The organism is Legionella quateirensis, assembly GCF_001467955.1.
GTDB lineage: Bacteria > Pseudomonadota > Gammaproteobacteria > Legionellales > Legionellaceae > Legionella > Legionella quateirensis.
In genome coordinates this window covers 1-115343 of the sequence record NZ_LNYR01000001.1, presented here as the reverse complement: position 1 = coordinate 115343, position 115343 = coordinate 1, and the positions used below count along the sequence as shown (strand labels likewise).

Here is a 115343-nt window from a genome sequence, read left to right as displayed (position 1 = left end):
GGCATTGTATCGTGCTAAAACTTTAGGACGTAATCGTATTGAAGTTATTGACGCAACGAAACTTAAGTAATACCTATTGAATACCACCTCATGGTCTCAAACAGATCAAATCAATCAAATTCCCAAATCACTAGAAATGCTGAGTTGTAAACAATGTCCCCGACCTATACATTTATTGACAACTCAAATCCATACCATGATCTGATAATTACTACTCATATTAATTTGTTAAAGGGACAAATGAATTATCTGTTTTAGTATTGAGATCGTCCAATTGCTCTTTCTCTCGTCCTAAAAACCTTAAGGGTTTACCAGCCATCACATGGTTTTCAATTTGTTCCAAACTGATATTTTTGGTTTCGGGCATATAAAAATAAGTGTAAATCAATCCCAGAAAACAAATCACTGCGTATAGAGCAAAAGTATAATCAATACCTAACATCTTTTGCAGGATGGGGAAACTGAAAATAACCACGGTGTTAAACGTCCAATTACTCATGGCAGATAATCCCATGCCTGCGCCACGTACATGCAATGGGAAAATTTCTGCCATTGAAATATGCGGAATGGGGCCTACACTGATAGCAAATGAAAAGATATACACGGTCAAACAAATAACGGACAAATAAGGAAGCCATACTACCTGATTGACTGAAAACAGACATAAGGCAACCAGACTTAAACAAGTACCCGCAAAACCAAATAACAAGAGCTTACGACGACCTACTTTATCGACACAGAGTATAGCGAGGATAGTCACTAATAAATTCACCAATCCAATGCCCATAGTCGCTAATATTTGACCTGTTGTACTGTCCATGCCTAAATTTTTAAAAATTTCAGGAGCAAAATAAATCACTACATTGATGCCGCTAAGCTGCTGCAAGCAAAATAAAACGGTTCCTAGCATTAATACCGGCAACAAGGGTTTTTTAAATAATAATAACCAGTTTCCTTGTTTTGGTTCATTAGCTAACGTCATTTCAATTTCCATTAGCTCATGTTCTATATCACGACTCTGACGCAATTTTTTTAGTGATTTGGCTGCTGCATCACGTCGTCCTATACTGTATAACCATCTTGGCGATTCAGGCATAAATAAGATACCAATGCTTAACAGCAATGCTGGCAAAGCACTTGAAGCAAACATGGCTCTCCAGGCCTGGTGCTCGATAAGAAGATAATTCACCGAATAGGAACAAACGATACCTATGGTCATCGCTAATTGATAAATCGCAACTACTGCCCCTCGTGCTTCAATCGCTGCGGTTTCAGCCAAATATAAAGGGGTCAGAACTGAAGCCATGCCAATTGCAAGTCCAAGAATTAATCGTGACACGACCAGAATCGAAATGGAATCTGCGAATCCAGCACCCAAGGCACCAAAGAAAAAGAGGAATCCGGCAAACGATAATAATGAACGTCGACCAAAACGTTTAATGCCCTTTGATGCCATAAACATACCAATTAACATGGAACCAAACAATGCACCAAAAGGTAAAGCCGAGGCCATGATGCCAATGTGCGTGGCGGTCAAATCAAAATGATTTTTTACCAGATCCACTGAACCCGCTATAATACCTTCATCATAACCAAACAAAAATCCAGCTAAAGACCCAATGATCGCGACAATCCAAGCCATATCCTACTCCTTTAATAAATCCCTGCTAATACAAGTTCTACTGATTAACGCCCGTCTACAAATAAAACTACTCTGCCACCTGACACACTATAAAACGCATATTCTTTAATAGTGAGCTGAGCTTGTTAAAGACTCACTGAGCCCTGATAAAAAACTATAACCCGCTTTCACTGAACTTTATATTGGTCATTACTAATCGAAAGACATAACTCCGTAATTAATGACCATTCATTATTTTTGATTGCCTGATCCGGAACTATCCATGAACCACCAACACAAGAAACATTAGGTAGGGCAAGATAATCTTGAAAATTCTCTTCATTGACGCCACCAGTTGGACAAAATCGAACATCCGGAAAAGGGCCAAAAACAGCACGCAACAACTGAATCCCGCCTACGGCAGCAGCAGGAAACAATTTGAAATGACGATAACCTGACTCCAAGCCAGCCATTAATTCGGAAACACTGGCAATTCCCGGTATCAGAGGAATTCGAGACTTCTGTCCAGCCATTAATAATGAATGGGTTTGCCCAGGACTGATTGCAAATTTTGCGCCGGCTTGAGTCACTTCATCCAATTGTTCAGGATTAATAACCGTCCCTGCACCTATTAAGGCATCAGGAAAATTTCTGGTCAATAATTTAATGGCGTCTAAAGCTACTGGTGTTCTTAAAGTAACCTCCAATACATTAACTCCACCAGCCAATAACGCCGAAGCCAAAGGAATGGCCTTATCCAAATCCCTTATGACAATCACCGGGATCACTTTTGACACAGAAAACACATTTTCCGCTGAAAGACCATCAGGAAACAACATCAAATTCTCCTTTTATAGCGTGTTTCAGTGACGCTGCCGCCCCTAAAATTCCCGGCTGTTCTGCCGTAATCATATAGGTAGGAATTAGAGCATTAAAATCGGTAAAACGGCCTTTATCTTCAAAACAGACTCTAAATTTACTCTGTTTTATCAATGAGATAAGTCGAGGTACAATACCACCAGCGATGTAAACACCACCAAAGGCACCATAAGTTAAGGCCAAATCTCCGGCGTACGTTCCTAAACAGACAAAAAACTGCTCAACGGTCGCCTGAGCTATGGGACACTCCTCAGTCAAAGCCAATGAAATAATTTCTGCTGCTCTTAAAGGTGCTCTATCCTGACCGCGATAAGCAGCTATCGCTTTATACAAATTCTCCAAACCATGACCTGACAATACTCGTTCAAGCGAGACATGCGAATAGTGCTTTTTTAAATAGGTGTGAATAAACCATTCCTGTTCTGATTTTGCTCCCCAATCTGCATGTCCACCTTCACCGGCATACGCAGTATAAGACTGCTGGTTTGGTATCAGATAAGCCACACCCAATCCGGTTCCCGCCCCCAGAACCACCCGCACTTTATTGACATCCGAGTAACCAGATCCAATCTGAATGACATCCTGAAGCGATAATTCGGGTAAGCTCATCGCGATGGCTGTAAAATCATTCATCACCCTTAGCTCAGTTAAATTCAATCTGTGTTTTAATTCCTGAATCGAGAATTGCCAGTGACAATTGGTCATGCAAATCAAATCATCAATAACAGGACAGGCAATGGCTATTGCTACTCGCCGAAGTTCCTGCAATGAGTGTTGAGTCCGATAGGCAATTAATACTGAATCAATATTACTGAACGAGGCACAAGGATAAATTTCAATTTTATCCATCTGCAAACTCACTAAATTCACACGACTGAATCGAGCAAACGTGCCTCCAATGTCAGCTACTATTGCATATTCTTTTAGATCATAAGCTGTCATAACGATACTGTTGTCCTATAAACAAACTACATGCGCCCTGTTCTGCCCCAGTAAACTGAGCTCTTAAGCTCCCAAAAAGTTCACGTCCCATTCCTTGCAGATGCTCATCTAAAGGTGGTGATGCCTCAATTCGTGTTGATAATGTCTCGTCGGCAACCAAAATCTGCAAAATCCCGCGTTCACCATCAATTAACACCATATCTCCAGTTTCAATTTTGGCTATTAAACCACCATCCATAGCTTCAGGAGTTACATGTATAGCGGCAGGTACTTTACCTGATGCGCCTGACATTCGACCATCAGTAATCAATGCCACTTGATACCCTCTGTCCATAAGAACCCCCAATTTCGGAGTCAATTGGTGAAGCTCTGGCATCCCGCAGGCTTTGGGTCCCTGAAATCGAACCACAACTACACAATCTTTATTTAGCAATCCTCGATTAAAAAGCTGTTCAAATTCAGCCTGGCTGGAACATACAACAGCAGGTGCCTTAATCACACTTTTTCCCTCAGCAAGCCCTGAGGTTTTGAATACAGCCCGACCTATATTACCGCTTAAAACCTGTAATCCCCCTTGAGATTTAAATGGACTGGATACTGAGGTCAACACATCTATATTGCTTGAACTCGTTGGACCGTCAACCCATACCAGCTGGTTATTATCCAAAACAGGTTGTCTTGTATAGTGCTCCAGGCCAAAACCAACAACCGTATTCACGTCCTGATGCACTAAACCCGCTTCCAGCAAAGTTCGGATAAAATAAGCCATTCCCCCGGCTCTTTGAAAGTGATTAATATCTGCATGACCATTAGGATAAATTCGGGTAATTAACGGAGTAACCTGTGATAGCTGTGCAAAATCATCCCAATTAACCGAGTATCCTGCCATTGAAGCAATAGCGATAAGATGCATGGTATGATTTGTTGAGCCTCCGGAAGCTAATAAGCCAACAATCCCATTAACAATACTTTTGGCATCAATCATCTGCCCGATTGGCATGTAATTATTTGTTAGGTCAGTTAAAGTCAAAACCTGAGCTGCTGCAGCCTTGGTTAACTCATTTCTTATTAAAGTATTGGGATTAACAAAAGAAGAACCCGGAAGTTGCAACCCCATCAACTCGATAACTAATTGATTTGAATTAGCTGTTCCGTAAAAGGTACAGGTACCAGCGGAATGATAAGATGCAGCCTCGACCTCCAATAATGCATTCTTATCTGCTTTACCTTCAGCATACAGTTGCCGGACTTTGGCTTTTTCCTGATTTGAAATTCCAGACGGCATAGGGCCTGCGGGTACAAACACAAAGGGTAAATGTCCAAAACTCAAAGCTGCCATAAGCAACCCAGGTACTATTTTATCGCATATCCCCAATAACAAACCGCCATCAAACATATTGTGAGATAAAGCAATCGCTGTGGACATAGCAATGACATCACGGCTTAATAAACTTAATTCCATGCCAGGTTGCCCCTGGGTAATTCCATCACACATCGCAGGAACACCGCCAGCAAATTGAGCAACACCACCTGAAGCGGTAATCGCCTCCTTAATCACCTCGGGAAAAGAGAGATAAGGTTGATGTGCGGATAACATGTCATTATAAGCAGAGATAATGGCAATATTCGCTTTGTTTACCCCCCTTAAATTGTCTTTATCCTGTCTGGCGCAGGCGGCAAATCCATGTGCCAGGTTACCACAATGAAGAACGCTTCTTTGTGGGCCTTTAACCCGGGCCTTGGAAATCTGTTCCAGATACATACTTCTACTTTTAGCACTACGATTACTGATGTTTTCAGTAACCTGAGCTACAACGGGGTGCATATTTAGTTCCTTATTGGGGTGCATACATCACTTGAATATTAGCATTCTGATTATTAATAAAAGCACTAATCGGCATCACTTTAGGATTATTATTCACCATTGCCTGACTAAATACTGTGCGCTTTTTTTGGCCAATCAAATGGATGAAAATAATTCGACTATCGAGTAATCGTCTTTTAGATAAGGTAATCCGCTGATAGGGTGCTGTTTTGGGATGAACCACAAGCAACGATTGGGCTTCATCATCCAAACCAGACTCCAGCTCATCACTGCATGGAAATAAGGACGCAGTATGCCCATCCTCACCCATACCTAAAATGACCACATCAAAGGTTGGTAATGAGTCAATTTGAAGTTCAATCGACTTCAGATTCTCTTCAATTTGAGCTCCTTCATTATACAAACTAATAAATTGTGCCTGATGAGCCTTATATTGCAGTAAAAAATCCTTTACTAATCGTTCATTCCGATCGGCGTCATCAACACTCACACAACGCTCATCAGCCAAAGTAATGGTGACTTTATCCCAAGGCAAATCTTTTTGTGCCAATAGTTTAAATAACTCAATCGGAGTTTTACCCCCTGAAACAACAAGGTATGCGCGCCCTCTCAATGAAATGGCCTCATATAAACTATGTTTAATCTGATCTGCCAAATCACTATTTAACAAATTCGCATCGCTAAAACTATAAAGTTGCATTTCGATCATCCCAAATATGTGCCTGACCATTAAATAACGTTCTTACTTCGTTAGGTCCCCAGGTTCCTGATGGATAAGTATGAAGTGGAGCACCCTCTGCATCCCAGGAGTTCTTTATAGCATCAATCCATTTCCAGGCCTGCTCAATTTCTTCTCGACTAACAAATAAATATTGGTTTCCTAACATCACTTCCAATAGCAATCGCTCATAGGCATCTGCAATTCGTGGCGTATTGATCAATTGATTAAAATTCAAATCCAGTTTACTTTCAGACAGAGCCAGATTTTCGCCAAGACCGGGAACCTTGTTCATAATTCGCAACTCAAGACCTTCATCTGGTTGTAAGCGTATGATCAATTGATTGGGTGGTAATACCTTATTGAATTTATTGAAAATATTGTGCGGCTGATGTTTAAAATAAATAACGACCTCACTTTGTTTTTTTGCCAATCGTTTGCCTGTAAGCAAATAAAATGGCACACCCGACCATCGCCAACTGTCAATATATGCTTTTATTGCTACGAAGGTTTCAGTTACTGAATGTTGATCAGCCCCATGTTCCTCTAAATACCCGGGGATTACTGTATTTTGAATGACATTGCCCGCATATTGAGCACGAACTGTGTGGTCTCTAACATTGGTCTCATTGATTAGACGCAAGGATTTTAATACTTTTAACTTTTCACTGCGTATATCTTCTGAAGAGAGGCTCAAAGGAGGATCCATGGCTACCAGGGATAAAATCTGCAAAACATGATTTTGCAACATATCGCGCACTTGTCCTGATTTATCATAGTATTCCCAGCGCCCTTCAACGCCTATTTCCTCAGCTACGGTTATTTCAATCTTATCGATCACTCGATGATCCCAATTGGATGAGAACATTGAGTTGGCAAAACGAAGCACCAGAAGATTTAATACCGTTTCCTTACCCAGATAATGATCAATGCGATAAATTTGATCTTCTGAGAAAAACTGCGCAACCTCATCGTTAATTGCTTGGGATGAAATGAGATTATGGCCGATTGGTTTTTCTAATACGACACGGGAAGGCTGCTCGGTTAAGCCTATACGAGCCAGTCCATGGCAGACCTGAGCATATAGAGATGGTGGAATGGCAAAATAGGAAACAACCGTTCGCAATGATGGATTGATATAATCAGTTAATTTTTGATAATCATCTGTTACCGTCAAATCAAGGGAACAATAACTCAGTTTGGCAATAAAACGAGTCCACACTGTCTCGTCTATGGTTTCATTTAACAGTCGCTGCACTCTGGATCGAATCAACTCCAGAAATTCTGCTGCGGTTAGATTTTCACGTCCACATCCAATAATCCGTGAATCTACATGAAGCAGGCCAGCTCCTTCGAGATGATATAAAGCGGGCAATAATTTACGACAGGAAAGATCGCCCAAAACGCCAAATAAAATTAAATCACAAGGGTAATTTGAAGCCGCATTTTCGAGCATGTGTTATCCTAAACATTATATTGGCTCATTCTATCAACTGGATCCAACCAGTGTTTCATCCATTAATGAACATCTGATCCTATCTCAAGAAATGAACGCTTCCACACTGACACAGAATTTACTCACACCCAAGATCGAGACAAAAGGAATTTTTATACGGCCGTTTAGATAGCCTAAATGACTTAATTAAAAACTCCATGTAACGAAGATATTTGGAATTTTTCGTAACTCCTGTGAAATTGCTTCGATTTTACATCACTGTAATCAAGCGTCAATCAAATTTAAAATGTTTAAACACGGTGTCAATACAATTGGAGCATCAATTTGATCGTAATACGAATGGACAGAGTAAATCATTTAATCGAATCAACTAAAAATTATATTTATTGTCACTGGCAGTCTATTGAGCGTGACTTCCTTAACGTATTTGTTTATAATTTGTCCAAAATGAATGGCGACATATACCTCGCGAAGGAATAACTCATGACAACAATGTTCCACGAATATATAAATAAAATACGAAAAACACCTCAAGAAACATTAATAAAACAAAAGTCGGAATGGTTTGCAGAAATTCGCCAAAGCTTGCTATCAGATCAGAAGCAGCCGGTAAATACGCGTGCCATTAACTCCGCAGAATACAGCACAGTGGAATTTACCCCCAGTATTTTTGGATCAAAACATCCAAAAATTACTCCATTACAAATGGCAATTCAGTATACCAGTGATAGCTTGTGTCAATCAGAAGAAAAGCAAGCTTGTTTACAAGAAGTGATAAAGTTGTATTTGGAGTATTCAGATTTAACAGTGCCAGGTGAATATGGTCACGCATTAATTTATGCTGCCATGTATCCAAGATGTGGCAAAGAAGTGATAAAAAATATCATTACAAGAAATCCGGAGCTCGTTTCTACAACGTCCGCCAATGGCAGTTACCCTCTCAATGTAGCTGCTTGTTATGATAAACAAGGTGATTGTATTGAAGCCCTACTTAAAGAAGGTAAAGCTGATCCGAACTCCAAAACACGTTCAGAAGGTTGGACGCCATTGCATCAAGCCGTATATTCAGTCAATAAGACGGCTGTAAGTTTATTGATGCAACATGGCGCAAACATCGATGAAACAGATAAAGTAGGCAGAAAAGCAACAGAGTTGAAGCATTATTATTACTCTGGTATAGCAGCCAGAGAATATCTGACACTAACCGATCAGGAATATTATGCAGCGAAAGCCGAAATGGAGGCAAAAAAAAGAACATATGACCCACTTCATCACGAAATCATAGAGTTTATTAAACAATTTCGATCAGAAGAACAAAATAGAGTAGAGACGCAATCACCGAGGGATAGTGTTGTGCAAGACGCTGATGCGACTGGAACGAATGAGCCATCTGTTCCGTCCTCTAATGAGCATCAATCTGCGCTGACAACTTCAAAAGCACATTTAAATGACTTGATTCTCAAGTTACATTTCCACCCATCAGAGGAACAACTGATTAAGCTGCGCAATCTGAATCAAGAAAAACTATCGAAACAAAAGGATTTAATCAATATCGAGCCCCTACCCACTTTATTATCCAGACTACAGTCTTTAAGAAATAAGCGAGATCAATTTAAACAAGGTCCTGCCTGGCATGCCGCAAATGATTTAATTGATTCGATAGAAAATGCCGTCATCGACCATCTCATCCTGCCCGAATCCAGTCAAATCGATGCGTTTAAAGAGCATTGCAATAATGCGATTGCAAAAGCAAAAGTTAGTGAACTGGCAAATCACCGGGGATGGAAAGAGGCATTGGAAAATATTGCGCTTATTGTTCTTTCTTTTGGGATTCTTGCCTTGCCTGTTATTGCCACACGTCTATTTACGGGAAATTGGTTTTTCAAAAGTAAAACGGACAGTATTGAACAAGTGGAAGAACTCCAGGAAACGCTCAGGAAGATATCCTGATGTTTCTGCAAACTTACAGAAACATCACTGTGAAATACAAAGAACCCTCTTCAGAATGAACCAGGCAGAGTGCTCTGCAATTGAGTGAAACGTTCAACGCGTGTCTAAGACTCCGGGTTCGCAGACAAACCGGAGTGTAGTCTTTATTTGCTAAAAAAATGGGGAACATTGCAAAACGCCATTTTTATGCTATATCAAATAAAGACACTATATTTATTAAGATCCCGACTACATATTATCAACCACCTATAGAAGGTCATAATCAGGAGCAAATAATGCTTAATAAACGATTTTCAGAACGACTTAATAAGGAGCTTGACAGTATAGGAGTCCCCGAATCCACAACTGAACGCATAGAGGTTCTTTCCAAGCTGATTAAAATACCCAAATTTAAAGCTGAGGCACTACTTAATGGCATTACAAGTCCTGATGAAACAGTATTACAAACTCTTGCACAGGAACTTGAAGTGAATGCTGATTGGTTGCTTGGTAAAAGTGATTCAAAATCAGGCGCGCACTAAAAACCTAACCATGAAAACGATGGCTTAAACTAATAGGTTTTGCGTGTTTCGCAATATATTCAATAATTTTTCCAGCAATATTGATACCTGTTGTTTTTTCAATGCCTTCGAGACCAGGAGATGAATTAATCTCCAATACTAATGGTCCATGATTCGAACGAATCAAATCTACTCCCGCCACTTTTAAACCCATGGTTTTTGCAGCACTTACTGCAATTGCACGCTCTTGTGGCGACAATTTAACTTTTACGCCTTTTCCGCCCTGATGTACATTAGCGCGAAATTCGCCTTCTTTTGCTTGACGCTTCATGGCAGCAACTACTTTTTCGCCTATAACAAAGCAGCGTATATCAGTGCCTCGGGATTCTTCAATAAATTCCTGAACCAAAATATTGGCATGCATTTCTTTAAACGCATTAATAATGCTTACCGCAGATTGGTGGCTGTCAGCAAGAATGACGCCCTTGCCTTGCGTGCCTTCTAACAATTTGATTACAAGAGGCGCACCGCCAACCATATGAATTAAATCCTCCGTATCATCGGGCGATTGAGCAAAACTGGTCAAAGGCATAGGGATGCCTTTCCGAGCCAATAGTTGTAAAGACCTAAATTTATCTCTTGAACGTGAAATGGCTATAGATTCATTTAATGTATACATACCCATAGTTTCCATATGGCGTAATACTGCTGTACCGTAATAGGTCGTTGAGGCACCAATTCTTGGGATCACAGCATCAAACTGAGGAAGAGAAGCCCCTCCACGATAGTGGACTTTAGGATTTGAAGCAGCAACATTCATATAGCAATATAAGGGATTGATAATTTTAACCTCATGACCAGCAGCTTCCCCTTCAGCTTTTAAGCGCTTGTGCGAATATAAATGTGGGTTAGTGGCTAAAATTGCAATTTTCATGAATCAATAGTTCCTCAATTATTTTTATTATGTATGTAGTAAAGCCTAGTTTAAAAATTATAAATTCTCATCCCGGTGTACCGAAATTAAAGAATTAAATTTTATAAGCAATGAATTTATAAATTTGAACTTTTAGAGTTCCTGATAGCATCAACAGAGCTTTGTAACGAGCTATGAAACTAACAACATATAATCCTTAGCTAACAAGTCTGCATGATGCGGAGTGGTAAAAAATGCGTTTAACTCTCCCTGTGGATTAAATAACATCACTGCTCCACTATGCTGAACATCATAATTTTTAGGATCTTCACTCTCTTTATTGATTACTTTCGCGTAAGCAATACCCATTTCTCTGGTCATGAGTTTGATGGTAGATTCTTCCCCTCGTGCACCATAAAATGAACTGTTGAATGATTTGACGTACCCGTTCAATTTTTCCAGGCTATCACGCTCAGGATCTATAGAAATCATCACGACTTTGGGTAAATTCTTTACGCCTTTTTCCTCAAGAATTCGATACATTTTACCAAGTTCCGCCATAGTAGTTGGGCAAAGGTATCCACAATTAGTAAAACCAAAAAAGACCAAGGTCCATTGACCTTGCAGACTACTGTTTTCAAAGGGTTGTTGATCAGTACCTGTCAAACTGAATTGATTGACCGTTCTGGGATTTTCAAGATAAGTTCCATGAAACTGAGCTGCATCAATTTTTTTCTTAAAATGCAGGTGTTGTGATACAAAAATTCCAGCGAATAAACTGGCCAGGGCCAATAAAATGGTAACCGTTAAAGTAACACCTTTTATTTTAATACTCATTATAACCCCTTACAGATAGTGATCTATCAATAAAAAAACAAATAATACCATCAGATACACAATAGAGAATCTAAAGGTTTGCATTGCAACTACAGGTTTTTCAGTACTGTATAATTTATGGGCCCAGAACAAAAACCGTGCACCCAGAACCACTGCTCCTATCAAATAGACAAGACCGCTCATTCCAACAACAAATGGCAGAATACTTACTACCAATAATAAAATAGTATACAAATAAACATTCAATTTGGTGAATTGTATACCATGAGTTACTGGGAGCATAGGTATTTGAGCATGTTGATATTCTTCAAAACGATAAATTGCCAAAGCCCAAAAATGAGGCGGGGTCCAGGTAAAGATGATTAATACCAATAATAAAGCGTGAGGATCCAACTGATTCGTTACAGCAGTCCATCCTAATAAAGGAGGTGCTGCGCCAGCCAGTCCACCGATGACTATATTCTGCGAGGTGGCTCTTTTTAAATACCCGGTATAAACGCCAGCATAACCGATTAACGTAACAAAAGTAAGCAAGGCTGTTAATTTATTCACAAAAACACTAAGTACAGTTAAGCCCAAAACACCAATGACAACTGCGAACCATAGAGCCTGGCTTACTGAAACCCGGCCATGGGCTACTGGTCGTTTTCTGGTTCTGGCCATAATCGAATCAATATGCCTATCCACCAAATGATTAATAGCCGCGGCACTTCCAGCACACAAACCGACTCCAGTTAAAGTAAATCCTATTAAAGACAAATCTATCCAACCTGGAGCAGCCAGATACATGCCAACTACTACCGTTAACAGCATGAGCAAAACCACTCGAGGCTTACACAACTCGATATAATCCCGCCAATCTGCAGTTGGCTGTGTCACTAGCTCAGCAGCCATAATCCAACCCCTTACGTGTAAAATGCACCATACTAAACACTGTAGCCAATAGTAATGCTGCGACCCCATTATGAGCAACTGCCACTGATAAAGGCAGTAAATACAGTACATTCAAAATACCCAGGCTAAATTGAAGTACAACCAACAGTATTAGAAATAAAGCAGATATTTTCAAATATCGGGAATTTGACTTACCCAGAATGAGCAATGAAAGCAACACAAGATAACAAGCAGTCAAGACTGCCCCGACTCGGTGAATCAATTGAATACTTACTCGAACCTCGTTATCCAATAAACCACCTTGATAATTGGCACCAACGGGTGAAAATAAATTAAATCCCTTAGCAAAATGTAACTCAGGTAACCACTGTCCATTACACATTGGAAAACCTATACAGGAAATTCCTGCATAATTTGAACTGACCCAACCACCAAGAGCAATTTGGCAAAATGCAATAAAAACTCCCAAACGGATCCACAAACGCCATTGAGTTAAATCCTGCCCCTCTAATGAACTGATTTGCAGACGAAACCGGCATAAACAGGCAAAAATGAACATCCCTCCCAAAAGATGCCCCATAACTACCACGGGAAGTAATTTCAGAGTTACTGTCCACATCCCAAGAGCTGCTTGAAATACCACCAAAACCATTAAAGCCAAAGGTAGATGCCAAGGTATATCTATTCCTTGTATTTTTTTACGTAATACACTGATTCCAATAAAAAATATCAACAAACCAAGAGTTCCTGCGGCATAACGATGAGCCATTTCAGTCCAGGCTTTCCTGGTTTCAATAGGAATATGGGGAAATTGAGTTTGCGCTTCCTGCAAATCTGAATGAGCTGAAGGCAACACCATGCGCCCATAACAGCCAGGCCAGTCCGGACAACCAAGACCGGCATCAGTTAATCGAGTATAGGCTCCCAGCATTACGACAAATAAAGCGAGTAAAATACTCAAGCTGGCTGCGATTCGTAAGGATTTATTCTGCATCAATTTAGTTACTCTTCTGTTCTGTTGTACTGAGGAGAAGTTTCAGATCTTTATAGATATCATCTGGACTTCCTCCAGTCTGATAGCTAAGAATCAAGAAATTATCCGGATTGGCGATAAATACCCGGGCATCAACAGGCAAAGCAGACAATTTGGCCATATCTGCACTGTTTAAAGTAGTTACATTGATATCCTGCTCTTTTAACAGGGGTTTAATTTCATCTGCCAATAGTGATGACTTATCATCCAGAACCAACCATTCATCCACCTGATATAATTTTCGCCCTAAAGCCAATCTGACTCGTGCCAGCATATTTAATTGTTCGAGACAATCCTTTTTACATCCATCAGGACTGATAAGAAGGAGTCGCCATTTTGATTTGTTCCCAAAATGACTCAAAGAAATCGGAGGTGATAATAATGTGCCTTTATTAATTTTGGATGAACCTAACCAGGTTGGGTGCTGGTAAAATAGATAAGCGGTTACTCCAGGTGCAGCAAACATTGTAGCTAGTAGTAACAAAACATAATATTTAGTGACTTGCTTCTTCATTTCTTTTCTTCAGATTCAATGCTACGAATATAATAAAGATAACCAATGCCATGGCGAACCATTGCAGAGCATACGCTAAATGCCGCTGCGGAGGCATGGATACTATCGCCCATTCACGCACAAATCCATATGCGTCTTGCTTGTCGAGGCGAATAATAAACGGATAGACCTTTTTTTGCAAAAGTTGACTGACTAATTTTGCATCCAAAATCTCAAGAATAGTAATTCCACGCTCTTTTTTCTCTATTCCTGGCCCTAAAACCCATTGTTTTTTTCCCGGAAAATAGGCGCTGCCCTGCAACTCAATAATGCCTTGAGGAATTTGAATTTCAGGAAAAGACCTTCTAGTACTCTCACCCACAATCCATCCCCTATCAACCAGGACAACAGTCCCATCTGAAAGCTGTAACGGAGAAACGGCATCATATCCAAATTGATGCTGGTGATGCTGATTATCCAATAAAAAAATATTAGGTAGATAGGTACCACGTACCTTGATACGTTGATATTGTTTAGGCAGTGGTTGTTCTCCGCTCCACCGTATTGGTTCTTGTTTCGCCAATGACTCTTCAGCTGCAATCATCGTTACCTTCTCATCTGCTCGTTGTAGTTGCCATAAGCCAAGACGTATAAAAATAAAGATACAAAACAGTGTCAGAACAATCATTAGCCAATTTGGGGTGAAACGAATGTTAAAACAGGTTAAACTAGGCATACTTTATCAATTGCTCAAAAGGTTGGCTAACTTCCGACTGAAGGTAGCATTTTCGGGAGTATAACAAATGATCACTAAAATCTTCATCATCTTTGTCATGATTATTATTGCCGGCTCATTGGCCAGTGGCTTATTTTTTCTGATTCGTGATACTGGAAACTCAAAACGTACAGTGAAAGCATTAACTTTAAGAATAGGTATCTCATTTACATTATTTATTTTTTTATTTATCGCATTCAAATTAGGTTTCATTGCACCGCATGGGATTTAATCAACCAAATTAAATCCCCAATTCGAAAAAATGTGTAGAACCAACTATACTTTTATCTGAACTGATCTTAAGCGATGGTAGCAATCATGATGATACTGCTGTTTTTGCTTTATTTTTTTATTGGCCTGCAGATAATTTTTAAACCAACTAATTCGATTACCTTTCAATTTCTTTTATGTCTGTTACTGATTTCCATTTGTTTTAATTTCCACAGCAATCTGGTGCCCTTATGAACATACAAAAAAAATTACATCTTTGGGGTAACAGCTTAGGACTATTATTTATCTGTATCATTTTAATTTTTGCCTTTGCTGATCAACTTCTCAAGAATTCATTACCCTGTCCTTTGTGTTTATTACAAAGAATCTGTTTTGCAGGCGTAGGATTATGTTTAATGATGAATTTGCGCCTGGGAATCAGGATGCCTCACTATGGTTTTATGTTATTGCAAGCGTTATTAGGACTGGCTATAGCTACTCGACAAATCTATCTCCATCTGGCTCCGGGTACACCGGGTTATGGTGATCCGTTTCTTGGTTTATATTTTTACACCTGGTCAGCAGTTATTTTTTTGTTCATAATAGGTTTCATTGCCATTGCTTTACTCTTTGAACAGGGCTTTGATGATCAATTAAAAACATCGAACAAATGGTTGATTGCCCTCATGTACTTATTTCTTATCTTGATTCTTGCCAATGGAATCAGTACATTCATAGAATGTGGTCCGTATGTTTGTCCGGATAACCCAATTGTCTACTATTTTTTTAAGTAATCTTGCAGGATTTTAAGGAAGTACTATGCGTTTTTTATTAATCGGTTTCATTATTTTTTCCAGTAATCTATATGCGGATACCATAAACAATTACATGAATATTGCGAATAACATACCGCAAATGGAAATAAAGGCGGATCCCCAGGCGCAAGCATGGGCCAGATCAGCTCGTCATGTTCTTAATATTACCTGTGAAAGCATCGCAGAAACCTTAATTCAGGCGAATGAATCAGCGAAAAGCCTGGGTAAACCCATTTTTTGTTTACCACCAGGAAAGCAACTTAACTCCATCACCCTGAATGAATTAATCCAACAGACTTATAAAGAAATATCTAGCCAACGAAGTGATAAAGATACGATGACCGTGTCTCAAATTGCATTGCTGGGTGTCAGCAAACAATTTCCTTGTCAACAAAACCCCGCAGATAAACAAATGGCCCATGTAGCTACATTATTATCACACTAAAATAGACCACGGTATAAGTTGAGTCTTTCCCCATAGCCGCCTGGCATAGGAAAAAATCAAAAGTAGCCCGGATGAAGCATAGCGAAATCCGGGAAGCCTATGCGCAGCATAGTACCTTTTTAATCGGAACCCTCTACACCGGACTTCAGGGATTACGCGCTTCGCACGTCATCCGGGCTACTTTAATTAACCTGACGTCTACGGGTCTTGACCAAACCTTACGATTCACTAGTATCAGTACCGTCTACTGGCTAAACTCTTCAAATGCTTCTAATGCTTCAGCCGCATACATTAAAGATGGACCACCGCCCATATAAACAGCCATGCCTAGAGTTTCGAGTAACTCGGCTCTGGTTGTTTGTAATTTAATTAAAGTTTGGGCATGAAAACCGATGCATCCAGGACATTGCTTGGCTACGGCCAGAGCCATTGCAATCAATTCCTTGGTTTTTTTATCCAGCACACCTTCTTTATTAGCCGCTTGCGACAAAGCACCAAATCCTGCCATAAATTCCGGCATTTCCTTGCGCATTTTTGCTAATTGAGTACCAATATCCTTGGTAATTTGAGAGTACTTATCTGACATTTAAGGCGCTCCTTCTCTATTTATAGTAATTGAACGCCACTAATTTACCGCAATATAACGGGAAGCAAAAGGCTATTTGAAAAATGACCTTGAAATTCACTAAGGGCAATTCTCTGGATACAACCGACAAGCCCTGAACGATCCTCACTATTTTATACGTCATCCTCGCGAAGGCGAGGATCCATGCAACAATGTGGCATTGTGCTAAATTTTAGGATGGATCCCCGCCTTCGCGAGGATGACGATCTTATAAAAATTGCAAATTAAGATTAACTAATGTGCATTCTTAAGCAGTGAGGAACTCTCAGGGACAAGCCGCAGTATGTAAGCCTTGAGGATAATTAACAAAATGAATTGTCAACAGATCCTAAGGGACGATAAAAGAATAATTGGATTAGAACTATGTACAGAGGCCTATAATACAGCCTGATTTAATGTTTCTTTGGCTAAAGTCAACCGTCGTTCAACTTCGCCCAACTCTGCCTGTAGAGTCAATATCGCGTTCGTATTGCCACCTAGTGTCAAATGATGAAGTGATTTTGTCATTGCCTTCTGCTGCTGGGTTAAGGTATTAATTTCATGTTCGAGACTCTGTATCCATTGTTGTCGAGTACTTAACATTTTTACACCAAAAGAGACTTGCTCTTCCGGTTTCCTTTTACGGCCGTTCATATGGCACAAAGCAACCAGAACATTTATTTTCTGTTTAATTCGCTCAGCCAGAAACATGGCACTGCGTGCATTTTTTTGTTCGGATAAGGCTTGGATGTCTGCTTGAATTTCTTTTACACATCCTGCGCCAGTCAACTCAATTCCACTGCGAAATAATCCTTTGGGAAGATTATGGCTGGAAATAACTGAACTTAATTGACTAATTTTCCATTCCAGCTCAGGCAGACGAGAACTTAATTCGGTCAATAGTTCATCTAGAGGATTCATGTCTTTATTATTTTAAGTTGTATTTTAAGCAGTTGCTTCCCTATTCACAGCTCGAGTTCTCAACCAGGAGCTGACAAATGGCGGAGCGCACATCAATATCAGGCCGATAATTAAAGTTAACTCGTAACGAGCTGTACTGCCTACATCAATACCCTCAGGTGGGATAAAACTTACAGCCAATGTGGTGAGAACACCAATAATCCCAATACCCGATACAAATAACATTCCCATCATTCCCCCAGGAATTTTAAAGGGTCTGTGGTGATTAGGCTCGCTAATACGCAACTTAATTGCTGCGATGAACATTATAAAATACATTAACATATACAACTGTGCAGCCAAAGCCGTTAATAACCAATAGGAACCATTTACGCTGGGCATAAATAAGAATAAAGCAGACAATACGGTTACGATCACGGCTTGAGTGATTAACATGACTACTGGTGCTCCCTTAGCATTAGTACGCTGAAACACTTCAGGTAAATTACCGTCTTCAGCAGCGACCAATAATCCTTTGGTAGGTGCAATAATCCAGTTACTCACCCCACCAAGGCCACCCAATACGAGCATTACAGCAACTACAGGCATCATCCAATGCATGTTATATCTTAGAAAAAATGCTTCAAACGCCTGCATTATTCCTGCAACAAGATTAATATCTTTTCCAGGTAACACAACGGCTATAGCTAAAGATCCAAGGATTAAAGTACTTAAAATAATACCAACTGAATAGATTAACGCTTTGGGAAAAGCATGCTGAGGATTATTCACATCATTTGCATGCACCGTGGCAATTTCTATCCCGCAAAACGACATCATAATAGCCGTTAAAGACACCCACATTGATTTATCTGCGAGATGAGGAACGATACTGGGTACATCAAAGTTAATTTGTAATGGATTTCCCTGAGTTATCCAGACAACACCCAGACCAATGATTAAAGACATGGGTAACAACAATCCGGCAAGGGAGCAAAAACTACTGAACATGGCGGACGACTTCATGCCACGTAAATTCAATACGGTAGCACCCCAAAAACAACTGACAATGACGGCCCAAAGGAAATAAGGATTACTGGTTAAAGCGGGATTAATCAAATAGCCGATAGTTCCTGCAACAAATGATAATATGGTCGGATACCAGATTACATTTTCTATCCATTGCAACCAGATGGCTAAAAAACCGGATTTTTTACCAAAGGCTTCCTTGACCCAAACATAAATTCCACCTTGTTTTGCCCAGCCAGAAGCCAGTTCGGCAGATACCAGGGCTGTAGGAATGAGGAAAAATAAAGCACCTAATATAAAGTAAAATATTAATTGGCTTCCAAAAAGGGCGGTAGCGGGTAAATTCCGTATGCTGTCTACCGAGCCAACTGTAATCATAGTCAAACTAAAAATAGTAAGTGAGTGCTTTTTATTGCTCATTGCATTCCTTCATTGCAGCCTATTCGGAATCAAAAAACCTATTATATAAAAATAAGCTTAAGGAAACCTTAATAATCGCGTAAAAAATAAACAAATACCAACCTAATATTGGTCAGACTAAATAATTGTTGTGCAATATGAATCAGATATACAGCTCTTGAATAAATCCGGTTCCCAATTTCAGCTTTTAGGAATATTGAGTTGATCCATGACCTGACATTTGATCTGAAAATCATCATAGCAGTTTTTCCAGAGAAACAGAATGTGCCTGACTCGCAATTTATGAATTAAACGCAAAGAGAATCATCAAGTCGGATTGTTAAAATAATAGACTCCATTTAGCATGGGTATAGCATCCGTTTTAATTAATCCTGGCATATTTATATCCATTAAATCAGTTTCAGAAGCGTGAAAATCGAGAATACCTACTTCTTCAACCTGTTCAGGAGTTATTTGCATACCAAACTTCTTTATAATATAAGGCAAACCTTCTGAACCCAAGGGGGAATCATTATCACTAATATGAAAATGCAAATGTGGTCCCATGGAATTGCCTGAATTACCCAGTGCCGCAATAAGTTGCCCCTGATAGACCTTATCACCGGCCTTTACGGTCATACTGTCCGGTTTGAGATGACAATAGTGGGCATAGTGGCCATTGCTCATTTCGACCGTAATTTCATTTCCGCAGGCATTATCAACATTTTGTACTTCTATAGGTATTTGGCCTGGGGCATTATCAAGGAACTCATTTCGAACCCGGGTAATTGTTCCGTCTGTTGCCGAATAAATATTCACGCCATAATCCAAATAATTTTCATTTAATTGCCGATCAGTACCCGGCATAAATACATTCCCTTTTTGGTCAATTCGAACCCAATCTATAGCAAATCTTTGTGCAATATAATAACTCCCATGTACTTTTAAATAGGCGAATCTATGACTGCTCAATAAGCCAGGGCCATTACTGGCAAGCCAGCCGCCTCCCTGCACGGGTGAACTGATCACGTCAACAGGAACCTTACTTCGCTTCACAATGGCATCTTCAAATTCTATAGTGTGTTCCGGATATTCTTTATCAATAAAACTCAAGCGATGAATCAGTTTTGACGAAATTTCGGCATTATTGGCTTGTGATGTATAAAGAAACGCGACCATTTGACCGTCATGATCCAATTCAGTTGTATTGATAATCACTCCGTCTGGCTTAATCATATAGACCAATGGTTTAAGTGCATCGCCATCATATGATGTAATGAGTTTATGGGTTTTCTTATTCAGGATCTCAATTTTTTTTAAGGTATACTGATGCCCCTTTTTTATTTTTTTTGGCTTTATGACTAATTCATAAACCTGATGATAGTTATTATCAGAACCCAATACACTCGTCGGTTTAATCGTGCTCTTCACTTTAACAAAGGCAGAAAAAGACTGAGGGATCAATAAAAAAAACAGGGCAAAAAATCCAGCAATAAATCGCATATCATCTCACATCGAATGTTCAGTAATCACAATCTGCGCAATAATAGGCAAATCAACTCATGCAATACAATCAACCATTGGGCAAAATGCACACTTGATTGTTTCCGAACTGTGTCGGATACACATCAGATAATCCACCAGCAGGCGCCTTTTTAAAAAAATTCAAGCGTGATTGTACAACAGCACGTTGCTTTTTAGTAACCGTCTGTTGCGCATCCTCATCGAATTGCATTCTGTTACTTATCATTTCAATTGCCAGTTCATGATCATTTTTAATCGCGTGATCCAGAGCAGTAAAACCATTTTTATCTTCAATTGTCAGAGAAGCTCCATTATTAAGCAACAATCGGAATAATTTTCTTTCATCGGTAATCATTGTCGACTTACAGGCATACATTAAGGGTGTCTTTCCCTTGATATCCAAAGGATTGATATTAATCCCGGTGATGTGCAACAAATCTTCAACTATACCCCAGCCCCCATACCTGCACGCAATATGAAGCAAGGTTGCCAAATCCTTTTTACGTTGTTTATTAATATGTTGCGCTATTGGTGTAAGCATGGCTTTGACGACTTCTCTTCGGCCTGAATAAATTGCCATTAAAACAGGTGAGTTATCATTCATGTAATTATTAGAAAAAACGGACCATTTTGCTTTAAGACATTTTTTAACCGTAGGTATGTCCCCCTGTAAAGCCGCCATAGCAAAAAAAGATATTTTTTCGATATAAGGAGTGCGTTGATATACCGGAAATACTGGAAACTTATTTTCTAATCTGGAGATTAATCCAGGTGGAATTTTCAGTGCGATGAAATCGGTATTAACCGTAAGCCTTCGTATCAAAGGACCGGATGCGCTCACTCGATACAACTCATTAACCAGACCTTGGGCATCAAATTCAAAATACGGTTTATTGATATCTTGCCTATATAAATCATTTATATTTATAAATCGCCAGAGTCTCCCTGCACGTTTGAATCCCATAGCATGATCAGAAGTACTGATAATTACAGCTACATTTTCGGTTAATTTTGATTTAGCCAGCAAGGTAAAATATTCTCTTGCTTCTTGCCTGGAGCCAAAAGTATGTGTTTTATAAAATACCTGCCTGACACCGGAACCCTCTTGTTTAATACGTCTCAGGATGGAATTAATATCGGATTGCCAAACCAGTTTCCCATATTTATTCTTGTATGCAATCGGATCTTGGGCAATGCAAATTTTTTCACAGATCTCAGGTAATGTGGTAATCAGCAGCTCTTCTTCTGAAATATAATGAAATTCGTGTTTTTTTTGCTTGATACGCTCAAGTACAACGGGCAAATCAGACTTATGACTACGAAGTAAATGAAGTTGTCGATAAAATATATCTTCTTTACTCTCAGCAACGGCTAGTGCCCAGTTAAGACTAAAGCCATAACATACCCCCTCAAACTCCGGATGAGAGAGTTTGGTTAGGAGCGTTGTTATTTCATCATGCTCTAAAGTGTCAGGATTGAACGAATTTCCCAGTTGAAACCCGGCATACCCCAGACATTTAGCGACTACATGATACAGTACGAAAACCCCAATGAACAAAAGCATACATAAAACGACATACATGTCTAAAATCTCTTACTATCCTTAGTAAATAAACAGTATACGGTTAATTAATAAGCTTCGTCGATAGGCTCATTTAATCACTTCATAATTCATTAGAACTCGAACAGAGCCAACACGAGGTGAAGAGATAAACACTCGCCAATATCATCCCTCAAAGTGCTTCATAAAATTAGATAACACACTATTCAAATCAACAACTCCAAACGTAAAGGATGATTTAACCGTACATTCTTTTTGTTCACCTCAGAGGATACTGGCATTTTCTGGATTCAATTCAGTACAACACTCAGTTGAACTACTTGCTTCAGGAGTTAAATCGGTATCGCTCGATGAATGTTGAGTCACTTCAGATCTAAAAAAAGAGCCACTGGATGTACTAAATGACAAATCTGGCCTACTTTTCAACTTGCTTATTAGAAACATCATTATTAGCGTTTCGGACGTTCCAAAGCGGACCAGAGAGCTGTTGAATCGTACAGAATTCAGTTGTAACTGTTCTCCTACTGATGTTGGGGTATGATCCTCGATCTTAAACACGTGTTTCGGTTTACCCGACACCAGATCGGTATGAATGGCCAAAGCGGGATTTAACAATTGAATGTTATCCAGGACTTGATTTGAATTTGATCGTTCCCCTTCCGATCGCAAATAAGAGACAATATTTGAAGGATAAGCGTAAATTACATCTACCCCAATAAACTTCAAAATATTCTTTACTTTAATCATCACATCACGATCAACCCATGATTGAGCAATAACGGTGGTTCCGCCAATTACCCTCTGTAGTTTCTTAAAACCATAGCTATTAAATAATTGCTTCAGATAATCGAATTCTTTTGATTTCAAACCTGATCTGTTGCATTTGCTCGTTTCGATATATCGATCCAGTTCAGCAAGAAAATGTTCTTCACACTCAGAATGATTCATCAAATCTCGAGCCTTTCGCCAAAAATCGACTACATATTTACTGTTATCAATAATAATCAATTTGGGAAAACCACTGCTTAATTGGCATGCAATTTCCACAGAACGCATGCCCGATATAGCAACTAATGCGATTTGCTCTTTGCTTGTATGATGAGGCAAGTCGGTGATCTCAGGATCATTCCCTTTGATCAAAACATTAAAGGGCTTCAAATATTGTGACGCTATTTGAGTAATTGCATAAGATTTTCTGGAGAAAAAACCCCTATACGCTGTTTGTATTTTGACGGCAGCCGCCTCTTCAAGTAAAAGGCCATCAGTTTTAGAACGTCCCATATTGCTTTCCAAAAAGTCATTATGGACAAAATATAAAGAACCATTATTAAGGATTTATTAGATGTGACTATTAAAAATTAATAGTGACTATATAAAATATTAATAACTTTATAACCAGGCATCTTTTCAACATTTAATCTTAAGATTGGGATCCAGACACGAGATCCATTATAAATGCTCCTTGCACATGTACCCGTATAAGTAGCATTGTTTTGCCTCTCTATGCTATAGTGCCTATTTTTTCCGGGTACTCTATTATTATGTTTGATAACTTAACCGAACGTTTGACCCGCACCTTTAAAAATCTGCGTGGACAGGGTCGTTTAACCGAAGACAATATTCAACAAGCCTTGCGCGAAGTCAGACTTTCACTGATTGAAGCAGATGTAGCCCTGCCGGTTATTAAAGATTTTATCGAACAAGTAAAAGAGAAAGCCCTTGGCCAGGAAGTATTGACCAGTTTAAACCCTGATCAGGCTTTTATTAAAACCGTTCATGATGAATTAATCCATGTCATGGGCGATGAACGTGCTGAACTTGATTTCAAAACTCAGCCTCCTGCAATATTCCTGATGGCCGGTTTACAGGGTTCGGGTAAAACCACAAGTACCGCTAAACTTGCCCGCTATTTAAAAGAAACCGAAAATAAGAAAGTAATGCTGGTCAGCGTTGACGTTTATAGACCTGCAGCGATACAACAATTAAAAGTTTTGGCAGAACAAATTGATGTTGCATTTTTTCCAGCTGAAACCAATGAGCAACCCATTGCCATTGCTCAAAAAGCATTAGAAAGCGCTAAAAAGCAATACATGGATGTTCTTATTATCGATACTGCAGGACGGATGCATATTGATGCAGAAATGATGGCTGAAATTAAAGCATTACATCACTCTGTAAATCCGATTGAAACGTTATTTGTTGTTGACAGTATGACTGGTCAAGATGCAGCTAATACGGCAAAAGCATTCCATGAGGCACTGCCTTTAACCGGGGTGATCCTTACCAAAACGGACGGTGATGCCCGAGGTGGTGCCGCATTATCAGTAAGACAAATTACCGGACAACCGATAAAATTTATTGGCAGCGGGGAAAAAGTAGAGGCGTTAGAGCCATTTCACCCGGAACGTATCGCTTCAAGAATACTAGGTATGGGCGATATTCTGACCCTTATTGAAGAAGTTGAACGCAAAGCAGATAAACAAGCCAGTGAAAAACTGGCTAAAAAGTTAAAGAAAGGAAAGGGATTTGATTTAGAAGATTTTAAACAACAACTGTTGCAAATGAACAACATGGGCGGCATTGCAGGAATGATGAGCAAGCTACCAGGAATGGGTCAAATGCCCCAACAGGCAATGAAACAAGTCAATGACAAAGCCATGGCGCAAACTGTAGCCATCATTAACTCAATGACGCCGAAAGAAAGACGAATTCCCAAAATAATTGTCGGATCACGAAAAAAACGCATCGCCATGGGTTCGGGAACCCAAATTCAGGATGTAAATCGATTGTTAAAACAATTTGAACAAATGCAAAAGATGATGAAAAAATTTTCCAAGCCTGGCGGAATGCAGAAAATGATGCGAGGCCTTGGGGGAATGGCTGGAATGAAAGACATGTTTCCAGATGATTTAAAGTAATTGTTTTTATTACAATATTAAAATTTAGAGAACGAACATCCTATCAATAATGGTCGTTCACTTCGAAGAGATATTGGGTTAAAAAATAAATTAAAAGAATTACTTCACATGTTGAGTTAATTTTCGTACAATACTCGGCATTTTTATGTAACCACTCTAAAGTAGAGGAAAACAATGGTCGTTATACGTTTATCACGAGGCGGCGCCAAAAAGCGTCCTTTTTATCACATGGTAGTAACAGACAGCCGCAAACGTCGCGATGGTAATTACATTGAGCGTATTGGTTATTTTAACCCTGTTGCGCGAGGACAAGAAGTACGTCTGCACGTTGAAATGGAAAAATTAGCCCATTGGCAAAGTGTTGGTGCACAATTATCTGATCGCGTCAGTGCATTGATAAAAGAATTTAATAAGAAATCTGAGACAGCTGCTTAATAACGTGAATAATCAGGCAAACTGGATAGTATTAGGCCGTTTCGGCCGCCCTCATGGTATTAAAGGCTTTGTTACGGTTCATTCCTTCACAGATCCGCGAGATAATATTCTGAGATATACAGACTGGCATGCCTTTTTAAATAATCAGTGGCAACCTGTTAAGCTATTATGCATCGAAGTACATAACAAAGCCATAATAGCTCAAATAGAAGGTTATCCTGATCGTGAGCTGGTTTCTCGACTTACCAATATAGAAATTGCTGTTCAAAAAGAACAGCTTGCTGCATTAGAACCAGGTGAGTATTATTGGCACCAGCTGGTAGGCATGAAGGTGATAAACCAACAAGGCATACCCTTTGGAGTTGTAACTGAAGTGATGCCGACTGGCTCTAATGATGTATTGGTAGTCCAAGGTGAAAAAAGGCATTTAATACCTTATTTACCGGGGCAATTTATAATGGATATCAATGACACCGAAAACGTCATTACTGTCGACTGGGATGTGGATTTTTAAGTGGTTCTGCATCTGGGTGTAATCAGTTTGATTCCAGAAATAATGGATGGATTAAACTACGGAATTACCGGTAGGGCAATTGAACAGAAGCTGGTACACATTGCGCACTGGAATCCACGTGATTGGTCATCCAGACCCTACAGACAAGTAGATGATAAGCCTTATGGTGGTGGACCAGGAATGGTCATGATGTATGAACCACTGCATGCGGCAATTCTGCATGCACGCAGCCAAATGCCAGGTAACTGCAAAACGATTTACTTAAGTCCTCAGGGTAAAGTAATCCGTCAAGCCGACTTAAACCAGGTGGCAAATGAAAGGCAACCCCTGCTATTTATAGCAGGACGATATGAAGGAATTGATGAGCGTATCATTAGTCATCATGTGGATGAGGAATGGTCGCTTGGGGATTTTGTATTAAGTGGCGGTGAATTGGCTGCCATGGTGTTTATTGACGCCATAACTCGCTTGATACCCGGTAGTCTTGGGCATCTTGGTTCAGCAGAGCAAGATTCATTCATGAATGGATTACTCGACTGTCCTCATTATACCCGGCCTGCAACCATAAACGGTATGGATGTACCTCCTGTTTTATTAGGTGGGAACCATAGGGATATAGAGCGATGGCGAAGAAAACAATCCCTGGGTAAAACCTGGCTTAAACGTCCGGATTTACTGGAGCACATGCAGTTGAATGAAACCGACAGGCAATTGCTTGCAGAGTTTCAGGAAGAGCATCGTTTACCACCGAATTAAAGGTAGTAAACAGGCAGATTTCAGAGCATCCAAGAATCAGATGCTTAATAGTTATAAATGCGAACACGGTGATTCCTGTTGAGGATAAACCAATTTTAGGAGTAGTCCATGACTAATATTATTGACCAATTAAATGCTGAGCAAATGCAAGGCAAGGAAATTCCTGAGTTTAATCCAGGTGACACTGTTCTTGTTCAAGTTAAAGTAATTGAAGGTACTCGTGAACGTTTACAGGCTTTCGAAGGTATCGTTATAGCCAAGAGAAATCGTGGTTTGAATTCCGCGTTCACTGTTCGCAAGATTTCTCACAACGTTGGTGTTGAGCGTGTGTTCCAAACATACAGCCCAATCGTAGACAGTATCACTGTTAAACGCCGTGGTGATGTACGTCGTGCAAAACTGTATTACTTACGTAACCTTGCTGGTCGTGCTGCTCGTATTAAAGAAAAACTGTCTGGTAAAAAAGGCGATTAATTCTTGAATTCAAAGCTCGTCATGTCTATTTTTACTACCCCGTGGGGTAGACTTGAAGTAGCACATGATGAGCATTTTGTTTTTAATGCCTCATTCACTCAAAAATCAGGTAGCCCTGCTAATACCAATCTGGCTCACGTAATTGGTGAGGAACTTGAAGCCTATTACGCTGATCCACATCATCGATTTCATTTGCAATTAAAACCTAAAGGCAGTCTATACCAACTGAACGTTTGGAACGCCCTTCTGGTCATTCCTGTCGGTCGGACATTAACCTATGGAGAATTAGCGATCAAGCTTCAAAGCAGCCCCAGAGCCATAGGTCAGGCCTGCAAACGCAATCCACTGGCTTTATTTATCCCTTGTCACCGAGTTGTTGGAAAAGATAATCTTGGGGGATACATGGGTAATCCTGAATCCATTTCATATAAAGAAGCCTTGCTCGCTCATGAAGCTGGCATTTAAAGAATTCACAAACTAATTCATTTTAGGGGTATTTGAAGTATCATCAGTAATAGCCAGTGTAGTGCTGGGTTGCAAGATGCTAAAGAATTTTAATCCATAAGTTACAGCCATTTTCCAGATATTGGCGACGAAGGAATAAGAGGAAAGTTTGTTTAGATATTCTTCCTCAAAATCGGCAGGATTCATTGCCCATAATTGAGTGACATACACTCCAATCCCTTCTTTAACCTCTTCAGTATATTCCATTCGTTCATTTAAATAATGTGCCAGACTTTTAAGCATACTTATTCTTGATACACGTAACTGATCCTCTGCAATTGGAGTATTTTCAAGGACGGAGATATAGTCTTCGGTTAAATATCTGTATTGAGTAACTGAATTTATTTGTTCAAAAGCTTGAGCTACAACTTTTCTATCGATGATTTCTTGATAATGCGTCAATTTACTGATTTCTATTTGTTGTTGCTCAGCAAATTGTGTTTTATCCATAAGAGCACTCTGTTTCTGCATCAATTGACACACTTCCTTGCCCGTCAATGTTCCTTTTTTCAAAAAATTACTCTGAGTATGTGTACTCTGATAGACCATACAACTAATAAGCGCAAGAGATAAGGAAATAAAGGCATAAGATAAACCAGCTCTTATTGGACTTGAATCCAAATCATGAACAACAGTCAATACAGCCATGTGTTTTATATCTTCCTCACAAAAACCATTATTCAACCATTCAAAAATGATTAAAGGAAGGGTTTCATCTGCACCAATAGTATATTTGGGGTCTGCATAATGCTGTGCGATGAATTGAGGCCATTCCAAAAAACGAAGGTAGTTACCGTTACGCAGAGCCTGGAGATATTCAATACTGGAAGAAAGCATACCTATCGACCTTTGGATTTAACTTACTGAATATATATCATTAAATTCAAAAAAAATCTTGTGAAACATAATTTCATTCCCATTAACCTCTTGTATTCCAGATTTAACCTATACTTAAAATAAAATAATATGCCAGTGGAGATAAGAAATGAATAATAAATGGCTTGTACTCATCATGTTATCAGTATTACCAACCAGTATTGCACTGGCTAACTGTGACTTAACAAGATTTCGCTGGGATTGTGATCTGCCAGTACAGGTTAAACCAAGACCAGGCGCAACGTCATTAGTATATTGCGGCAACTCCTACGGATACATTACAAAACAAGAATACGATATCCTGGCTCGATACCAACGCGCCAGTGTCAATATGGTTCTAGACATCAATGGGGAATACATTGATAGCCCATGTGTAGGAGCAGAACGTTAACCTAACAAGTACTTAAGCGTCACTATCCTTACAGTTACTTCATTTAAACAGAATGATGAAGGTTTTAAATATTCTGACTAAAAAGACTTTGAATTAATGGAATAGTTTAAATCATAACCAAATAAATACATTAGTACGAAGTGAACTCGGTTGATGCGGTGCATGTCTGCAGTTACAGCGGCAATTTTCAGATCATGGATATTATTATAAACAATATCCAGAACATGATGGCTTTCATGTTCATTTGCGCCAATTGCCTTAGTATTAACTGGTAAATGATTAACAATTAAACTATAAGTAACAACACCCATTCCATAGTCCAAATAATTTTATTAAATGTCACGTATTGGTATTCATGCTTTTATGGGCTCTTATGGCTGTAGATGCTCTTAATATCCTTCGAGTGGATTAGCCTCTCACGGACTGAAGTTAAGCTCCTTTTTGTAATGCCCTAAACCGTTCTTACATTACTAACTACAGTTTATGTTGCTGAAGCCAATATTCAAGCAAACCAACTTGCCAGAGTTTAGAAATACCTGAAGGTGTAAAGTTCTTTGCTGAGTTTGAAAATAAGTTTTGAACTGCTTTTAAATTAAAAATACCCCTGTGCTTTATGTTTTCAGGAGAAAGTACTTCACGCATTAACTCCAAAGTAGTTCCCTCTAAATATTTCAATGCTGGAACAGGAAAATATCCTTTAGGACGATCTACAATTTGTTTAGGAAGCATTTTCCTTCCAAGCTGTTTTAAAATATATTTACCCCCTTGAGGTAATTTATACTGAAGTGGCATAGTGCTTGCAATCTTAAGCATTTCTTCATCCAAAAAGGGTACTCGTGCTTCGAGACTTGCTGCCATGGTCATATTATCAACTCGACTTAAAGGGCCATTTGCTAATGCAAAAGTACTTTCATATTTAAGTAAATTATCAATTGGGTTTTTAGAATTATTTTTTTCACAAAGTTTAATTAAAAAATCCCACGCATGAAATGTTGTTTGAAGTTCTGGCATTACAAGTTGCTGGTATTCTTTAAAGGAACGATCAGCTACCTTGTTAAAAATTATTTGCGCTGATTGTGATGGTAAAACCGGATTTAAATGTATCTTTTGAAACCAATGATAACCCGCAAAAATCTCGTCTGCGCCTTGACCTGAAAGGACTACTTTTACATGTTTGGCAACCTCATGAGAAAGAAGATAAAAACCAATATTGTCATGACTCAACATAGGTTCTGACATTGCAGAAATACAATTTCCCAATGAATAGGCTAGCTGTTTATTTGATATAGACATTTGTTGATGCTGTGTATTAAATTTTGAAGCAATTAGATTCGAATATAGGAATTCATCACCTTGTTCTCCATTTACCCCATCAAACCCAATAGAAAATGTTTGAATTTCTTTATATCCAAGTTTGGACGTCATTGCCACAAGTAATGAAGAATCTAATCCTCCGGAAAGTAAGATACCTACAGGAACATCTGCTGCCAATTGACGATGAGTTGCTGAGTGTAATGCCTCGTAAGTTTCTTTTACCCAATAATTTTCATCTCGATAATGTTCTGCTTTTGTATTATCAAATTTTAAATCCCAGTAACTCTCTTCTTCAATTTTTCCATCAGGATAAACGGTCATGAGGGAACCAGGAGCAAGTTTTTTCACACCAGACAGGATAGTAAGTGGTTCAGGAACTGCATGGAAGGTTAGATAATAATGAAGTGCAATTTTATCAATTGATGTATCGATATCACCAAACTCAATTAATGCAGGTAAAGTGGATGCAAATCTGAATCCATGACTTGTAGTAATATTATAATAAAGAGGTTTAATACCTAGTCGATCGCGTGCAAGGATCAATTTACCCGTTCTTTGTTCCCAAATTGCGAAAGCAAACATACCACTTAAACGATGAACGCAATTTTTACCCCAGGCATGATAGGCTTTAAGAAGTACTTCTGTATCACTGTTGGAAATAAAAGAATAACCTTTAGATTTCAGTTCTTGACGTAACTCTACGAAATTATAGATTGCTCCATTAAAAACCAATGCTAAGCCTAAATCTGAATCAACCATGGGTTGCATTCCGCGAGTAGAAAGATCAAAAATTTTAAGTCTTCTGTGCCCAAGCGCTATACTTTTCGTAAGGTATATTTGACCATCATCTGGACCACGGTTAAACTGCCTATGCAAGGCCTTCTCTAAGCTAAAAAGAGGAATATTTTTTTTATTGAACTGGAATTCACCGGCTATTCCACACATAGTCTACCCTCCTTTTATAATTTAGAAGTTAAATCCATAGGTTTACTCACCGTTGCATCAACGGTTTTCAAAGGTTTAAAAAATAATAGACGTGGTTGGTCGCCGAACTTAGTAAACTCCTCTTGTTCCTGGTTTTTTAATGTTTTCTGCAAAATTCTTTTTGAACCTTCATTTGATGGATGTACTGTAGCAACAATTTCTTTAATGTTCTTTTCTAAGGTTTCATCCTCACTTTCAGAAATAATGTGTTTTATAAACTTTTTCCCCAAGATTGCAATTTCAGTCCCGTAACCTTTTCCCCAAAAAGCTTGATCAATAATATAAGCAATTTCACCTACATTTTGATGGCCGACTCCTATATTGGAGAAATCATCTAAAGAATGCTTTATGTAGAGATAACCAATAAATTCTTGAGTAGTTGAATGGTAAATTGAAAGCACGGAGAATTTGTTGCCAGAGTTCCAACGTTTTGTTTCATCTTGTATGAACTCTTTTACGGCAGAAGGCTCCCAGGCCTTACCTTCACCAAACATTCTTGTATTTTCAGGATTCTCTAAAAGGGGAGTATATTTATCGATTAAAAAACTTTCTTCATCTTGGTTAAGAGATCTGGCCTCCAACCTGTTCGAACAAATTGTATACTGATTCAATTCGCTTTTGATGATGACATTACCCAATTTTTTTGATGTATAGGTTACTTGTTTCATTGATGTCTTCCTCGAATTGTTTTTTATTAAATAGTGGTTAGCGTCAATTAGGGGGATATAACAGATTCACGTCTGTATAGAGGTGTTTGCAGTAAAAATTCGCTGACATTGTGTTTTACAATATCTTTAAAACAATGATTGTGAGCAAATACTTTGCGTTGTCGCTCAGAACTTGTCCCTGAATCCATAATCACTTTTAGAGTAGAATAATAAGTTTGATAGCCCAACTGTTGGATGTATGGGTTTAATTTTTCAATCCATTCATTGATATCTTCGCGCATCAATTTGGTTTTACCTTCAGTATTCATTACTAGTTCGGCATCCAATCCATAACGAATGGCTCGCCATTTATTTTCTCGAGAAAGCCAATAAGGGGGATAGGCAACTGACTCAAGCCAACTTCCATTATCAGCAAACCAATGGGCAAGAGTATGAATCAAGGCAACTAAAGCAAGTGTTTCTGATAAAGTGGCTGCGCCATCACAAACACGAATTTCTAATGTTCCAAAACCAGGGCTTGGCCTTAAATCCCACCATAAGTCTTTAAGTGATTTAATCGAACCGCATAATTTTAATGACTTATATAAATGCTCAAAATCCTGCCATGTTCGGACATGATAAGGTTGTCCTGCAGTAGGTAACGCTTCATAGGTAGTAGGTCTACAAGAGGCAAGCCCAGTATCTATTCCTTGCCAAAATGGAGAGCTTGAAGAAAGAGCTAATAAATGAGGCAAAAAATACATGAAAAAATTGTTAAACCGGATGCAGTCTTCTCCACTGGACATGCCAATGTGAACATGTAAGCCATAGACGCTCATACGCCGGGTAAGCCATTGATTACGATCAATTAACTCTTGATATCGAGCCGTAGGAGACACTACCCAATCGGAGTATTTAGAGAAAGGGTGAGAGCCGGTTGTAGAAAATAAAATCCCTAAATCCTTCGTCGCTAGTTGTAATGAAGCGAGTGTTGCATAAAGATCCTCCTCAACTTCTTGGGCAGTTAGACATTTACCCGTATTCACTTCTATAGTACTTAAATAAAATTCTTGTTTAATTTTTTCAAGATGAGCTGTAGCGCTAAGAACATCAGTAGCTCTTGAGCATAAGTTATAGTTTTTAGAATCAATGAGCTGGAGCTCAATTTCCACTCCTAATGTTAATACTCCATTACTATTAAAATAAATTTCTTCCTCTGCAGGGTCGCTGGTCAATTGCGATGCATTCTTGGTTGACTTTAAGCGTTTGTTAATTTGATTATCCATTCGACAATCCTCCTTTTGTTGATGATCTTTGAGAATTACTAATGTGACAGGCGTATTGAATATTAATTTCAATACTATTTTTGAGGATACTTCTATAGTTATATTGAATACTTGGATACAATAGTTAATGCCCTTAAATATCAATATCTGTTGATATGATTTGTACACAAAGTATTTGTCATATTAATGGGTAAATTAGTTCATTGCAACCGTTAATAGGTAAAGAATCATCCATGAGTGATATCAAGAATCAATCCCTAGAATACAAAATAACAGCTGCTCAACAGTCAGAACAGCGTTCTAAAAGCATCTTTCTTGCATTACGAAAGATTATGCAGCAGATGGATTATCATTCCAGAAGATTAAACAAATGCTATGGTTTGACTATCCCTCAAATAGTCTGTTTGTATGAAATTTATGAAAATGGAAGAATGACTATATCTTCTCTTTCAAAGAAAATTTATTTATCAATGAGTACTATTGTAGGAGTAATTGACCGTCTAGAAGAAAAACAATTTGTTAATCGAACACGTGATATTCAAGACCGCCGTATTATTTATATCGATATTACAGAAAAAGGGAAAGAGTTTGTTGCTGCTGCCCCTTATCTTCTACATAATAGATTGAACGATAACCTTCAGGTTTTAACTGAAGAAGAGCAAATTACTCTCGCTGATTCGATCAATTTATTAGTTAATCTCTTAAAAGACATATAGAAATCAAGGGTAATAATTATGAACAAAAATGCTTCTTGTCATGTATTTTCATCAACCCAGAAAAATACTTAACATCTCGCAAAGCGTACCAAATCAGATCTAAATAGCTCGCTCTACAAGCCTTGCTGAATAAGGGTTGTAGAGGATGATGCTGATAAACCTGCGCTAAATGGAATTAGCTCAACTATTTAAATAAACAGAAAATTCACACCACTATTTCAGTTTCTTCGATATAATACACTCATCTTCTTTTATTCAATCCATTTATGATCATTGAAATTGATGGCATTTCTATAGAAATATCCAGAAAACCAATTAAAAACATGAATCTTAGAATTTATCCCCCTGATGGATTGGTTAAAGTAAGTGCACCATTAAGGTACAGTGACCGCTTAATCAGACAACATCTCCAAGAAAAATGTGAGTGGATACGTGCCCAGCGTGAGCGTATTCGTGAACGGTCTTCATTTAAAGAAGAGAACCTGCAAACAGGAGAAACGATTGCATTTCAAGGAAAAAACTATTTATTAATTATTGAAGAACATCATGGCCCTTCCAAGATCACAGTGGATGGTGAACTGATTCATTTTTTTACTCAACCCCATACAACGTTAAACCAAAAACAAATCGTTCTTGATCGTTGGTATAGAAGAGAAATGGAATCACTACTTCCGGAGTTGATAAAACACTGGGAAACCATTATCAATGTGAGAATAACCGAGTGGGGTATAAAAAAAATGAAAACCCGATGGGGCTCATGCAATACACGGGCTCGTAGAATATGGTTAAATCTCAATTTAATTAAAAAGCCTTTAGTCTGTCTTGAGTATGTTCTTGTGCATGAACTGGTTCATCTTCTTGAAGCAAGCCACAACAAACGATTTTATGCGCTCATGACTCAATTTATGCCGCAATGGAGAGAGTACCAATATATTCTGGAAGGTAAAGCTTCTGCCAAATAAATCAGGGCTTAGGAACAACATCCAATCTCTTCATTAATAATTCCTTTCGTCTCGACTTTGGGGTTTTTAGCATAGACGTCAGGCTAAGGAATTACTGTATAAATAATAGCCAGGATGAAGTGTGACCTGCGTAATCCGGGAGTTCCCGCGAAGAGGACACCGTTTAAAAAGTACCATGCTGCACATAGGCTTCCCGGATTTCGCTATGCTTCATCCGGGCTACTTTTGATGTTCTCCTTATCCTGACCGGCTATGGTTTTTTTGTAAGTCCTTTAAATGCCTTTAAACGGCATTGGATACAAAGCTTGCATGAATTTTATCTTAGCGTAAAATTCTCGGCACAGATTGTTCTCAAGGTAAACACGTGCTTGATCCTGAATTAATTAGCCATAACATCAGTGTTCAGGGATATCATCTCATTGATGAATTCTTAACCCAAGATCACTACCAGGCATTAATCCATCACGCTCAAAACCTGCATCAACAAGGTGTATTTCGCAGTGCTCGAATTGGGCAAAAGGTTCAGGCTCATCATAATATTGCCATTAGAACGGATGAAATATGCTGGCTTGAGGAAGAGTCAACAGAGCGTTGCGTCCAAGCCTATTTGCAGCAGACGAATAAGCTGGCCTCGATCTTGAATCGGACTCTATTCCTGGGTCTCGCTGAATTTGAAACCCATTTTGCAGTCTATCAACCCGGAGCCTATTATAAAAAACACGTCGATCAGTTCGCCACCAATAAAACAAGAAAAATATCCTGTGTTTATTATTTAAATGAGCTCTGGCAAGAAGATTTTGGTGGGGAATTAATTCTTTATTCCAAAGAAGATCAACTTCTGCAAAAGGTGTATCCAAAAGGGAATCGTTTCATCTGCTTCAACAGTGAATTACCTCATGAAGTCTGTCTTACCCACCATACCCGCTACAGTATTACCGGATGGATGAAAACAGCCTCCACGAATATACCCTTTATCACCAATCTGAATCCTATCCTGACTCAGGATACTTAGGCGTGCACTGGCCAATCCGTATAGCCTTTGGCACCATTACCATACCACGTTTCCCTTGGGGCATCCGTTAATTCAGCACCAATCCTCAAGCGCTCAACCAAATCCGGGTTGGCGATAAAAGGCCGGCCAAAACAAATGAGATCTGCCAGATTTTCTGCACGCGCTTTTAGAGCCAACTCCAGGTCATATCCATTATTGGCAATATAAATCCCTTTATAAAGAGCTCGTAACGCGGCAAAACTGAAATTATCAGGAATGTTTCTAGGCCCAATCGTTTCTCCTTCAACACAATGAATATAAGACAAGCCATAATGATTTAATTGCTTCACTACATAAGAAAAGGTTTCCATTGGTGTGCTGTCATCAATATCATTAGCATGACTGACAGGAGACAGCCTGATCCCCACTCGATCTGATGGCCATACAGCAGTCAATGCTTCCACTACCTCAAGTAATAAACGTGCTCTATTTTCAATACTACCACCATAACTATCGGTACGTTTATTCGTTTTATCACTTAAAAATTGCTCCAGCAAATAACCATTGGCAGCATGAATTTCTATTCCATCAAAACCGGCTTGTTTGGCACATTGCGCGGCATGAACATACTGTTCCACTATGCCAGGCAGTTCATTGATCTCCAATGCTCTTGGCATAACAAAGTCTTTAAAACCTGTCTCAGTAAATGCCTTACCTGCTGGCTGTATTGCTGAGGGAGCAACGGGTAATTGATTATCGGGTTGCAAATCGGGATGAGAAATTCTACCAACATGCCATAATTGAGCAAAAATAAAGCCACCCTTTTTATGAACGGCTTCAGTTGTCAGCGTCCAACCCGCAGTTTGTTGTTCCGTATAGATACCCGGGGTAAAGGCATATCCTTTCCCTTGTTGAGAAATTTGTGTTGCTTCAGAAATAATTAAACCTGCTGAAGCACGCTGAGCATAGTACTCTGCATTCATCGCACCTTGAACATCACCCTTGCCGGCACGGCTGCGGGTCAAAGGAGCCATCACAATTCGATTCGCCAAAGTGAGGGAACCTAAGTGCATGGGTAAAAATAAATCGGTGTCCTGCCTATCCATTGATTTCACTAAAGTCTCCATTATCAGGTTTACAGTAATTAAGAAAAACCCCAGGATCACGGTAAATGAGCGTGTTAATGAGGGATATTAATGTAACTCATTGAACGAATTAAAAATCCTTTTAACAGCGATATGAGGGGTTTTTCGTAAGCCCTGCTTTTTTGTAACTAGGTTGTATTGACAATTCATCAGATTATTCTCAACGTCCCGCGAACAAGTCGCGGGACGTCGAAATCGGAATTGTCAACACAGCCTAATATATCATCGAACAAATTTATCTCATCACTTATTTTGTGTATTTTTTCTCACTAACGCGATTTAATTCGATCAAAGTGAAAATATTAATTCAAAATTATTGAGTTTTAAGATCAATTGATATTAAATGAATCACATCAGCTTCCAAGGATTAGGAGTTAAGGATGCCATTGAGCAAGGAATTTCTATTATCATTTAATAAATTTATCACCCATTACAAAAAAACGGGTGCTTCTTCAATGCTTGGGTCGCTTGGATGGGGAAAGGAACAAAATCATAGTGGCATATGTAGTTATATTGAAGAGATTTTAGCGCTTATATCACGCAATCAGGAAACATTTCATGACGCCAGCGTTATTGAATACATTACCATACCGATAAACCTCTCTGCCCCAACGAATCCTTATTTAGTTGACTGCTGGAGTAGATCGCTAATTGAATATAATTCAGCCGTAAAAGTCTATACGCCAATCAGCGCAATGAAAAATGACTCACCGATACACATCCAGATAGCGCTCGAAGGTACATCTTCTGAACGAATGATGCGAGATCTGCGCTTGGCATTAGATTCAACACAAAAATCTCAAGAATTTTCAAGAGTAGCGTATGTTTCTGAACTTGAATTATTAAAAAAACAAAATGAAGAATTAAAAAATCAAAATGCTCAACTTACTGCTGAAAATCTACATTTAAAAGAACAAGTTTATAATGACCAGCTATTCCGTTCGCTTCAGCCACAAATTTCTACAGCAAGGGAACAATTAACTTCTTTTGCTGAGTTACTTAATACTCTTCATGAAATTACCAGAGAAAGACCCAAAAGTTCTGATAAAATTACTCTTACCCCGGGTTCGATAGGCTCCAATGAGGCATTGATTAAAGCCACACCATCCATTCAACTGGATTCGCCAGTGCATGAAGTGGAACAGAAAAAACACTCCGTAACGCCTTCCCCAATACCACCTCATACGAACTCCATGCAATCATCTGAGTCAGATCCCGGCAGCATGTCCACATCAATTGTTGCAGAAGTACAAATTGAAGTATCGATTCCAAAGGTACCACCTAAAGCACCACCCAAAACTCCCCCACCGCCCCCCTCGGCATCGAATAAACCAGAAGAACCAAGTCGGGTATTTAACGGCGAAGGTTTTTTCAAAGAATTAAAAGATGAATTGGCCAAAAGAAACGGACAAAAAAACAAGGCATCTACATCGACACCCACTCCAGTTTCCGTAGAAAAAAAAAGCATGTAGGCAATCCGTTAATGGAAGCCTTATTCGAGGCATTAGAGAGCCGTAGACATGATCTGGGGGAATCTGAAACTGAATCTGATTCAGATTGGGATGGTGAATCTGATTCAGAATCGGATGATGAGTCAGATTCATTGAAAGCGACTTTAAAATAACTGAAATCAGGACTTCAAACCCTCCCGAATTGCTCATTCAAAAAATGAAATAGAAGACAGCTGTAGAATCATTATAATCATGTATAATGAACTTTTCATTTCATCGAACTACTTATGCTTGCCTTAGACATTCAGCAACTATCCAAAACCTATAACAACGGTGTTCAAGCGGTTAAAGGCATTGATTTAACAGTCAATACCGGTGATTTTTTCGCTTTGTTAGGGGCTAATGGCGCAGGCAAATCAACTACGATTGGCTTGATTACAACTTTAGTCAATAAAACGTCCGGAAGTATCAAGATTCATGGTTATGATTTGGATACTGAGACAGAACAGGCTAAATCATGTCTGGGGCTCGTACCTCAGGAAGTCAATCTGAATATATTCGAAAATCCAGTTCAGATATTATTAAGTCAGGCGGGCTATTATGGAATTACTCGTAAGGAAGCTTTACCCAGAGCCGAATCATTACTAGAACAACTAGGTCTTTGGGATAAAAGAAAATCTATAGTTCGTCAGCTGTCTGGTGGTATGAAACGACGATTAATGATTGCTCGGGCGTTGATTCATCAACCCAAAGTACTCATACTTGATGAACCTACAGCAGGTGTGGATATAGAAATTCGAAGAAGCATGTGGGAATTCTTAACCCGAACCAATGCGGAAGGCACTACAATAATCCTCACTACTCACTATCTTGAAGAAGCAGAGCAATTATGTAAAAACATAGCCATTATAGACAAGGGAGTCATCATAAAAAACACGTCGATGAAGGCATTATTGCAAACGCTGCGTCACCAGACGTTTATTTTTAATACGGAAACACCCATCAGTACATTACCGGATATCCCTTCATTTAAGACTACATTAATCGATGCGAATACTTTTGAATTAAGAGTGGATAATACCTTAACCCTGAATGAAGTATTTAATGCGCTGACTCAACAGGGTATAACAGTCCACAGTTTGCGCAATAAAACGAACCGCTTGGAAGAGCTTTTTCTGGATCTCATTAAAAATGGCCATTAGACAACAACTTATTGCACTCTATACCCTGGTACGACGCGAACTGGTACGCATGTTTCGCATTGCCAGCCAGGTGTTTTTACCGCCCGTAATTACTACTACCCTTTATTTTCTTATATTCGGTAGTCTGATAGGACCTCGAATAGGCACCATTCAGGGGATTAGTTATCCCATGTTTATTGCTCCTGGCCTTATCATGATGTCGGTCATTGTTAACGCATACGGAAATGTATCGTCCTCATTATTTAGCGTTCGATTTCAAAAAAGCATAGAAGAAATGCTGATAAGTCCCATGCATAACGGTCTGTTATTATTAGGTTATGTTTTAGGTGGGGTATTCAGAGGATTAATCGTGGCCATTCTGGTTTTTCTCATTGCCAGCTTTTTCCTGACTATAGAAATGAATCATCTGCCTATGACCCTGTTTGTTGTTTTATTAGTATCTGCCGTATTTTCACTGGCCGGATTCACCAATGCAATGGTAGCCCGTAACTTTGATGATATTATGCTGGTTCCAACTTTTATCCTGACTCCTCTTACCTATCTGGGAGGTGTATTTTATAGCATCGATATGTTACCCCCATTCTGGCAACATATTTCCTACCTCAATCCTATTTTGTATATGGTCAATGCATTGAGACATGCCATGATTGGCCAGGAAGAAGTGAGTATGAATCTGGCCATGATAATCATCATCGCCATGCTGGTAGGATTGACTATAATCAATCTTGTCCTGTTGAAAAAAGGTGTCGGTTTACGGGAATAGGCGATAGGTTAGGTAACGATGCATCATTCTATAATTGAACTCTTGACTGATTGGCTAACTACTTATGGTAATGATGATGACAGCTCTCAAAAGGCGCTGGCTGATCAATTATTTCATCAACTTAAAGCAATCAATTCAACTCAAGAACTGCTGGATGTACTCCATAAAACCAGCAACGTCACCAACAAAGACAGCCGATTCACCTTTTTTTCAGATATTGAATTCTTCAAACAAATAAATCTATGGATAAATCATCTTAATGAGTTAATTGAAGCTCAAAAAGCAGCTTCTCAAAAACTGCTCATGATCAGCCCCACAAGGGTTAGGTTATCAAGGGAACTTGGTTCATTACTTGATGATCCCGGATTTTTACTGCATCAAAGCGCATCTCAATTACTTGAATTAATCAATGATAACACTACCTGGGATAATGAAAGTATTACTGCAATGTACATTATTATAATCAATGATATGCATCCGACTCCTGTTCCACTGCACCAAAAAGAACCGGATTCAGGTTGCACTTTAATGTAGCCAGGAAACAAATACAAATCACACTCATGAATGCTCGGGTTACAGCACACATCATAACCAAGGTGTATTGTTAATACCTTCTCTCTGCCCATAAAAAACCAGTTACTTGCGTTTAAAACCCAAAGCTTCCAAACGTTGTTCTACCGATGGGTGAGTTGAAAACGAACTGCTTAAGGATTTCACTGGATCAATATCGGAGGGGTCAAAAAGATAAGATGCTTGTCGTACTTGCTCATGCGGGGTCTCACCATATGCCTTTGCATATTGTTCTGCATGTTGTTCGTGATCCTGACTTATTTTAAGCAACGCTCGAGCCATAGGCTCATTATCACGCATCAATTCAACACAACCCGCATCGGCCATATATTCGCGAGTACGGCTTAAAAACAAGGTCAATAAAACCGTGATAATAGGTAATACATAACGCAAGACAATAATAACCATTAACAACCGATTATCTTCTCTCCTGTCACGTTTGTAGAGGACTGAATAAAATAATATATCAATCACAATCAATAAAATATTGCTTAATACAGCCACCATCAACGTTAATTTAATATCATGATGCCGGATATGACTTAACTCATGCCCCATAACAGCCTGTAATTCAGCTCTATCCAGTTTCTCCATTAAACCTCGTGTAATAGCGACCATAGCTGATTTCTCACTGTAGCCACTGGCAAAAGCATTCATATATTCTGCCTCAATGACAAATACCTTGGGCATAAATTGTAATCCGGACGCTACCTTCATTTCCTCAACAACGTTATAGAGTTGCTTTTCCTGAACGGTTTGCGCGCTTTCAGGAGTAATTTCTCTATATTCAGTTCCCAACAGCATAATCCGGTCATAAAGAGCATAAGTGATCATCAAAGAAATTGCGGCAAAACCCAGCATAAGCAATGTGGCAATAGGAACAACCTTAAACGTTATCAAGGCCCGGAAACTTTGTTCCAAAGTGATGTGAGGATACATGGATTGCAGAACGAACGTATCTGCAATCAGCCCAACAATTAAATAAACTAAAAAAAAGAGCGCGATAACTCTCCGAGTCTTACGCTCATTTTGTTTTAACGATGCCCGCCAATCCCCAGCTGTAGCATGGTAGTCCGCTATACTCATAGTCTACTCTCAGAGTTTGACAGTATAATCTTCTTTCGCTTGAATCTGATCTTCAGGAAGACCCCAATAAATAAATTGTTTATCCAGAGAAGCAGAAAACATAGACACTACTATGGATTCAAAAAAGGATTTTTTCTTGGCATTATAACGCTCGATACTGTCGTTGTAGGCCTGTTTGGAATAGGCCAGTTTATTCTCTGTATTGACGATTTCTTCCTGTAATTGCAATACATTTTGACTGGCCTTCAAGTCAGGATATTGCTCAAATACCAGATTTAAACCTGAAGCAATTTTGGAAATACCATTTTCTGCATCCATACGAGCCTGCTCATTACCCGCAGCTTTTGCCTCTTGAGCTTGATTACGTAAAGCCACAACATCTTTTAAAGTGGTTTTCTCATAATCCATATATTTTTTTACAGATTCAATCAGAGATTCAAAGACCTTAAAGCGTCTATCCAGTTGAATATCAATTTGCTTTTTATTGTTATTGATCGCCTCTATAAGGCCTATCAAGGTATTATAGATACTGATGGACCAGACAAATATAAGAGCGACGATGATTAATAAAACTATAAAAAAAGTACCCATTTTTTTATCCTATGCAAGATTTCCTATACTAAGTTATAGCCTGAAAATGAAGAAAATGACAATTGTATTGATTCAATTACAGAGCAATTTCCCTAAGCCCATCGATTCTGCATGAGTACTTTTTTAAAAAGGTATAATGAAATAGAGTTCGGGCAAAGAATGGTTGATTTAACACATTACCTACCCGAATAATAATGGGTTTAAATTACAGATTACATCACAGAGCAAAAACTCAGAGATAATGCAGGTTGCTTTTTAGATTCAGCTTTTACATCGTGTCCTGCTTTTATAAATAAGCCTTTAATTTCCTCTAACATTGGCTCACCGTCCACATGTTTTGGCTGGTTACCTGATTGATTAAACAGCTCAACAACTTTGTCCATCAATTCGAGTACTGACGCAGTAGGAACTTGAAAAACTACTTTTTTATCTGATTGTTCCTGAGAAAGAAATTCGAATACGACCATCTTGGCTTTTTCTGTGTCGTGAATTTGATCGATACCAGCAATTTCTCCGAATCCTCGTGAACTATAACCTTTTGAATTATAATATGAAAACGTCGTCTGACCTGCATCCGAATTTTTTTCCAATGCAACAACCACCTGATCTGGTGAAATAAGAGCGGAAGGGTTTGATGACTTTATGCTCTTTTTTAAATAGATAGCGACTACAGTCTTACCATTCTCTATAGTAAGTTCAGGGCTAAGTAAACTTGCAGATTTTCCAAAGAGAGTATTCATATAATCTTTTGAAGCTGACATAATAATTGTTCCTTATTAGATTGATTAATTTAAGTTCATGCTGGCATGAAATTAAACCATACAACCAACATGTAGAATCAATGATACAGGGCGAAGTTTAATGGAAGCTTAAATTTACTGGTTGAAATTGAATAGCCGATATTAGAATTTTGAATGTCCGGATTAGAAGAGTCGAGACAGCCATCAGGACGATTAATGCTCTAAAAGGCACAATCGTAGCCCTGAGTAATCCTCTCATTGTTTTAGTGAGGATAACTATCTAATGTTCAGTATAAAATTTCGTCTTTACGAACGAAGTGAAGTAATCCAGAATACAGTTCCAATAAGGCTCCGTTCTGGATTGCTTCGCGTTGCTCGCAAAGACGGGTATTTAAATGATCATCAAGACTTAAATAAATACGTTTTCGGCGCTATAAACTATGCGAGGATTACTCAGATCGTAGCTCGTATTAGGCGCAGCAATAATACGGGTTCCATCCATGATAATCACCCCCAATTCTAATTATTTTGAGCCAGTATGGGTTTCAAGAACTGTCCGGTATAAGAGCCTTTGCACTGAGCCACCATTTCAGGGGTTCCCGTAGCAATAATTCGCCCGCCTTTGCTCCCCCCTTCAGGCCCCAGATCAATAATCCAGTCAGCCGTTTTAATCACATCAAGGTTATGCTCAATAATGACTATAGTATTTCCCTGCTCTCGCAATCGGGATAATACAGTCAATAATTGTTTGGTATCGTGAAAATGCAATCCCGTTGTTGGTTCATCAAGAATATATAAAGTATTGCCCGTATCTCGTTTAGATAATTCTCGTGCTAATTTTATCCTTTGTGCTTCCCCGCCAGAAAGAGTAGTTGCACTTTGCCCCAGCTTAATATACGACAGGCCAACATCCATTAATGTTTGACATTTTCGCGCCAGAACAGGAATTGCCGAGAAGAAGTGACAGGCATCTTCAACCGTCATGTCTAATATCTCATGAATGTTTTTACCTTTATACTGAATTTCAAGAGTTTCTCTATTATAACGCTTCCCCTGACACACATCGCAGGAAACATAAATATCAGGCAAGAAGTGCATCTCGACCTTAATCAGTCCGTCCCCCTGACACGCTTCACAACGCCCTCCCCGCACATTAAAACTGAATCGACCAGGTTGATAACCACGAGCACGTGATTCAGGCGTCCCGGAAAACAAATCCCTGATATGAGTGAATATGCCCGTATAAGTTGCCGGATTGGAGCGAGGCGTACGACCAATTGGACTTTGATCAATATCAATCACTTTGTCACATAAATTCAAACCGGATAACTCTCGGACTCCCCCGGGCGTAAATAAACTGGCTCTATTCAGCGAATTGGCGGCAATAGGATATAAAGTATCATTAATTAAACTGGATTTACCCGAACCGGAAACACCGGTAATGCAGGTAAGTACGCCTAAAGGAATGCTCACATCAACATCGTGCAAATTATTACAGGTCACACCTTTTAAATGGAGCATCCGATCAGTATTAACAGGTAAGCGCGATTTAGGAATTTCGATTGATTGTTTACCTGATAAATATTGACCCGTTAAAGAAGCAGGATTTTTCATCACATCATCGGGAGAACCACTGGCAACAATTTCTCCTCCATGCACACCTGCTCCCGGGCCAATATCCAGCACAAAATCCGCGCTGCGAATTGCATCCTCATCATGCTCTACAACAATTACAGTATTACCTTGATTACGCAAATGCATTAATGTTTTCAAAAGTCGATCATTATCTCGCTGATGTAACCCAATAGATGGCTCATCCAGAATATACATCACACCGACTAAACCAGAACCAATTTGACTTGCTAGACGAATACGCTGAGCCTCACCACCAGACAGGGTCTCTGCACTACGTGTTAAAGAGAGGTAATCCAAGCCAACATTAACCAGAAACCCCAGGCGCTCAACGATTTCTTTATTAATTTTCGCCGCAATTTCTCCTCTATACCCTGGCAGATTTAAATCTCTAAAAAACTCATAAGCTTTTTCTATTGAATAAGAACAAAGTTCAGGAAGATTTTTATTATCAATAAAAACATTGCGGGCTTCTTCACGTAAGCGCGCGCCTTGGCACGTTTGACAAGGGCGTGAAGACAAATATTTAGCGAGTTCTTCACGTATCATACCTGAATCCGATTCACGATAACGACGCTGCATATTGGGAATTATCCCTTCAAAACTATGACGCTTCATCATATAACCGCCATTGGGTCTATGATAATTAAATTCGATTACTTCCTGGCCACTCCCATATAAAACCGCCTGCCGCATCTTCTCAGACAAATCACAAAATGCAGTGTTGATATTAAAACCATAATGCTTGGCAAGGGACTCGAGCATGCTAAAGTAATAAGAAGATTTCTTATCCCAACCGCGAATCGCTCCTTCAGCCAGACTGGCAGTTTCATCATGGATTACTCGATTCGGATCAAAAAATTGATCAACACCCAAGCCATCACATGAACCACAGGCACCAGCAGGATTATTAAAAGAGAATAATCTAGGTTCCAACTCACTTAAACTATATCCGCATTCAGAACAGGCAAATTTAGAAGAAAACAAAAGTTCATCAAACTCATTATCCATAGAAGCCACTATGGCTATCCCTTCTGCAAGATTCAGGGCGTTTTCAAATGATTCACTCAAGCGTTGAGCTATGTCAGGCCTGACTTTAAATCGGTCGACCACTATTTCTATTGTGTGTTTGGTTCGCAAACCCAATTTAGGCGGTGAATCCAGTTCACAGAGCTGTCCATCAACTCGAGCACGAACATACCCCTGAGCCTGTAATTGTTGTAATAACTGGACATGTTCCCCTTTACGATCACGAACAACGGGCGCCAAAATCATTACTTTACTATCAGCAGGCAAAGCCAATACCTGATCGACCATTTGACTGATCGTCTGAGCATGCAAACTGACTTTATGAGTTGGGCAACGAGGCTCACCAACCCGGGCATAGAGCAAGCGTAAATAATCATAAATTTCGGTAATGGTACCAACAGTGGAGCGAGGATTATGTGATGTGGCCTTTTGTTCAATTGATATTGCCGGAGACAATCCTTCAATAGAGTCCACATCCGGTTTTTCCATCATAGAGAGAAACTGCCGGGCATAAGCTGATAACGACTCAACGTAACGTCGCTGACCTTCAGCATATAAAGTATCAAAGGCCAAGGAAGACTTCCCTGATCCTGACAAACCGGTAATGACTATTAATTTATCTCGCGGTAAATCCAGATCTAAATTTTTAAGGTTGTGAGTTCTTGCGCCACGGATGGAAATAGTATGCATATTAGCCACTAATGGAGTTAAAAAGAAACAAAGTATATCTCTGCTATAATAATATAACAAATTGTTCACTTTACTGAATGTAAAGGATTTTATTTATGAAATCTTTCCTGCGATGTCATGTATTAGTTATTATCCTTTGTCTTACCTCTCCCATTATTCATGCAGAGCAGAATAGCTTACTATCACAATGGGTAGCAAAAACACTGATGGATACTCTATCGATCAGCTATGAAAAACCCCTGAATGACTATAAAGACGTTAAAGATAATTATTCTATAAACGCGTGGAGTGGAATGACCAGTTTCCTGGGTGGTGGGGGAAACCTGACTAAAATCCGATCAGAAAAACTGACCCTACATCCTGTATTAGAAGGCGAGCCTGTAATCCTTAGCTCAGGAAAAGTCTCTGGAATGAACTATTGGGTAGTCAATCAAATAGTACTTATCCCTGAATTCAATACTCGGCTAAACTTCAAACTAACCATTCTGGAACAAGCAGTCGCTCAAGAAGATCCTTATCTCATTCAAAGTTTAAAGATTAATGTTCTGCCCTATCCGTAAATCCAGAACACAAGTGTTCGATTAAATTATTCACGATGAAATCTATACTCTTAATCTGAATTCTGATTGAATATAAGCTTACCGGAGGGCACTATGCGTAAATGTATTTATTTTATAATTACAGCCATATTGATTTTATTTATAAGTCAATCACAAGCAAATAACCTGAAAAAATTTGAGCAAGACATCAGTGATTCAGTCATAACCACAAAAATAACCGCCAAATTTGCAGAAAACAAAAATCTCAACCCACTAAAAATTTCAATTTCTACGGATAAAGGCATAGTGAAACTAAGCGGCTATGTTGGGGACAGCCAAGCATTTGTAGATGCATTGCGTATTGCAAAAAATACAAAAGGAGTTAAGTCCGTCCGTACCAATGATTTATACATCAAAAAAGTAAATACAGCATTTACGGATGCCTTTATAACAGCACGAGTAGAAACAGCAGTATTAAAAGCGAAAGTATTAGATGATGAATCGATTCCGCTTGTTGGCATCAATGCAACAACCACCAATGGTGTAGTAACCCTGTCAGGGAATGTTAAAAGTGCTCTATCCATCGCATCCATTATAAATAGAGTGAATGCGATCCGAGGGGTAAAGAAAATAATTACTCATTTACAAATTGAGGACAATGTATGAACACTTTTACACGCTTTAAATTCTTCCTCTGGTATTTCGGTCACTTTAAAGTAGCAATGATTGGTTATTTAAAACCACGTCTCATTAAACTGACGGACAGCGATATAGTCATTTGCCTGCCTCTAAGAAGGCGCAGCCGCAATCATTTAAACTCAATGTATTTTGGTGCCCTGGCCGTAGGCGCAGATTTGGCTGGAGGTTTACATGGCTTTTACCATGCAGAACGTGCACAATGTAAAGTCTCCCTGGCCTTTAAATCATTTAAAGCCCAATTTTTAAAAAGACCTGAATCCAATGTATATTTCGTTTGTACTGAAGGAGATACAGTTAAAACCATGGTTGAAGATTCCAAAAAATCTGGCGAGCGAATAAATAAACCCATCAACATTAAAGCCTACACAAATTATCAAACCGAACCAGAAGAAGTGGCTGATTTCATTCTTGAACTCTCCCTCAAAGTAATACGCTAGTTCCTCATTCATTTTAAATCTTGGGATAGGCGTCTGGAATATGCATGGATTTACGTCTTTTTAACCACCTAAAACCAATGACTCCCATTCATTTTTTTAAATCAAATCAGTTGACAAAACACCAACAAAAGACTAATTATTAATCATAAAGCTCTTTATTTAAACCAACCCAAGGTTGATTTATATGATCGAATTAATTATCCAAACGCAACCTGATGATGAAAGCTGTGGGCCTACATGCCTCCACGCGGTTTATCAATATTATGGATTAGAATTTGACTTAAATGAGATAATCCAGACTATAGACCGATCTATATCTGGGGGAACGTTATCCCCAATGTTAGGCAAACATGCCTTGCAACAAGGTTTTAACGCGAATATTTATATCTATAACTTGAATATCTTCGATCCAAGCTGGTTTCATAATGGTTCTGTGGATAATAAATTTCTCATGGATAAGCTTGATGCCCAAATGACCTATAAAAACGATCCCTACATCACTCAAGCATCGCTGGCCTTTATTGAATATTTAAAATTAGGTGGAAAAGTTTCAGTACATCCGCTGAATATTAATCTTCTAAAAAAATACTTTACTCAAAAAACTCCTATAATAACCGGATTAAGCGCCACAAACCTGTATTGGAGTGCCAGAGAATTTTTTACTCCAGAGGGAAAGTCAATTTATGATGATGTGCGCGGCACGCCTTGCGGACATTTTGTTGTTCTTTGCGGATATGACGCCCAAAAACGACATGTCGTTATTGCGGATCCTCATGCTGAAAATCCCCTATTCCATAATAACTACTATAAAGTGAATATTAACCGATTAATCAATTCAATTATGCTGGGAGTCATAACCTATGATGGAAATCTCCTGGTTATTGAACCTAAAATTCAAGGTATCTAGTTCTCCTGCGCTGGGGAATATTAGGGTATTTTCCTATCCATAAAACTTCACCTTCTATTTTACTTTACTCTACAGGGCAAACCAGTTTAGGATGAGGTTATGTTAGATCATTTTTGACTTGTGTCACGTCGATAGATTGCTATACTCAAAGTCTACAGCGTCACAATAATTATTATAAAGTAAGTATATTGCTTGATTAACTCTATAATGCTTGGTGTACTAACTTATGGTGCCAGGATGCCCATAAATGAATCCAAAGAGAGATAAATGCAAACAGTTATTGTTACAGATGATCTTGAAAGTTGGTCGTTTTTAAATAAGCTTGCTCCTACAGTTCATGCTCTAGAGTATCTTAGTGGAGACGAATACCATCAAAGTAAATCCTATCGTGTGATTAATCTCTGCCGGGATTATAATTATCAAACTATAGGTTATTACGTTTCGCTTCTTGCACAGGCACGTGATCACAAAGCATTACCTTCAGTCCATAGCATACAGGATGTTCATAACGTCAGTTTATCCAAATTAATATCCCAGGATACACATGAAGAAATTCAGCACAGCTTACATGATATTAAGGGCAATGAATTTATCCTGAGTTTGTACTTTGGTCAAAATATGGCAAAAAGATATTCTACTCTGGCCAAACAATTGCATGGGTTATTCCCGTTGCCTCTTATTCGATTTACTCTTGAAAAGAAAAAGCAATGGCGCATTAAAACATTAACTCCATTATCTCTAGCTGATGTACCTGAACATCATCGGGAATTTATGCGTCAATCAGCAGAGAGTTATTTATCCAAAAAAAGGGTACATCAATGGCGTAAAAAACAACGTTTTCACGATCTCGCCATCCTTTTAGATCCTACTGAACCCAATGCCCCGTCCAATAAAAAAGCACTGGATTTATTTATTTCTGCCGGCGAGGAATTAGGACTCAACGTTGATTTAATTGATAAAAATGAGAGTAAATCCATCGCCGAATACGATGCATTATTTATCAGAGCCACTACATCCGTGAACCATTTTACGTATCGATTGTCACGTCGAGCGGCACAGGAAAATCTGGTTGTCATCGATGATCCACAATCCATCATCAAGTGTTCCAATAAAGTATATCTAGCCGAATTGTTAAGCAGTCATCAAATCAGAACACCCGAAACGCTGTTCATCAGTAAATACGACCAACAACTCCCCAAAATTGAATTCCCATGCGTATTAAAAAAACCGGACAGCGCATTTTCCCATGGGGTAGTGAAAATTGATGATGAAAAGAGCTTAATAAAATCGTTAAGCCAGTTTTTCAAAACTTCTGATTTAGTGGTAGTTCAACCCTTTATTCCTACAGAGTTCGATTGGAGAATTGGCGTTTTGGATAACAAAGCATTATTTGCCTGCAGATATTTTATGGCTAAGGGCCATTGGCAAATCTATGATTGGCATGGGGCACAGGAACAAAAAGAAGGTGATCATGAAACACTGCCTATTCATGCTGTTCCCGAAGCCATCCTTAAAATCGCCCTGAAAAGTACACGTTTGATTGGCGATGGTTTATATGGTGTCGATATTAAAAGTCATGGCGATCAACATTATGTAATCGAAGTCAACGATAACCCCAATATTGATAACGGCCTGGAAGATCAAATTTTAGGCGAAAATTTATATCACCAGATCATGAATGTGTTTCTTCAACGTATTCGCAGGAAGCATGGTTATGTCTAATTTTTCTATTTTTTCGGTATTGGGTATAGAAATTGAATACATGCTAGTGGATAGAGACAGTCTGAATGTCCAACCTAAAAGTGACCTCATCTTAAGTGCTCTGGCCGGTCATCAGGTTGATGAGGTTGAATTAGGTGATATAGCAATCAGCAACGAATTGGTAATGCATGTTCTTGAATTAAAAAATAATGGTCCCCGATCATTAGATGCACCTGTAACGGAACAGTTCCAAAAAACTATTCGGGAATTACAGCCGATTCTGGAACAACACAATTTATTACTATTACCCACTGGAGCTCATCCCTGGATGAATCCACATACTGAAACAGTACGCTGGCCTCATGGTAATCGTGAAATCTACAAACAATTTGATGCTATATTTGATTGCAAAGGACATGGATGGTCAAATCTGCAGAGTATGCATGTCAACCTGCCCTATGCAAATCAGGAAGAATTTTATCAGCTGCATAATGTTATCCGCTTGATTCTGCCTCTTTTGCCAGCACTTGCCGCAAGTACGCCCATTCTTGATGGTAAAGCGACCGGATTACTGGACTCCAGACTGTATTTCTATAGCCGTAATCAACAACGGATTCCATCGATAAGTGGTGATGTAATTCCTGAATTTATAAGTTCAGAAGAAGAATATAAGCAAAAAATTCTTAACCCGATGTATCTAGACATCAGCCCTTATGATCCTGAAGGTATATTGCAGTATCAATGGCTGAATTCTAGAGCAGCAATCCCCAAATTTAATTCCAAAGCAATAGAAATTCGTATATTGGACAGTCAGGAATGTGTTGAAGCGGACATTGCCATAGCTCACGCAATCAATGCTGTTTTGAAAAACTGGCAATCCTCGTCGCATTATTATCTAGATAATCCCTGCGACACCTCAAGTTTAAAACACATTTTTGATACAGCAATAGAACACGGTTTGCATACTCAAGTAGAGGACATGGAGTTGTTAAAACAATGGCAACTTCCAGCGCGATCCATGAAGTTAAATGAAGTATGGTCTATGCTTATAGAACAGGTTAGCTCTGAATTAAATGACAAACAACAAGCTGCTTTGGAGGTAATCTTAAGTCAAGGCAATTTAAGTCAGCGCATCCTGAATGCGGTCAGCAAGGATAATGGTAAAGACTCATTAAAGAGAATTTACAGACAGCTTGCTGATAGCCTGCTCTCTAATCAACAATTTAGACCATAATGAAAAACATTGCGATTGTGATCAGTTGTGAACATGCGGTAGATACAGTTCCAGAGGAATACACTACCCTATTCGCTCCGTTTAAAGAGTTAATAAAAACACATAGAGGAATCGATTTTGGCGCTTTAGCCATAGCTCGGTATTTAAAGGATACCCTACCATCCGATTTTATTCAGGCTCATGCAACACGATTATTGATTGACTGCAACAGAAGCCTGAATCGTCCCTCTTGTTTTTCTGAAGTCACCAGAGATTTGCCTGCTGAAGAAAAAAACAAGATTATTAAACTCTATTATCAACCATTTCGTGAACAGGTCACCAATCTTATTCAAAAACACATCAACCAAAAACTTCAGGTGTGGCATTTCTCCATCCATAGCTTTACCCCTGTAATGAATGACCAGGTGCGCGCGACCGATATAGGTTTATTGTATAATCCTCAACGGCCATCAGAAAAAGACCTTTGTGAACAATTGCAAAAGGAAATACAGCAATTAAATCCAGAGATTAGAGTGCGTCGAAATTATCCTTATAAAGGCATCAGTGATGGATTTACTACCTTCTTACGCAAAAAATTTACCGATACAGAATACGTTGGTATTGAAATTGAATCCAACCAGTCGTTAACGCTAAACGAACAATCAATAGACATACTTAAAAAAATATTATCAGATAGCTTATTAAAACTAATATGTTAATATTAGCTTAATAATGACCCACTATAATATAATACAATTAACACATTTGGTATTTTGATGATTTCAGAAAAATTAAAACTGTTAGAGTCAATTAAAGAGCATCAGTTTTCCAAATTAATTGCTGCAATTAATACCAGAATCCTTGACACTTTACAAAGTCAAAATTTTAATCCTCGAATTGCCCCATATTTAGGTAAGATCAATAAAGAAGGCGTTCCTTATACCAATTATGATCTCGATCCGGATAATATTTCTCAAATCAAGAAACTCATCAACGCACTATATTATGCCCGATTAACCCTGGAAGATATTGAACGCATTGATTTGTCTGAGAAAAAAATTGATAGCCTGAAATTAATCTATACTAACATCATCCATCAGGCTTATGAGGCATGTTATTTATTAACTCATCTGGATGTAGACATAAGAGATATGTTCAGCGAAGAGTTACAATTTCTTATTCCCCTGTTCCGACAATTAATGGCATTTGCAGACAGTCACTCTGAAGAAACAAAGGAATTTGCTGAAAGCCTGAAAAGGTATCCTCTCAGTTATAAAATTGGAGAAATTACAGGAACTGCAGTAGATCAAATGCAACCGAACAGTGCCGATCTGGATTATAAATTTCTTACCCAATTTAGTGCGGTCTTACCCAGTTATATTGATCAACTAACACAATACATCAAAGAATATTCAACTGAAATAATTGAAAAAGAACCTTCACTTAATAATGAAAAGCTCGAAGAGTTACAAACCGCTGCATTAAAACTATTAAATGACCTGGAAAATATAAAGGGCAACAGCATTTTTTTGTCATTTAAAGTGTTAAATTATATTCACATCATGCGGAACATCATTACCTTGTCCAAGAGTTCCCTTGAACAAATGGGGCATTTTAGCGATTCTTCTCAGGATGTCATCCGAAATAATCTGGCCCAATTAAAATACGTTGTATTGCCTACATTATTTGGCTTAGTAGATAAAATTGAAGACAATGCCATGTTAAAGCCTGGCACTTTATCCATTCCCCTAATGGAAAAAATTAAACCACTGTACGCATTGCTAATCCATTATGCCTCCAAGCCCGTTAATTTTCAGGAAAAAGGAGAGGAATTACTCAGTATTGAAGATTCACGTTTTCTGGCATTAAGACTGGAACGAACTTATGAACGCATTGATGCTGCGAATAAAGCGATTTTTAAAATCCAAAAGGCCGAAGAAGCATTAATCAGTTTTTATGAGATTCTTGAAAATCCACTTTATAAAGACCTGGCGTTACATCAATTACCTCAAAAAACAAAAAATCAATTAATTACGCATTATAAGCTGATCAAACCGTATATGATGCAAAAGGACTTTGATTTAAATGACAAAATAATTGACAGTCTTCAAGGTCCTGAAACCTACTCTTCCTGGTTAGGTAAACCCTATCGCTGGTTGCGAAGTCAATTACCAGCTGATCACGTAAGCATCATAATAGAACGAAAAAACACAATACAAACATTAATTTCAAAAAAACGAGCAACCCAGGAATTTCATATCAATCTGAATATGGATTTGATTAATTCAGTCAACAAACAAACCAATCTGGTATTGTTTCCTTACAATGATCAAACCAACGTATTTTCAGTAGATGAATCAGAAGCTGTACCTGCAAGTGATACCTGTGCTCTTCTCAATCTAACGAATAAATACAATCTCAAATTGACGCCCAAAATAAAATTTGCACCTCAGACACTTTATCTTGAAGAAACAAATGAAGGTTTAAAATACGACATAATTAATCTTAATGGAAAACGTGTAACGGCCATTATTCCCTGGAATAAGTTAACCGAATTCCCTCACGATGTCCGTGAAATAATTGCATCAAAAGATAGATACTTACCCAAACTTCTGGAATTAACCGCTAACGCAGGGCACACCAAATCAACCGATAATCTGAAACTTGTTGCGAAAGAGAAACATGACCCACAGACTATATATCTTGAAACAACTGATAAAGGGTTGAAATATGAGGTAATCACCCCTGAAGGAAAAACTGCCACAGCAATCATACCCTGGAAAAAATTAAGCGATTTTCCTCATGACGTCTCATTAATAATAGCCTCAAAAGATCTCTATTTATCCAGACTACTTGAGATAACCTCAGAAGCGGGACATACCTTAAATTCAACTGAATTGAAATTTGACGAAATTAAAGGTTTGTTAAAAGGGAAAAGCGCCGTAATTTTATTTAATAATGAAGAGCTTGTTTATGCCAACTCAACAAATCAAACCGTCACAACACTTAAAGCTACAGAAACGAATCAAACCAGTTTTGATCAATTAAAAGCAACCTGCACACATGCTTATAAAGTTGCAAGAGATAATGAACTTAAATTAATTACCGATGTAACCGGTCGCCCCCATCTAGGTTTTAAAGAGGTAAAAAGTCAACATGTACTCAGTAACCCCAAGAACCTAAGTGCGGATCAAGCATTGGATCTGCATCAATGGTACAGAAACAAGCGCGACAAATTTATGGTTGCCAAAAATGCCTATGATGAATTTATTGCGTTATTAAAAAAACACATCACAAATCCAGGAATGACAGGGAGCGGAGTCCTTCAGATCAATCGTCTGGATAAAACGGTCAGAGTACGCTGCCGTAATTTATATAACCTGTTTCAACCCTATTTCATTAATGGGGTACCCACAGAACTAAAAGACGCAGCCCTGGAATTTGATAAATATTTGGTTCATTCATTTTCAGGTGAATCAGAACAGAGCACCGCTCCAGCAATAGATATGTTTCAACAACTTGATGAACATTTTCAAGTATATTTTACTGAAATCGATTTATCCTGGGGTAGAAAAAGCCGAACCTACTTAAGAATGGCACAGGAAAAATATGCTGAAGAAAATGAAGAGTCCCCATTACAACACGATGCAACCATTGGAAACAGAGGTCATCATTTAATACAGCATACCGATTATTCTAAATACGTCCATAATTTTAGAATAGACCTAAATAAAATTTTATTATTTCTTAATCAGTCTATGCAGGCAGAGTTACGCCCTCAACGGTCCGGAATTCCATTTCCGGAATTGGAAGATCCAAATACATTGGCCATTCAATGTAAACAAGTCCTGGCGATTAAACGAATTTTCAATAGTCTGTTTCATGTTGAAGGGATAATGCATGAACTGGAAAAATTAAATAACCGCAGCTCTGAAACTCGATATGTATATCATTTGCTCATGGCTTATGGACACCTTGATGAAATCATGAAAATGTCCAAAGAGCTTGCAACAGATCCTCATTTTAGCCTCATAGGCCGTGAATTATTAGAGAAAGCTCAAAACATGTATGCGACCATTCAGGCGCAAAGCGATCCTTATCAAGTGGCACATGCAGAAGTAAATTATAATAAACCCGTGCAATCCAATGGAATGTGGTATGTACTTAATGCCTTTTATATTAGTCCGAAACATATCAGAAGCCTGCGAAATAATAGTTTTCTTACCGTAGAAGAATTAAATGAACTACATATCAGCGCCAAACGATCTGCTGTTCAGATTGAAGCTATAGTCAATAGCGCAGGCTCATATTTTCAGTTGTTCCTGCAAGTTCCCAATATGTTTAGCTTGTACAGTAACCTGACCAGTAAACTGAATGAATTTATCAGCACAGCTCATGACACTGTCTTCAATAACCTGGATCAGTTCGACCCCAAGATTTTTACCCCCATGTTACTTGAAGCCGATCTTTGGGAAGATAAATTAGGATTAATTCCGGGTACATTATCAGGTCCACTGAAACAAATAATAGATGAGTTTTATAAAGGTTTACTACGTCCCTTGGATTTGGATGCAAAAACCCATGTCGATTTAATCTGTAATAAAGCCAGTTTAGAAAAAAGACTGCACATAACGCAACAGAAAATTGATAGTGCAGAACAACATCTGAAAAAGCTGGATAAAAACTACAAACACATCCATAAGTTTGCCTCGTTATTGGAAGAATACCAATATTTTACCGGTGGACTATTACCAGCCGATCGGTTCATTATAGAGCATACTAAGAAAAAACTAATTGAAGGTTATAATAAGGCCCTGCCCAAACTGGTAACTCTTCAGAAAAAAATAACTTTGGATCCCGAAAAAACTGACCCTGAATTTGATGCTCTGATAAATACAAATCTCAAAGAATATCTGCCTAAACTATCACAAATCAAGGAGCTGATTACCGCAAGCCATAACCACTATTTGGGAATTAAAGCGACCTATCAAATGCAGTTAAATACTGCCAAAGAGAAACTAACGTATCTTAATAAATTAAGCAATGCACAGGATCAGGCCAATTTACTCTTTATCAAAGAATACACTACCGAATCATTTAATAAACAAATGGAAGCGTTCTGCAATCGGCACATAGGCCTGCAATATACCGATAAAGAATATCGAAATAAACTTAGAGAATATTTATTAACGTTTAAAGAACAAATAATTGATGAAGCAAAATCCGTAGACGATATTAACCTGGCTGTAAAAAATTTACTGAAAGAAAAAATCAAAATGTTTGAACAACAAAATTTTGCCAAATACTTCCACCTGGATACAGTACGAGTTGCCTTGGCTCAATTTAAAAATTATTTCAGTATCTCCACCCTGGCTATTGAGCGCAATTATTCACTATTTGAGAATGAAAAAACGCTAGGGGAAAAAACGGAGAAAATTAATAAACTGCTTGAATTTGCTGAGGATGAACAATTAACTATAGATGAACGCTTTTCCAAAATTTCATTTGATGTCACAGATCCCAGTTTTGGAAGGATAATACTCGCCCATAAACAAGAAGATCATTTTAGTTTTACTTACTTGATACAGTGCGTGGTATCGATACTCGAAGCTCTTTCCCTCTACACTCCAGCACGAAAAAAGCTGTATAACGATTTACAAGCATCAGTAAATAATAAGCCTCAAATTAATGAGCTCTCAAAACGATTTGGTTTATTTGCCACATCACAAACACCAGCACCACCAACTATAACGCCTGAAGTCCCAACCAATGATGAAGTAGATAGCGACGATTCAGCACCTAGTGCTTCACCATCTATTTAAAAAAGCCCTCAACCGAGCAATCCTACCGGCTGTAATAAAGTCTCATTAACTCAAGAGCTCTCTTTAAGTTGGGCATTCGAGGTTTGGCATCCGGAATGGGTTCTCCACGAACATTGGTAATAAAAGCACCGCCAGAAGTTCGCAAAGTAGTTTGACGATCCCGTTCTATCAGAGCCATAGTGCTGTAGCTCCCAGCCAAAACAAAAGGTAAACGATTTTTTTCATCCAGCAAATCCTGACCAATACTGTAATCTATAATAGGATTCTGACAATCAAACGCTCTTTTTAACAGAGTAGGAACAACATCATAACTACTGGTTTCATAATGAATAACCCGTGGTGACTGATCGGGCCAATAAAGAATAAGAGGAACATGAACTTGTACTGCTGTAAAATTACCCGCATGCCCCCAATAATTCAGCTTGTTGTCATTAAACTCCTGGCCATGGTCTGATGTGATCAAAACAATACTGTTCTTCAAGTAACCTTGTTCTTCAATCCGGGTTAATACTTGAGCTAATTCACCATCAATAAAATGTACTGAATTTAGATACCTGTTATAATAAGGGATCGGATCAACGTCATTGGTCATGGCTATTCGTGAACATTCTTTTATAGCTGGTTGATAAGGCGCTGGATAACTTTGGTCTCGGCAATACCCATGTGGCGCATCATAAAACAAATTAAGAAAAAACGGTTGCTTCAAGTTCTTTTCGGTTAAAAATTTTATTGCCTCTTCGGTGACAAATCTGTCTTTATTTCCTATATCATCCCCTGATGCACCATACAGATTTAAATTAGAGACTCCCCCATAGATTGTTTTATCAAATGGAGGAATAACCATTTCACTAGACCAGATCACCCGGATCATATACTGGTATTTTAAAAGTAGCTGAATAAATACAGGTGGGATGTTCTGCTCCAGTACTGCGGTCCAATAACTGCTTGGAATGGAATAAAATAAAGAAAATAATCCCGGCTGAGTTGAATTCCCCCCACTCAGATGCTTCTTGAAGCGCCAACTTCGTTCTGCAAATGCAGCTAAATTAGGCATATACTCAGGTTGTAAACTATCAAACCGCAACGAATCAACCATAATCCAAATAATATTAGGGGGGTTCTCAGGTCTTGAGCACTGTAATGAATGGAGAGGATAATTCAAAGGATCATTAGAAAATAAAGGCTGGTAAAAATGCCCCTCTCCGTACCGATCGAGCAATTCCTCAGCATTTTTATCCGGGATTAAATAAACGATTAATTGATTATAAAACGGTAAATTAGGCGTTTGTTGGCTGAATAAATTATTATTGTCATCTATAGATTGCAGGAGGGTAAAATAGCTGAACAAAAAACCACCCAACCAAAAGAGTGCTATGGTTCGCCCGATCAAAAACTTATCGGTTACTATGATTTTGTTCCAAACAAAAAAAGCAATAGCAACTTCCAGAACCCAGACCAGGCATAAAACCGAAATTGAGATTTTAAGTTCACGTCCAGAGAAATCAAAAACATCATACCACTGCCCATTAAAAAAGAGATTGAAGATATCCATATTCAAATGAAATTTGAACATTGAAAAAACACAATTATTAATAATAAGAAGCATGAGACTTAAGGTTGCGGTTAATACACTCAAGAACCAGATAAACCGTTTAGCCGGTAGGATATAGGCGAGAATCCATATTAATATGGCCGGTATAAAGGCTAATACCATCATATAACTGAAGTAATTAACCAAAGCAAAAAAAACAACCAGAACTTTTCCTGAAATAGTTGTATAGTCAACCAGAAAATTAGCAAACAGTGTGGGAGAAAGAAGAATTTTCTTTAAATAAACTGAGCCAACAATCCAAAATAAAATACTGTTGATTAAAAAAAACCAGCCAACGAATCGTAAAATCAATCTTTTATTTTGAGGATTGTACATAAAAATCAGAAGCCAGGTTAAATCAAAAACAAGATTAGTGTAACGCGTTTACGTACCAACAATCTATACGGGCATAATGATACGGATATATAGTAAAACGCTCCATATCAATATAAGATGACAGCAAAACGCATTGCGTAGAACTGTATTCAAGGAGTGAATTATGCCGTCTCATCCACTTGATCCTTTAAGTATGGAAGAAATCCAACAAGCTTGCGCCCTTCTGAAAAATGAACAGTCTCTGGGGCCTCACCATCAATTTGCCTATGTAGTTCTCGAAGAACCCTCTCAATCCGACATTATTAATACAGAGAAGGAACAAACTCTTGATCGTATTGCATTTGTCTGTGTACTTGATTCAACAACAAATCAAACCTATGAAGGTAATGTAAACCTGACAACAGGAAGCATTACACGCTGGGAATTACTGCCTTTTGACAAACACCCCTATGGACAGGCACCTATTATGCCTGGCGATTATCCTAAATGTGAACGTATTGTAAAATCGGATATGGCCTGGCGGGAAGCGATGAAAAAACGAGGTTTGTCCGACTCAGAAATAGAGCTCATCCAGGTTGATCCCTTTGCTCCAGGATATTTCAATAAAGACGATGAAAAAGGAAAGCGCCTGGTCAGAGCGGTAAGTTATTATCGAGAAAAACTGACTGATAATGCTTATGCACGTCCTATTGAAGGAGTCATTGCTGTTGTTGATCTGGTGAACGAATGTATTCTACGATTGGATGATGATGGCCTCAATACACCAATACCCAAAACCATTATCAACTATGATTCCGCTTCTATTCAAGATACACGCGAAGCTCCGAAACCACTTGACATCACTCAGCCAGAAGGCCCGAGTTTTAAAGTTAATGGCTGGAAAGTGGAATGGCAACAATGGCGATTTCGAGTGGGTTTTACCCCCAGAGAAGGGTTAGTATTACATGCGGTTAACTATCACGATCAGGATCACGATCAGGAGCGACCTATACTCTATCGTGCCAGTATCGTTGACATGGTTGTTCCTTATGCTGATCCCAGCATCAGTCATTACTTTAAATCAGCATTTGACTCAGGGGAAAATGGATTTGGCCGATTTGCAAATCAATTGGAGTTAGGCTGTGATTGTCTGGGACAAATTTATTATTTTGATGTTCCAATAGCTACTGAACATGGTGAGGCAAAACTCTTAAAACATGCCATATGCATGCATGAAGAAGATGCAGGCATCCTATGGAAACACTATGAAACCCGTACTGGCATCTATGAAACACGAAGAGCACGACAATTGGTCGTTAGTTTTTTTACCACAATAGATAATTACGATTACGGATTTTATTGGCGTTTTGGCCAGGACGGCAGTTTAAAACTGGAAGCAAAACTCACAGGAATAGTGCAAACGGCAGCAATTAGTCCGGGAACTAGTTATTCTTGGGGTAGTAAATTAACCAATGAAATTGCAGGACCTTCCCATCAACACTTATTTAGTGCTCGATTGCATATGATGGTGGACGGTGCCAATAATTCAGTATGTGAAAGTGAATTCAAATCAATGCCAGTGAGCGCTGAAAATCCTGATGGCGTAGGTTTTGGAACTACTCAGACGTTGCTCCAGACTGAAAGTGAAGGGGCTCGAGATACCAATGCGGCCACTCAGCGTACCTGGAAAATATTCAATCCCATGATGTTCAATCATGTTGGGGAGCCAACAGCCTATAAACTGGAGTTACCGCAAACTCCTTTATTGCTTGCTCACCCAAGCAGTTGCATTTATCAACGAGCTGGTTATGCCACTCATGGTCTGTGGGTAACACAATATAATCAACGCGAGAAATATGCATCAGGCGATTATCCTAACCAGCATGCAGGAGGGGATGGTGTAACAAAATACGTGCAACAAAATAGGCCCATCATCAATAAACCCATTGTTTTATGGGCTACTTTTGGAGCCACTCATTTGCCAAGGCCGGAAGATTTTCCCGTCATGCCAACTGCAACTGTCATGTTTGAGCTGAAGCCATTTGGCTTTTTTAATCATAATCCAGCATTGGGTTTGCCAGCAGAACGAAACAAAAAAAGTAAGAAACAAAATGAAACAGAATCAGAGCTCGAATTACAGAGCTGTTGTTCTTCGTCCAATTCTCACACCGTATTCAATTTATTTAACAAAGATAGACCAATATCAAGAGAGTCGGAACCATCGCAATCCGAAAAGCCTTTACCGATGGGGTTATGTAAATGACATTCATAAAGTAAATTCAGGAAGAATTATGTGGGATACCAATAAAAAACACTATTTAAGCCAGATCAATAAAATTAAATCTTATATAAAAAATAAGAAATTTATTGCAACTGAGGATCTCGTTGAGGTGCTTTCAAAAGTGATCCAATGCGGTGATAAAATTTGCATCGAAGGTGACAATCAAAAACAAGCAAATTACCTGGCAAGCGCCATGACGCAACTGGACTCAAATCAGATTAATAATCTGCATATGATTCAATCAGCAATAGCATTACCTGAGCACTTGACACTTTTTGAAAAAGGTATTGCATCAAAGATTGATTTTGCCTATTCAGGCCCTCAATCCCTTCGTCTGGCCACTATGGTTAAAAATAAAAAAATTCATATTGGAAACATACATACTTATAATGAATTATTTGCCCGTCTGGTCAGTGATTTAACCCCTGATGTGTGCTTGCTGATGGCTGATCAAGCGGATCATGATGGGAATTTATATACAGGCGCGAATACAGAAGAAACACCAGCCATTATTGAAGCCACTGCGTTTAAAAATGGCGTCGTCATTGTCCAGGTAAATGAAATCGTAGATAAATTACCCAGAATTGATATTCCTGGCGATTGGGTGGATATCATCGTCAAAGGACCTGAATCTTCTACTATACAACCGTTGTTTACACGGGATCCAGCACAAATTAATGAAATTAAAATACTCATGGCCATGATGGTTATTAAAGGAATTTATGCCCCTTATCAAGTTAATATTTTAAATCATGGAATTGGATTTAATACCTGCGCCATCGAATTGCTCCTCCCAACTTATGCCGAATCCTTAGGTTTAAAAGATAAAATCTGCCAACATTGGATATTAAATCCAGTTCCTACATTAATTCCGGCAATTGAGCATGGCTTTGTAAAATCCATTCATGCCTTTGGCGGAGAAGTTGGCATGAATGATTACATCAGAGCTCGCCCAGATATTTTCTTTACTGGAAAGGATGGTTCTTTACGCTCCAACCGCATGTTAGGGCAACTGGCCGGACATTATGCCTGCGATGCATTTATCGGGGCTACTCTGCAAATTGATATAGAAGGAAACAGCTCAACCGCAGTGGACGGTCGAATTGCCGGGTTTGGAGGAGCTCCCAATATGGGCTGTGATGCTCCGGGCAGAAGACACTCATCCTATGCCTGGTTGAAAGCAGGAAAAGAACGTGGTGAGGCCTTATCCAGCAAAATGCCGCGAGGCAGGAAACTGGTCATTCAAATGGTGGAAACGTTTCAAAGCGTCACCCAACCAACCTTTGTAGAACATCTGGATGCCTGGTCGTTACAAAAATCCATGAAAGCGGATCTACCGCCTATCATGATTTACGGCGATGATATTAGTCATATTGTCACGGAAGAAGGCGTCGCCAATCTGCTCATGTGTCGTACTCTGGACGAACGTGAGCAAGCCATCAGAGGTGTCGCCGGATATACCGAAGTTGGAAGAAACAGGGATAAAAAGAAAGTAGATGAATTACGCCATCGCGGCGTGATACAAAGACCAGAGGACTTGGGTATCAAACTGTCTGATGCAACCAGAGATTTACTTGCAGCAAAATCCATGCGCGAACTGGTCGATTACTCAAAAGGTCTTTATGTTCCACCGGCACAGTATAGAAATTGGTAAGGAATAAATATGGAATCCCTTGAATTTAATTTTGAATTAAAAGGTCAGAAGGCACTAGGTAAACGAGTCGTCTGTGGCGTTGTAGGCTCAGGTAATCTTGAAGTGATTATTGAAGAAAATGATCACCAGCGGACACAATTTCACATTGATACTGCAGTTGAGAATTACAAACAGATTTGGTCTATGGTCATCGATGATTTTGTTAAGGAATACCAACCAGTGGGACTCAAATTTACAATCAATGATAATGGAGCAACACCTCCTGTAGTTTCATTAAGACTAAGACAGGCACTTGAGGAGTTTTACGGATATAAAAGAGAGGCCGGTAATTATTTGGAACTGAATGCACGCGAACGAATTACGGCGCTTACCGATGCCGGATCCTTTACTGAATGGCTCAATAATGAGAAATTCTGTAGCCCCCATTTGCCGACCTTAGGCTTACCCGTTGAAGCAGATGATGGCATCGTAATTGGGCAGGCAAAACTGGACTCGCAAAGCGTACTGATAGCGGCACAACAAAAAGACTTTATGGGAGGCGCTGTTGGTGAGGTACATGGTGCAAAACTAACTGGACTATTCAAAGCAGCAATCAAACGGGACATTAAAACCGTCATTTTATTAATTGACAGTGGCGGTGTTCGACTTCATGAAGCAAATGGTGGAGAAATCGCTATTTCAGAAGCGATTAGGGCAATCTTTGAAGCAAGGAATAAAGGAATAATGACCCTGGGGGTTGTTTGTGGAAAAAATGGCGCCTTTGGCGGTATGGGTATCATATCTGCCTGTTTGGACTACATCATTGTCAATGAAATTGCTCGCATAGGAGTATCTGGAGCTGAGGTTATTCAGGCTGTAAAAGGTATTGAAGCGTTTGATGCAGAAGACCGGGCATTAGTCTGGAGAGTTTATGGGGGAAAAACCAGATACTTACAAGACATAGCCCAATCTTATGTAGACTCATCCGTTGAATCGATCAAGAAAACCATCAAAGCGGTCATGCAGAAAAAAACACCTCTGACTTTGGACGGGCTAAAAAAACAACATGCCCTGTTAAAAAACCGTTTGGAACACACCAAATCGTGTCAGGAGGAAGGCGAGTATTTAACAATGCATTTCCCACAACTCGCACCTACTCTTTTTAACATGGATGAAAAAAGCTTTTTAGAGGCGGCCAGACACATTAAAAAGGAGATGCCATGATTCGTTTAAATGCAGTGATGGACGGCATATTCGGGACTCATTATCAACTTAAAGAAAAAAGCTCCGTTATTTTCGGTACAGGGCAAATTGGCAAACAGCAGTTCCAGGTTCTGGGCGTAAAGGAGTCTACTTTTTTGGGCGCAGAACAAGCATTGATTATGGCAGAACAAATTATTGACCTCATGGAACAAAAATCCAAAGATCCTCTTTTATTATTGGTTGATGTGGCTGGGCAACAATTAACCATGCGCGATGAATGGCTGGGAATGTATCAATACTTTGGTCATTTACTCACTGGATTGGCGTGTCTTCGCCAGCAAGGAAATCAAATAATTTCATTAGTTTATAATCAGGCAGTTGGAGGTGGATTTATCGCTTATGGTTTAATGGCCGACACCATTTTAGCCTTGCCAGATGCGGAGTTAGCCGTCATGTGGCTAGAAGGAATTGCAAAAGTTACCAAAATTGAATTAAGTGCTCTTGAAGAATTAAGCAAATCCTTACCCATATTTGCTCCTGGTGTTAAAAATTTCTATAAGCTTGGTGGATTACATCAAATAGTTGAATTAGCGCAAATACCCGGGACACTGGAGCACCTGTTAAAGCAAAACGGCACAGATGATGTACGTGCACAATTAGGAAAAGAACGCGGAGGGAGAACGTTGGCATATACAGTCATCAATGCTGTAGAGAATCTGCCATTATGAATCAACGGCATCAACTCATCTATGTTGCGCCAAACTCTTCATTCAAAATAAATTCGAGCTATGGACCCAATCAAGAGATTGTAGACTGTATATCTGAATGGCTTAATAACGGATTGCCTTGTATTTACGCAAGACAATTAGTACATGATGAGTTGGGGCTACATGTGGGTTTGCCAATTCTGCTTAATAACAAAAAGTATCGTATCAGTATGACTCTGAACAAAAAGGAGCTTATCAAGGTACAGGACTTACCAAAACTCGCGGAGATGAGCGATTATTGGTCTCAAAAGTTGGGACAGCACTCAAAAAATGGATATTCTCAACAGGACCTATCAGACTTTCAATCCATTTCGGTTTACGGTTCACATTTGTTCGAGTATCTTTCAAACCAACCTTTTGTAAACGATCATTCAGATTTGGACTTACTCATTGATTACGACAATTGCTCACTGTCCGAACTAGGACGAAGAGTAACCAGTTTAAAACGGATTTTCGGAGTTCGTATCGATGGAGAGGTCCGATTTCATGATTTGGGCGATATTGCCCTATATGAACTAATGAATTCTTCTACGAATCAATTTCTGTTTAAAAATTCTAAAGATATCGGATTGATAACACGACATGAACTTTATGAACAGTACCCCAGTTTATCCTGAATCTAACCATAAAATTGCACACCGAATGGCCAAAATAGCAATTCGTTCCCTGTATTTTGAAATTAGAGCCTATCCTAAGCCGGGTTTGGTTAGTTTTATTGACTCCGGCGCTCATCATGACATGGATGGGGAAACTTTTTATCGCAGCCTGTTTACCTTACGTCATTATTTTTATCTTATTACCCGACACGGACTGGAAAACAGAACATTTGCTGAATTACGGCAGACGGCACTTAATGCGGAATGCCAAATGATGAAGACAACAAAAGGTATTAATACCCATCGCGGAGCAATTTTTGCTCTTGGAATTTTATGCGTTTCGGCAGCACGAATGAGTAAGGAAAAGACGTCATTCACCCAAATGGAACTTTATGAGCAACTCATTAAGGACTGGAGAAACAGTTTACAAAAACACCGCAACAATAACGGTAATGGCGCATTGGTTCGAAGCAAATATTCTGTAGTAGATGCAAGGCAAATGGCCATCAATGGTTATGAACCCATATTCGAATTATGCTCCTCATTTACTACTCTTTTTACCAAGACCCAATCTCTGGATCATTGTTGTCTATTTGCTTATCTGGTGCTCTTGACTAAAATTGATGATACCAATGTACTGTTCAGAAAGGGTATGGAAGGTCTGAATTTTGCGAAAATGAAAGCACACGAGTTGTTAGACATTGAGTGCATTAACAGGCGACAACAAGAAGCATTAAAAACGCATGCCCTTTTTTCCAGGGAAGGAATCAGCCCGGGTGGTGTTGCTGATTTGATGAGTGTCTTATTATTTATTAGCCAACTATTTTGTGAACCTCTTTTATGTCATTACTAATTGCGTTTTCTGGTCAGGGATTACAAGATGCCAATATGTTTAAAATGCTGGCTGAGGATGATTTTGGCAGACAATGGTTAAATGACGCATCGCAACAGATCGGTCTGGAACTGCAGGATAAAAAAATTGTCGCGCAGTATTGTCATGACACAGTATATGCTCAACTTTTTTTAACGGTACTCAGTGTTGGCTCGTATCAAGCGCTCATCCAGAAAACAGGCTTAAGTCCTCAACTTCTTTGTGGATATAGCCTGGGGGAATTATCTGCTTATGCTGCCAGTGCCAGATTAAGTATTAAAGAATTATGCTCTCTTTCTTATAAAAGAGCAGAACTGATGCAACAAGTGACCACTGAAGTTGCAGCAGGAGAGTCCTGTGGTTTGGTTGCATTAAAAGGAAACATAGACCTGAATAGTGCCCAGCGCCTCTCTACCCGCTTTAACTGCCCCATTGCCATCATTAATGCAGACGATCATTATATTCTTGGGGGTCTTGCAACTCATTTGGAATTACTACTGAATGAGGCAAAATCGCATGGAGTTCGCACAACAAAACGATTGGAAGTGAATTTACCCTCACATACGCCCTTACTGATTAAAGCAACGGACGCTTTTTTAAGTTCCCTGGAACATTATCAACACTACGTGATGCACATTCCCATACTGAATTCATTAACAAACGAACTCATTTCTTCATCAAAAGAAATGATTCCGATACTCGCTAAAGAGCTCTCACAAACACTGCATTGGAACAAAGTCATGAAGTTAGCTCCAGAATATGGAACTGACATCTTCCTGGAGTTGGGAGCAGGAAGTTCATTAAAAAAAATGTATCTTGCCGAAAACGCTCAATGTCGTGCTTATAGCCTTGATGATTTTGCAACAATAAACGGTCTTAGTCATTTTATACTAAAGCATTTCGAAAAGCCCTGACTGTACAGGACTTAATTAAGAAAAATTTCACAATTTAACACAATAATCTCTACCAGGTCAGCCGCTTTAAAATCCCCTCATTTATTTGCGGCCACTCACTGGATAAAATACTAAAAATAACCGTATCAGTAATTGCTCCATTATGATGAATCATATGCTCACGAAGCACTCCCTCTTCTCTGGCGCCCAATTTTTTCAGATTGTTATAGGAGCGCTCATTATTGGGATCTGTAGCGATTTGAATACGATTAAATCGCCAATCTTCAATTGCCTGACGAAATAATAACCACATACATTCAAGACTTATTTTCCTCCCCCAAACATTGGGGGAAAACCAACCATAGCCAACTTCCAAACGCTTGTGCTGTACGTCTATATCGTAATATGAGCGACAACCAACAACCTGACCATCACTGATACAACGAATAACATAGGTAATCTGAAGTCCCGTATTGTGTTTGATTAAACTCTCATTAAACCAATCATCAAAATACTCATCATGAGCCTTCATAGGCATAAAGGTCCAAATTCGTTCATCATTTGCCGCTATACGCAATGATTCATAATGAAGATTATCCAATAATTCGAGATGAATGGTCTGGCCAATGAGATTTTTTAAAACCAAGGGATCATTAAGCATAGTTCTGTTCATTACAATGGATTAGACGGAGACGATTGTAGCTTATCAGCTCTCAATATTAAATTTAAACCAGTGAAAGTGCATATAAATAAGCCTCAAAAAAAATACCTGGTTAAATTAATGCTGGCCATGTGCTCTGTGTACAGCTCTTCTTTGTGCTGCACGATATTTGGTAAATTTTTTACCCATTTTTAATTTTATAGAACTAGTTGACGATAATTGGCTGTCGGTTGCTTGGGTAGATCCTGAAGCCGAGCTTGGTGTTACTCCTGTTAAAGGGGTACACGAAACAAGAAATCCTAAAGTACAAAATAATAGCAATACCTTCTGATTTACCATCGAAAAAACTCCTTCAGCACGATTAAAAATAACCTGGATTCTGCGAGTCACTCCTACACTATAGCTCACTCTACAGCAAAAACGAGCTTTACATGAAGAAATGACGATCAAAAGACACCATTTATGCCCTCTACACGATAGGATAATTCACCTAAACCAACCGGAAAAACGTCACAAGACCAACATGAAGCGAACACTAAAAGCTCATTAAAAGCTCGCATTAATTGCAAATAATACTGTATCACTGGTTTTACCTAAGTTGGCTCGACTTGCTGAATAAAAAACAGGGAGTAATTGTCCTGTTGCAAAATCATCAATACCATAATTTACATCATGCTGAAATCCTAAACTCTCAGTTGTATTACGCCATAATGAAGTATTCAGGGCCAAAGAGTATTCTCGAGCAGGTAATAAGAAAGCCAACGATTCTCTAGTTAAAGTATAACCTATAGCAATACTGCTCGGTTTGTTGAATATTGTAAATGAATATGCGGCTTCAATATCGAAGGCCTGTGGTTTTGCTCCATGACGATTATAGGACAAATCTTCTATCGCAAAAGCTGTTGTTGCCGTTAGATATTCAGCAACAAAACTGTATGCATTTATTGAATAACTGGCATTAAAATCAAATCCAGGAACCTTATGTTTTAATATATTGCCATTTCCACAAGGATAAGCAAATCCGCCAAAAACAGTACAAAATTGAGAATTTTGACTGTTTAATTGCATTCCCTCTGCATCTGCAATATTTGAAATATAACCAACTCCTATACCTCCGTTCCAATTACTTTCAGTGAGGGTGTACTGAGCGCTTAAACCCCACTCATTAATCGTGTTGTTACCTATTACAGAGGTCACCGTTTCCCCTTGGTACCCATAAGCATCCAAATCAAGTTCTGCTTTGTCGGTACTATGGGTATAACCTAGCAATATAGGTCGCTCAATAGTCGAAAATAGTGTGGAGGTTAATGGGCTATTAATCATAAAACCATTATATTGACCAAAAGGGAGGTACATTTGTCCAATTGACCCATACCAATCGGATTTATTCAGATTGCCAATACTTAAATACCCTTGTTCCAGATATACTCTTGAGTTTGCTTCTCTGGGACCAATTTGAGGAGGAGTCAATCCATCTGGCGGCTGATTATCGTAATCAAAACTAAAAAACCCAGTCACCCATGAACCCATACCGGCTAGTGCGGTTATGTTTGCAGTTGTCAAATCGATATCATTTGTAGGCGGGCCTATATAAGGCCTGGTATTATAAATTTGAGCACCTAAAGAACCACTTAAAACGAGATAATATTCAGAAGCTTTAGCCTTGGAGTCCGAAAAAGCATTTTCAATCTCTTGTCGATATTGTAGGGCGAGTAAGTCTCCATTTTGTTGGGATATGTTGGTGAGTAAATCAGAACCGTCATAAGCTGAAGGCGAGCCTAAATAGGGTGAAATAACGACGGGTATTCCTCCCAGGGTTAATACATTATGGTTTTGTTTCACTGCATTATCAGTATGCCCTGACGAATTAGACTTATCCGCATTCTGCTTTGAAGAACTCTCCGATTTTGAGAGAGTTATATTCTGGGAAGTACCTTGATGGTTTGGAGCAATAAAAGTACGGGCTTTTGCATTGTGCTTCGCTGAAGCCTTTTTGTTATTTGATGATTTTTTTAAAGCAGTTTCTAATGTCTGTCTTGGCTTAATTGTACCTTTATGAGTTTGTGTCTTTTTATGAGTATTTGTATGTTCATAAAGTTGTCGTCTTAATTGCACAACCTCATTTCTTAAAGAGCGTGTTTCTTCTATCAACGCATCAATTTGCTCGGGGGTTAAATTAGTAGCTGAAGCATTGCTTGCGCTTATCCATAAAACGAATACCATCAACATCCGGTTTTTAAAATGTAACAGGCGATGCATACTCATTTTATTCATTAAATTAATACTTCTGGCTTTATGAACATGAACTGCAAGAATAATTTATTTATTTACCATATCCAAGCCAAATTTATGATTAATAATGAATTTACTGTTTAATCATTTGTTATTACATCATCTTCAAAGGCTTCAATAAAAAGATCAGTGATCATTGTCCAGCCCTCCCCGACAGTAAAGGAAAAATGCTCAACAGCCCCAAATTGTTAACAGTTCCCATTTATGAATCACTTAAAAGCTGGACTCCTTATAAAATGATCACGATTGCATATTTGTCTATTGCCACCTATTATTTAGATCTTTTACTATAAATCAATTACCTGATTTATTAACACAACTGAAGTGTAGAAATATACCCATAAAAGGACTTAGAAATGGACAAATGTAGGCAGCTTCATCATTATTTTGAGAAATCAGTCGAAATTTATCCAAGCAATATCGCTTTAATATGCGATGATGCCTTAATTTCTTATCAGGAATTAGAAGAACGTACCAATCAGCTTGCTCATTATTTAGCTCAAAACCAAATAAAAAATGGAAGCATTGTTGGTATACTTTTAGAACGATCAATAGAATGTTATATAGCCATTTTGGCAGTATTGAAATCAGGAGCGGCTTATGTTCCTATTGAAATTGATTATCCAGAAGAGCGCATCAATTATATTTTTTCAGATCTTCCATTTGATGCAGTACTGACTTCATCGAATCAATTCAACCAAAAGAAATTAAACTGGCCAGCTGTAATGATATTGGATCAAATCGGCCATCAGATTTCACAGCAACCAAGCACTCGTCTAACCATTGATGATAGCGAAACTGATGAAAATAACCTCTGTTATATCATTTATACTTCCGGATCTACAGGTAAGCCTAAGGGTGTAGAAATACCACATAGCAGTATTTGTCATTATGTTTCAGTAGCAAGCAAGCTGTACGAAATGACTGATAAAGACAGAGTCTATCAAGGATTTTCCCTGGCGTTTGATGCCTCATTGGAAGAGTTGTGGATGGCTTTTGCTAATGGTGCCACCTTAGTTGCCTGTACTGAAAAAGAAGTACGTTCTGGAGTCGGTTTAATTTCCTTTTTACGACAACTCCAGGTTAGTGTATTTTCAACAGTTCCCACCCTGCTATCGACACTTGAAGGGCAACTACCTGATCTACGATTATTAATTTTGGGCGGAGAAATGTGCTCGGCCAGTTTGGTCAAACGTTGGAGTAGACCTGGCTTGAGAATTATGAATACCTATGGCCCAACTGAGGCAACAGTTATCGCCACCTATTTTGAATGTCATCCAGAGAGCGAAGTGACGATTGGACAACCATTACCTGGATATGAAGTAGTGCTTGTTGATGAACACTTACAAGAAGTTAAAGTTGGTGAAGAAGGTGAATTATGTATTGGCGGCTCCGCATTAGCTCGTGGATACGTGAATAGACCTGAAACTACCGCTGAAAAATTTATATTCAATCCCAATAATCCCCAACAACGTTTATACAGAACCGGCGATTTGGCGAGAAAAACTGCGAATGGTGATTTACAATTTGCTGGAAGAATTGATGATCAAGTGAAACTTAGGGGATTTCGTATAGAATTAAACGAAATTGAAACGGTAATTTTAGATTATCAAGGCATCAGTCAAGCGGTAGTTTCTTTGCAAAAACTGGATCAGCCATCTTTGGTGGCTTATCTGTTGTTAGAGAATAAAGAGAGCTTTAACCTTGATGCATTCCAGTCCTTTTTGCGAAGCAGATTACCAGATTATATGATTCCCTCTTTTATTGAGATTTTAGAAGCATTTCCTTTATTGTCTAGTGGTAAAGTGAACAGAAAGGAACTCCCCAAACCGACCCCTAAAAAAACGAGCAGTGTATATGAAGCACCTGGCTCAGAGCTGGAAAGCAAAATAGCTTTTGTTTGGGAACAAGCCCTGGGGTGTAATTCTCTTTCTGTTACTGCAGATTTTTTCTATGATTTAGGTGGTCACTCCTTGATCGCCGCAAAAACCATATCTAATTTGCGAAAAATACCCGAATTAAAAAACATCTCAATTTTGGATCTGTATAAACATCCAACCATTAAACAACTGGCTCTGATTTTTGGTAATTCTAATAAAGACGAGCAAACTCAAGAAAATAGTCCGCCTAGAGAAAAATACAGAGCACCTGCATGGAAGTATTATCTTTGTGGAGTAGGCCAGTTTTTCGGGTGTATTTTTCAATATGCGGTAGGCGCCTGGCAGTTATTAGCGATTATTTTGGCTTACACCTGGATAACTTCGGAGTATTCATTCATTTCCCGAGAAGCGCAAATTGCATTTTTAGGGCTATTTTTATCCATGCCACTTATATCGATCGCGATTACAGTGACGATGAAATGGCTCTTGCTAGGACGTGTAAAACCAGGAGTATATCCTCTTTGGGGCTGGTTTTATTATCGATGGTGGTTGGTTCAACGACTTCAAAAGAATACTCATTTAAATAAGTATTTAATTGGCTCTCCATTAATCAATCTTTATTATAAGGTTCTGGGAGCAAAAATTGGCAAAAACAGCTACATCGGAACCATGCAGATTTTAACACCCGATTTATTCGAAATTGGTGAGAACTCATCTTTAGGTAGTGACAGCAAATTTAATGGATATATCGTCGAAGACGGGTGGTTAAAAATTGGGACAATCAAGATCGAAGATAACTGTTACATTGGTTCCAGAGCGGTACTTGGATTGAATACAGTGATTGAAGATAACGCTGTATTGGAAGATATGTCCATGCTTCCGGATAACAGCTTGATCCCTCAAGGAACTTATTACGCCGGCTCACCGGCTCTGCCTGCTAGTTTACCGAAAGATCACATTACAAAAAGAAAATCCAAAGTGGAGGAGTACAGCCTATTGGATTCCACTGTTTTTGGTCTTCTACACTATCTGGGTTTAGTTTTGGTAATGGTCGCTTACTATATGTGCATCATACCCGGCATCTCTTTAATGACTTACTTTTATGATGAAGGACATTATTTTATCACGATGTTTTTTGCTGTTCCCATAGGCACCATACTCTTTTTATTTTTGCACTATTTGAGCATCGTTCTCTGTAAAAAAATACTATTGAATAAAATAAAGCCCGGCAGTTACTCTTTGAAAAGCATGTACTATCTCAGACATTGGATCATGGTGAAGATGCTGGATGAGGACGAAATATTTGTAATGGCAGATACTCTTTATTTCCCCATGTTTTTGCGCCTTCTGGGAGCCAAACTTGGAAAAGGTGTGGAAATGGGCGAGACCCCGCATATCATTCCTGATTTAGTGACGATAGATGACGGTGGATTCACTGCAAGTTCTGTGGCTCTTGCCTGGCCCACTGTTCACCAAGGCTATATTACCTTCTCTCCATCTTATATAGGCAAGAAAGGGTTTGTCGGTAACGTCAGTTTATTGCCTGGAGGAAAAACAATAGGTGATGGAGGATTATTAGGCTGCCTCTCTTTACCTCCAGAAAGCAACAAATCATCGGAAGCAAATACTGCCTGGCTTGGCTCACCAGCGGTATTTTTACCCAAAAGGGAAACATTTGCAGGTTATTCTGAACAACAAACTTATAATCCGCCAAGGAAATTGTATTTAATCAGATTGGTCATTGAATTTATCAGGATCATAATACCAACTACATTTTCCTTTATAGTTTTATTTAACATGCTTTATGTTTTGGACTACATGATCAATAAATACTCATGGGAAATGGCCGCTTTAGTATTACCATTTGCTGAGTTATTCATTACGGTAGGATTAATCGGTGTTTTGGTTGGATTAAAATGGGCGATGTTAGGTAAACTGAAATCATTAACCAAGCCCATATGGGATGTATTCATCTGGAAAAACGATATAATTGAATATTCTTATAACTATTTTATCAATCCCCACTTTACCAACAAAATTTTGGGGACACCCTTCGCATTGTTAGTGCACCGCTGTTTAGGAACCAAGGCAGGTAAACGGGTTTTCACAGACAGTGCCGAATTTTCTGAATTTGATTTAATTACTATCGGCGATGATGTCTGCATTAACACGGATACTATTATTCAGACCCATCTTTACGAAGACAGAATATTCAAAGTGTCCAATGTGACCATTAACTCTGGTTGTAATATAGGGGTTGGATCAATCGTACTTTATAATACCTTAATGGAAGAAAACTCAACATTGGGCAGCTTATCTTTGGTTATGAAGGGGGAACGTCTGCCAGAAAACACCCAATGGGCAGGAATTCCAGCTCAATCGCTGATGGTAACAAACAATGCGTATCATCATGTAACTGAATCGGTTATTGACACAGAGGTCAAGGAGGTACTGCCTGATTTGGTGTAACGTTCATTTTATACCACTCTTTTAAAGACAACCGGATTTATTATTGTCCAAGAAGGGAAAAACGTATACAAGACACTATTAACCTAAGTTCAACAATTGAACTTAGGTTAAATTTACCCAAAAGAAAGTATCTATAATAACCAGACGTCTGTAATAAACACTCATTAGTTACATAATCCCCTTATGTATTTTTAGGCATAAACAGAGATAATAAAATCAACATGATTGTTTTATATCCATCACTTCCTTATAATTGCCATCAATTACAATAACAATAAGGTAAGTTCATATGAAAAAATGGATATTAGCAGCAGCAAGTAGTGTGGTTATGTTTAATGCCTACGCCAATGAAGGTTTATGTGGATACAAAGATTATTTTCATTTGAGCGATACAGCACATCCAGGTATTTATGTAGTCAGTGGCTATAGTGAATCAGATGTTATTTTGGAACGAGTAGGCCCACGTAGCTTTATTATTAGAGACGGTTTTGATTGTCGCTCTGGTTATGCCCATGTAACAGTAGCATATGATAATGAAAACTGGTGTGTACTGGACATCAAAGACGGTCCATTTATGTACACACCTACCGTTAGCGCATCGTGTAAGGGAATACGCTATTTAGGTCTTAGCTACGACAGTTTTGGAAGTTATTCTTACTCAATTAATTTGGACTAAGATCCAATTAACGTTTTTTAATCCCCAGAGCCGACATCAGTGCGCGAGTCATATCGCGCACAAGCTGACGTACAATTTGCCGAAATAAAGTGTTTTTCGTAACAGCAGTAATTACTGAAGGTTCATTTGTATCTTTACTCATCTCAGTCTTTGAGTTTTGCTGTTGCTCTGCTTTACTGTTCTGAGCAGCCAAAATTTCTTTAGCTGAATTTCGTTCCAGGCGTTGGCTATAACGCGGGTATAAAGTTGAGGCAGCAACAACCTGATTTAACTCCTGATCACTTAAAATCCCCATCCTTGATTCAGGCGCTCTTATCATGCACTGGATTAACGGCGTAGGCTGACCTTTACCATCCAAACTGCTGGCTAAAGCTTCACCTATTCGCAAAGCGGTTAATAATTGCTCTGTATCATAGTATTCGGATGGTGGAAAATTCTGAGCGACCAACTTCATCGCTTTTCGATCTTTAGCAGTAAACGCTCGTAAAGCATGCTGGATTTTTAATCCTAACTGACTTAATACGCTTTCAGGAATATCATTAGGCGTTTGAGTACAAAATATTAATCCCACCCCCTTGGAACGAATTAATTTCACCATAGTATCCAGCAAACTGAGCAAGGCTTTGCTGGCATTACTAAAAATCAGGTGTGCTTCATCAATAAATAAAATAAGCTTGGGCTTGTCCGGATCACCCAACTCTGGCATTTTACGGTATACGTCGGATAATAATTTCAGCATGAAGGTAGAAAATAATTTAGGCTTATCCTGCATGTCCAACAGCCGCAAAATTGAAATGATCCCTAAACCTTGCGCGTTCGTTCGAACCAAATCCAAAACATCAAATGCAGGTTCACCAAAAAACTCATCGCCTCCCTGAGATTCCAACTCGATAATTTTACGCATGATGGTGCCCACTGAAGATGCTGCGACCCCGCCAAAGCGGGCTTCAATTTTCTCCTTTCCAGCATCAGTTTGCACGTATTGTAATAAACTTTTCAGATCAGCCAACTCAATCAAAGGTAACTGCTCTTGCTTGGCGTATTCAAACAAAACAGTTACAACCCCTTCCTGAGTCTCATTGACATCAAGCATTCGGGCAAATAATACAGGTCCAAAATCAGAAACAGTTGAGCGTAGTGGTACTCCAGGATGAGACTCATTCAAGGTCAAAAATTCAACCGGAAAACCACGAGGGATAAAATCCAGATGTAACGATTTACTTCTAGTGATCATAGTCTCTGATGCAGCTCCGGGCATGGCCAAACCAGAAATATCACCCTTAATATCCATAACCAGACAGGGGACCCCTGCCAAAGAGAGTTGCTCGCTCAAGACCTGGATGGTTTTGGTTTTACCGCTACCCGTAGCACCAGCAATCAATCCATGACGGTTAAAAGATTTTAATACCAGATTTACCGGAGCATCAGTAAGAAGTTGATTTTCAACTTCAATGCCACCTAGCTGCAATGAAGGCAAGATTCCGGATTGATAGGGAATACGTAAATCTTCATACATAAAAAATATCCTTATGAACCAAATATCTTAAGTATAATCTTAAAACTCGGACATTGCTTTAATCCAGGATAAATCGTGCAGCTTGTTCAGCAATCATCATTGTTGGCGCATTTGTATTACCGGATACAACCTGCGGCATAATGGAAGCATCCGCAATAACCAGCCCGGTAATACCATGTACATTCAGCCGTGAATCTACCACAGCCATATCATCATGACCCATACGGCAGCTTCCTACTGGATGATACACCGTATCAGCACGTTGCCGTATTAATTGAATGATTTGTGCGTCTGATGTTGCTTGATATAAAGGTCTTGCGTTACATGGAGAAAACAGTTCATGTTCCATCAATTCCTGAGTCATTTTATAAGCGCGTAACATAATCTCCAAATCGTAGTCATGCGCTAAAAAATTGGGATCAATAGCTGGAGCGTGCAGTGGATTCGCAGATTTCAAACTGATTCGACCACGGCTTTTAGGACGAAGGACACAAAAATGAAGGGACATTCCCCGAGAAAAATGAAACTTATGACAATGAGCATCAACAATGCCTGGAACAAAATGCAATTGGATATCAGGCCGTTCCTGTTGTGAATCTGTTGAAAGAAAACCACCTGCTTCTGCAAAATTTGTAGCCATCATTCCTGTTGAATTCTTTTTATATTCACGATACGCTTTAAATATGTCCCATAGCGCAGAGGGGCCAAAACCCAAAAGATTGGGATTATTGGCTTTGTATACATGCACATAATCAGGATGATCATGAAAATTCTCACCTACTCCAGGTAATTCATGAATGCAGTTTATTCCATGACGTGACAGCTCGTCTCGCGGCCCAATTCCTGACAGCATTAATAAATGCGGTGAATTAATAGCTCCAGCACTTAAGATTACTTTCTTTCTGGCGCTAAACTCTATTATTTTGCCTTTATGTTTTACCCTTATTCCGTGACAATGCGTTCCACTAATCAATAATTTTAAAACACGCGCCCGGGTTAATACCGTCAAATTGGTTCGATCCAATACTGGATCCAGGAATGCATCTGCTGCCGAATGTCGCCTACCTGCTTTTTGAGTGACCTGATATAGACCAACACCAGATTGACTAGCTCCATTAAAATCAGAGTTATAGGCATATCCGCAAGCTTTCCCTGCTTCAACAAACAGTTGAGAGATTGGATTTGGGCTCACCAAATCATTTACGGCCAATTCCCCATCTTGCCCATGATATGAGTCATGAATACTGTAATTATGTTCAAATTTTTTAAAAATGGGTAAAACGGAATCATAAGACCAATCCTTTGATGCCGTTTGCGCCCATTCATCGTAATCTTCGCCCTGCCCCCTGATATAAATCATGGCATTGATGGCACTGGAACCTCCAAGCGCCTTACCTCTGGGTTGATACCCACATCGATTGTAAAGCCCTGGTTGCGGAACAGTCCAATAATGCCAGTTCTTCAAACGAAAAGGCATAGTCAGCACCGTTAAAAATGGTATCTGAATCAGAGGGGATTTATTACTGCCACCAGCCTCTACAACCAGCACTTTATTAGCTGGATTTTCGCTTAATCGTGAGGCGAGTACGCAACCAGCACTTCCTGCACCCACAATGATATAATCAAATTGCATACTCATGTTATCCTTCGATTAAACGGCTGGTTCTTATATCGTTCTTGTTTAATCACTCATTGAGTGTCAATGCTCAGCCACACTGTGGGCAAATACCATATATATTAAGTGCGTGATCCGTCATTTTAAAATGAGCCTTTTCAGCAATAACTTTTTGTCGCTGTTCAATAATCTCATCAACAAATTCCTCTACTCGGCCGCATTTAACACAAACCAAATGATCATGATGCTCCCCCTGACTCAATTCAAAAACGGAATATCCCCCTTCAAAATTGTGGCGGGATACTAATCCGGCAGCTTCGAACTGAGTAAGAACTCGATACACAGTAGCCAGGCCAACATCTTCACCTGTTTCCAATAAAGCCTTATAGACATCCTCAGCGCTTAAATGATGATTACGAGATTGCTCTAAAATTTGCAATACCTTCAAGCGCGGCAAGGTAATTTTTAATCCGGCATCTTTTAATTGCTGACTCTCTTCCACTTGTGCTCCTTAGCAGTAATGAATTTGCACCCGTTTAGTGGTGTCTTTAAATAAATGGCATGTTATTATGGCGAAATTTTTCACGGTAGGCAAAAAATATGCGAATAATAATTCTTCTATTAACACTCATTTTATCATTAACTCTGACTCAATGTGCATCATATGATTTTGCCAGACGCATCGCTCAGCAGGGGAATTTGCTACCACAATCAAAAGTAGAACGATTAAAAGTGGGCATGAGTAAAAATGACGCAGCCATTTTAATGGGTACCAGCTTAATGAGCCCCACATTTAACAATGATCGATGGGATTATGCATACACCTGGCGTAGAGGTACAGGCAGTATGGCAATTCGAACCGTAGTTATTTATTTTAGAGGTAACTCGATAATCCGAATTGAACACAGACCCTAAACATAATCTGCAACTTCTCAAGTTTCGTCATCCTGAGCGCAGTGCTGAACAATCTTCACCTCTTCGAAAACTCAGTTCAGCCCTGCTTCCTGACTCCCGCAGATTTCCCGCGGGATCTGGAAGTTCTACCTCAAAATAAAAGGAACAGTCTGATTTATTTTCTTAAACGAGCTTTCTGACGTCTTTTCTCTTTAGGATCACACACCAATGGGCGATATAATTCGACCCTGTCGCCGTCTTTAAGGATTGTATCCATAGAACTCTGTTTCGCAAATATTCCTACAGGTAAATCCCTGGTTTCTGGATGAGAATCGAAGATCCCTGATGCGGTTAAAGCATCAGCAACACTTGAACCGGGTGTCAACTTCAAATCATGATGTAAAACAGTGCCGTCCCTAGCTATATAAACCACCTCAACTTTTACCATATACAACCTCAGCCCTATCACAAAATGCATCAACCATTTTATCAGTTACTTGATCGAACACAGGGCCAAGAAGCATGGAAAATATTTTTCCAGAAAATTCAAACTCAAGGTCAAAGGAAATTTTACAGCCATTTTCTACTTCATCGAAACGCCAAAAGCCTTCCAAATGACTAAAAGGACCATCTACAAGACGAATTTCAATCATTTTGTTGACTTGTAATCGATTACGGGTAGTAAAAGATTTGCTCATCCCGGCTGCACTGATAACTAAAGTAGCCTGAACTTCATCATCATCACGATGATGTACTGTACTTTCTGCGCAATAAGGTAGAAATTCCGCATAATGGTCAACACCATTAACCAAACCATACATTTGCTCACAAGTATATTTGACTATTCGTGATCTTTTTACAATAGGCATTACACAGCTCCTTGAACCTGCTTATTAAGCCAAAGACTAAGGTCTTTGATTTCTTCATAACAAATGGAATGTTCCATTGGGTACTGTTGAAAAAAGATATCATTATATCCTTTATTCAGTAACCAATCCCTACTTTGTTGAGTCCATACAGGTAAAACAAGAGGATCAAACTGACCGGAACCCATAAATATTGAGGTACTTTTATCCAATTGAGGAGTATTAGTTCCTGCCAAAGGTAAATATGCAGATAATGCAATGACTCCACCTAAAGTATGTGCGGTATGAAGTGCGGTGTGGAGCGCCATTGCTCCACCTTGGGAAAACCCGGCAAGATAAATTTGTGAGTACTGAAAACCATCATTAAGCTGTGATTCCATGACCTGTCGAATATATTCTTCTGATTGTTCAATGCCTTGCTTGTCTTCTCTATCCAACAACTTTATTCCAATAATGTCATACCATGCTGGCATGACCATACCACCATTCAGAGTAACAGGTCGTGCAGGCGCATCAATAAATACATGACGTATCGCCACATCTTTAATCATTAACTGATCTGCCAACCCCATCATATCAGAAGCATCAGCACCTAACCCATGCAACCAAATGACACATGCCTGTGCCTTTTCCTGCGGATCATTCATATATATGCTCAAAATTGGTTCTCCACCAAAAAATACAAATTATCGCCAATGCAAAGGAGCAGTGCAAGTTTAGTATTCCCAATTAAGCGAATTAATATTGAATATTCAGAAGGGAATAAAATCAATGTATTGAACTTGAGAAGGATCAATCATTACTGAAATCATAAATATACTTTATAAATAGAGCATGGATGTGATTAAAAATCTCTTGCATTTTAATGTATAAAATTTTATCATAGTGTTTGACATTGAAATAGGATTTGTAACACTTAATCATTTAAATTGTGACAGAGTTATTTTAAAAAATTTAATTTAAATACATTGAGTTATATCAAAAACATGCCTGAAAATACTAAAGAATAGTGCATTTTTCAAAAAAACAGATGACGCTAAACGCATATTGAGATAAAAACGAATGATAAAGAAACTAATTAAAGAACTGGCAAGCAGACCCTGTACCAGTATATTGAGCGACTATGACTGGTTCTTATACAGTAAGCAATACAGTCAATTAGATTCTTCATTACGTCCCGCGTTTATTAATGCTCTTGCACACCACAGTGGTGCCTCATCAACAGAGATTTTAATTACTTTAAATAAACTGAATCAAGAAAAATTATCATTGGAACTGCAAAAAGACTCTTTATCCGAACTGTTTAAAGCCCAGGAAATTGCCTCTGAAAAAATCTTCAATATGAAGAACCGACGTTGTTTTAAATATATCGATCTGGAATCCTTATCCATCTCTCGTGCGGAATGGTTAACTATTATTACGAAATCTGAGCAACAAAATAGACACCATATTACCCCCTATTTCTTTTTCAATACCTTAAGTTCCATTAGAAAAGTAAAATATGATGATCTCACCCATTCTATAACCAAACCACAACCGAGACGTGAGGCCAAACGAAGTTTTTTTGGCCCAGAACGACCAGCAAAAAGGACATTTCAGTCTTTTCGTAAAGACGAGGGGCCAAATCCATTAATCCTCGAAGAAACAGATGAGAATAGGGATCTACAACTCCCAATTGAAGCAACTGGAGCACGATACAGTAAATTAACCCCTGCCACACCCGATAAACGATACCCTATGGTTGCAAAAACTCCAGGTGGAAGTAAAGCAAGACCCCTTTGTACTATAGATGGGCAAACTCTGTTTAAACATTTGACTCCTGAAAGCAAAGCCCCCAGAGAAGGTCGAGTCCATCTTAAAAAAATATCACGAATTGAATTGATGGAAACACTGCCTAAATTACAAATCGAACAAGCTGACGAAGTACAATTTATAGCTACTCTGGAGGGAATAAATGAACGATCCGGCTTGTCCAGAAGACAAAGCCAATATTCGATAACCAAAGTGAGAGCCAGCGATGTATTCAGAGCTTATGGCATAGAAATTAAACCTTCCGATGGTCGAGCGCATCACTGGTCGCATCTAATAGCTCATTTTTTAGTAGATACTCAGGAACTAATCACTCCAGATCCCCAAAAAGAAATCATTAATCTGGTACCAACTACAGATGCTTCAAATTATAATACCCTTGAAGCGGTTGAACTTTTTGTCAGAAAAAAACTGATAAACGAAGATACGGATGAAATACTTATCAAAGTAAAACCGCAATACAGTGATGAGTCTCATATTCCGGATATGCTCATTTACACCCTGACCTGGACTGAAAACCTAAATCAAAAACACGAACAAATCTTCTATATTAATCCCCAGTCCTACCAACGCATTACGAAAAGTATGCATAGTTCAATTGAGGTACTAAGAGAAAATAAAGCAGATATACCAAATGCTCCGACCCATTCATCTAGCTTCGCTATTTAATCTGCCAGCAGATAGGCTTCTTTCTTGAACAAGAGAACTTACAGCTCAGTTCTCTTTCATTGATAAATTTCATATAATAATATTTTAACCAATGGCCAATATAATGACCCGATTTTTTGCATTTTTAGTTTGTGCGACAGTATTATTTTTAACTGCTTGCGGTCAAAAGGGGCCTTTATATATCCCTGTACCTGAAAAAGCCACACCAACCACCAAATCATCCTGAAGAGTTTTATTATGAATATTCAATTTACAAAAATGCATGGTTTAGGTAATGATTTTATGGTAATCGATGGTGTCAATCAAAAAATACACCTGCTCCCTCAGCAAATTGCGTTATGGGCCGATCGTAACACTGGAATAGGCTTTGACCAATGCCTGCTCATTGAGCCAACGACAACAGACGGAATTGATTTTACTTATCGTATTTTTAATGCCAATGGGCAAGAAGTTGGACAATGTGGTAATGGGGCAAGATGTCTTGCTCTGTTTGCCAAACATTATGGCCTAACTTCAAAAAGTAAAATAACAGTTGCTACTAAATCCACTACTATGGAATTAGTCATTAATGAGGATGATAGTGTAAGCGTAGACATGGGCATACCCAAAATGGCGCCCAAAGATATTCCATTCCTGGCAGATCATCAATCAGACGAATATTCACTGGAGTTGGATCAACACACTGCTGTTGCTCTTCATGCCATTAGCGTTGGGAATCCTCATGCAGTGCTTTTGGTTCACAATTTAGAATCAGCGCCAGTGCTCGAACTAGGCAAGCAAATCAGTACTCATCCCCGTTTTCCAGAACAAACCAATACTGGCTTCATGCAAATTATAAATAAAAATCACATTAAATTAAGGGTTTATGAACGAGGTTGTGGAGAAACACAAGCCTGCGGTAGCGGTGCTGTTGCTGCAGCTGCAATTGGTCGTTTATTCTATGGTCTCTCGGAACAAATCACCGTTTCTCTCCCCGGAGGAAATTTAATCATTAATTGGCCTCATTTTAATGCTCATCTTACTCTCACAGGTCCAGCCACTTTTGTTTACGAAGGCAAGCTGTTTTAATACCAATATTCACAAAAATAAGACAGCTATTGAATTTTTTTTTCAAACAGTTATGCTGAGCAAATCCAGATTTTCCGAATCAGTGAACTGAAGACTGGATAATCCACGGAATTAAAAACCATTACTGATTTCGAGATGAATTCTCAGGCATGAGTTTAAGCCAAACATCAGTGAATTAGTGGTCAAGGAGGATGAACATGCAAAGTAATGCCGAGATGAAATTTAATCTATTGAAAATACTAATAAATACACCGCAATACCAAACATCAATCACTGAAACTCAAGAAGCTCAAAACGCATTTATCAACACCTTACAAATTAACCAATATACACATCATGAAATTTTTGAATTAATTCATACTACTCAGAATAAATTGGTCAAATCCTTGTTAATTACACATCTGTTAAGCATGGAAGAGTACTTAAAAAACCTTAAGGGTAATTCAGTGCTGAACAGATTAGCAAATAATGAATCCCACATTCCATCTCGACTCAATCCGCTGATACATCAGCTGGATATCACTAACCTAACTCTAGAGCAGATCAAAATGCTCCAGCCGGAGGCTGCAATCAGTATTCTATGCTCAATACCTCATTTCCATCTTTTAAGTGAAGATCAAATTAATGAGCTTCTGGGGCAATATCCAGATCCGGGAGTTATCCAGTATTGGATGAATCATTATGCGTTAATGCCCAATGCATACTATATCCTGGCCCATCTAGGCAGACTGGTTGACTCACATGTACTAACCGAAATACACAAGATGGATTATCAAAAAAAGGAAACGATAATCAACTGTATTTTAGAGCACCTGGATTTATACAACCCACGTTTCAAACTATTACATGAAGATGAACCAGAAAATCATCTTAAAACGGCAATTAACCACTACCTCAAGGGCAAAAATCATGAGCATTATGTGATTTATATCAAACTCTTGGCAAGAAAGTTATTATCAGATCAGAAATCGCTATCCTTGGAAACCATTCAATTATTAATATGTTTGAACGACAACAAAGAATTCAGTGACATAACAAATAAAACAGGTTACCTCACTAATTATTATTTAAGGCTCAAGGCTCAATCTGGAGATACCCAACTTTTTTATAATGAAGGCAAATTAAACATCCACAATATGACTCAGTTGATTCAATTAAGGCCACCTGTACCTCAAAAAGAAGAAGAAAAAGGGGGCTTTATCAGATGGATTCATCCTGTTCAACAACAAGAACATCATACTATGGATGAATTCAATACCATTCAAGAAAATCCCCTCGTTAATCTGTTAGCACAAAAAGAAAAATCAATAAGGGCATTTGATTATTTTTTATTACATTTCAAAGGGAAAACCGAGACGGTTAGTAAAACCATAAGGAATTATCTGGGATATTATGTGCAAGAAGGATGTTCTGAAACCCGTCGTAAAACCATATATCATACGGCAATTTTAATGAATCGTCCTGAAGTTAAAAAATCGGTAAGAGAGGCAATATTTACCGCACTGTTACAATACCCGGAATTATATGATGAAAACATATGCTGCTGGATGTTCAAATATGACGCACAAAGAACCCTGCAGCATTTTGGGTTAAAAGGAGGAGTTCCCAATTATATTCTGGTAATGGAACTATGCACGGATGCACTAAAAAAATTAAATCCAAAAAAAGACGAACAGCTTATTCAAATAGCAAACAAAGCGTATTCTGAAGCCAAACTGGAATTGTCGTTTAGTGAAGATAAAGGTTTTTTTGCTCTGTTGATACAACGGTTTAAACGTTGCTGGATAAGTGGTTGGACAGGATTCTTTTCCCCAAATTTGCCTGTATATGTTGCTCCCTCATATAATAAACCAATTGATACTGATGAAGAGCGAGCAATCTTAGAGCAGGAAAATAGGACTATTATTAAAACACAAGAGTCCAAGCTTCCCAGCCTTCTAACGAACCTTGAAAAACAATGTACGTTACAAAAACTTGATGAATTAATTGAACATATGAGTGCAGATCCCTTCTATACTGACACTCACGAAGAGCTGCAATTAAGAACACGAATTAATCAGTTGTTTCATGAACTTCTATTAGACAGCAAACAAAATAAAGGAATAGAATCCTGGCTGAGTACACATTATCAGGTCCTTAATGCCAATCGGTTTCGTATTTTGGATCTTATGCTGATTATGGGGTCTCCTCAGGATTTCGAGTTATTAATCAAACAAATAAATGAAGATTCATCCTATTCACCACTTGTTACTAACCACTCACATTTAGAAGCGATAGTGGATGAATTTAGTGTCATTTTGCCTGAATTTATAGCAGATACGGAGTTATCGAAAAAGAGCTCAGCTGTTAGTGCGTCTGAACCGATATCCTTGAATAATGTTTCAAGTTTAGTAACTGACGCCTGGAACTGGACAAAAGTAAATGTAGGTGGTTTTTTTGCGCATAATTCTAATAGTGTTCAATCAGAGAATACCCCTTCCAACGCGACGGCAACTCAGTCCTTGTCTTAATAATCCCCATGCCCAGCAGCACATTGCTGGGCTTTTTTATACTTGAATACATCATAAACAATCAATGATTTGACTATGATACACTCATGCAGCTTGACGTTTGCCTCAAGACGAACCTACAATTAAAAACTAACACCATGATTTGGCAAGTAAAATGGATGAGCGGCGGACATTTTTCAGAATTAATAATAATGGCGAAATTCTGGCTAAAATCGCAAATCTATCTTTTGAAGTCATAGATATATCTGCTTCTGGAGTACGCCTAACAAATAATAGCCTGCTGCCAAAACAAGGAGTTATTGAAATTTCAATTCATCGGTTTGCTATAAATATAAGCTACAAGATATTAAGAGTCGAAAAAATGACAACCATCTTAAATTTTACTAATGACAATGAGATTGATAGACTTTTTATAGCCCTGAAACAACTAAGAGACGAGAGACGGACTCGCACCCCTCATCATTAGACTCGGTTTCTAACTCTAAAATTCAAACTATTATTAAGCTAACATACAGTATTAATGGTCATTATACCCAAGTGAGCACTTTTTAACTGCGCCAAAACAATCCCGGAACTTAATGAAGGAATTTGAGTACATATTAAAAGAAAGTGGACATAAAAAAATCGGATTGTAATCATTGTGAACTGATTCACCCCAAAAATTCCTGGATCTGAACGGTCGTATTTGAGTACAGGTTGAACGAAAGGGGGTTTAAAAAAAGCGGAGTGTACATCAGATACATGAGCATTTTTTTAAACCCCCTTTCGTTCAAGATGTGCCAAAGACGCCCGTTCAGGAGAGTTTCCAGCGGCGGTGCATCCAGTTCCATTGATCAGGATGAGCCAAAATAATTTTTTCTAAAGCCTGATTATATTTCAACGTATTTTGATAAAGCGCTTCTTGTGTAGAATCATGATCTTCCCAGGGAATGGGATCATGAAACTCCAGAACATGCTTGCCATTAGGCAAACGATACCCTGCTGCTGGAATTACTGGCACACCGGTATGACGTGATAACGTGGCCAAACTTCTATAAGTTCCTGCTTTTTTACCAAAAAACTCTACTGCGATACCATCTCTGTTAACCAGAGATGCGTGTTGATCCAGAACAAAAATTACTGCATGATTTTTTTCCAGGGCTACACAGACTTGCTCCAGGGAGTTCTTTTTAGGGATAACATTTAAACCAACTTTATAATAATTCTTAAACAATAATCGCTCAATAAATTTAAACCTTAGAGTACGCCTGATAAAATGAAATTGCCCTTGAAATTCTTTAAAACTTAATACCCCACCTAAAGGTGCAAACTCCCAATTCCCAAAATGTCCTGTTACAACTAATACTCCTTTTTGCTGAGCAACTACTGCCAACATCTTTTCGTGACCAATGACTTGCACTTGATTACGCAGCATCTTTTCACTCATAAATCGCAATTGCAATGCTTCTTTTAGTGATGTGGCGATGTGTGAATAATAAGCTTTTGCTAAATGTATTTTTTGAGCGTCGCTGATTTGATTAGAATATACCTGATTAATATTTGCCAAAACTAATCGCTTTCTGTATGGCAAAAATCTGTATATAAATTTCCCAGCCAGACTAATCGGTAATGATTGGATTTGTTGTTCTAATTCAGTCACAGGATTTAATCACCAAACAGGCGTTCATACTGGCAAAACCTCTATTGATCATCAGCGCTGATGAATTAGCTTGTAACTTTTGATGGTCTGTACTTAAAGCTAATCCCTCACAGCTGGACGCAACCCGCTCCAAATTGGCAATACCTGGGGCACAACTATTTTCCAAGGCGTAAGTTGTCAGTACCGCATCCAATACACCTGAAGCACATAAGGTGTGTCCCATAGACCATTTAAAGGCAGTTACGGGGACGTGATGATCAGCAAATACGGTTCTAATTGATTGAGCTTCACTATCATCTGATTTGCTATTACCATTTCCATGAGCAACGATTAATCCAATATTTTTCGGTTCTAATTCCGCTGTTTCCAGTGTTCGCTCCATTAACGCCGTCAAATGTTGTCCATCAGACTCTATGGAAAACAATCCCGTAGCTTCACTGGCAGATAGACCACCAAGAATTTCACCGTAACACTTTGCAGAGCGGGCACGAACACTGGCTTCACTTTCCAGAACAAGCGCTGCGGCTCCTTCTGCAAGCAACGTTCCATCATGCTCATCATCAAAGGGTTTTAAATGACGATTACTTACTACGCCCAATTTCTCATAATAAAACAAAGATTGTGGTTCAACCCCCATATCATAAGCAACAACTACGGCTCTGTCCGCCTGACCACTCCGTATGGCATGATAAGCTTCTAATATGGCTTGCGTGCCTCCGACGGCATGGTTCGTAACATTATGGTTTGGTCCTTTAAAACCGTAGGTTATGCCAGTATATGCGAGAACATTATTTGGTAATATCCTTAACAACCACATAGGATGTACCTCATCAAACAACTGCTTTGCAAAGCTTTGCATGTCATCTTGAGTTTTAGCTAATAAAGGCAAAAAGTCATATTGTTGAAAGTATTTATTTCCGGGTGAGCCCACATATACGGCGGTTTGCTCATTAAATAATTCAGCAGACTCGAGAGAATCACGATAACTCAGTATTTGACTGTGTTCTACCGCTTGCACAGCAGCATTAATGCCCATAACATCCTGACGGGAGATGACTTTAATCAATTTTCGATCGGGCAACATTTTAGCCGGTTGAAAATCCTTCAATTCACCACCCAGACGATGTGACCATTGAGATAAATCCCAATATTTAATTTCATCTATTCCACTATCACCTGAAAGAATCGCCTGCCAGGTATCCGCCGCAGTATCTCCTGAAGCAGTTAAAGCACTTCGTCCTGTAATAAATACTCTGTTTAGATCGCTCATTTACGTGCTCCTTCAAACTCAGGATGCTTGAACAACAAGCAACTATTTGAACCACCAAATCCGAAAGAATTGGATAAAACAACACCCAGAGACTTTTCACGAGGACCTTCTGTAACATAATCCAAATCACATTCCGGATCAGGGTTAGTTAAATTAGCCGTTTTAGGAATTTGCGACTGTTCTATCGATTTTACTGATAACACCGCTTCAAGAGCACCTGCAGCCGCTATCAAATGGCCAGTCTGGCTTTTGGTAGAGCTCGTTGGTAAATTGGCAATTCGATCTCCAAATACTGCCTTAATTGCATTGGTTTCACTTAGGTCATTCATTTTGGTCGAAGTACCATGGGCATTAATATAATCCACATCACGAGCTTGAACCCCGGCATCTTTAAGAGCACGCTCAATGGCCTGAATTGCGCCATCACCGTTTGGATGAGAATCCGTAATTCGGTAAGAACTTAATGAATTACCTTCGCCAGCTAATTCAGCATAAATACGAGCACCTCGTGCCTTTGCTTTTTCCCATTCTTCGAGTATTAAAAAAGCAGCGCCTTCACCCAGAACAAAACCATTACGAGTCGCATCAAACGGGCGGCTTGCGGTATGAGGCGTATCATTATAGGTAGATAAAGCACCCAACAAACAAAAACTGGAGAGACCTAATGGATTAATCATGGAATCAAATCCACCTGCCAACATAAAATCGGCTTCACCACGACGAATAACCTGCATGGCCAAACCTAAAGCTTGTCCACCTGAGGCACAAGCGGTATGTACTGATGAGGCATAACCCGTGATACCAAAATGCTGGATAAGTAACGACAATCCCGAGTTAGAAGTAGTTTTACCAAAATCGGTTAATTTATAAAATTCCCTGGAATGGGCTTGTAGAGCACCCCAATCCGTCTCACCGTTCACAGAACACACTTTTTGAAAACGTTTCAGATAATCAAACTCAGCAGTCATCATACCACTACCCGTCACAACACCCCATCGGGAAGAGTTCTGCTGGGTTGGTAATACAGCAGCATCTTCAAATGCCTGACGTGCTGCTTCCAAAGCATAATGAGTAAAAGACATTGCAAAACGCGTATGTTTGCCCTTCACAGATGGATTGGGAGTGAAATTTTTCACTTCTGCAGCGATATAGGTTGGAAAAGCGCTGGCATCGAACTGCTTGATTTCATCTATTCCAGATTGCCCGGCAATCAAATTGTTCCAGGTGGAATGAACATCATGCCCTATAGGTGAAACTGCACCCAACCCTGTTATTGCAACTCGTCTTTTATTCATGTTATCAACCTTTAGGTATAAGCACTACATCCACAACACATACCCGCTTACCATCTACTTCACTGCGATAAGTCAGAATAATCTCTTCATCTGTTTGTTGCTTTACTTTTACATGACACACCACAACATCACCTGGCTGAACAAAATCACTCATTTTAATTTTACGCAATTCACTGACTTGATATTTAATTGGAAGTCTTGCTTGCGCAATAAATTCACGGGCCAGATTTAATTTACATTCCAACAAGACCGTCAAAGGTAAGACAGGTTTCTTAGGAAAATGATCGGGGAAATATGGGGCAGCCAAAGAAATTCTTTTTTCTGCTATAATACTGATACCCGCTTCACTTGAAATGATCCGATCAAACATCATAGGCGCTATGGTCGGCCCATGAGTAATCAGTTCGTCACCGGCTAGTGCTGATTTTTTACTGCACACTTCTGCCCAGTCTGCCGGATGAAATATTTCCGTAAATTGCTGTCTGATCAGCTCTGCATCAATAAAATCAGCCATCGGTAGTAAAGGACCTAAAGCGCCTTCAATACTAAAGACAAGCTCTTCGCCTACTCGCGCAACACTATGATATTGGACTGCCCTGTCATCCAGAGAATCTATATGAGACTCAAGCAGCAGAGTTTCGCCTACATACGCTGGGCGATGAAGGCGAGCACTGGCAACAACACCTGCAACAGGCCTTAAGGTAAAATCATTATGCTGCATGACATTCCAGGCAGCTAACTGCCCAAGAGTTTCACCGATTAATGAAGGAATAAAACACGTTTTTCCTTGCTCATCAAGGGTTACATAGGCATCGTCTCTAGTGATGTGTTTAATCCCCCCAATCCATTCCCCGGGAGATATATGCACAATTTTATCAACGAATAAAAAACGCATCAGGCAACAGTTTCCGCGTTTTGTTGTTGACCCACTGCAGCTACGACCAATTTACAAAATGTTTCTACTGTAAACAGCATGGGAATTTCATTAACTTTCATATTTGCTTTAAATTGGTCTGAAGGGACTTCACTTAAATAATTTTTTAATGCCTCAAGTCCTGCCGGTGTCAATGTACCGCCTTTCTCAAACTCATCTTCAGCCAGTGCGCCACGCGCATTTTTTTCCAGTTGTCCTCGAGGAATTTTAATTTTAAATTCTTTTTCCAATTGAAAAACCAAATCAAGGAAATCAATGGACTCTGCACCCAAGTCTGTAATCAATCGACTATTTAAAGAGACTTCCTCAGCATCAATAACTAATACATCAGCAATAATTTCCCTAACCTTAGGGTAAACGCCAGCTACATTCATAATTCTTCCCCAGTGCTAACCAAGTTCACAAAGCTAGAAATTATATCATAAAAAGTTCATTATTCATCTATATATAATGATGCTCTATCCAACCTGGCTGTACCCCGCATCTACAAACAAGGTATGAGCATTGATCATTGACGCTTCAGGTAAACACAGAAGATACACAGCATTAGCCACATCTTGAGGAGTCAATGGTCTGTCAGCAAGAGCATGAGACTGATATTCGTCAAGCAACTGTTCTCTGTTAGGGAAATGTTTTAATGCATCAGTATCAACAACTCCGGCAGAAACAGTATTCACCGTAATGCCAAAAACAGCCAGCTCCAAACTTAATGAACGGACTAACGCCTCGAGAGCTGCTTTGGATGCACCAATAAACGCGTAATTGGGTATTGCCCGGGAGGCACCAAGACTGGATAAAGCGACAACCCTGCTGTTTTTAGGCATCAATTCACGACCTTCACTCACTAAATGATTTAACGCTAAAGCATTGGTTTCCATACACCAACGCCAATGTTTGGTCGACATCTTTAATGCTGGCTTTAATACCCCGCTGGCGGCATTGCTGATGAGAAAATCAAGATGATTAAAATGTTCTTTAAATTGGCCAAACAGTTCTTTAACCGATTGGTGATCCGCAACATTGGCCTGTAGTGCGACTGCTTTTCGCCCTAAATTCTGTATTTCCTGAACCAGAGCTTGAGCCTCATCGGAACTATTATAGTAAACGATAGCGATATCACTTCCTGCCTGAGCCAATTTTAGAGCTGTCGCCTTCCCTATACCCCTTGCTCCACCAGTAATTAACGCCACCTTTCCTGCAAATACTGAACTCATAGAGTTATCCTCTAGTATAAAAAGGCACCAAACTACCGGGAATCTTAAAATCTGTCAATGACCTAATACGTATTGGAATAGTAAAATACCTTGTTTCTAAAGCTTTAACTTTGTACCATCTGCACACCACTATATTAATTACTCGTATCAATGAAGTATTCCTGGTCAAAAACAGTTTTTCCAATTGCCGCCATTTTTTCGTTCCGAATGTTAGGATTATTCCTGCTTATACCGGTATTTTCTGTTTATGCTGAGAAACTTCAGGGCGCAACACCAACACTCATTGGCCTGGCATTAGGTGGCTATGGATTGACCCAGGGCTTACTGCAAATGCCTTTTGGCATGCTTTCAGACAAGATTGGCAGAAAGCCCATGATCACTGTCGGGTTGTTACTATTTACTCTGGGCAGTGTACTTGGAGCCATGACTGATTCTATATATGGTATGATTCTCGCAAGAACACTTCAGGGAACCGGTGCGGTAGGTAGTGTGCTCATTGCTCTATTAGCTGATTTGACGCCAGATGAACAACGAACAAAAGGAATGGCCGTAATTGGCATGACTATTGGTATTTCCTTTAGTCTGGCTATGGTTATCAGCCCCGCTCTGTCACATTACTCTGGACTTTCAGGAATCTTTTATCTCACTGCGGTTTTGGCAATTTTTGGTATTATCTTACTTCATGTAGTTATACCCAACCCAATAAAAGAATGTTTTCACGCAGATAGTGAAGCAAATCTTTCTTTATTTAAACCAGTCATCAGTAATCGACATTTGCAAAGACTGAATGTGGGTATTTTCTGCCAGCATTTTATTTTAACTTCAACATTTTTTGCTATACCTATTTTACTGAGCCACCATATAAAACAAGGACATTTAACCCAACAGTGGCATTTTTATTTACCCCTAATGTTATTCTCATTTGTACTCATGATTCCTTTTATTGTCATGGCTGAAAAGAAAAAGTTAATGAAAACCGTATTTGTGCTGTCAGTTCTGTTCTCAACTGCCGCGCAATTTCTTCTGGCGCTGACCTGCCAGGATTGGTATAGCCTATGCCTGTTGATGTTTGTTTATTTCATCGCGTTTAATATCCTGGAAGCAACCTTGCCATCACTCATATCGAAACAAGCAAATCCCAACAGCAAAGGTACTGCTATGGGCATTTATTCTACAAGTCAATTTTTAGGAATTTTTGTCGGTGGTTCACTTGCTGGAGTTTTATACCAATGGCATAGCAGTCAGGGTATATTTATGATTAATGCCCTGCTCGGTATTATCTGGCTGAGTGTAGCCATTTATATGAAACCCAATGTTTATGTCTCTACCCTGATATTGCATTACTCGTCTCAAATTGACACAAATGATTCCCTAATAAAAGAACTGTTACAGGTTAAAGGAATCAAAGAAGCTGCTATATCGAAAGAAGAACAAGTAATTTATGTTCGCATCGATAAAGATGAGTACCAGCCTGGAACTGCGGAACTGATACTCTCATCAATAGATAACAAATAGGTTTAATTTAAATCAGTTGCTACGCAATACCTCTTAATTTAGGTATAATCTTTCTCTCTAACTTTCGCATACAGGAGATAAAAAATGGCAAGAGGAATAAACAAAGTCATCTTGGTTGGTAATGTAGGGGTTGATCCTGATGTTCGTTATTTACCAAACGGAAATGCTGTAACCACATTATCAGTTGCTACCAGTGAATCCTGGAAAGACAAAACAACGGGTGAAAAACAAGACAGAACAGAATGGCACCGAGTGGTTTGTTTTAATCGTTTAGGTGAAATAGCTGGTGAATACGTTCGAAAAGGTTCAAAACTCTATGTAGAAGGCAGTTTGCGTACCCGTAAATGGCAAGATCAACAAGGACAAGACAGATACACGACAGAAATTATTGCCTCTGACATCCAAATGCTTGACAGTAAAGGCAGCAGTGGCTCAAATTATGAAGATATGCCACAGGCACAACAACAATCAGCTCCAGCCCAATACCCAAGTGCCAATAAACAGCCCGCTCAGGCAGCTCAAGATGCATTTGATGAATTAGATGATGACATTCCTTTTTAATATAACTCCTAACCCGTAACAAAGCTGTTGCGGGTTAGAGTGCCTCTTTCCATCACGAGTTCTTCACAAGACGCTTGCCTGGATACAACGGTAAGACTCCTGAATCAATTTAAATTCATCAACAATCCCTACGTCATATTGCAAGATAAATCAGCGTATTTACAGATTAAACTAAGTACATAAAAGCAGCACTATGAGTTATTTTGATAATACTCTCTTAAGCTTAATAGATTAAACTATCAAACAGTATTTGTATAAATCAGGATCATAGTTAATGACATACTACTTCAAAGAACTTATTACCGCATTACGAAAGCCAAGTGATGTGACTGGAAAAGAACACCATTTATTCCTGTTAGGTACTGCTGTTAATTATGTTGACCGACCAACGGATCCCAGTACAAATAGATCCTATATACGTGGAGAAACATTTTCTTACACTGCCCAGCTGATGACCCTGTTACTCGGTGAACAAGAGTCTACAATAAAATTCCCTGAATCTCACCTCGCCAAATCCCCCAATTATGCGCATGCCTATCATTCGAATTCAGTTGATGTGATTAATGGGGCAGATACACCTGGATATGAAGTTGGTGATAGATTAGCAAAAGCTCTCATGTTAGCTCTTGGGGCTATTGCGGAAGGTAAAACCCAATTAAGTATTTCCGGGTTTAGCCGTGGAGGAGTTGAGTCTATTGTATTAACTCATGAACTTGCACGAGTCCGTGAAGCTCTTGAAAAAGACTTAAAAATAGAAAATCCATCGGAGCGCCGATCTTTTGCAACCATTGTAAGTGACAGTAAAAGTGTTCCAGGTCTAGCTCTAATCAACGATCCCAGCTATACACGTAAAGCATTAACTGGATTAGTCACGAATGAAAAGCTGGATGATGAGCAAGAGCTCAAACTTAACCTCTTAAATAAACTGAATGCCTTACAAGTCAAACTCTTTGTTCTGGATCCAGTACCTGGTGGAAATTTAGGTAAAGTAGTACGAATTGGATGGCAGGAAGAAAGTTTCTATACACTCCCTGATTTCGTAGTGCAAAAGCACGAATTTGTCCAAAAACATGAAACTTCAAATTGTTTTAAACCAATTATTCCCTTGGGTATGCCCTATGAAATTATTCCCGGTTGTCATGGCACTGGTGACGGTAATCAATTCGATCATAATGGTTATCCAGTTCCTGAAACATTTAAAAATAAGGATCTTTCGGGTGTTCAGGATCTCGTACTGAGAAGATGGCTCGATTTTATGTTCCCTAATGCTGTACAATTGGATACAGCAATTGATTTAGGACATCCTGAACTAGATGCTGTAACTAATGCATATCTTCCAGCGAATTCTACAAATCGCAACATACAACTCCTCAATAACTATCAGAATATTCAGGAAAACTACCCTGCCTTTGAATGGCTTGCAACCCGAAACTATACGGGATTGGGTCGTTATATGGCGCAACGCCAGGTCCATTTCCGCCAAAGAGGAAATACACCCATTACCGATCTGGATGCGCATGGCGATGGAAAAACATTTCTTAATCTTCAACATGTAAAACTCTGGATGACGAACAAATTAGAACTGTCCAACTTTTTCGAGTTGAATTTGGTACAGCAGGTTAAATGGCTTAAAGAAAATATTGAATATGCCTTTAAACCGCATGATCTGTCGCAATCCATCTCAGATCAAACTCATATGATCTCACGACTTCTGATGGATGAAAAAAATCATTCCCTGGTACAAGAGTCCCTCTCTTATTTGGTCAATACAGTTACTCAGACCTATTTGAGAAATCATTTATCTATTGAAGAGCGAATGGATTGCAGAAACTGCGTTGCCAATACTTTTGATACTCTGAGAGAAGCCGCTTCAGCAACTTCCGGGATAGATCCCAGTCTTGCCAAATTAGCATCATCCTTTATGGAAGCTATAAGCAGGGATTTAACATTAACCATGCTACAGCATCAGCAGTCTCTTTTATCTATGGCGTATAAACTATCACTTGATGCAGAAGCAGTTCTTGCACATCAGATAGATCCAAACAGCCATACCGTTACCGAAGAAACCCCGATCTCTTGGCTCATGGGAACACAAAAATTAGTTGCGGATCTTGATTTACTAATGGAACAAATTATTGGTCTTGAGACGTGGTGTGATCAAAAAATGATGGTAGACCGTTGGTCAAGAGCGGTACCTCTTGTAGGAGCAAATACAGGAGAGATTCCCTTTCATACATTGAAGAAACATCTATTTCACATCATAAAACAGCAACAATTAATACTCCTCACTAATGGCAGCAGAATATTAAGTAAAATGCCTGATGCGCTGGAACAGAAACCAGAAGAACTCGACAGCAGCTTTTATTCATCTATCCTTAAGTTTGCCCGTGTTGAACAAATGGAGCAAAGATTGGGTATCACCCAAAAGGAACTGCATCAGAAATCACTGGAATTGGAATCAACACAAAGACTACAAATAGATACACAACATCAACTGGAACAATCCACAAGTGTGCATGAGAAGTTACAAACTCAACTAGCAGAGTTAAAAGAGGAGCTTCAGAAAATAACTGAACAGCTTAAACTAGAGCATCAACGTCTTCAAAAGCAAACGGAATTAAATCAAACTTTAGTGCAGGCCATTAGTGACAAAGAAGAGCAACTTGAAATAATAAAAAGCATAAATGATTCAACCAGTCAAAAATTGACTCAAACTGAACTGACGAATAAAGATCTTAGTCAGCAAATCACTACATTTGAAGAACAGATATCGAGTCTTACAGCACAATTACATAGAGAAGGAGTTAAACTGCAAGAAGCAAATGAATCGATACTGGAGTTGACCCTGAAATTAGACCAGCTAGAACTTAATTTATCAGAGGCCAACAAACGGAATTCGCTTCTAAAAGAACCTTTAACTCAATCTGAACGCGATATAGTCGACCTTAAAACACTGGTTGAAGAACAGAAAAGGAATTTGGAATTACTAGATAAGAATATAGCTAAAGAGCAAGAGTCTTTAAGGGTTGCTCAGAGTAATTTTGAATCTATTTTCAAGGAGCTTGAAGTTAAAGCAGAGGCGCTTAGAATTGCAGAGGCTAAGATAGTAAAACTCGAGCATGAATTAGAACTGCAAAAACAAGTGATTTCAACGCCGATAATTTCATTTGTTGCCGACAGCTCCAAAGATAGTGAGAATGCTCTCTTAAGAAAAGAATTAAACGCCTACCGCAGTAGTGAAGAAAGAGCTGCCATTGTAACAATTGATACGCTCTTAAAAAGAACTAATGAATATTTTAATCGGCTTAATAAATCCAAAGATAAGAGCGAATTGTTCAATACAAAGAAAAATGCAGTTAAAGATCTTATCGACTGCCTGGAAGATACTAACAAATTGCCTACTGAGCAATTGGCTTCATTTAAGAGTAAGCTGCTGGACACTCAGGATAAAATAAAAGAGCACCGTGATCCCTTATGGCAGCGTTTTATGAGAGATTGTGCTCGAATTATTGCTCTGTTAGTTAGCGGTGTTGGATTCTATCGTATGGCTACTGGGCAAGCACCTCAATTCTTTAAGCCAAGCCATGGTGAGCATTTTGTGGATGATGTTTCAGATAAACAACAGCTCATACCCACATCAAATAGCAAGTAAGCCTGCGTCGTGGTTCTTAGCTTCACCAAAACATCAGGAGAAGCTAAGATACTCATTTAAAATATCAGCAAAGACAGATAGTTCAACTTATCCAAACGATACATTCAAGTCGCAGAGTAAAATCAAAATTCAAAATAATATAAAACCTCATTGCCAAAAGATCTTAGAATTTGACTTATTTGCCGAAGATTATCAATTAATCCTAAAAAAATTGAAACATATCTACTAATAGTAGATTAATTTATTGTGCACAATTGAGAAGAGAATAAGCTTTTTCCATAGGAGCACAATTTGGGATTGTTCCATTTCAAAATGACAGAGTAAAACTTATGGATGAGAGTCTGCGCCAATTTAGTAATGAGCAATCTGCAATTCAAGAGATACCTGCCTCGAAAATGGAATATACTGTTACGGAATATTTAGTGGTATAAATTCAATATGAAATTTAACCATTAAAATACATTCTCCCTGTCAATATCAGTTAGTCTGGTAGCACAATGGAAAAAACAAGGCATATTATGATGGCGTTACAATAAACAAAAAAAAACCCGCTAAAAGCGGGTTCCCGAAGCTCTAGTAGATCTTATTCATCTGCTTCAGCATCAGCCATTGGTCTATCTAACAACTCTACAATAGCCATTGGGGCATTATCACCTTCTCTAAAACCACATTTGATTATACGTACATAACCACCTGGTCTTTCGACAAAACGTGGACCTAAATCGTTAAACAGTTTACCCACTGCAACTTTAGAACGTAAAATATCAAAAGCATGTCGACGAGATGCTACTGAATCAGCCTTACTAACAGTAATTAAAGGTTCAATGTAACGACGTAAGTCTTTTGCTTTTGGTAAAGTTGTTTTAATCAACTCATGCTCAATTAAAGAACAGCACATGTTTGAAAACATGGCTTTACGATGGCTACTTGTACGGCTAAAACTACGGCCCGAATTACGGTGACGCATAACAAAGACTCCTAAATATTACTCGCCAAGACTTGCTGGCGGCCAATTCTCAAGTTTCATTCCCAGCGATAAAGAGCGAGAAGCTAAAACATCCTTAATTTCGGTAAGTGATTTCTTACCAAGATTAGGTGTCTTTAACAACTCATTTTCAGTTCTTTGAACTAAATCGCCAATGTAATGAATGTTTTCTGCTTTTAAACAATTTGCAGAACGAACAGTTAACTCTAAATCATCAACAGAACGTAATAATACAGGGTCGAAATCATTGCGTTCTTTATTATCAGATCGGGACTCTTCAAACTTCATATCGACAAATGAATGAAGTTGTCTTTGAAGAATGCTAGCTGATATACGGATTGCTTCTTCCGCGTCAATTGTACCATTTGTTTCTAATTCTATTGTTAACTTGTCAAGATCTGTACGATTTTCGACACGTGCGCTATCAACAAAATAGGCAACTTTCTTTACTGGAGAGAAACTATTATCAATTTTTAACTTACCAACTGATTTCTTTTCAATCTCATCATCGAGGTGACTAACAAAGGAATCAGTATTATGAAAACCTATCCCACGTTCAACCTTCAGGGTCATATTCAATTTGCCCTTTTCATTCAAATTGGCAAGCACAAGCTCAGGATTAATAATTTCCTGACCGTGTGTCAGTTGAATATCACCAGCAGTAACCTGGCAAGGACCTTGTTTATTCAATGTAAGATAAACTTCCTCTCCCACTGTTAATTTGATAGCAACCAGTTTCAGGTTAAGCAACAAATCAACCACATCTTCTTGAACACCCTCAATTGTACTGTATTCATGTAGAACACCGTCAATTGAGGCTTCAGTAATGGCACTTCCAGGCATAGATGACAATAATATACGTCTCAACGCATTGCCGAGGGTGTGACCAAAACCTCTCTCCAAAGGCTCTAGAACAATTCTAGCTTTATAAGGTGACTCAGCCTGTACCTTAAGCACTTTAGGCGTTAGCATTTCATTGATTTCAGTATACATTCAGCTATTTCTCCGAGCTTACTTAGAGTAAAGTTCTACAACAAGATTTACGTTGTAGTCTGAAGATAAGTCAGTTAACGTTGGTGCTGTAGAGAAAGTACCTTTAAACGCAGTAGAATCTACAGTAATCCAATCACAAGGAGCTCGTTGTTCAGATAAAGCCAAAGCAGCCTGAACTCGACCCTGACTTTTAGCTCTTTGACGAACAGTGATAACATCGCCAGGATTTACTAAAAATGAAGGTACGTTAACTATTTTATCATTAACCAGTATTGCCTTATGAGTTACTAGTTGTCTAGCTTCTGCACGCGTACTAGCAAAACCCATACGATATACAACATTATCAAGACGTCTTTCCAACAAAGACATCAGATTCTCACCAGTAGAACCCTTTTGACGAGCAGCCATTTTATAATAATTGCGGAATTGCTTTTCAAGAACACCATACAATCGTCTGATTTTTTGTTTTTCTCTAAGCTGAATTCCGTAGCCATTCAAACGTGGTTTTTTATCACCATGTTGTCCAGGTAACTTTTCAGATTTACACTTGGATTTATGATCACGTACGCCACTTTTTAGTAATAAATCACAACCTTCACGTCGTGATAATTTACACTTTGGACCAAGATATCTAGCCATTAATTACTCCTGAGTCTTATACACGACGTTTTTTAGGTGGCTTACAACCATTATGGGGTATGCCAGTTACATCGGTGATTTCAACAATTTTAAAATCCTGGGATATTAATTCACGAATAGTGGACTCTCTACCAGGACCAGGACCATGAACAAATACTGCTACAGATTTCATACCATATTCTTTAGCAACAACTGCAGCACGTTCTGTTGCAACCTGTGCAGCATAAGGCGTACTTTTTCTAGAGCCCCTAAAACCGGATCCACCAGATGTTGCCCAACATAATGCATTACCTTGTCTATCAGTAAAGGTAACAATTGTATTATTGAAAGATGCATGAACATGAACTATACCATCTGATACAACACGTTTTGCCTTTTTTCGTACTTTTTGCTGTTTTGACTTAGTTATTGCCATCTTATTTTCCTACATGAAAAATCAATTACTAGTGCCTTTTCTACGGCCTTTTCTAGTACGAGCATTAGTTTTCGTACGTTGTCCGCGTAAGGGTAATCCTCTTCTATGCCTTAAGCCTCTATAACAGCCAAGGTCCATCAGTCGTTTAATGTTCATTGTAACAACACGACGCAAATCACCTTCTACAGTAATTTTTGCAATTTCAATTCTTAATGACTCTAACTGAGCATCTGATAATTGCGAAACTTTAGCTGAAGGATCAATATCAACTGTCTTACATAATTTTAAAGATGTGGTTTTACCAATACCATATATAGCTGTTAAAGCAATTACCACATGTTTGTGATCAGGTATGTTCACTCCTGCAATACGAGCCATTAGCTTCTCCGAACGTTATTTTGTTCTGTCGAAAGGGACAGAAGAATACTATTTTTATAAAATTAAATCAAGCAGATATTAACCTTGCTTTTGTTTATGTCTGGCATCCTTACAAATTACTCGTATAGTGCCACTTCTTTTAATTATTTTGCAATTGCGACAAATTCGCTTTACTGATGCTCTTACTTTCATTCCGAACTCCGATAAAAATCATAATAGACCAGGTAGTTTCGTACCTTTAAAATTAGCCTTTTTCATTAAAGAATCATATTGTTGGGTCATTAAATGAGCTTGTATCTGAGCTACAAAATCCATAATAACAACAACTATAATTAGCAATGACGTGCCACCAAAGTAAAATGGAACATGCCATGTATACATTAAGATCTGAGGCAATAAACAAACCAGTACCAGATATAAAGCTCCAACCAGGGTTAATCGAGTCATAACTGAATCAATGTATTTGGTTGTTTGCTCTCCTGGTCTGATTCCTGGTATATAAGCTCCAGATTTTTTTAAGTTTTCTGCTGTATCTTTCGGATTAAATACCAATGCCGCATAGAAGAAAGCAAAAAACAGAATCGCAAGGGCATACACTATCAAATATAGAGGTTGACCTGGTGACAAAGCCATTCCAACATCAGACAACCAACCCATCCCTTTACTATGAGAAAAAAATTGAGCTAAAGTTGCCGGTAACAATATAATACTGGATGCAAAAATGGGTGGAATTACTCCAGACATATTGATTTTTAGAGGTAAATGACTGGTTTGAGCAGCATATACCTTTCTACCTTGCGTTCTTTGAGCATAATTTACCCGTATTCGCCTTTGCGCTCTTTCCATGAACACTACAAATCCAGTTACTACAACCACAACTACAGCAACTACTACCAATGTCAATGCCTGCATTTGTCCTTCTTTAACCTGTTGAAGAACCGAGGCAATAGCAGTAGGCATACTGGATACGATACCTGAGAAGATGATTAAAGAGATACCATTCCCTACACCTTTTTCAGTAATCTGTTCTCCGAGCCACATTAGGAACATTGTTCCTGTTACTAATGTAACGACTGCCGTAAAGTAAAATGAAAAATCCGGTTGCAGTGCTATCTGTTGTCCCGCCAGCCATCGAGCCATACCTAATGATTGGAATATTGATAACAACAGGGTTAAGTATCTTGTGTACTGATTTATTTTTCTGCGTCCTGACTCACCTTCTTTTTTCAATTGTTCTAACTTGGGAGAAACAACAGAAAAGAGCTGTATAATAATAGAAGCAGAAATATAAGGCATTATTCCAATAGCAAATACCGTTACACGAGATAATGCGCCACCAGAAAACATATTAAATAAGCCAAATATTGTATTTTGTTGCTCATTAAAGAAATTAGCTAGCTTGGTAGGATCCAATCCAGGTACTGGAATGTGAGCACCTAACCTATATACTAGAATTCCGAGAATGACAAATATCAATCTTGATTTTAGTTCGGCCAATCCACCACGTGATTGGCTACCATTATGTTTTTGGTTTTTCATAGTCACTCTTCTATACTGCCACCCAGGCCTTCGATAGCTAGGCGAGCACCTTTAGTGACTCTTAAACCCTTAAGCTTGATGGCTGTAGTTAACTCACCGGAAAGAATAACTTTTACGTCTTTTATTGAACTGTTAATTAGTCCTGCTTCACGCAAAACGTTTAGATCAATAACTTCAGCAGTTAATTTGGCAAGTTCGCTCAGGCACACTTCATCGACTGTTCGTCCTATACGAGATTTAAATCCCATTTTAGGAAGACGTCTTTGAATTGGCATTTGACCGCCTTCAAAATTAATTTTATGGAATCCGCCAGCTCTCGCTTTTTGACCCTTGTGTCCTTTACCACTAGTTTTACCTAGACCGGATCCAATTCCTCTGCCTAGACGTTTCTTCGGAGGTCTTGAACCAGGATCTGGTGATAGTGAATTCAGATTCATTATACACTCTCCTCGACTAGCAGCAGGTAATTAATTGCATTTACAAGTCCACGTATTGCTGGTGTGTCATTATGACAAACACTTGAATTTGTTTTACCTAAACCTAACTGCTTTGCAATATGAATATGCTTTGGTTTTCTACCTATGGTACTTTTTACCAAAGTTATTTTAATTTTCTTTTCCATAATTAGCCCGCCATTACTTCATTAACTGTTTTACCACGTTTGGCAGCAACGTAATCTGGTGTACCAATGCTTGTTAACGCACCAATAGTCGCACGGACAATATTACTTGGATTAGTAGAACCAATACTTTTAGCAAGAATATTCTGAACACCTAAAACTTCAAGTACTGCTCTCATTGCGCCACCGGCAATAATTCCGGTACCTTCACTAGCTGGCTTCATAAATACTTTTGATGCGCCATAGTTCCAGGTAATTTCATGGAATATGGTAGTTCCAGAAAGAGGAATATAAACCATATTTTTCTTAGCCTGATCCATAGCTTTCTGAATCGCTATTGGAACTTCTCGTGCCTTACCTCTACCAAAACCAACTTTACCCTTTCCGTCACCAACAACGACCAAAACAGCAAAGCCAAAAACACGTCCACCCTTCACAACTTTTGCGGTACGTGTTACTGATACCAATTTCTCTTGGTATCCATCTGACTTGGGTGATTCTTCGAATGCCATAATCGTTCCTTAAAAATCTAATCCAGCTTCGCGAGCACCTTCTGCAAGTGCTTTCACTCGGCCATGATATTTGTAACCAGCACGATCAAATGCAACTTGGCTAATGCCTTGTTCTGTGGCTCGTTTACCAAGTAACTTGCCAACTAAAGTAGCTTGTTCTACCTTGCATTTTCCAGATAAACTGGCTCGTAATTCTTTATCATTAGTAGAACATACTACCAATACTTTATCACCGAGTTGATCAGCTTGAACTATTTGAGAATAGATATGCGTTCCGCTTCTATAAACAACTAATCTTGCTCTACCCGATTTACGGATTAAAGCTTTTGCTTTTAATCCACGTCTATCACGCGAGTTTTGCTTATTCATAACTTATACCTTATTTCTTTTTAGCTTCTTTTCGAGCAATTACTTCACCTGCGTACCGTACTCCTTTACCTTTATAAGGCTCAGGTGGTCTGAACGCTCTGATTTCAGAAGCTACTTGTCCCAAAATTTGTTTATCAACACCTTTCAGCACGATAGTTGTATTGTTTGGCGTCTCAACACTCACACCTTTTGGTAAATCATATTCAATAGGATGAGAAAAACCTAGAGATAAGGTAATGGATTTATCTTTGGCCTGTGCTCTATAACCGACACCAACCAATTCAAGAGTTACTGTAAAACCATCAGTAACACCGTGAACCATATTGCTTACCAATGCTCTAGCTGTTCCAGCTTGAGCCCATGCCTTTGGATCATTTGCTGCAGGAGCAAACTCTAATTGGTTAGACTCTTTACTTTTAGTAATACTAACTAACCTGTTAATTTTTTGGGTTAGTGTTCCTTTAGGCCCTTTTACAGTGATTGTTCCATCAACAAATGTTACTTCAACATTTGCAGGATGAACAACAGGGGCTTTTGCTACTCTAGACATATCATTCCTCGCAAGAATTAAGCCACTTCACAAATGACTTCGCCACCAACACCTTTTGATTTAGCAGATATATGAGTCATTATACCTTTGGATGTAGATAATATAGCCACACCAAATCCAGGGATTGATGATAAATCTTTGTAAGATTTATAAACTCTTAGTCCAGGTCGGCTAATTCTTTTAATCAACTCAATAACTGGTCTACCATGATAGTACTTCAGTTTTACAGTTATGGACTTAAGATTATTGTCCAATGTTTCAACAAAGAAGTTCTCAATATAACCTTCTTCTTTTAAAACACGAGCAATTTCTTCTTTCAACTTAGAAGAAACTAATGTTATCTGCTGATGTTTAGCTTGTTGACCATTTCTTATTCTAGTCAGCATATCAGCAACTGGATCATGCATACTCACAATCGTTCTCCAATCAAAATAATTTACCAGCTCGATTTTCTTCCGCCGGGTACATTGCCAACCATAAGCTGTTGTCTGAGGCAAATTCTACACAGACTGAATTTGCGATAGACTGCGTGTGGCCTTCCACAACACTGGCATCGAGTACTATGACGAACAGGATTTGAATTAACTGGTAATTTTGCTAGTTTTGCCTGACATTCCATTATTACCTGGAAATCATCAGATGATTTAATCAATTGTTTTAATTCGTTTCTGCGTTGTCTGTATTTTGCCACCAGTTTTCCACGCTTTAACTCTCGCACAAGCATTGATTTTTTAGCCACAATTTCACCCTTTTATTTTCTATCTCTATCTTTCAATGGAAGATTAAATGCTTCTAATAAAGCTTTAGCTTCTTCGTTTGTTTTAGCACTTGTAGTAATACAAATGTCTAAACCTCTTATACCATCTGTTTTATCAAAATCAATTTCTGGAAATACGATTTGCTCGTGTATTCCCATACTGTAGTTACCCGTTCCATCGAAAGATTTTGGATTTAGTCCGCGAAAATCTCTCACACGAGGTAAAGTAACAGAAATCAATCTGTCAAGAAACTCATACATGCGTTCGCGTCTAAGAGTTACTTTACATCCAATTGGCCAACCTTCCCTGATTTTGAATCCAGCAAGTGATTTTTTTGCTTTTGTTACTACTGGTTTTTGACCAGAAATTAGAGTCATGTCTTCTACAGCATGATTCATAACTTTCTTATCACCAACAGCTTCACCTACTCCCATATTCAGGGTAATTTTTAGTATTCGTGGAACTTCCATAACACTTGAATAGTTGAACCGTTTCATCATCATTGTGACGACGTCTTTCTTGTAAAACTCTTTAAGTCTCGCCATTTCAATCACCTAATTAAACACGGTCAATTATTTCATCGTTAGATTTGAAATATCTAACTTTTTTACTAACGCCGCTATTCTCAAGATACTTAAAGCCTACTTTATCTGCTTTTTTAGTAACAGGGTTGTAAAGAGCAACGTTTGAAACGTGTAGTGGAGCCTCACGTGTAATAATTCCACCTTTATTCTCTGGTTTTTGAGGATTAGGCTTAACATGCTTTTTAATTAAATTTCCACCCTCAACAACAACTGAGTCACCAATTACTCGTAGGACTTTACCCACATGACCTTTACTTTTACCGGCGATTACTATTACCTCATCGCCTGATCTAATACGTTTCATACTTTAATCCTTCTCACAAAACTTCAGCAGCCAGAGAAATTATTTTCATAAATTTCTCTCGTAGCTCGCGAGTAACAGGGCCAAATATACGAGTTCCAATGGGCTCGTTTTGGTTATTTAAAAGTACAGCTGCATTTCCATCAAATCGAATTAAAGATCCGTCATCTCTACGTACGCCTTGAGCAGTACGTACAACAACAGCCTTCATTACAGCACCCTTTTTAACTTTACTTCTTGGTATCGCATCTTTAATACTTACTTTGATAACATCACCTACACGGGCATACCGTCTGTGTGATCCGCCAAGTACTTTAATACACATTACCTTTCGTGCTCCGCTATTATCAGCAACTTCGAGCACTGTCTGCATTTGGATCATTATATTCTCCAGCTCTAATTTCGACCAGAAAAAGGTTGCTGATTATATCAGGCCTTTTAGGGTTTTAAAAGTATATCAACCGAGTTGATTAAGAAATTACTTCGACTAATACCCAGCTTTTCGTTTTAGAGAGCGGTCTTGACTCACGGATCTTCACAGTATTACCTATTTGACATACTTGATTTTCATCATGAGCATGTAATTTAGTTCTGCGTTTCATGATTTTACCATACTTGGGATGCTTCACAGTACGTTCAATCATTACTACGATTGTCTTATCCATTTTGTCACTAACTACTTTTCCAACCATTGTTCTGGCGTTCGATTCACTATTAGTAGACATTTCACTTACCTGCCTTTTCAGTCAACATTGTTTTAACTTTTGCCACTGATTTACGCACCAGAGTGATGAGATGTGTTTTATCTAGTGAGCCACTTGCTTTTTTCATTCGTAAATTAAATTGTTCTTTACGTAATGAAAGCAATTCAGTTTGCAATTCTTCTACAGTCAAATTGCGCAATTCATCGATTTTTTTCATTACATTACCGTCCGTTCTTCAAATGTTACTTTGAAAGGAAGTTTTGCTTTGGCAAGGTCGAAAGCTTCCATTGCAAGCTCTCTTGATACACCTTCCATTTCAAATAAAACCTTACCAGGTTGTATTTGAGCTACCCAATATTCAACACTACCTTTACCTTTACCTTGTCTGACTTCTAAAGGTTTTTGTGTGATTGGTTTGTCTGGAAATACTCTTATCCAAATTTTACCACCACGTTTGATATGACGAGTCATAGCTCGACGAGCAGCTTCAATTTGACGAGCTGTTAAACGTCCACGCTCTAATGCCTTCAGACCAAACTCACCGAAACTAATTTTGCTACCGCGTAAGGCTAAACCTCTATTACGGCCTTTCATCTGTTTGCGGTATTTAGTACGCTTTGGTTGCAACATGATACTTATTCCTCACTCACTGGGCGCTGTCAGATAATCTTTTCTTTTGAGGCAATATTTCGCCTTTGAAGATCCAGACTTTAACACCAATAATTCCGTAGGTAGTTTTAGATTCGGCCGTACCGTAATCAATGTCAGCTCTAAATGTATGTAATGGTACACGACCTTCCCTATACCACTCAGAACGAGCAATTTCAGCACCACCAAGTCGTCCGCTCACGCAGATTTTAATACCTTTAGCACCAGCTTTAAGAGCTGATGTAACTGCTCTCTTCATAGCTCTTCGAAACATAACACGTTGTTCCAACTGTTGGGCAATACCTTCAGCAACAAGAGTTGAATCGAGTTCTGGTTTCTTGATTTCTTCAATATTCAAATGAACTGGTACACCAAGTTTTGCAGAAATTTCTTTACGCAATGTTTCGATACCACCACCCTTCTTACCAATAATAATTCCTGGTCTGGCAGTTAGTATTGTTACAACAGCATTATTCGCAGGACGCTCTATCAAAATCTTGCTCACTGCAGCAGCCATTAATTTCTTCTTAAGTTCAGTACGTAATTTGATGTCCTGAATTAAGAACTCAGCATAGCGTTTTCCAGCGAACCACTTAGAGTTCCAATCTTTAATAATTCCAAGGCGTATGCCTATCGGGTTTACTTTTTGTCCCATTGCTATTCCTCGTCAGACACTTTAATCGTGATATGGCAGGTACGTTTACAAATTCTATTTGCTCGACCCTTAGCTCTGGGACTAATACGTTTTAAAGTCGCTGCTTCATCAACGCATACCATACCTACTTTTAGATCATCAATATCTGCTCCATTATTATTTTCAGCATTAGCAATTGCTGATTCTAATAATTTCAACATCAATTGAGCACCTTTTTTTGGTGTAAACTTGAGGACATCAAGTGCACCAGATACGTTCATGTTACGTATCATATCGGCTACCAATCTGCCCTTCTGAGCGGATAAAGGAGCACCTTTTAACTTAGCTGTAACTTCCATCATATCCTCTTACTTGCCTTTAGCCTTTCTGTCTCCAGAGTGGCCTTTGAATGTACGAGTCATGGCAAACTCACCTAGTTTGTGACCAACCATATTATCTGTAATATATACAGGTACGTGATCTTTGCCGTTATGCACAGCAATTGTTAAATCAATCATTTCAGGAACGATTGTTGAACGTCTAGACCAGGTTTTAATTGGTTTTTTTGATTTTGATTCGATTGCAGCTTCTACTTTGCTGATCAAATGATGGTCAATAAATGGACCTTTTCTAATAGAACGAGCCACTTGATATCCTCTCAATAATTATTTCTTTTTACGTCTTCTGACAATAAAGCCATCAGTCCGCTTATTACTTCTGGTTTTATAACCTTTAGTTGGAACACCCCAAGGTGAAACAGGATGACGTCCACCAGAAGTACGACCTTCACCACCACCATGTGGGTGATCAACAGGGTTCATAGCAACACCACGAACAGTTGGTCTTATACCTCTCCAACGTTTTGCACCTGCTTTTCCTAAAGAACGTAAGCTGTGTTCGCTATTACTTACTTCTCCAATTACTGCTCGGCATAAAACGTGTATTTTACGCATTTCACCAGAACGTAATCTCAAAGTAGCGTATATACCTTCTTTAGCTACAATCTGTCCACTACATCCAGCGCTTCTTAACATCTGGGCACCTTTACCTGCTTTCATTTCTACGCAGTGTATTGTAGTACCTACTGGAATATTTTTTAGCGGAAGGCAATTTCCTACGCTGATTGGAGAATCCGCACCACTAAGTACAGTAGATCCTACTTCAAGATTTGCTGGGGCGATTATATATCTTTTTTCACCATCAGTGTATGCAATCAGTGCAATTAGTGCTGTCCGATTAGGATCGTACTCTAATCGTTCCACTCGACCTGCAATTCCGTCTTTATCGCGTTTGAAATCTACAAGTCTATATTTTTGACGTTGTCCACCACCAATATGTCGTACTGTTATTCGACCCTGGTTATTTCTTCCACCACTCTTCTTTAGTTTTTCAACTAATGATGCATGTGGTTTTCCTTTATGGATATTGTGATGAACAACACGTATTTCGCCGCGTTTACCAGGCGAAGTCGGTTTCGATTTTAGTAGTGCCATCTTAATCTGCCTTATTCGGTAACTGTAAAGTCAATATCTTGATCAGCGTGAAGGGATACAAATGCTTTTTTCCAGTCACTTCTTTTACCGCTGGTTTGCTTAAAGCGTTTTGATTTACCCTTAACATTGACAACAGATACATGCTTAACTTTTACATTAAATATGTGCTCAACAGCCATTTTAATTTCAGTTTTAGTTGCAGTTTTCAATACTTTAAAAGTGAACTGCTTAAACTTATCGGCCATGACAGTAGCCTTTTCAGAAGTATGTGGTTCACGAAGAACCATCATCAATCTCTCAGCATTCATTGTAACTGTTCCTCAATTTTTTTAATTGCAGCTTCTGTAACAACAACTTTTTCAAATCTGAGTAAGGAAACAGGATCTATAGTTGTAACATCACAGATATCGTAGTCAATTAGATTTCTAGAACCTAAATATTCACTTTCACCAACTTCATTCATAATGATCAGAGCACTTTTAATATCCATCTGAGTCATTTTCGTGATGAAATCTTTAGTCTTATGGCTCTCACATTGGAAATCACTAACGACTACCAGGTTGCCTGTACGACAAAGTTCGGAGATTATACTACGTAATGCACGTTTGTACATTTTTTTATTAAGTTTTTGTGAGTAATCTCGTTTTTTCGATGCGAAAGTTACTCCACCACTTCTCCAAATCGGACTTCTAATGGTTCCTGCTCGAGCACGACCAGTACCTTTTTGGTTCCATGGTTTCTTTCCACCACCTCTAACTTCAGAGCGTGTTTTTTGTGCGCTATTACCACTTCGCGCATTATTCATATATGTTACAACTGCTTGATGTACTAAGCCTTCATTATATGCATATGCAAAAACATCTTCATTAAGTTGTAATTGAGCTTTTGTATCTATAGTAGTAATTTCCATCACTCACCTCTTGCTTGCTTTTTGGTCGCAGGCTTAATTTCTACTCGTGAACCTGGAGCTCCAGGAATAGCACCTTTAATCAGTAGTAAATTTCTCTCAGCGTCAACACGAACAAGTTCCAGGCTTTGAGTAGTACAACGTACATTCCCCATGTGTCCTGCCATTTTTTTGCCTTTAAACACACGACCTGGAGTCTGGTTTTGACCAATAGAACCTGGTACACGATGCGATCTGGAGTTACCGTGAGTTGCATCCTGTGTTCTGAAATTATATCGTTTAACAGTACCAGCAAAGCCTTTACCTTTACTAACACCTGAAACATCAACATATTGACCTGCGCTGAATACATCAGCTACAGAAATAACCTGCCCCAATGTATAGGCGTCTTCTGATTCAATATGAAATTCAATTTGCATATCACCAGCTTCAATCTCAGCTTTGGCAAAGTGACCAGCCATAGGCTTACTTACTTTACTTGCTTTTTTTGTTCCGCCAGTTAATTGAACAGCTGAATAACCATCAATATCAGCAGTTTTAACTTGAGAAACACGATTTGGGTGCACTTCTACAACAGATACAGGAACTGAAACTCCTTCCGCTGTAAAGACACGCGTCATACCGATTTTACGGCCTAATAAACCGATCATCATTGTAACACCTCTTTAATATCCTTCACCCTAACATTTAGTCATCAAGGCTTATCTGAACATCAACCCCAGCAGCCAGATCCAATTTCATCAATGCATCTACTGTTTTTTCAGTTGGATGAACAATAACGACCAGGCGTTTATGAGTACGTAATTCATATTGATCTCTTGCATCTTTATTCACATGCGGTGAAGTCAATACAGTAAATTTTTCCTTTCTGATAGGCAAAGGTATAGGGCCACGAATTTGTGCACCTGTACGCTTAGCTGTCTCAACGATTTCTCGAGTTGATAAGTCAATCAACCGATGATCAAAGGATTTTAATCTTATTTTAATGTTTTGATTGCTACTCATTATAATTACTCGATTATTTTAGCGACAACACCGGCGCCTACTGTACGGCCACCTTCCCGAATTGCGAAACGTAAACCTTCTGTCATCGCAATAGGTGCATGCAGATTAATAACTAATTGTACGTTATCTCCTGGCATAACCATTTCAATTCCAGATGGAAGATCACAAGTACCTGTTACGTCAGTAGTTCTGAAATAGAACTGAGGACGATATCCGTTGAAAAATGGTGTATGTCGTCCACCTTCTTCTTTTGACAATACGTACACTTCAGCTTCAAACTTGGTGTGCGGCTTGATTGTACCTGGTTTAGCTAATACTTGTCCACGCTCAACTTCGTCACGTTTGGTTCCACGTAGCAACACTCCTACGTTATCCCCTGCACGTCCTTCATCAAGAAGTTTACGGAACATTTCAACACCTGTGCAGATTGTCTTCTGAGTATCATGGATACCAACAATCTCAACTTCTTCACCAACTTTAACGATTCCACTCTCAACACGGCCAGTAACAACTGTTCCACGTCCAGAGATAGAGAATACGTCTTCAATCGGCAGCAGGAATGATTTATCAATATTACGTACTGGCTCAGGTATGTATGAATCCAATGTCTCAACCAGTTTTTCAATTGAAGGTACACCAATTTCACTCGTGTCGCCTTCCAAAGCTTTCAACGCTGAACCAACGATAATTGGAATATCATCACCAGGGAACTCGTAACTGCTTAACAGGTCACGTACTTCCATCTCAACCAGTTCCAATAACTCTGCATCGTCTACCATGTCTGCTTTGTTCATGTATACAACGATATAAGGAACACCAACCTGACGAGATAACAAAATGTGTTCTCTGGTTTGTGGCATAGGGCCATCAGCAGCTGATACTACCAATATTGCTCCGTCCATCTGCGCAGCACCGGTGATCATGTTCTTAACATAGTCAGCGTGTCCTGGGCAATCCACGTGTGCATAGTGACGGTTAGCAGATTCATATTCTACGTGTGCTGTAGAAATGGTGATTCCACGTTCTCTTTCTTCTGGTGCAGCATCAATCTGATCGTACGCTTTAGCAGTACCACCATACTTTTTAGCCATGATTGTTGTAATCGCAGCAGTTAAAGTAGTTTTACCATGATCTACGTGACCAATCGTTCCCACATTTACGTGTGGTTTTTTACGCTCAAATTTTTCCTTCGCCATCGGAAAGTCTCCCCGTTTGCTAATTGATATTTACATGGTGCCCACAACTGGACTCGAACCAACGACCTCTTCCTTACCAAGGAAGTGCTCTACCGCCTGAGCTATGTGGGCTTAACATATCAGCTTGCTGACTCTTGATGAACAAGCAAATATTAATACTACAATTATGGAGCGGGTGATGGGAATCGAACCCACGCTATCAGCTTGGAAGGCTGAAGTTCTACCATTGAACTACACCCGCTTTCTAACTTTTCTACATTTAACTGGTGGAGGGGGAAGGATTCGAACCTTCGAAGGCAGAGCCGTCAGATTTACAGTCTGATCCCTTTGACCGCTCGGGAACCCCTCCAAAAAGAACGCTATTGTCTTTTAAGATGAAATGAATGTCAACATCTTTAGTTGACATCCTTTTCTACTTAGATGGTGCTGGCACCAGGAATCGAACCCGGGACCTACTGATTACAAGTCAGTTGCTCTACCAACTGAGCTACGCCAGCCTGTACGCTTTTACACTATTTGTAAAACACTTAGTGACCTTATTGATTGTATTTAATCTAAAAAGGTTCACTTAAATAAAACCCTGGCGATGACCTACTTTCGCATGAGGAGACCTCACACTATCATCGGCGCATGTTCGTTTCACTTCTGAGT

At 38.9% G+C, this 115343-nt stretch carries 119 protein-coding genes, 4 tRNA genes and 1 pseudogene (1 of these 124 running past the window's edge); 47 read left to right on the top strand and 77 right to left on the bottom strand.

Translation table 11 applies throughout. The annotated features are described in order from the left end of the window. Nucleotides 1–70: pseudogene (locus tag Lqua_RS18970) on the top strand (GGDEF domain-containing protein); its annotated part reaches 559 nt to the left of the window's first position; the annotation flags it as partial. Between the two features lie 150 nt (nucleotides 71–220). Here the strand turns inward: Lqua_RS18970 and Lqua_RS00605 are convergent. From Lqua_RS00605 to zwf, 6 genes are all read right to left on the bottom strand, one after another. Further along, on the bottom strand, nucleotides 221–1642 hold the full coding sequence (locus Lqua_RS00605) for a sugar porter family MFS transporter (RefSeq protein ID WP_058472379.1): 1422 nt from the start codon (nucleotides 1640–1642) through the stop codon (nucleotides 221–223). Between the two features lie 167 nt (nucleotides 1643–1809). Beyond that, nucleotides 1810–2460: a bifunctional 4-hydroxy-2-oxoglutarate aldolase/2-dehydro-3-deoxy-phosphogluconate aldolase gene (locus tag Lqua_RS00600; RefSeq protein WP_058472378.1), complete on the bottom strand. Its 651-nt coding sequence runs from the start codon at nucleotides 2458–2460 to the stop codon at nucleotides 1810–1812. Next, nucleotides 2447–3442, bottom strand: a complete 996-nt coding sequence (gene glk, locus Lqua_RS00595) for a glucokinase (RefSeq protein ID WP_058472377.1) — start codon at nucleotides 3440–3442, stop codon at nucleotides 2447–2449. Before glk ends, Lqua_RS00600 begins: the two co-directional genes overlap by 14 nt. Further along, complete coding sequence (gene edd, locus Lqua_RS00590) at nucleotides 3429–5267, bottom strand: phosphogluconate dehydratase (protein ID WP_058472376.1); 1839 nt, start codon at nucleotides 5265–5267, stop codon at nucleotides 3429–3431. Before edd ends, glk begins: the two co-directional genes overlap by 14 nt. A 10-nt stretch (nucleotides 5268–5277) precedes the next feature. Continuing rightward, on the bottom strand, nucleotides 5278–5967 hold the full coding sequence (pgl, locus tag Lqua_RS00585) for a 6-phosphogluconolactonase (protein WP_058472375.1): 690 nt from the start codon (nucleotides 5965–5967) through the stop codon (nucleotides 5278–5280). After that, nucleotides 5954–7441 (bottom strand): glucose-6-phosphate dehydrogenase, encoded by a 1488-nt coding sequence (gene zwf, locus Lqua_RS00580; RefSeq protein ID WP_058472374.1) that lies wholly within the window; start codon nucleotides 7439–7441, stop codon nucleotides 5954–5956. The genes pgl and zwf overlap by 14 nt, the downstream gene beginning before the upstream one ends. Before the next feature lie 483 nt (nucleotides 7442–7924). Here zwf and Lqua_RS00575 point away from each other — a divergent pair, with 483 nt between their 5' ends. Then, nucleotides 7925–9391 (top strand): ankyrin repeat domain-containing protein, encoded by a 1467-nt coding sequence (locus Lqua_RS00575; protein ID WP_058472373.1) that lies wholly within the window; start codon nucleotides 7925–7927, stop codon nucleotides 9389–9391. A 275-nt stretch (nucleotides 9392–9666) separates the two neighbouring features. After that, nucleotides 9667–9912, top strand: a complete 246-nt coding sequence (locus Lqua_RS00570; protein WP_058472372.1) for a hypothetical protein — start codon at nucleotides 9667–9669, stop codon at nucleotides 9910–9912. A 4-nt stretch (nucleotides 9913–9916) separates the two neighbouring features. On the opposite strand, the gene rimK is transcribed toward Lqua_RS00570, so the two are convergent. The 6 genes from rimK to Lqua_RS00540 all read right to left on the bottom strand — a co-directional run bounded on the left by rimK (nucleotide 9917) and on the right by Lqua_RS00540 (nucleotide 14797). After that, nucleotides 9917–10825, bottom strand: coding sequence for a 30S ribosomal protein S6--L-glutamate ligase (gene rimK / locus Lqua_RS00565; RefSeq protein ID WP_058472371.1), 909 nt, complete (start codon nucleotides 10823–10825; stop codon nucleotides 9917–9919). Between the two features lie 171 nt (nucleotides 10826–10996). Further along, nucleotides 10997–11641: an SCO family protein gene (locus Lqua_RS00560; protein ID WP_058472370.1), complete on the bottom strand. Its 645-nt coding sequence runs from the start codon at nucleotides 11639–11641 to the stop codon at nucleotides 10997–10999. A 9-nt stretch (nucleotides 11642–11650) separates the two neighbouring features. Then, complete coding sequence (gene cyoE / locus Lqua_RS00555) at nucleotides 11651–12535, bottom strand: heme o synthase (protein WP_058472369.1); 885 nt, start codon at nucleotides 12533–12535, stop codon at nucleotides 11651–11653. Further along, complete coding sequence (locus tag Lqua_RS00550) at nucleotides 12525–13529, bottom strand: COX15/CtaA family protein (RefSeq protein WP_058472368.1); 1005 nt, start codon at nucleotides 13527–13529, stop codon at nucleotides 12525–12527. The genes cyoE and Lqua_RS00550 overlap by 11 nt, the downstream gene beginning before the upstream one ends. 4 nt (nucleotides 13530–13533) lie before the next feature. Beyond that, on the bottom strand, nucleotides 13534–14082 hold the full coding sequence (locus Lqua_RS00545) for a hypothetical protein (RefSeq protein ID WP_058472367.1): 549 nt from the start codon (nucleotides 14080–14082) through the stop codon (nucleotides 13534–13536). Beyond that, a complete protein-coding gene (locus tag Lqua_RS00540; protein ID WP_058472366.1) occupies nucleotides 14063–14797 on the bottom strand; it encodes an SURF1 family protein in 735 nt (244 codons plus the stop codon). The genes Lqua_RS00545 and Lqua_RS00540 overlap by 20 nt, the downstream gene beginning before the upstream one ends. Nucleotides 14798–14864: 67 nt before the next feature. Here Lqua_RS00540 and Lqua_RS00535 point away from each other — a divergent pair, with 67 nt between their 5' ends. The 3 genes from Lqua_RS00535 (at nucleotide 14865) to Lqua_RS00525 (ending at nucleotide 16306) form a co-directional block, all read left to right on the top strand. Continuing rightward, on the top strand, nucleotides 14865–15068 hold the full coding sequence (locus Lqua_RS00535; protein ID WP_058472365.1) for a twin transmembrane helix small protein: 204 nt from the start codon (nucleotides 14865–14867) through the stop codon (nucleotides 15066–15068). A 229-nt stretch (nucleotides 15069–15297) separates the two neighbouring features. Then, the gene (locus Lqua_RS00530) at nucleotides 15298–15840 is read left to right on the top strand and encodes a disulfide bond formation protein B (protein ID WP_058472364.1); all 543 of its coding nucleotides are present in this window, start codon (nucleotides 15298–15300) and stop codon (nucleotides 15838–15840) included. A gap of 25 nt (nucleotides 15841–15865) precedes the next feature. Further along, complete coding sequence (locus Lqua_RS00525; RefSeq protein WP_058472363.1) at nucleotides 15866–16306, top strand: hypothetical protein; 441 nt, start codon at nucleotides 15866–15868, stop codon at nucleotides 16304–16306. 244 nt (nucleotides 16307–16550) lie between these two features. Here the strand turns inward: Lqua_RS00525 and Lqua_RS00520 are convergent, their stop codons facing one another. The 6 genes from Lqua_RS00520 to Lqua_RS00495 form a co-directional block, all read right to left on the bottom strand. Then, a complete protein-coding gene (locus tag Lqua_RS00520) occupies nucleotides 16551–16892 on the bottom strand; it encodes a carboxymuconolactone decarboxylase family protein (RefSeq protein ID WP_058472362.1) in 342 nt (113 codons plus the stop codon). Between the two features lie 414 nt (nucleotides 16893–17306). Continuing rightward, entirely contained in the window at nucleotides 17307–17831 is a 525-nt protein-coding gene (locus Lqua_RS00515; RefSeq protein ID WP_058472361.1) for a primosomal replication protein, read from the bottom strand. A gap of 24 nt (nucleotides 17832–17855) precedes the next feature. Continuing rightward, on the bottom strand, nucleotides 17856–19259 hold the full coding sequence (locus Lqua_RS00510; protein ID WP_058472360.1) for an APC family permease: 1404 nt from the start codon (nucleotides 19257–19259) through the stop codon (nucleotides 17856–17858). Nucleotides 19260–19565: 306 nt separating this feature from the next. Further along, nucleotides 19566–20741: a M23 family metallopeptidase gene (locus Lqua_RS00505; RefSeq protein ID WP_058472359.1), complete on the bottom strand. Its 1176-nt coding sequence runs from the start codon at nucleotides 20739–20741 to the stop codon at nucleotides 19566–19568. A 70-nt stretch (nucleotides 20742–20811) separates the two neighbouring features. Beyond that, nucleotides 20812–22344 (bottom strand): Dot/Icm T4SS effector AnkG/AnkZ/LegA7, encoded by a 1533-nt coding sequence (ankG, locus tag Lqua_RS00500; RefSeq protein WP_065240127.1) that lies wholly within the window; start codon nucleotides 22342–22344, stop codon nucleotides 20812–20814. 243 nt (nucleotides 22345–22587) lie between these two features. After that, nucleotides 22588–23604, bottom strand: coding sequence for an IQ calmodulin-binding motif-containing protein (locus Lqua_RS00495; RefSeq protein WP_058472358.1), 1017 nt, complete (start codon nucleotides 23602–23604; stop codon nucleotides 22588–22590). A 260-nt stretch (nucleotides 23605–23864) separates the two neighbouring features. On the opposite strand from Lqua_RS00495, the gene ffh reads away from it, so the two are divergent. The 6 genes from ffh to Lqua_RS00465 all read left to right on the top strand — a co-directional run bounded on the left by ffh (nucleotide 23865) and on the right by Lqua_RS00465 (nucleotide 27885). Beyond that, complete coding sequence (gene ffh / locus Lqua_RS00490; RefSeq protein ID WP_058472357.1) at nucleotides 23865–25241, top strand: signal recognition particle protein; 1377 nt, start codon at nucleotides 23865–23867, stop codon at nucleotides 25239–25241. A 174-nt stretch (nucleotides 25242–25415) separates the two neighbouring features. Beyond that, on the top strand, nucleotides 25416–25676 hold the full coding sequence (rpsP, locus tag Lqua_RS00485; RefSeq protein WP_058472356.1) for a 30S ribosomal protein S16: 261 nt from the start codon (nucleotides 25416–25418) through the stop codon (nucleotides 25674–25676). 4 nt (nucleotides 25677–25680) lie between these two features. Beyond that, nucleotides 25681–26190: a ribosome maturation factor RimM gene (gene rimM / locus Lqua_RS00480; protein WP_058472355.1), complete on the top strand. Its 510-nt coding sequence runs from the start codon at nucleotides 25681–25683 to the stop codon at nucleotides 26188–26190. Next, nucleotides 26191–26946 carry a tRNA (guanosine(37)-N1)-methyltransferase TrmD gene (trmD, locus tag Lqua_RS00475; protein ID WP_058472354.1) on the top strand — a complete coding sequence of 252 codons (756 nt, stop codon included), beginning with the start codon at nucleotides 26191–26193 and terminating at the stop codon, nucleotides 26944–26946. A 108-nt stretch (nucleotides 26947–27054) separates the two neighbouring features. After that, nucleotides 27055–27420 carry a 50S ribosomal protein L19 gene (gene rplS / locus Lqua_RS00470; protein ID WP_058472353.1) on the top strand — a complete coding sequence of 122 codons (366 nt, stop codon included), beginning with the start codon at nucleotides 27055–27057 and terminating at the stop codon, nucleotides 27418–27420. 21 nt (nucleotides 27421–27441) lie between these two features. Next, nucleotides 27442–27885, top strand: coding sequence for a methylated-DNA--[protein]-cysteine S-methyltransferase (locus Lqua_RS00465; RefSeq protein ID WP_058472352.1), 444 nt, complete (start codon nucleotides 27442–27444; stop codon nucleotides 27883–27885). A 12-nt stretch (nucleotides 27886–27897) separates the two neighbouring features. On the opposite strand, the gene Lqua_RS00460 is transcribed toward Lqua_RS00465, so the two are convergent. Beyond that, nucleotides 27898–28761, bottom strand: a complete 864-nt coding sequence (locus Lqua_RS00460) for a helical bundle domain-containing protein (RefSeq protein ID WP_058472351.1) — start codon at nucleotides 28759–28761, stop codon at nucleotides 27898–27900. Between the two features lie 148 nt (nucleotides 28762–28909). On the opposite strand from Lqua_RS00460, the gene Lqua_RS00455 reads away from it, so the two are divergent. Next, on the top strand, nucleotides 28910–29191 hold the full coding sequence (locus Lqua_RS00455) for a hypothetical protein (RefSeq protein ID WP_058472350.1): 282 nt from the start codon (nucleotides 28910–28912) through the stop codon (nucleotides 29189–29191). A gap of 77 nt (nucleotides 29192–29268) precedes the next feature. Here the strand turns inward: Lqua_RS00455 and Lqua_RS00450 are convergent, their stop codons facing one another. The 4 genes from Lqua_RS00450 to Lqua_RS00435 all read right to left on the bottom strand — a co-directional run bounded on the left by Lqua_RS00450 (nucleotide 29269) and on the right by Lqua_RS00435 (nucleotide 33422). After that, nucleotides 29269–29502, bottom strand: a complete 234-nt coding sequence (locus tag Lqua_RS00450; protein WP_058472349.1) for a Tn3 family transposase — start codon at nucleotides 29500–29502, stop codon at nucleotides 29269–29271. A gap of 163 nt (nucleotides 29503–29665) precedes the next feature. Further along, nucleotides 29666–31450 carry an N-acetylglutaminylglutamine amidotransferase gene (locus Lqua_RS00445; RefSeq protein WP_058472348.1) on the bottom strand — a complete coding sequence of 595 codons (1785 nt, stop codon included), beginning with the start codon at nucleotides 31448–31450 and terminating at the stop codon, nucleotides 29666–29668. A gap of 14 nt (nucleotides 31451–31464) precedes the next feature. Beyond that, entirely contained in the window at nucleotides 31465–32157 is a 693-nt protein-coding gene (locus Lqua_RS00440; protein WP_058472347.1) for a GNAT family N-acetyltransferase, read from the bottom strand. Between the two features lie 47 nt (nucleotides 32158–32204). Further along, entirely contained in the window at nucleotides 32205–33422 is a 1218-nt protein-coding gene (locus tag Lqua_RS00435) for a carboxylate-amine ligase (RefSeq protein ID WP_058472346.1), read from the bottom strand. Nucleotides 33423–33655: 233 nt separating this feature from the next. Here Lqua_RS00435 and Lqua_RS00430 point away from each other — a divergent pair, with 233 nt between their 5' ends. The 3 genes from Lqua_RS00430 (at nucleotide 33656) to Lqua_RS00420 (ending at nucleotide 36112) form a co-directional block, all read left to right on the top strand. Then, nucleotides 33656–34138: a MarR family winged helix-turn-helix transcriptional regulator gene (locus Lqua_RS00430; protein ID WP_058472345.1), complete on the top strand. Its 483-nt coding sequence runs from the start codon at nucleotides 33656–33658 to the stop codon at nucleotides 34136–34138. Nucleotides 34139–34404: 266 nt separating this feature from the next. Next, a complete protein-coding gene (locus Lqua_RS00425; RefSeq protein WP_058472344.1) occupies nucleotides 34405–35100 on the top strand; it encodes a M48 family metallopeptidase in 696 nt (231 codons plus the stop codon). 364 nt (nucleotides 35101–35464) lie between these two features. Then, the gene (locus Lqua_RS00420) at nucleotides 35465–36112 is read left to right on the top strand and encodes a 2OG-Fe(II) oxygenase (RefSeq protein WP_058472343.1); all 648 of its coding nucleotides are present in this window, start codon (nucleotides 35465–35467) and stop codon (nucleotides 36110–36112) included. Here the strand turns inward: Lqua_RS00420 and Lqua_RS00415 are convergent. Further along, nucleotides 36109–37197 carry an alkene reductase gene (locus Lqua_RS00415; protein WP_058472446.1) on the bottom strand — a complete coding sequence of 363 codons (1089 nt, stop codon included), beginning with the start codon at nucleotides 37195–37197 and terminating at the stop codon, nucleotides 36109–36111. The two genes, Lqua_RS00420 and Lqua_RS00415, sit on opposite strands and share 4 nt — an antisense overlap. A gap of 419 nt (nucleotides 37198–37616) precedes the next feature. Between Lqua_RS00415 and Lqua_RS00410 the strand changes: the two genes are divergently transcribed. The 5 genes from Lqua_RS00410 (at nucleotide 37617) to Lqua_RS00395 (ending at nucleotide 41186) form a co-directional block, all read left to right on the top strand. Then, the gene (locus tag Lqua_RS00410) at nucleotides 37617–38708 is read left to right on the top strand and encodes a coiled-coil domain-containing protein (protein ID WP_058472342.1); all 1092 of its coding nucleotides are present in this window, start codon (nucleotides 37617–37619) and stop codon (nucleotides 38706–38708) included. 11 nt (nucleotides 38709–38719) lie between these two features. Next, nucleotides 38720–38860: a hypothetical protein gene (locus tag Lqua_RS18080; protein WP_157076119.1), complete on the top strand. Its 141-nt coding sequence runs from the start codon at nucleotides 38720–38722 to the stop codon at nucleotides 38858–38860. Between the two features lie 114 nt (nucleotides 38861–38974). Next, nucleotides 38975–39889, top strand: a complete 915-nt coding sequence (locus Lqua_RS00405) for an ABC transporter ATP-binding protein (protein ID WP_058472341.1) — start codon at nucleotides 38975–38977, stop codon at nucleotides 39887–39889. After that, nucleotides 39879–40652: an ABC transporter permease gene (locus Lqua_RS00400; RefSeq protein ID WP_058472340.1), complete on the top strand. Its 774-nt coding sequence runs from the start codon at nucleotides 39879–39881 to the stop codon at nucleotides 40650–40652. Before Lqua_RS00405 ends, Lqua_RS00400 begins: the two co-directional genes overlap by 11 nt. A gap of 18 nt (nucleotides 40653–40670) precedes the next feature. Next, on the top strand, nucleotides 40671–41186 hold the full coding sequence (locus Lqua_RS00395) for a hypothetical protein (RefSeq protein WP_058472339.1): 516 nt from the start codon (nucleotides 40671–40673) through the stop codon (nucleotides 41184–41186). A gap of 102 nt (nucleotides 41187–41288) precedes the next feature. Here Lqua_RS00395 and htpX read toward each other — a convergent pair whose 3' ends face one another. The 4 genes from htpX to uvrA form a co-directional block, all read right to left on the bottom strand. Next, on the bottom strand, nucleotides 41289–42308 hold the full coding sequence (gene htpX / locus Lqua_RS00390; protein WP_058472338.1) for a zinc metalloprotease HtpX: 1020 nt from the start codon (nucleotides 42306–42308) through the stop codon (nucleotides 41289–41291). A 9-nt stretch (nucleotides 42309–42317) separates the two neighbouring features. Continuing rightward, nucleotides 42318–42899: a LemA family protein gene (locus Lqua_RS00385; protein WP_058472337.1), complete on the bottom strand. Its 582-nt coding sequence runs from the start codon at nucleotides 42897–42899 to the stop codon at nucleotides 42318–42320. Between the two features lie 212 nt (nucleotides 42900–43111). Next, nucleotides 43112–43660: a hypothetical protein gene (locus Lqua_RS00380; protein WP_058472336.1), complete on the bottom strand. Its 549-nt coding sequence runs from the start codon at nucleotides 43658–43660 to the stop codon at nucleotides 43112–43114. A gap of 498 nt (nucleotides 43661–44158) precedes the next feature. Then, entirely contained in the window at nucleotides 44159–46990 is a 2832-nt protein-coding gene (gene uvrA, locus Lqua_RS00370; protein ID WP_058472334.1) for an excinuclease ABC subunit UvrA, read from the bottom strand. A gap of 95 nt (nucleotides 46991–47085) precedes the next feature. On the opposite strand from uvrA, the gene Lqua_RS00365 reads away from it, so the two are divergent. The 8 genes from Lqua_RS00365 (at nucleotide 47086) to Lqua_RS18605 (ending at nucleotide 58308) form a co-directional block, all read left to right on the top strand. Next, nucleotides 47086–47550, top strand: a complete 465-nt coding sequence (locus Lqua_RS00365) for a DotI/IcmL/TraM family protein (protein ID WP_058472333.1) — start codon at nucleotides 47086–47088, stop codon at nucleotides 47548–47550. Between the two features lie 93 nt (nucleotides 47551–47643). Beyond that, nucleotides 47644–48195 carry a BON domain-containing protein gene (locus tag Lqua_RS00360; RefSeq protein WP_058472332.1) on the top strand — a complete coding sequence of 184 codons (552 nt, stop codon included), beginning with the start codon at nucleotides 47644–47646 and terminating at the stop codon, nucleotides 48193–48195. Continuing rightward, nucleotides 48192–48665 carry a hotdog family protein gene (locus Lqua_RS00355; protein WP_058472331.1) on the top strand — a complete coding sequence of 158 codons (474 nt, stop codon included), beginning with the start codon at nucleotides 48192–48194 and terminating at the stop codon, nucleotides 48663–48665. The genes Lqua_RS00360 and Lqua_RS00355 overlap by 4 nt, the downstream gene beginning before the upstream one ends. Before the next feature lie 184 nt (nucleotides 48666–48849). Then, entirely contained in the window at nucleotides 48850–49572 is a 723-nt protein-coding gene (locus Lqua_RS00350) for a C39 family peptidase (protein ID WP_058472330.1), read from the top strand. 267 nt (nucleotides 49573–49839) lie between these two features. Further along, nucleotides 49840–51294, top strand: coding sequence for a RimK family protein (locus tag Lqua_RS00345; protein WP_058472329.1), 1455 nt, complete (start codon nucleotides 49840–49842; stop codon nucleotides 51292–51294). Continuing rightward, on the top strand, nucleotides 51287–52507 hold the full coding sequence (locus Lqua_RS00340) for a carboxylate-amine ligase (RefSeq protein WP_058472328.1): 1221 nt from the start codon (nucleotides 51287–51289) through the stop codon (nucleotides 52505–52507). Before Lqua_RS00345 ends, Lqua_RS00340 begins: the two co-directional genes overlap by 8 nt. Then, complete coding sequence (locus Lqua_RS00335) at nucleotides 52507–53205, top strand: N-formylglutamate amidohydrolase (protein WP_058472327.1); 699 nt, start codon at nucleotides 52507–52509, stop codon at nucleotides 53203–53205. Before Lqua_RS00340 ends, Lqua_RS00335 begins: the two co-directional genes overlap by 1 nt. 57 nt (nucleotides 53206–53262) lie before the next feature. After that, nucleotides 53263–58308 (top strand): protein SdhA, encoded by a 5046-nt coding sequence (locus Lqua_RS18605; RefSeq protein ID WP_238585502.1) that lies wholly within the window; start codon nucleotides 53263–53265, stop codon nucleotides 58306–58308. Between the two features lie 22 nt (nucleotides 58309–58330). Here the strand turns inward: Lqua_RS18605 and Lqua_RS00325 are convergent, their stop codons facing one another. Then, nucleotides 58331–60235 carry a DUF3413 domain-containing protein gene (locus Lqua_RS00325; RefSeq protein ID WP_058472326.1) on the bottom strand — a complete coding sequence of 635 codons (1905 nt, stop codon included), beginning with the start codon at nucleotides 60233–60235 and terminating at the stop codon, nucleotides 58331–58333. A 163-nt stretch (nucleotides 60236–60398) separates the two neighbouring features. On the opposite strand from Lqua_RS00325, the gene Lqua_RS00320 reads away from it, so the two are divergent. The 7 genes from Lqua_RS00320 to Lqua_RS00290 are packed head-to-tail and all read left to right on the top strand — an operon-like array spanning nucleotide 60399 to nucleotide 68479. After that, nucleotides 60399–62477, top strand: coding sequence for a primary-amine oxidase (locus tag Lqua_RS00320; RefSeq protein ID WP_065240126.1), 2079 nt, complete (start codon nucleotides 60399–60401; stop codon nucleotides 62475–62477). A gap of 28 nt (nucleotides 62478–62505) precedes the next feature. After that, nucleotides 62506–64149, top strand: a complete 1644-nt coding sequence (gene mdcA, locus Lqua_RS00315; RefSeq protein WP_058472325.1) for a malonate decarboxylase subunit alpha — start codon at nucleotides 62506–62508, stop codon at nucleotides 64147–64149. A 9-nt stretch (nucleotides 64150–64158) separates the two neighbouring features. After that, nucleotides 64159–65352, top strand: coding sequence for a biotin-independent malonate decarboxylase subunit beta (locus Lqua_RS00310; protein WP_058472324.1), 1194 nt, complete (start codon nucleotides 64159–64161; stop codon nucleotides 65350–65352). Continuing rightward, complete coding sequence (locus tag Lqua_RS00305; protein ID WP_058472323.1) at nucleotides 65349–66059, top strand: biotin-independent malonate decarboxylase subunit gamma; 711 nt, start codon at nucleotides 65349–65351, stop codon at nucleotides 66057–66059. The genes Lqua_RS00310 and Lqua_RS00305 overlap by 4 nt, the downstream gene beginning before the upstream one ends. Next, nucleotides 66056–66715, top strand: coding sequence for a malonate decarboxylase holo-[acyl-carrier-protein] synthase (gene mdcG / locus Lqua_RS00300; RefSeq protein ID WP_058472322.1), 660 nt, complete (start codon nucleotides 66056–66058; stop codon nucleotides 66713–66715). The genes Lqua_RS00305 and mdcG overlap by 4 nt, the downstream gene beginning before the upstream one ends. Beyond that, nucleotides 66690–67547 carry a triphosphoribosyl-dephospho-CoA synthase gene (locus Lqua_RS00295; RefSeq protein ID WP_058472321.1) on the top strand — a complete coding sequence of 286 codons (858 nt, stop codon included), beginning with the start codon at nucleotides 66690–66692 and terminating at the stop codon, nucleotides 67545–67547. The genes mdcG and Lqua_RS00295 overlap by 26 nt, the downstream gene beginning before the upstream one ends. Next, nucleotides 67535–68479, top strand: coding sequence for an acyltransferase domain-containing protein (locus tag Lqua_RS00290; RefSeq protein ID WP_058472320.1), 945 nt, complete (start codon nucleotides 67535–67537; stop codon nucleotides 68477–68479). The genes Lqua_RS00295 and Lqua_RS00290 overlap by 13 nt, the downstream gene beginning before the upstream one ends. Before the next feature lie 49 nt (nucleotides 68480–68528). Here Lqua_RS00290 and Lqua_RS00285 read toward each other — a convergent pair whose 3' ends face one another. The 3 genes from Lqua_RS00285 to Lqua_RS00275 form a co-directional block, all read right to left on the bottom strand. Next, nucleotides 68529–69119: a GNAT family N-acetyltransferase gene (locus Lqua_RS00285; RefSeq protein WP_058472319.1), complete on the bottom strand. Its 591-nt coding sequence runs from the start codon at nucleotides 69117–69119 to the stop codon at nucleotides 68529–68531. A 117-nt stretch (nucleotides 69120–69236) separates the two neighbouring features. Beyond that, nucleotides 69237–69458: a hypothetical protein gene (locus Lqua_RS00280; RefSeq protein WP_058472318.1), complete on the bottom strand. Its 222-nt coding sequence runs from the start codon at nucleotides 69456–69458 to the stop codon at nucleotides 69237–69239. 207 nt (nucleotides 69459–69665) lie between these two features. Continuing rightward, nucleotides 69666–71393: an LbtU family siderophore porin gene (locus tag Lqua_RS00275; RefSeq protein WP_115148656.1), complete on the bottom strand. Its 1728-nt coding sequence runs from the start codon at nucleotides 71391–71393 to the stop codon at nucleotides 69666–69668. A 374-nt stretch (nucleotides 71394–71767) separates the two neighbouring features. Here Lqua_RS00275 and Lqua_RS00270 point away from each other — a divergent pair, with 374 nt between their 5' ends. Both Lqua_RS00270 and Lqua_RS00265 read left to right on the top strand, forming a co-directional pair. After that, complete coding sequence (locus Lqua_RS00270) at nucleotides 71768–75760, top strand: Pls/PosA family non-ribosomal peptide synthetase (RefSeq protein WP_058472316.1); 3993 nt, start codon at nucleotides 71768–71770, stop codon at nucleotides 75758–75760. A gap of 289 nt (nucleotides 75761–76049) precedes the next feature. Then, nucleotides 76050–76436 carry a hypothetical protein gene (locus tag Lqua_RS00265; protein ID WP_058472315.1) on the top strand — a complete coding sequence of 129 codons (387 nt, stop codon included), beginning with the start codon at nucleotides 76050–76052 and terminating at the stop codon, nucleotides 76434–76436. A 7-nt stretch (nucleotides 76437–76443) separates the two neighbouring features. Here the strand turns inward: Lqua_RS00265 and Lqua_RS00260 are convergent, their stop codons facing one another. From Lqua_RS00260 to fur, 3 genes are all read right to left on the bottom strand, one after another. Further along, nucleotides 76444–77952, bottom strand: a complete 1509-nt coding sequence (locus Lqua_RS00260; RefSeq protein ID WP_058472314.1) for a helicase HerA-like domain-containing protein — start codon at nucleotides 77950–77952, stop codon at nucleotides 76444–76446. 58 nt (nucleotides 77953–78010) lie between these two features. Further along, complete coding sequence (locus Lqua_RS00255) at nucleotides 78011–79591, bottom strand: GMC family oxidoreductase (RefSeq protein ID WP_202972741.1); 1581 nt, start codon at nucleotides 79589–79591, stop codon at nucleotides 78011–78013. Between the two features lie 67 nt (nucleotides 79592–79658). Further along, a complete protein-coding gene (gene fur / locus Lqua_RS00250; protein ID WP_058472312.1) occupies nucleotides 79659–80069 on the bottom strand; it encodes a ferric iron uptake transcriptional regulator in 411 nt (136 codons plus the stop codon). Between the two features lie 98 nt (nucleotides 80070–80167). Between fur and Lqua_RS00245 the strand changes: the two genes are divergently transcribed. Then, nucleotides 80168–80482, top strand: coding sequence for an outer membrane protein assembly factor BamE (locus Lqua_RS00245; RefSeq protein WP_058472311.1), 315 nt, complete (start codon nucleotides 80168–80170; stop codon nucleotides 80480–80482). 154 nt (nucleotides 80483–80636) lie between these two features. Here the strand turns inward: Lqua_RS00245 and Lqua_RS00240 are convergent, their stop codons facing one another. The 3 genes from Lqua_RS00240 to Lqua_RS00230 are packed head-to-tail and all read right to left on the bottom strand — an operon-like array spanning nucleotide 80637 to nucleotide 81974. Next, nucleotides 80637–80909, bottom strand: coding sequence for an RnfH family protein (locus Lqua_RS00240; RefSeq protein ID WP_058472310.1), 273 nt, complete (start codon nucleotides 80907–80909; stop codon nucleotides 80637–80639). Further along, on the bottom strand, nucleotides 80896–81330 hold the full coding sequence (locus tag Lqua_RS00235; protein ID WP_058472309.1) for a type II toxin-antitoxin system RatA family toxin: 435 nt from the start codon (nucleotides 81328–81330) through the stop codon (nucleotides 80896–80898). Before Lqua_RS00235 ends, Lqua_RS00240 begins: the two co-directional genes overlap by 14 nt. Further along, nucleotides 81330–81974 carry an alpha/beta hydrolase gene (locus tag Lqua_RS00230; RefSeq protein WP_058472308.1) on the bottom strand — a complete coding sequence of 215 codons (645 nt, stop codon included), beginning with the start codon at nucleotides 81972–81974 and terminating at the stop codon, nucleotides 81330–81332. The genes Lqua_RS00235 and Lqua_RS00230 overlap by 1 nt, the downstream gene beginning before the upstream one ends. A 415-nt stretch (nucleotides 81975–82389) precedes the next feature. Here Lqua_RS00230 and Lqua_RS00225 point away from each other — a divergent pair, with 415 nt between their 5' ends. The 5 genes from Lqua_RS00225 to Lqua_RS00210 all read left to right on the top strand — a co-directional run bounded on the left by Lqua_RS00225 (nucleotide 82390) and on the right by Lqua_RS00210 (nucleotide 87849). Next, entirely contained in the window at nucleotides 82390–83805 is a 1416-nt protein-coding gene (locus tag Lqua_RS00225) for a hypothetical protein (RefSeq protein WP_058472307.1), read from the top strand. Nucleotides 83806–83896: 91 nt separating this feature from the next. Then, entirely contained in the window at nucleotides 83897–84031 is a 135-nt protein-coding gene (gene lptM / locus Lqua_RS17770; protein ID WP_083501214.1) for an LPS translocon maturation chaperone LptM, read from the top strand. Between the two features lie 11 nt (nucleotides 84032–84042). After that, nucleotides 84043–84873 carry a diaminopimelate epimerase gene (dapF, locus tag Lqua_RS00220; RefSeq protein WP_058472306.1) on the top strand — a complete coding sequence of 277 codons (831 nt, stop codon included), beginning with the start codon at nucleotides 84043–84045 and terminating at the stop codon, nucleotides 84871–84873. A 197-nt stretch (nucleotides 84874–85070) separates the two neighbouring features. Beyond that, entirely contained in the window at nucleotides 85071–87383 is a 2313-nt protein-coding gene (locus Lqua_RS00215) for a hypothetical protein (RefSeq protein ID WP_058472305.1), read from the top strand. 154 nt (nucleotides 87384–87537) lie between these two features. Continuing rightward, nucleotides 87538–87849 (top strand): PilZ domain-containing protein, encoded by a 312-nt coding sequence (locus tag Lqua_RS00210; RefSeq protein ID WP_058472304.1) that lies wholly within the window; start codon nucleotides 87538–87540, stop codon nucleotides 87847–87849. Between the two features lie 327 nt (nucleotides 87850–88176). Here the strand turns inward: Lqua_RS00210 and Lqua_RS00205 are convergent, their stop codons facing one another. From Lqua_RS00205 to fabL, 6 genes are all read right to left on the bottom strand, one after another. Continuing rightward, nucleotides 88177–89022, bottom strand: a complete 846-nt coding sequence (locus Lqua_RS00205) for a lysophospholipid acyltransferase family protein (RefSeq protein ID WP_058472303.1) — start codon at nucleotides 89020–89022, stop codon at nucleotides 88177–88179. Then, nucleotides 89015–90292, bottom strand: coding sequence for a beta-ketoacyl-[acyl-carrier-protein] synthase family protein (locus tag Lqua_RS00200; protein WP_058472302.1), 1278 nt, complete (start codon nucleotides 90290–90292; stop codon nucleotides 89015–89017). The genes Lqua_RS00205 and Lqua_RS00200 overlap by 8 nt, the downstream gene beginning before the upstream one ends. Beyond that, complete coding sequence (locus Lqua_RS00195) at nucleotides 90289–91587, bottom strand: beta-ketoacyl-[acyl-carrier-protein] synthase family protein (RefSeq protein ID WP_058472301.1); 1299 nt, start codon at nucleotides 91585–91587, stop codon at nucleotides 90289–90291. The genes Lqua_RS00200 and Lqua_RS00195 overlap by 4 nt, the downstream gene beginning before the upstream one ends. 4 nt (nucleotides 91588–91591) lie before the next feature. Then, entirely contained in the window at nucleotides 91592–92482 is an 891-nt protein-coding gene (locus Lqua_RS00190; RefSeq protein ID WP_058472300.1) for an ApeI family dehydratase, read from the bottom strand. Further along, nucleotides 92482–92895: an acyl carrier protein gene (locus Lqua_RS00185; protein ID WP_058472299.1), complete on the bottom strand. Its 414-nt coding sequence runs from the start codon at nucleotides 92893–92895 to the stop codon at nucleotides 92482–92484. The genes Lqua_RS00190 and Lqua_RS00185 overlap by 1 nt, the downstream gene beginning before the upstream one ends. A gap of 84 nt (nucleotides 92896–92979) precedes the next feature. Beyond that, the gene (gene fabL, locus Lqua_RS00180) at nucleotides 92980–93735 is read right to left on the bottom strand and encodes an enoyl-[acyl-carrier-protein] reductase FabL (RefSeq protein WP_058472298.1); all 756 of its coding nucleotides are present in this window, start codon (nucleotides 93733–93735) and stop codon (nucleotides 92980–92982) included. 150 nt (nucleotides 93736–93885) lie between these two features. Between fabL and Lqua_RS00175 the strand changes: the two genes are divergently transcribed. The 3 genes from Lqua_RS00175 (at nucleotide 93886) to Lqua_RS00165 (ending at nucleotide 99463) form a co-directional block, all read left to right on the top strand. Continuing rightward, a complete protein-coding gene (locus Lqua_RS00175) occupies nucleotides 93886–95250 on the top strand; it encodes an MFS transporter (protein WP_058472297.1) in 1365 nt (454 codons plus the stop codon). 84 nt (nucleotides 95251–95334) lie between these two features. Next, nucleotides 95335–95811 (top strand): single-stranded DNA-binding protein, encoded by a 477-nt coding sequence (gene ssb, locus Lqua_RS00170; RefSeq protein WP_058472296.1) that lies wholly within the window; start codon nucleotides 95335–95337, stop codon nucleotides 95809–95811. 274 nt (nucleotides 95812–96085) lie between these two features. Further along, a complete protein-coding gene (locus tag Lqua_RS00165; RefSeq protein ID WP_058472295.1) occupies nucleotides 96086–99463 on the top strand; it encodes a coiled-coil domain-containing protein in 3378 nt (1125 codons plus the stop codon). 583 nt (nucleotides 99464–100046) lie between these two features. Here Lqua_RS00165 and rplQ read toward each other — a convergent pair. The 33 genes from rplQ to Lqua_RS00005 all read right to left on the bottom strand — a co-directional run bounded on the left by rplQ (nucleotide 100047) and on the right by Lqua_RS00005 (nucleotide 115189). Next, entirely contained in the window at nucleotides 100047–100430 is a 384-nt protein-coding gene (gene rplQ, locus Lqua_RS00160) for a 50S ribosomal protein L17 (RefSeq protein WP_058472294.1), read from the bottom strand. An 18-nt stretch (nucleotides 100431–100448) separates the two neighbouring features. Further along, entirely contained in the window at nucleotides 100449–101441 is a 993-nt protein-coding gene (locus Lqua_RS00155) for a DNA-directed RNA polymerase subunit alpha (protein WP_058472293.1), read from the bottom strand. 18 nt (nucleotides 101442–101459) lie between these two features. Continuing rightward, nucleotides 101460–102080: a 30S ribosomal protein S4 gene (gene rpsD, locus Lqua_RS00150; protein ID WP_058472292.1), complete on the bottom strand. Its 621-nt coding sequence runs from the start codon at nucleotides 102078–102080 to the stop codon at nucleotides 101460–101462. Between the two features lie 16 nt (nucleotides 102081–102096). Then, nucleotides 102097–102495 (bottom strand): 30S ribosomal protein S11, encoded by a 399-nt coding sequence (gene rpsK / locus Lqua_RS00145; RefSeq protein WP_028385523.1) that lies wholly within the window; start codon nucleotides 102493–102495, stop codon nucleotides 102097–102099. A gap of 21 nt (nucleotides 102496–102516) precedes the next feature. Then, nucleotides 102517–102873, bottom strand: a complete 357-nt coding sequence (rpsM, locus tag Lqua_RS00140) for a 30S ribosomal protein S13 (RefSeq protein WP_028385524.1) — start codon at nucleotides 102871–102873, stop codon at nucleotides 102517–102519. A gap of 78 nt (nucleotides 102874–102951) precedes the next feature. Then, nucleotides 102952–103065 carry a 50S ribosomal protein L36 gene (gene rpmJ / locus Lqua_RS17765; protein WP_010946099.1) on the bottom strand — a complete coding sequence of 38 codons (114 nt, stop codon included), beginning with the start codon at nucleotides 103063–103065 and terminating at the stop codon, nucleotides 102952–102954. 18 nt (nucleotides 103066–103083) lie between these two features. After that, on the bottom strand, nucleotides 103084–104412 hold the full coding sequence (gene secY / locus Lqua_RS00135; protein ID WP_058472291.1) for a preprotein translocase subunit SecY: 1329 nt from the start codon (nucleotides 104410–104412) through the stop codon (nucleotides 103084–103086). Between the two features lie 2 nt (nucleotides 104413–104414). Next, nucleotides 104415–104849 carry a 50S ribosomal protein L15 gene (gene rplO / locus Lqua_RS00130; RefSeq protein ID WP_058472290.1) on the bottom strand — a complete coding sequence of 145 codons (435 nt, stop codon included), beginning with the start codon at nucleotides 104847–104849 and terminating at the stop codon, nucleotides 104415–104417. After that, nucleotides 104849–105034, bottom strand: a complete 186-nt coding sequence (gene rpmD, locus Lqua_RS00125; RefSeq protein ID WP_028385527.1) for a 50S ribosomal protein L30 — start codon at nucleotides 105032–105034, stop codon at nucleotides 104849–104851. The genes rplO and rpmD overlap by 1 nt, the downstream gene beginning before the upstream one ends. 2 nt (nucleotides 105035–105036) lie before the next feature. Next, on the bottom strand, nucleotides 105037–105543 hold the full coding sequence (gene rpsE / locus Lqua_RS00120) for a 30S ribosomal protein S5 (protein WP_058472289.1): 507 nt from the start codon (nucleotides 105541–105543) through the stop codon (nucleotides 105037–105039). 9 nt (nucleotides 105544–105552) lie between these two features. Then, entirely contained in the window at nucleotides 105553–105912 is a 360-nt protein-coding gene (gene rplR, locus Lqua_RS00115; protein WP_058472288.1) for a 50S ribosomal protein L18, read from the bottom strand. Between the two features lie 10 nt (nucleotides 105913–105922). Continuing rightward, nucleotides 105923–106462 (bottom strand): 50S ribosomal protein L6, encoded by a 540-nt coding sequence (gene rplF, locus Lqua_RS00110; RefSeq protein ID WP_058472287.1) that lies wholly within the window; start codon nucleotides 106460–106462, stop codon nucleotides 105923–105925. Between the two features lie 17 nt (nucleotides 106463–106479). Beyond that, nucleotides 106480–106869 (bottom strand): 30S ribosomal protein S8, encoded by a 390-nt coding sequence (rpsH, locus tag Lqua_RS00105; RefSeq protein WP_199741688.1) that lies wholly within the window; start codon nucleotides 106867–106869, stop codon nucleotides 106480–106482. Between the two features lie 29 nt (nucleotides 106870–106898). Next, nucleotides 106899–107201: a 30S ribosomal protein S14 gene (gene rpsN / locus Lqua_RS00100; RefSeq protein ID WP_058472286.1), complete on the bottom strand. Its 303-nt coding sequence runs from the start codon at nucleotides 107199–107201 to the stop codon at nucleotides 106899–106901. A gap of 12 nt (nucleotides 107202–107213) precedes the next feature. After that, nucleotides 107214–107765, bottom strand: a complete 552-nt coding sequence (rplE, locus tag Lqua_RS00095; RefSeq protein WP_058472285.1) for a 50S ribosomal protein L5 — start codon at nucleotides 107763–107765, stop codon at nucleotides 107214–107216. 13 nt (nucleotides 107766–107778) lie between these two features. Beyond that, nucleotides 107779–108108, bottom strand: coding sequence for a 50S ribosomal protein L24 (gene rplX, locus Lqua_RS00090; RefSeq protein WP_058472284.1), 330 nt, complete (start codon nucleotides 108106–108108; stop codon nucleotides 107779–107781). A 13-nt stretch (nucleotides 108109–108121) separates the two neighbouring features. Continuing rightward, a complete protein-coding gene (gene rplN / locus Lqua_RS00085; protein ID WP_028385535.1) occupies nucleotides 108122–108487 on the bottom strand; it encodes a 50S ribosomal protein L14 in 366 nt (121 codons plus the stop codon). An 88-nt stretch (nucleotides 108488–108575) separates the two neighbouring features. Further along, complete coding sequence (rpsQ, locus tag Lqua_RS00080) at nucleotides 108576–108830, bottom strand: 30S ribosomal protein S17 (protein ID WP_028385536.1); 255 nt, start codon at nucleotides 108828–108830, stop codon at nucleotides 108576–108578. A gap of 1 nt (nucleotide 108831) precedes the next feature. After that, a complete protein-coding gene (gene rpmC / locus Lqua_RS00075; protein ID WP_028385537.1) occupies nucleotides 108832–109026 on the bottom strand; it encodes a 50S ribosomal protein L29 in 195 nt (64 codons plus the stop codon). Beyond that, complete coding sequence (rplP, locus tag Lqua_RS00070; RefSeq protein ID WP_058472283.1) at nucleotides 109026–109439, bottom strand: 50S ribosomal protein L16; 414 nt, start codon at nucleotides 109437–109439, stop codon at nucleotides 109026–109028. Before rplP ends, rpmC begins: the two co-directional genes overlap by 1 nt. Nucleotides 109440–109455: 16 nt before the next feature. Next, nucleotides 109456–110112 (bottom strand): 30S ribosomal protein S3, encoded by a 657-nt coding sequence (gene rpsC / locus Lqua_RS00065; RefSeq protein ID WP_058472282.1) that lies wholly within the window; start codon nucleotides 110110–110112, stop codon nucleotides 109456–109458. A gap of 2 nt (nucleotides 110113–110114) precedes the next feature. Next, nucleotides 110115–110450 carry a 50S ribosomal protein L22 gene (gene rplV, locus Lqua_RS00060; protein WP_028385540.1) on the bottom strand — a complete coding sequence of 112 codons (336 nt, stop codon included), beginning with the start codon at nucleotides 110448–110450 and terminating at the stop codon, nucleotides 110115–110117. A gap of 9 nt (nucleotides 110451–110459) precedes the next feature. Further along, nucleotides 110460–110738 (bottom strand): 30S ribosomal protein S19, encoded by a 279-nt coding sequence (gene rpsS, locus Lqua_RS00055; RefSeq protein ID WP_018577115.1) that lies wholly within the window; start codon nucleotides 110736–110738, stop codon nucleotides 110460–110462. Between the two features lie 18 nt (nucleotides 110739–110756). Next, on the bottom strand, nucleotides 110757–111584 hold the full coding sequence (gene rplB, locus Lqua_RS00050; protein ID WP_058472281.1) for a 50S ribosomal protein L2: 828 nt from the start codon (nucleotides 111582–111584) through the stop codon (nucleotides 110757–110759). An 11-nt stretch (nucleotides 111585–111595) separates the two neighbouring features. After that, nucleotides 111596–111892, bottom strand: a complete 297-nt coding sequence (gene rplW, locus Lqua_RS00045; RefSeq protein WP_058472280.1) for a 50S ribosomal protein L23 — start codon at nucleotides 111890–111892, stop codon at nucleotides 111596–111598. Next, entirely contained in the window at nucleotides 111889–112494 is a 606-nt protein-coding gene (gene rplD / locus Lqua_RS00040; protein WP_058472279.1) for a 50S ribosomal protein L4, read from the bottom strand. Before rplD ends, rplW begins: the two co-directional genes overlap by 4 nt. Continuing rightward, on the bottom strand, nucleotides 112494–113144 hold the full coding sequence (gene rplC / locus Lqua_RS00035) for a 50S ribosomal protein L3 (protein ID WP_058472278.1): 651 nt from the start codon (nucleotides 113142–113144) through the stop codon (nucleotides 112494–112496). The genes rplD and rplC overlap by 1 nt, the downstream gene beginning before the upstream one ends. Nucleotides 113145–113178: 34 nt before the next feature. Beyond that, nucleotides 113179–113496: a 30S ribosomal protein S10 gene (rpsJ, locus tag Lqua_RS00030; RefSeq protein ID WP_003633094.1), complete on the bottom strand. Its 318-nt coding sequence runs from the start codon at nucleotides 113494–113496 to the stop codon at nucleotides 113179–113181. Nucleotides 113497–113501: 5 nt separating this feature from the next. Next, complete coding sequence (tuf, locus tag Lqua_RS00025; RefSeq protein WP_058472277.1) at nucleotides 113502–114692, bottom strand: elongation factor Tu; 1191 nt, start codon at nucleotides 114690–114692, stop codon at nucleotides 113502–113504. Nucleotides 114693–114727: 35 nt separating this feature from the next. Continuing rightward, nucleotides 114728–114803, bottom strand: a tRNA-Thr gene (locus tag Lqua_RS00020). 56 nt (nucleotides 114804–114859) lie between these two features. Next, a tRNA-Gly gene (locus tag Lqua_RS00015) sits at nucleotides 114860–114933 on the bottom strand. 23 nt (nucleotides 114934–114956) lie between these two features. After that, nucleotides 114957–115041, bottom strand: a tRNA-Tyr gene (locus tag Lqua_RS00010). A 72-nt stretch (nucleotides 115042–115113) separates the two neighbouring features. Further along, nucleotides 115114–115189, bottom strand: a tRNA-Thr gene (locus Lqua_RS00005). Between the last annotated feature and the right edge of the window lie 154 nt (nucleotides 115190–115343).

Excerpts from the sequence above, each read along its gene's own strand:
- Lqua_RS00545 (WP_058472367.1), bottom strand. The coding sequence starts at position 14,082 with ATGAAGAAGCAAGTCACTAAATATTATGTTTTGTTACTACTAGCTACA.
- Lqua_RS00450 (WP_058472349.1), bottom strand. The coding sequence starts at position 29,502 with ATGGGTGTTGTTACTTATAGTTTAATTGTTAATCATTTACCAGTTAAT.
- Lqua_RS00535 (WP_058472365.1), top strand. The coding sequence starts at position 14,865 with ATGATCACTAAAATCTTCATCATCTTTGTCATGATTATTATTGCCGGC.
- Lqua_RS00355 (WP_058472331.1), top strand. The coding sequence starts at position 48,192 with ATGAACACTTTTACACGCTTTAAATTCTTCCTCTGGTATTTCGGTCAC.
- Lqua_RS00405 (WP_058472341.1), top strand. The coding sequence starts at position 38,975 with ATGCTTGCCTTAGACATTCAGCAACTATCCAAAACCTATAACAACGGT.
- fabL (WP_058472298.1), bottom strand. The coding sequence starts at position 93,735 with ATGAGTTCAGTATTTGCAGGAAAGGTGGCGTTAATTACTGGTGGAGCA.
- Lqua_RS00560 (WP_058472370.1), bottom strand. The coding sequence starts at position 11,641 with ATGAGTATTAAAATAAAAGGTGTTACTTTAACGGTTACCATTTTATTG.
- rplX (WP_058472284.1), bottom strand. The coding sequence starts at position 108,108 with ATGAAACGTATTAGATCAGGCGATGAGGTAATAGTAATCGCCGGTAAA.
- edd (WP_058472376.1), bottom strand. The coding sequence starts at position 5,267 with ATGCACCCCGTTGTAGCTCAGGTTACTGAAAACATCAGTAATCGTAGT.
- htpX (WP_058472338.1), bottom strand. The coding sequence starts at position 42,308 with ATGAGTATAGCGGACTACCATGCTACAGCTGGGGATTGGCGGGCATCG.
- Lqua_RS00360 (WP_058472332.1), top strand. The coding sequence starts at position 47,644 with ATGCGTAAATGTATTTATTTTATAATTACAGCCATATTGATTTTATTT.
- Lqua_RS00410 (WP_058472342.1), top strand. The coding sequence starts at position 37,617 with ATGCCATTGAGCAAGGAATTTCTATTATCATTTAATAAATTTATCACC.
- Lqua_RS00505 (WP_058472359.1), bottom strand. The coding sequence starts at position 20,741 with ATGCGATTTATTGCTGGATTTTTTGCCCTGTTTTTTTTATTGATCCCT.
- mdcG (WP_058472322.1), top strand. The coding sequence starts at position 66,056 with ATGAATCAACGGCATCAACTCATCTATGTTGCGCCAAACTCTTCATTC.
- Lqua_RS00215 (WP_058472305.1), top strand. The coding sequence starts at position 85,071 with ATGCAAAGTAATGCCGAGATGAAATTTAATCTATTGAAAATACTAATA.
- rpsQ (WP_028385536.1), bottom strand. The coding sequence starts at position 108,830 with ATGTCTACTAATAGTGAATCGAACGCCAGAACAATGGTTGGAAAAGTA.
- Lqua_RS00230 (WP_058472308.1), bottom strand. The coding sequence starts at position 81,974 with ATGAATGATCCGCAGGAAAAGGCACAGGCATGTGTCATTTGGTTGCAT.
- Lqua_RS00395 (WP_058472339.1), top strand. The coding sequence starts at position 40,671 with ATGCATCATTCTATAATTGAACTCTTGACTGATTGGCTAACTACTTAT.
- Lqua_RS00265 (WP_058472315.1), top strand. The coding sequence starts at position 76,050 with ATGAAAAAATGGATATTAGCAGCAGCAAGTAGTGTGGTTATGTTTAAT.
- Lqua_RS00600 (WP_058472378.1), bottom strand. The coding sequence starts at position 2,460 with ATGTTGTTTCCTGATGGTCTTTCAGCGGAAAATGTGTTTTCTGTGTCA.
- Lqua_RS00275 (WP_115148656.1), bottom strand. The coding sequence starts at position 71,393 with ATGAATAAAATGAGTATGCATCGCCTGTTACATTTTAAAAACCGGATG.
- Lqua_RS00510 (WP_058472360.1), bottom strand. The coding sequence starts at position 19,259 with ATGAGCAATAAAAAGCACTCACTTACTATTTTTAGTTTGACTATGATT.
- pgl (WP_058472375.1), bottom strand. The coding sequence starts at position 5,967 with ATGCAACTTTATAGTTTTAGCGATGCGAATTTGTTAAATAGTGATTTG.
- rplF (WP_058472287.1), bottom strand. The coding sequence starts at position 106,462 with ATGTCTAGAGTAGCAAAAGCCCCTGTTGTTCATCCTGCAAATGTTGAA.
- Lqua_RS00175 (WP_058472297.1), top strand. The coding sequence starts at position 93,886 with ATGAAGTATTCCTGGTCAAAAACAGTTTTTCCAATTGCCGCCATTTTT.
- rpsK (WP_028385523.1), bottom strand. The coding sequence starts at position 102,495 with ATGGCAATAACTAAGTCAAAACAGCAAAAAGTACGAAAAAAGGCAAAA.
- Lqua_RS00210 (WP_058472304.1), top strand. The coding sequence starts at position 87,538 with ATGGATGAGCGGCGGACATTTTTCAGAATTAATAATAATGGCGAAATT.
- Lqua_RS00240 (WP_058472310.1), bottom strand. The coding sequence starts at position 80,909 with ATGGTAAAAGTTGAGGTGGTTTATATAGCTAGGGACGGCACTGTTTTA.
- rpsE (WP_058472289.1), bottom strand. The coding sequence starts at position 105,543 with ATGGCATTCGAAGAATCACCCAAGTCAGATGGATACCAAGAGAAATTG.
- Lqua_RS00260 (WP_058472314.1), bottom strand. The coding sequence starts at position 77,952 with ATGTATGAAGATTTACGTATTCCCTATCAATCCGGAATCTTGCCTTCA.
- Lqua_RS00445 (WP_058472348.1), bottom strand. The coding sequence starts at position 31,450 with ATGTGTGGAATAGCCGGTGAATTCCAGTTCAATAAAAAAAATATTCCT.
- Lqua_RS00460 (WP_058472351.1), bottom strand. The coding sequence starts at position 28,761 with ATGCTTTCTTCCAGTATTGAATATCTCCAGGCTCTGCGTAACGGTAAC.
- Lqua_RS00165 (WP_058472295.1), top strand. The coding sequence starts at position 96,086 with ATGACATACTACTTCAAAGAACTTATTACCGCATTACGAAAGCCAAGT.
- cyoE (WP_058472369.1), bottom strand. The coding sequence starts at position 12,535 with ATGGCTGCTGAGCTAGTGACACAGCCAACTGCAGATTGGCGGGATTAT.
- Lqua_RS18080 (WP_157076119.1), top strand. The coding sequence starts at position 38,720 with ATGGAAGCCTTATTCGAGGCATTAGAGAGCCGTAGACATGATCTGGGG.
- uvrA (WP_058472334.1), bottom strand. The coding sequence starts at position 46,990 with ATGCATACTATTTCCATCCGTGGCGCAAGAACTCACAACCTTAAAAAT.
- Lqua_RS00465 (WP_058472352.1), top strand. The coding sequence starts at position 27,442 with ATGTCTATTTTTACTACCCCGTGGGGTAGACTTGAAGTAGCACATGAT.
- Lqua_RS00340 (WP_058472328.1), top strand. The coding sequence starts at position 51,287 with ATGTCTAATTTTTCTATTTTTTCGGTATTGGGTATAGAAATTGAATAC.
- Lqua_RS00310 (WP_058472324.1), top strand. The coding sequence starts at position 64,159 with ATGGAATCCCTTGAATTTAATTTTGAATTAAAAGGTCAGAAGGCACTA.
- Lqua_RS00575 (WP_058472373.1), top strand. The coding sequence starts at position 7,925 with ATGACAACAATGTTCCACGAATATATAAATAAAATACGAAAAACACCT.
- glk (WP_058472377.1), bottom strand. The coding sequence starts at position 3,442 with ATGACAGCTTATGATCTAAAAGAATATGCAATAGTAGCTGACATTGGA.
- rplQ (WP_058472294.1), bottom strand. The coding sequence starts at position 100,430 with ATGCGTCACCGTAATTCGGGCCGTAGTTTTAGCCGTACAAGTAGCCAT.
- rplW (WP_058472280.1), bottom strand. The coding sequence starts at position 111,892 with ATGAATGCTGAGAGATTGATGATGGTTCTTCGTGAACCACATACTTCT.
- tuf (WP_058472277.1), bottom strand. The coding sequence starts at position 114,692 with ATGGCGAAGGAAAAATTTGAGCGTAAAAAACCACACGTAAATGTGGGA.
- Lqua_RS00400 (WP_058472340.1), top strand. The coding sequence starts at position 39,879 with ATGGCCATTAGACAACAACTTATTGCACTCTATACCCTGGTACGACGC.
- rpsJ (WP_003633094.1), bottom strand. The coding sequence starts at position 113,496 with ATGAGTAGCAATCAAAACATTAAAATAAGATTAAAATCCTTTGATCAT.
- zwf (WP_058472374.1), bottom strand. The coding sequence starts at position 7,441 with ATGCTCGAAAATGCGGCTTCAAATTACCCTTGTGATTTAATTTTATTT.
- Lqua_RS00270 (WP_058472316.1), top strand. The coding sequence starts at position 71,768 with ATGGACAAATGTAGGCAGCTTCATCATTATTTTGAGAAATCAGTCGAA.
- Lqua_RS00350 (WP_058472330.1), top strand. The coding sequence starts at position 48,850 with ATGATCGAATTAATTATCCAAACGCAACCTGATGATGAAAGCTGTGGG.
- ssb (WP_058472296.1), top strand. The coding sequence starts at position 95,335 with ATGGCAAGAGGAATAAACAAAGTCATCTTGGTTGGTAATGTAGGGGTT.
- Lqua_RS00335 (WP_058472327.1), top strand. The coding sequence starts at position 52,507 with ATGAAAAACATTGCGATTGTGATCAGTTGTGAACATGCGGTAGATACA.
- Lqua_RS00570 (WP_058472372.1), top strand. The coding sequence starts at position 9,667 with ATGCTTAATAAACGATTTTCAGAACGACTTAATAAGGAGCTTGACAGT.
- rplR (WP_058472288.1), bottom strand. The coding sequence starts at position 105,912 with ATGAATAAGCAAAACTCGCGTGATAGACGTGGATTAAAAGCAAAAGCT.
- Lqua_RS00550 (WP_058472368.1), bottom strand. The coding sequence starts at position 13,529 with ATGCAGAATAAATCCTTACGAATCGCAGCCAGCTTGAGTATTTTACTC.
- Lqua_RS00295 (WP_058472321.1), top strand. The coding sequence starts at position 66,690 with ATGAACAGTACCCCAGTTTATCCTGAATCTAACCATAAAATTGCACAC.
- Lqua_RS00185 (WP_058472299.1), bottom strand. The coding sequence starts at position 92,895 with ATGAATGTAGCTGGCGTTTACCCTAAGGTTAGGGAAATTATTGCTGAT.
- rimK (WP_058472371.1), bottom strand. The coding sequence starts at position 10,825 with ATGAAAATTGCAATTTTAGCCACTAACCCACATTTATATTCGCACAAG.
- ffh (WP_058472357.1), top strand. The coding sequence starts at position 23,865 with ATGTTTGATAACTTAACCGAACGTTTGACCCGCACCTTTAAAAATCTG.
- rpsC (WP_058472282.1), bottom strand. The coding sequence starts at position 110,112 with ATGGGACAAAAAGTAAACCCGATAGGCATACGCCTTGGAATTATTAAA.
- Lqua_RS00440 (WP_058472347.1), bottom strand. The coding sequence starts at position 32,157 with ATGAAACAAGTAACCTATACATCAAAAAAATTGGGTAATGTCATCATC.
- Lqua_RS00320 (WP_065240126.1), top strand. The coding sequence starts at position 60,399 with ATGCCGTCTCATCCACTTGATCCTTTAAGTATGGAAGAAATCCAACAA.
- rplN (WP_028385535.1), bottom strand. The coding sequence starts at position 108,487 with ATGATCCAAATGCAGACAGTGCTCGAAGTTGCTGATAATAGCGGAGCA.
- Lqua_RS00255 (WP_202972741.1), bottom strand. The coding sequence starts at position 79,591 with ATGAGTATGCAATTTGATTATATCATTGTGGGTGCAGGAAGTGCTGGT.
- Lqua_RS00200 (WP_058472302.1), bottom strand. The coding sequence starts at position 90,292 with ATGAGCGATCTAAACAGAGTATTTATTACAGGACGAAGTGCTTTAACT.
- rplS (WP_058472353.1), top strand. The coding sequence starts at position 27,055 with ATGACTAATATTATTGACCAATTAAATGCTGAGCAAATGCAAGGCAAG.
- dapF (WP_058472306.1), top strand. The coding sequence starts at position 84,043 with ATGAATATTCAATTTACAAAAATGCATGGTTTAGGTAATGATTTTATG.
- rplD (WP_058472279.1), bottom strand. The coding sequence starts at position 112,494 with ATGGAAATTACTACTATAGATACAAAAGCTCAATTACAACTTAATGAA.
- secY (WP_058472291.1), bottom strand. The coding sequence starts at position 104,412 with ATGAAAAACCAAAAACATAATGGTAGCCAATCACGTGGTGGATTGGCC.
- rpsH (WP_199741688.1), bottom strand. The coding sequence starts at position 106,869 with ATGCATGATCCAGTTGCTGATATGCTGACTAGAATAAGAAATGGTCAA.
- rpsD (WP_058472292.1), bottom strand. The coding sequence starts at position 102,080 with ATGGCTAGATATCTTGGTCCAAAGTGTAAATTATCACGACGTGAAGGT.
- Lqua_RS00515 (WP_058472361.1), bottom strand. The coding sequence starts at position 17,831 with ATGAATCCTCTAGATGAACTATTGACCGAATTAAGTTCTCGTCTGCCT.
- Lqua_RS00325 (WP_058472326.1), bottom strand. The coding sequence starts at position 60,235 with ATGTACAATCCTCAAAATAAAAGATTGATTTTACGATTCGTTGGCTGG.
- ankG (WP_065240127.1), bottom strand. The coding sequence starts at position 22,344 with ATGTATGTCGTTTTATGTATGCTTTTGTTCATTGGGGTTTTCGTACTG.
- Lqua_RS00365 (WP_058472333.1), top strand. The coding sequence starts at position 47,086 with ATGAAATCTTTCCTGCGATGTCATGTATTAGTTATTATCCTTTGTCTT.
- Lqua_RS00435 (WP_058472346.1), bottom strand. The coding sequence starts at position 33,422 with ATGGATAATCAAATTAACAAACGCTTAAAGTCAACCAAGAATGCATCG.
- rplP (WP_058472283.1), bottom strand. The coding sequence starts at position 109,439 with ATGTTGCAACCAAAGCGTACTAAATACCGCAAACAGATGAAAGGCCGT.
- Lqua_RS00430 (WP_058472345.1), top strand. The coding sequence starts at position 33,656 with ATGAGTGATATCAAGAATCAATCCCTAGAATACAAAATAACAGCTGCT.
- Lqua_RS00425 (WP_058472344.1), top strand. The coding sequence starts at position 34,405 with ATGATCATTGAAATTGATGGCATTTCTATAGAAATATCCAGAAAACCA.
- Lqua_RS00525 (WP_058472363.1), top strand. The coding sequence starts at position 15,866 with ATGCGTTTTTTATTAATCGGTTTCATTATTTTTTCCAGTAATCTATAT.
- rplO (WP_058472290.1), bottom strand. The coding sequence starts at position 104,849 with ATGAATCTGAATTCACTATCACCAGATCCTGGTTCAAGACCTCCGAAG.
- Lqua_RS00385 (WP_058472337.1), bottom strand. The coding sequence starts at position 42,899 with ATGGGTACTTTTTTTATAGTTTTATTAATCATCGTCGCTCTTATATTT.
- rplE (WP_058472285.1), bottom strand. The coding sequence starts at position 107,765 with ATGGCGAGACTTAAAGAGTTTTACAAGAAAGACGTCGTCACAATGATG.
- rplB (WP_058472281.1), bottom strand. The coding sequence starts at position 111,584 with ATGGCACTACTAAAATCGAAACCGACTTCGCCTGGTAAACGCGGCGAA.
- Lqua_RS00280 (WP_058472318.1), bottom strand. The coding sequence starts at position 69,458 with ATGGTAAATCAGAAGGTATTGCTATTATTTTGTACTTTAGGATTTCTT.
- mdcA (WP_058472325.1), top strand. The coding sequence starts at position 62,506 with ATGTGGGATACCAATAAAAAACACTATTTAAGCCAGATCAATAAAATT.
- Lqua_RS00190 (WP_058472300.1), bottom strand. The coding sequence starts at position 92,482 with ATGCGTTTTTTATTCGTTGATAAAATTGTGCATATATCTCCCGGGGAA.
- rpmC (WP_028385537.1), bottom strand. The coding sequence starts at position 109,026 with ATGAAAAAAATCGATGAATTGCGCAATTTGACTGTAGAAGAATTGCAA.
- Lqua_RS00305 (WP_058472323.1), top strand. The coding sequence starts at position 65,349 with ATGATTCGTTTAAATGCAGTGATGGACGGCATATTCGGGACTCATTAT.
- rplC (WP_058472278.1), bottom strand. The coding sequence starts at position 113,144 with ATGATGATCGGTTTATTAGGCCGTAAAATCGGTATGACGCGTGTCTTT.
- Lqua_RS00235 (WP_058472309.1), bottom strand. The coding sequence starts at position 81,330 with ATGCCTATTGTAAAAAGATCACGAATAGTCAAATATACTTGTGAGCAA.
- Lqua_RS00415 (WP_058472446.1), bottom strand. The coding sequence starts at position 37,197 with ATGGATAGGCAGGACACCGATTTATTTTTACCCATGCACTTAGGTTCC.
- rpsP (WP_058472356.1), top strand. The coding sequence starts at position 25,416 with ATGGTCGTTATACGTTTATCACGAGGCGGCGCCAAAAAGCGTCCTTTT.
- Lqua_RS00285 (WP_058472319.1), bottom strand. The coding sequence starts at position 69,119 with ATGCTTAATGATCCCTTGGTTTTAAAAAATCTCATTGGCCAGACCATT.
- Lqua_RS00530 (WP_058472364.1), top strand. The coding sequence starts at position 15,298 with ATGAACATACAAAAAAAATTACATCTTTGGGGTAACAGCTTAGGACTA.
- Lqua_RS00195 (WP_058472301.1), bottom strand. The coding sequence starts at position 91,587 with ATGAATAAAAGACGAGTTGCAATAACAGGGTTGGGTGCAGTTTCACCT.
- Lqua_RS00225 (WP_058472307.1), top strand. The coding sequence starts at position 82,390 with ATGATAAAGAAACTAATTAAAGAACTGGCAAGCAGACCCTGTACCAGT.
- Lqua_RS00455 (WP_058472350.1), top strand. The coding sequence starts at position 28,910 with ATGAATAATAAATGGCTTGTACTCATCATGTTATCAGTATTACCAACC.
- rpmD (WP_028385527.1), bottom strand. The coding sequence starts at position 105,034 with ATGGAAAAGAAAATTAAAATAACTTTGGTAAAAAGTACCATAGGTAGA.
- Lqua_RS18605 (WP_238585502.1), top strand. The coding sequence starts at position 53,263 with ATGATTTCAGAAAAATTAAAACTGTTAGAGTCAATTAAAGAGCATCAG.
- Lqua_RS00605 (WP_058472379.1), bottom strand. The coding sequence starts at position 1,642 with ATGGCTTGGATTGTCGCGATCATTGGGTCTTTAGCTGGATTTTTGTTT.
- Lqua_RS00155 (WP_058472293.1), bottom strand. The coding sequence starts at position 101,441 with ATGTATACTGAAATCAATGAAATGCTAACGCCTAAAGTGCTTAAGGTA.
- lptM (WP_083501214.1), top strand. The coding sequence starts at position 83,897 with ATGGCCAATATAATGACCCGATTTTTTGCATTTTTAGTTTGTGCGACA.
- rplV (WP_028385540.1), bottom strand. The coding sequence starts at position 110,450 with ATGGAAGTTACAGCTAAGTTAAAAGGTGCTCCTTTATCCGCTCAGAAG.
- Lqua_RS00495 (WP_058472358.1), bottom strand. The coding sequence starts at position 23,604 with ATGGGACGTTCTAAAACTGATGGCCTTTTACTTGAAGAGGCGGCTGCC.
- Lqua_RS00290 (WP_058472320.1), top strand. The coding sequence starts at position 67,535 with ATGTCATTACTAATTGCGTTTTCTGGTCAGGGATTACAAGATGCCAAT.
- Lqua_RS00380 (WP_058472336.1), bottom strand. The coding sequence starts at position 43,660 with ATGTCAGCTTCAAAAGATTATATGAATACTCTCTTTGGAAAATCTGCA.
- Lqua_RS00345 (WP_058472329.1), top strand. The coding sequence starts at position 49,840 with ATGCAAACAGTTATTGTTACAGATGATCTTGAAAGTTGGTCGTTTTTA.
- Lqua_RS00520 (WP_058472362.1), bottom strand. The coding sequence starts at position 16,892 with ATGTCAGATAAGTACTCTCAAATTACCAAGGATATTGGTACTCAATTA.
- rpsM (WP_028385524.1), bottom strand. The coding sequence starts at position 102,873 with ATGGCTCGTATTGCAGGAGTGAACATACCTGATCACAAACATGTGGTA.
- Lqua_RS00245 (WP_058472311.1), top strand. The coding sequence starts at position 80,168 with ATGCGAATAATAATTCTTCTATTAACACTCATTTTATCATTAACTCTG.
- rpmJ (WP_010946099.1), bottom strand. The coding sequence starts at position 103,065 with ATGAAAGTAAGAGCATCAGTAAAGCGAATTTGTCGCAATTGCAAAATA.
- Lqua_RS00540 (WP_058472366.1), bottom strand. The coding sequence starts at position 14,797 with ATGCCTAGTTTAACCTGTTTTAACATTCGTTTCACCCCAAATTGGCTA.